At 59.3% G+C, this 115343-nt stretch carries 102 protein-coding genes and 1 pseudogene (2 of these 103 running past the window's edge); 41 read left to right on the forward strand and 62 right to left on the reverse strand.

Translation table 11 applies throughout. The annotated features are described in order from the left end of the window. The 3 genes in view from BMX75_RS00525 to BMX75_RS00535 are tightly spaced (at most 32 nt apart) and all read right to left on the reverse strand, a layout consistent with a single transcriptional unit that may run on beyond the window. Nucleotides 1-270, reverse strand: the beginning of a protein-coding gene (locus BMX75_RS00525; RefSeq protein WP_092824292.1) for a YaiO family outer membrane beta-barrel protein. Its footprint begins 531 nt before the window's first position; 270 of the gene's 801 nt are visible here — the first part of the coding sequence; its start codon is at nt 268-270; its stop codon lies off the left edge, out of view. A 12-nt stretch (nt 271-282) separates the two neighbouring features. Then, nucleotides 283-678 (reverse strand): response regulator, encoded by a 396-nt coding sequence (locus BMX75_RS00530; protein ID WP_092824294.1) that lies wholly within the window; start codon nt 676-678, stop codon nt 283-285. Nucleotides 679-710: 32 nt separating this feature from the next. Continuing rightward, on the reverse strand, nt 711-2117 hold the full coding sequence (locus BMX75_RS00535; RefSeq protein ID WP_139197141.1) for a sensor histidine kinase: 1407 nt from the start codon (nt 2115-2117) through the stop codon (nt 711-713). 267 nt (nt 2118-2384) lie between these two features. Between BMX75_RS00535 and recQ the strand changes: the two genes are divergently transcribed. Continuing rightward, nucleotides 2385-4223: a DNA helicase RecQ gene (recQ, locus tag BMX75_RS00540; RefSeq protein WP_092824298.1), complete on the forward strand. Its 1839-nt coding sequence runs from the start codon at nt 2385-2387 to the stop codon at nt 4221-4223. Between the two features lie 178 nt (nt 4224-4401). On the opposite strand, the gene BMX75_RS00545 is transcribed toward recQ, so the two are convergent. After that, nucleotides 4402-5130, reverse strand: a complete 729-nt coding sequence (locus BMX75_RS00545; RefSeq protein ID WP_245748311.1) for a 3-keto-5-aminohexanoate cleavage protein — start codon at nt 5128-5130, stop codon at nt 4402-4404. 145 nt (nt 5131-5275) lie between these two features. Between BMX75_RS00545 and BMX75_RS00550 the strand changes: the two genes are divergently transcribed. The 4 genes from BMX75_RS00550 to BMX75_RS00565 all read left to right on the forward strand — a co-directional run bounded on the left by BMX75_RS00550 (nt 5276) and on the right by BMX75_RS00565 (nt 7913). Further along, a complete protein-coding gene (locus BMX75_RS00550; RefSeq protein WP_092824302.1) occupies nt 5276-6229 on the forward strand; it encodes a helix-turn-helix transcriptional regulator in 954 nt (317 codons plus the stop codon). A gap of 164 nt (nt 6230-6393) precedes the next feature. Then, entirely contained in the window at nt 6394-6795 is a 402-nt protein-coding gene (locus BMX75_RS00555) for an MbcA/ParS/Xre antitoxin family protein (protein WP_092824304.1), read from the forward strand. Then, nucleotides 6792-7472, forward strand: coding sequence for an RES family NAD+ phosphorylase (locus BMX75_RS00560; protein WP_092824306.1), 681 nt, complete (start codon nt 6792-6794; stop codon nt 7470-7472). The genes BMX75_RS00555 and BMX75_RS00560 overlap by 4 nt, the downstream gene beginning before the upstream one ends. A 156-nt stretch (nt 7473-7628) precedes the next feature. Beyond that, complete coding sequence (locus tag BMX75_RS00565; protein ID WP_092824308.1) at nt 7629-7913, forward strand: YrhK family protein; 285 nt, start codon at nt 7629-7631, stop codon at nt 7911-7913. A 32-nt stretch (nt 7914-7945) separates the two neighbouring features. Here BMX75_RS00565 and BMX75_RS00570 read toward each other — a convergent pair whose 3' ends face one another. The 4 genes from BMX75_RS00570 to BMX75_RS00585 form a co-directional block, all read right to left on the reverse strand. After that, complete coding sequence (locus tag BMX75_RS00570; RefSeq protein WP_092824310.1) at nt 7946-8212, reverse strand: DksA/TraR family C4-type zinc finger protein; 267 nt, start codon at nt 8210-8212, stop codon at nt 7946-7948. 99 nt (nt 8213-8311) lie between these two features. Further along, nucleotides 8312-8890 carry a YgjV family protein gene (locus BMX75_RS00575; RefSeq protein WP_092824312.1) on the reverse strand — a complete coding sequence of 193 codons (579 nt, stop codon included), beginning with the start codon at nt 8888-8890 and terminating at the stop codon, nt 8312-8314. A 13-nt stretch (nt 8891-8903) separates the two neighbouring features. After that, nucleotides 8904-10088: an MFS transporter gene (locus tag BMX75_RS00580; RefSeq protein WP_092824314.1), complete on the reverse strand. Its 1185-nt coding sequence runs from the start codon at nt 10086-10088 to the stop codon at nt 8904-8906. A 35-nt stretch (nt 10089-10123) separates the two neighbouring features. Further along, a complete protein-coding gene (locus BMX75_RS00585; protein WP_092824315.1) occupies nt 10124-10807 on the reverse strand; it encodes a GntR family transcriptional regulator in 684 nt (227 codons plus the stop codon). Between the two features lie 157 nt (nt 10808-10964). On the opposite strand from BMX75_RS00585, the gene dctP reads away from it, so the two are divergent. From dctP to BMX75_RS00610, 5 genes are all read left to right on the forward strand, one after another. After that, complete coding sequence (gene dctP, locus BMX75_RS00590) at nt 10965-11960, forward strand: TRAP transporter substrate-binding protein DctP (RefSeq protein ID WP_092824317.1); 996 nt, start codon at nt 10965-10967, stop codon at nt 11958-11960. 93 nt (nt 11961-12053) lie between these two features. After that, nucleotides 12054-12572: a TRAP transporter small permease subunit gene (locus tag BMX75_RS00595; protein WP_245748312.1), complete on the forward strand. Its 519-nt coding sequence runs from the start codon at nt 12054-12056 to the stop codon at nt 12570-12572. Between the two features lie 2 nt (nt 12573-12574). Beyond that, entirely contained in the window at nt 12575-13909 is a 1335-nt protein-coding gene (locus BMX75_RS00600) for a TRAP transporter large permease (RefSeq protein WP_092824319.1), read from the forward strand. A 13-nt stretch (nt 13910-13922) separates the two neighbouring features. Further along, nucleotides 13923-15278: a malonyl-CoA decarboxylase gene (locus BMX75_RS00605; protein ID WP_092824321.1), complete on the forward strand. Its 1356-nt coding sequence runs from the start codon at nt 13923-13925 to the stop codon at nt 15276-15278. Then, a complete protein-coding gene (locus BMX75_RS00610) occupies nt 15275-16798 on the forward strand; it encodes a malonate--CoA ligase (protein WP_092824323.1) in 1524 nt (507 codons plus the stop codon). Before BMX75_RS00605 ends, BMX75_RS00610 begins: the two co-directional genes overlap by 4 nt. Nucleotides 16799-16878: 80 nt before the next feature. Here BMX75_RS00610 and BMX75_RS00615 read toward each other — a convergent pair whose 3' ends face one another. Beyond that, entirely contained in the window at nt 16879-18474 is a 1596-nt protein-coding gene (locus tag BMX75_RS00615; RefSeq protein WP_092824325.1) for a solute:sodium symporter family transporter, read from the reverse strand. A gap of 351 nt (nt 18475-18825) precedes the next feature. Here BMX75_RS00615 and BMX75_RS00620 point away from each other — a divergent pair, with 351 nt between their 5' ends. From BMX75_RS00620 to BMX75_RS00630, 3 genes are read left to right on the forward strand one after another with little or no spacing between them, the layout of a single operon-like run. Beyond that, entirely contained in the window at nt 18826-19239 is a 414-nt protein-coding gene (locus BMX75_RS00620; RefSeq protein WP_066315035.1) for a DUF350 domain-containing protein, read from the forward strand. 14 nt (nt 19240-19253) lie between these two features. Further along, entirely contained in the window at nt 19254-19865 is a 612-nt protein-coding gene (locus tag BMX75_RS00625) for a DUF1190 domain-containing protein (protein WP_092824327.1), read from the forward strand. 18 nt (nt 19866-19883) lie between these two features. Beyond that, nucleotides 19884-21050, forward strand: coding sequence for a glutathionylspermidine synthase family protein (locus tag BMX75_RS00630; RefSeq protein ID WP_092824329.1), 1167 nt, complete (start codon nt 19884-19886; stop codon nt 21048-21050). 13 nt (nt 21051-21063) lie between these two features. On the opposite strand, the gene BMX75_RS00635 is transcribed toward BMX75_RS00630, so the two are convergent. From BMX75_RS00635 to BMX75_RS00685, 11 genes are all read right to left on the reverse strand, one after another. Next, nucleotides 21064-22269 (reverse strand): molybdopterin molybdotransferase MoeA, encoded by a 1206-nt coding sequence (locus BMX75_RS00635; RefSeq protein ID WP_092824331.1) that lies wholly within the window; start codon nt 22267-22269, stop codon nt 21064-21066. Further along, nucleotides 22262-22783 carry a molybdenum cofactor biosynthesis protein B gene (gene moaB, locus BMX75_RS00640; RefSeq protein ID WP_092824333.1) on the reverse strand — a complete coding sequence of 174 codons (522 nt, stop codon included), beginning with the start codon at nt 22781-22783 and terminating at the stop codon, nt 22262-22264. The genes BMX75_RS00635 and moaB overlap by 8 nt, the downstream gene beginning before the upstream one ends. 5 nt (nt 22784-22788) lie before the next feature. After that, nucleotides 22789-23112: a DUF1244 domain-containing protein gene (locus BMX75_RS00645; protein WP_092824335.1), complete on the reverse strand. Its 324-nt coding sequence runs from the start codon at nt 23110-23112 to the stop codon at nt 22789-22791. Between the two features lie 88 nt (nt 23113-23200). Further along, a complete protein-coding gene (locus BMX75_RS00650; protein WP_092824338.1) occupies nt 23201-24295 on the reverse strand; it encodes a formate dehydrogenase subunit gamma in 1095 nt (364 codons plus the stop codon). A gap of 11 nt (nt 24296-24306) precedes the next feature. Continuing rightward, complete coding sequence (gene fdh3B, locus BMX75_RS00655) at nt 24307-24921, reverse strand: formate dehydrogenase FDH3 subunit beta (protein ID WP_085918948.1); 615 nt, start codon at nt 24919-24921, stop codon at nt 24307-24309. 65 nt (nt 24922-24986) lie between these two features. After that, nucleotides 24987-27842 carry a formate dehydrogenase subunit alpha gene (locus BMX75_RS00660; RefSeq protein WP_092824340.1) on the reverse strand — a complete coding sequence of 952 codons (2856 nt, stop codon included), beginning with the start codon at nt 27840-27842 and terminating at the stop codon, nt 24987-24989. Between the two features lie 24 nt (nt 27843-27866). Beyond that, a complete protein-coding gene (locus BMX75_RS00665; protein ID WP_092824342.1) occupies nt 27867-28067 on the reverse strand; it encodes a twin-arginine translocation signal domain-containing protein in 201 nt (66 codons plus the stop codon). A gap of 98 nt (nt 28068-28165) precedes the next feature. Then, nucleotides 28166-28780 (reverse strand): TorD/DmsD family molecular chaperone, encoded by a 615-nt coding sequence (locus BMX75_RS00670; protein ID WP_092824344.1) that lies wholly within the window; start codon nt 28778-28780, stop codon nt 28166-28168. Nucleotides 28781-28783: 3 nt separating this feature from the next. Next, a complete protein-coding gene (locus BMX75_RS00675) occupies nt 28784-30529 on the reverse strand; it encodes a 4Fe-4S dicluster domain-containing protein (protein ID WP_092824346.1) in 1746 nt (581 codons plus the stop codon). A 248-nt stretch (nt 30530-30777) separates the two neighbouring features. Next, complete coding sequence (locus BMX75_RS00680) at nt 30778-31395, reverse strand: DUF3306 domain-containing protein (protein WP_092824348.1); 618 nt, start codon at nt 31393-31395, stop codon at nt 30778-30780. Beyond that, entirely contained in the window at nt 31392-31832 is a 441-nt protein-coding gene (locus BMX75_RS00685; RefSeq protein WP_092824350.1) for a DUF3305 domain-containing protein, read from the reverse strand. Before BMX75_RS00685 ends, BMX75_RS00680 begins: the two co-directional genes overlap by 4 nt. Nucleotides 31833-31941: 109 nt before the next feature. Between BMX75_RS00685 and BMX75_RS00690 the strand changes: the two genes are divergently transcribed. Genes BMX75_RS00690 through BMX75_RS00710 form a run of 5 tightly spaced genes read left to right on the forward strand, consistent with a single transcriptional unit; the run spans nt 31942 to nt 36674 of the window. Then, entirely contained in the window at nt 31942-32802 is an 861-nt protein-coding gene (locus BMX75_RS00690) for a formate dehydrogenase accessory sulfurtransferase FdhD (protein WP_092824352.1), read from the forward strand. Continuing rightward, nucleotides 32799-33416 (forward strand): molybdenum cofactor guanylyltransferase MobA, encoded by a 618-nt coding sequence (gene mobA, locus BMX75_RS00695; RefSeq protein ID WP_092824354.1) that lies wholly within the window; start codon nt 32799-32801, stop codon nt 33414-33416. Before BMX75_RS00690 ends, mobA begins: the two co-directional genes overlap by 4 nt. After that, nucleotides 33413-34660, forward strand: a complete 1248-nt coding sequence (gene moeA, locus BMX75_RS00700) for a molybdopterin molybdotransferase MoeA (protein ID WP_092824356.1) — start codon at nt 33413-33415, stop codon at nt 34658-34660. Before mobA ends, moeA begins: the two co-directional genes overlap by 4 nt. Next, entirely contained in the window at nt 34657-35649 is a 993-nt protein-coding gene (moaA, locus tag BMX75_RS00705; RefSeq protein ID WP_092824358.1) for a GTP 3',8-cyclase MoaA, read from the forward strand. The genes moeA and moaA overlap by 4 nt, the downstream gene beginning before the upstream one ends. Before the next feature lie 2 nt (nt 35650-35651). Then, nucleotides 35652-36674 carry a CobW family GTP-binding protein gene (locus tag BMX75_RS00710; RefSeq protein WP_092824360.1) on the forward strand — a complete coding sequence of 341 codons (1023 nt, stop codon included), beginning with the start codon at nt 35652-35654 and terminating at the stop codon, nt 36672-36674. On the opposite strand, the gene BMX75_RS00715 is transcribed toward BMX75_RS00710, so the two are convergent. Further along, nucleotides 36663-39356, reverse strand: coding sequence for a bifunctional diguanylate cyclase/phosphodiesterase (locus BMX75_RS00715; RefSeq protein ID WP_092824362.1), 2694 nt, complete (start codon nt 39354-39356; stop codon nt 36663-36665). The genes BMX75_RS00710 and BMX75_RS00715 overlap by 12 nt on opposite strands. Nucleotides 39357-39516: 160 nt before the next feature. Between BMX75_RS00715 and BMX75_RS00720 the strand changes: the two genes are divergently transcribed. Continuing rightward, complete coding sequence (locus BMX75_RS00720; RefSeq protein WP_092824364.1) at nt 39517-40440, forward strand: LysR family transcriptional regulator; 924 nt, start codon at nt 39517-39519, stop codon at nt 40438-40440. Between the two features lie 36 nt (nt 40441-40476). Here BMX75_RS00720 and BMX75_RS00725 read toward each other — a convergent pair whose 3' ends face one another. After that, nucleotides 40477-41997 (reverse strand): NCS1 family nucleobase:cation symporter-1, encoded by a 1521-nt coding sequence (locus BMX75_RS00725; protein ID WP_092824366.1) that lies wholly within the window; start codon nt 41995-41997, stop codon nt 40477-40479. Nucleotides 41998-42538: 541 nt separating this feature from the next. Here BMX75_RS00725 and BMX75_RS00730 point away from each other — a divergent pair. From BMX75_RS00730 to betC, 5 genes are all read left to right on the forward strand, one after another. Beyond that, the gene (locus tag BMX75_RS00730; protein ID WP_092824368.1) at nt 42539-43405 is read left to right on the forward strand and encodes a nitrilase-related carbon-nitrogen hydrolase; all 867 of its coding nucleotides are present in this window, start codon (nt 42539-42541) and stop codon (nt 43403-43405) included. A gap of 31 nt (nt 43406-43436) precedes the next feature. After that, a complete protein-coding gene (gene hydA / locus BMX75_RS00735) occupies nt 43437-44876 on the forward strand; it encodes a dihydropyrimidinase (RefSeq protein ID WP_092824370.1) in 1440 nt (479 codons plus the stop codon). 58 nt (nt 44877-44934) lie between these two features. Then, nucleotides 44935-46314 (forward strand): NAD(P)-dependent oxidoreductase, encoded by a 1380-nt coding sequence (locus tag BMX75_RS00740; protein WP_092824372.1) that lies wholly within the window; start codon nt 44935-44937, stop codon nt 46312-46314. Then, nucleotides 46311-47645 carry an NAD-dependent dihydropyrimidine dehydrogenase subunit PreA gene (gene preA / locus BMX75_RS00745; protein ID WP_092824374.1) on the forward strand — a complete coding sequence of 445 codons (1335 nt, stop codon included), beginning with the start codon at nt 46311-46313 and terminating at the stop codon, nt 47643-47645. Before BMX75_RS00740 ends, preA begins: the two co-directional genes overlap by 4 nt. Nucleotides 47646-47947: 302 nt before the next feature. Next, nucleotides 47948-49462 carry a choline-sulfatase gene (gene betC, locus BMX75_RS00750; protein WP_092824376.1) on the forward strand — a complete coding sequence of 505 codons (1515 nt, stop codon included), beginning with the start codon at nt 47948-47950 and terminating at the stop codon, nt 49460-49462. A 54-nt stretch (nt 49463-49516) separates the two neighbouring features. Here betC and BMX75_RS00755 read toward each other — a convergent pair. From BMX75_RS00755 to BMX75_RS00770, 5 genes and pseudogenes are all read right to left on the reverse strand, one after another. After that, nucleotides 49517-50062, reverse strand: a pseudogene (locus tag BMX75_RS00755) (LysR substrate-binding domain-containing protein); the annotation flags it as partial. Then, nucleotides 49996-50163, reverse strand: coding sequence for a helix-turn-helix domain-containing protein (locus tag BMX75_RS18365; protein WP_175474678.1), 168 nt, complete (start codon nt 50161-50163; stop codon nt 49996-49998). The gene BMX75_RS18365 and the pseudogene BMX75_RS00755, both read right to left, overlap by 67 nt. 274 nt (nt 50164-50437) lie before the next feature. Further along, nucleotides 50438-52117, reverse strand: coding sequence for a methyl-accepting chemotaxis protein (locus BMX75_RS00760; RefSeq protein ID WP_092824380.1), 1680 nt, complete (start codon nt 52115-52117; stop codon nt 50438-50440). Between the two features lie 483 nt (nt 52118-52600). Next, complete coding sequence (locus BMX75_RS00765) at nt 52601-55648, reverse strand: efflux RND transporter permease subunit (protein WP_092824382.1); 3048 nt, start codon at nt 55646-55648, stop codon at nt 52601-52603. A 1-nt stretch (nt 55649) separates the two neighbouring features. Further along, nucleotides 55650-56744, reverse strand: coding sequence for an efflux RND transporter periplasmic adaptor subunit (locus BMX75_RS00770; RefSeq protein WP_092824384.1), 1095 nt, complete (start codon nt 56742-56744; stop codon nt 55650-55652). A 166-nt stretch (nt 56745-56910) separates the two neighbouring features. On the opposite strand from BMX75_RS00770, the gene BMX75_RS00775 reads away from it, so the two are divergent. From BMX75_RS00775 to BMX75_RS00790, 4 genes are all read left to right on the forward strand, one after another. Further along, complete coding sequence (locus BMX75_RS00775; RefSeq protein ID WP_092824386.1) at nt 56911-57534, forward strand: TetR family transcriptional regulator; 624 nt, start codon at nt 56911-56913, stop codon at nt 57532-57534. Between the two features lie 61 nt (nt 57535-57595). After that, nucleotides 57596-58861 (forward strand): cytosine permease, encoded by a 1266-nt coding sequence (codB, locus tag BMX75_RS00780; RefSeq protein WP_092824388.1) that lies wholly within the window; start codon nt 57596-57598, stop codon nt 58859-58861. A 16-nt stretch (nt 58862-58877) separates the two neighbouring features. Then, on the forward strand, nt 58878-60143 hold the full coding sequence (gene codA, locus BMX75_RS00785) for a cytosine deaminase (RefSeq protein ID WP_092824390.1): 1266 nt from the start codon (nt 58878-58880) through the stop codon (nt 60141-60143). 102 nt (nt 60144-60245) lie between these two features. After that, nucleotides 60246-60722 carry a YbaK/EbsC family protein gene (locus BMX75_RS00790; RefSeq protein ID WP_092824392.1) on the forward strand — a complete coding sequence of 159 codons (477 nt, stop codon included), beginning with the start codon at nt 60246-60248 and terminating at the stop codon, nt 60720-60722. Nucleotides 60723-60744: 22 nt separating this feature from the next. On the opposite strand, the gene BMX75_RS00795 is transcribed toward BMX75_RS00790, so the two are convergent. Then, nucleotides 60745-61194 carry a GNAT family N-acetyltransferase gene (locus BMX75_RS00795; RefSeq protein WP_092824395.1) on the reverse strand — a complete coding sequence of 150 codons (450 nt, stop codon included), beginning with the start codon at nt 61192-61194 and terminating at the stop codon, nt 60745-60747. Between the two features lie 211 nt (nt 61195-61405). On the opposite strand from BMX75_RS00795, the gene pcsA reads away from it, so the two are divergent. Beyond that, the gene (gene pcsA, locus BMX75_RS00800; RefSeq protein ID WP_092825076.1) at nt 61406-62089 is read left to right on the forward strand and encodes a phosphatidylcholine synthase; all 684 of its coding nucleotides are present in this window, start codon (nt 61406-61408) and stop codon (nt 62087-62089) included. A gap of 14 nt (nt 62090-62103) precedes the next feature. Further along, a complete protein-coding gene (locus BMX75_RS00805; RefSeq protein WP_092824397.1) occupies nt 62104-62733 on the forward strand; it encodes a DNA-3-methyladenine glycosylase I in 630 nt (209 codons plus the stop codon). A gap of 67 nt (nt 62734-62800) precedes the next feature. On the opposite strand, the gene BMX75_RS00810 is transcribed toward BMX75_RS00805, so the two are convergent. Then, nucleotides 62801-63352 carry a fasciclin domain-containing protein gene (locus BMX75_RS00810; protein WP_066314939.1) on the reverse strand — a complete coding sequence of 184 codons (552 nt, stop codon included), beginning with the start codon at nt 63350-63352 and terminating at the stop codon, nt 62801-62803. Between the two features lie 186 nt (nt 63353-63538). Between BMX75_RS00810 and BMX75_RS00815 the strand changes: the two genes are divergently transcribed. Both BMX75_RS00815 and BMX75_RS00820 read left to right on the forward strand, forming a co-directional pair. Next, a complete protein-coding gene (locus BMX75_RS00815) occupies nt 63539-64102 on the forward strand; it encodes a sigma-70 family RNA polymerase sigma factor (RefSeq protein ID WP_092824399.1) in 564 nt (187 codons plus the stop codon). Then, a complete protein-coding gene (locus BMX75_RS00820; RefSeq protein ID WP_092824401.1) occupies nt 64081-64791 on the forward strand; it encodes an anti-sigma factor in 711 nt (236 codons plus the stop codon). The genes BMX75_RS00815 and BMX75_RS00820 overlap by 22 nt, the downstream gene beginning before the upstream one ends. Here BMX75_RS00820 and BMX75_RS00825 read toward each other — a convergent pair. Beyond that, complete coding sequence (locus tag BMX75_RS00825) at nt 64781-66226, reverse strand: aminotransferase-like domain-containing protein (RefSeq protein ID WP_092824403.1); 1446 nt, start codon at nt 66224-66226, stop codon at nt 64781-64783. The two genes, BMX75_RS00820 and BMX75_RS00825, sit on opposite strands and share 11 nt — an antisense overlap. 165 nt (nt 66227-66391) lie before the next feature. Here BMX75_RS00825 and BMX75_RS00830 point away from each other — a divergent pair, with 165 nt between their 5' ends. Both BMX75_RS00830 and BMX75_RS00835 read left to right on the forward strand, forming a co-directional pair. Continuing rightward, nucleotides 66392-66604: a DUF1127 domain-containing protein gene (locus tag BMX75_RS00830; protein WP_092824405.1), complete on the forward strand. Its 213-nt coding sequence runs from the start codon at nt 66392-66394 to the stop codon at nt 66602-66604. Next, the gene (locus BMX75_RS00835) at nt 66591-67472 is read left to right on the forward strand and encodes a PhzF family phenazine biosynthesis protein (RefSeq protein ID WP_092824407.1); all 882 of its coding nucleotides are present in this window, start codon (nt 66591-66593) and stop codon (nt 67470-67472) included. Before BMX75_RS00830 ends, BMX75_RS00835 begins: the two co-directional genes overlap by 14 nt. A 43-nt stretch (nt 67473-67515) precedes the next feature. On the opposite strand, the gene BMX75_RS00840 is transcribed toward BMX75_RS00835, so the two are convergent. From BMX75_RS00840 to BMX75_RS00850, 3 genes are all read right to left on the reverse strand, one after another. Next, complete coding sequence (locus tag BMX75_RS00840) at nt 67516-68568, reverse strand: class I fructose-bisphosphate aldolase (protein WP_092824409.1); 1053 nt, start codon at nt 68566-68568, stop codon at nt 67516-67518. 132 nt (nt 68569-68700) lie between these two features. Next, the gene (locus BMX75_RS00845; RefSeq protein WP_092824412.1) at nt 68701-69102 is read right to left on the reverse strand and encodes an Hsp20/alpha crystallin family protein; all 402 of its coding nucleotides are present in this window, start codon (nt 69100-69102) and stop codon (nt 68701-68703) included. A 37-nt stretch (nt 69103-69139) separates the two neighbouring features. After that, on the reverse strand, nt 69140-69601 hold the full coding sequence (locus BMX75_RS00850) for an Hsp20/alpha crystallin family protein (protein ID WP_092824414.1): 462 nt from the start codon (nt 69599-69601) through the stop codon (nt 69140-69142). A 287-nt stretch (nt 69602-69888) separates the two neighbouring features. Here BMX75_RS00850 and hpxO point away from each other — a divergent pair, with 287 nt between their 5' ends. Further along, nucleotides 69889-71109, forward strand: coding sequence for an FAD-dependent urate hydroxylase HpxO (hpxO, locus tag BMX75_RS00855; RefSeq protein WP_092824416.1), 1221 nt, complete (start codon nt 69889-69891; stop codon nt 71107-71109). 33 nt (nt 71110-71142) lie between these two features. On the opposite strand, the gene BMX75_RS00860 is transcribed toward hpxO, so the two are convergent. From BMX75_RS00860 to BMX75_RS00875, 4 genes are all read right to left on the reverse strand, one after another. Next, nucleotides 71143-71763, reverse strand: a complete 621-nt coding sequence (locus tag BMX75_RS00860) for a TetR/AcrR family transcriptional regulator (protein ID WP_092824418.1) — start codon at nt 71761-71763, stop codon at nt 71143-71145. Nucleotides 71764-71864: 101 nt separating this feature from the next. Further along, nucleotides 71865-73361 carry a CoA-acylating methylmalonate-semialdehyde dehydrogenase gene (locus BMX75_RS00865; RefSeq protein WP_092824420.1) on the reverse strand — a complete coding sequence of 499 codons (1497 nt, stop codon included), beginning with the start codon at nt 73359-73361 and terminating at the stop codon, nt 71865-71867. Between the two features lie 20 nt (nt 73362-73381). Beyond that, a complete protein-coding gene (gene aptA / locus BMX75_RS00870) occupies nt 73382-74755 on the reverse strand; it encodes an omega-aminotransferase AptA (protein WP_092824422.1) in 1374 nt (457 codons plus the stop codon). 389 nt (nt 74756-75144) lie between these two features. Further along, the gene (locus BMX75_RS00875; protein ID WP_092824424.1) at nt 75145-75972 is read right to left on the reverse strand and encodes a HalD/BesD family halogenase; all 828 of its coding nucleotides are present in this window, start codon (nt 75970-75972) and stop codon (nt 75145-75147) included. Between the two features lie 228 nt (nt 75973-76200). Here BMX75_RS00875 and BMX75_RS00880 point away from each other — a divergent pair, with 228 nt between their 5' ends. Beyond that, nucleotides 76201-76473 (forward strand): helix-turn-helix domain-containing protein, encoded by a 273-nt coding sequence (locus tag BMX75_RS00880; RefSeq protein WP_092824426.1) that lies wholly within the window; start codon nt 76201-76203, stop codon nt 76471-76473. Between the two features lie 78 nt (nt 76474-76551). Here BMX75_RS00880 and BMX75_RS00885 read toward each other — a convergent pair whose 3' ends face one another. The 5 genes from BMX75_RS00885 to hutI all read right to left on the reverse strand — a co-directional run bounded on the left by BMX75_RS00885 (nt 76552) and on the right by hutI (nt 83423). After that, nucleotides 76552-77898 (reverse strand): Na+/H+ antiporter family protein, encoded by a 1347-nt coding sequence (locus BMX75_RS00885; RefSeq protein WP_092824428.1) that lies wholly within the window; start codon nt 77896-77898, stop codon nt 76552-76554. 74 nt (nt 77899-77972) lie between these two features. Next, nucleotides 77973-79508 (reverse strand): histidine ammonia-lyase, encoded by a 1536-nt coding sequence (gene hutH / locus BMX75_RS00890; protein WP_092824430.1) that lies wholly within the window; start codon nt 79506-79508, stop codon nt 77973-77975. 14 nt (nt 79509-79522) lie between these two features. Next, a complete protein-coding gene (gene hutU / locus BMX75_RS00895) occupies nt 79523-81202 on the reverse strand; it encodes a urocanate hydratase (protein WP_092824432.1) in 1680 nt (559 codons plus the stop codon). A 54-nt stretch (nt 81203-81256) separates the two neighbouring features. Beyond that, a complete protein-coding gene (gene hutG / locus BMX75_RS00900; RefSeq protein ID WP_092824434.1) occupies nt 81257-82219 on the reverse strand; it encodes a formimidoylglutamase in 963 nt (320 codons plus the stop codon). After that, complete coding sequence (gene hutI, locus BMX75_RS00905) at nt 82209-83423, reverse strand: imidazolonepropionase (RefSeq protein ID WP_092824436.1); 1215 nt, start codon at nt 83421-83423, stop codon at nt 82209-82211. The genes hutG and hutI overlap by 11 nt, the downstream gene beginning before the upstream one ends. A gap of 310 nt (nt 83424-83733) precedes the next feature. On the opposite strand from hutI, the gene BMX75_RS00910 reads away from it, so the two are divergent. Further along, the gene (locus tag BMX75_RS00910) at nt 83734-85050 is read left to right on the forward strand and encodes a YjiH family protein (protein WP_092824438.1); all 1317 of its coding nucleotides are present in this window, start codon (nt 83734-83736) and stop codon (nt 85048-85050) included. A gap of 47 nt (nt 85051-85097) precedes the next feature. Here the strand turns inward: BMX75_RS00910 and hutC are convergent, their stop codons facing one another. From hutC to BMX75_RS00960, 10 genes are all read right to left on the reverse strand, one after another. Further along, on the reverse strand, nt 85098-85814 hold the full coding sequence (hutC, locus tag BMX75_RS00915; protein WP_092824440.1) for a histidine utilization repressor: 717 nt from the start codon (nt 85812-85814) through the stop codon (nt 85098-85100). An 83-nt stretch (nt 85815-85897) separates the two neighbouring features. After that, a complete protein-coding gene (locus tag BMX75_RS00920; protein ID WP_092824442.1) occupies nt 85898-87277 on the reverse strand; it encodes an L-serine ammonia-lyase in 1380 nt (459 codons plus the stop codon). Nucleotides 87278-87313: 36 nt separating this feature from the next. Next, nucleotides 87314-88180, reverse strand: coding sequence for a formyltetrahydrofolate deformylase (gene purU / locus BMX75_RS00925; protein WP_092824444.1), 867 nt, complete (start codon nt 88178-88180; stop codon nt 87314-87316). A 63-nt stretch (nt 88181-88243) separates the two neighbouring features. Beyond that, the gene (locus tag BMX75_RS00930; RefSeq protein WP_092824446.1) at nt 88244-88906 is read right to left on the reverse strand and encodes a sarcosine oxidase subunit gamma; all 663 of its coding nucleotides are present in this window, start codon (nt 88904-88906) and stop codon (nt 88244-88246) included. Next, nucleotides 88899-91949: a sarcosine oxidase subunit alpha gene (locus tag BMX75_RS00935; RefSeq protein ID WP_092824448.1), complete on the reverse strand. Its 3051-nt coding sequence runs from the start codon at nt 91947-91949 to the stop codon at nt 88899-88901. Before BMX75_RS00935 ends, BMX75_RS00930 begins: the two co-directional genes overlap by 8 nt. Beyond that, nucleotides 91946-92305, reverse strand: a complete 360-nt coding sequence (locus tag BMX75_RS00940) for a sarcosine oxidase subunit delta (protein ID WP_092824450.1) — start codon at nt 92303-92305, stop codon at nt 91946-91948. Before BMX75_RS00940 ends, BMX75_RS00935 begins: the two co-directional genes overlap by 4 nt. Before the next feature lie 14 nt (nt 92306-92319). Continuing rightward, entirely contained in the window at nt 92320-93570 is a 1251-nt protein-coding gene (locus BMX75_RS00945) for a sarcosine oxidase subunit beta family protein (RefSeq protein WP_066314860.1), read from the reverse strand. 25 nt (nt 93571-93595) lie between these two features. Next, nucleotides 93596-94897 (reverse strand): serine hydroxymethyltransferase, encoded by a 1302-nt coding sequence (glyA, locus tag BMX75_RS00950; protein WP_092824452.1) that lies wholly within the window; start codon nt 94895-94897, stop codon nt 93596-93598. 232 nt (nt 94898-95129) lie between these two features. Next, a complete protein-coding gene (locus BMX75_RS00955) occupies nt 95130-96164 on the reverse strand; it encodes a GlxA family transcriptional regulator (protein ID WP_092824454.1) in 1035 nt (344 codons plus the stop codon). A 25-nt stretch (nt 96165-96189) separates the two neighbouring features. Then, nucleotides 96190-97296 (reverse strand): FAD-binding oxidoreductase, encoded by a 1107-nt coding sequence (locus BMX75_RS00960; protein WP_092825078.1) that lies wholly within the window; start codon nt 97294-97296, stop codon nt 96190-96192. 362 nt (nt 97297-97658) lie between these two features. Between BMX75_RS00960 and BMX75_RS00965 the strand changes: the two genes are divergently transcribed. Next, nucleotides 97659-98945: an aromatic ring-hydroxylating oxygenase subunit alpha gene (locus BMX75_RS00965; protein ID WP_092824456.1), complete on the forward strand. Its 1287-nt coding sequence runs from the start codon at nt 97659-97661 to the stop codon at nt 98943-98945. Nucleotides 98946-99005: 60 nt separating this feature from the next. On the opposite strand, the gene BMX75_RS00970 is transcribed toward BMX75_RS00965, so the two are convergent. From BMX75_RS00970 to fdhA, 7 genes are all read right to left on the reverse strand, one after another. Then, entirely contained in the window at nt 99006-99857 is an 852-nt protein-coding gene (locus BMX75_RS00970) for an ABC transporter permease (protein ID WP_092824458.1), read from the reverse strand. 3 nt (nt 99858-99860) lie between these two features. Further along, nucleotides 99861-101114 carry an ABC transporter permease gene (locus tag BMX75_RS00975; protein WP_092824460.1) on the reverse strand — a complete coding sequence of 418 codons (1254 nt, stop codon included), beginning with the start codon at nt 101112-101114 and terminating at the stop codon, nt 99861-99863. A 91-nt stretch (nt 101115-101205) separates the two neighbouring features. Further along, nucleotides 101206-102315, reverse strand: a complete 1110-nt coding sequence (locus BMX75_RS00980; RefSeq protein ID WP_092824462.1) for an extracellular solute-binding protein — start codon at nt 102313-102315, stop codon at nt 101206-101208. A 79-nt stretch (nt 102316-102394) separates the two neighbouring features. Next, nucleotides 102395-103534 (reverse strand): ABC transporter ATP-binding protein, encoded by a 1140-nt coding sequence (locus BMX75_RS00985; protein ID WP_092824464.1) that lies wholly within the window; start codon nt 103532-103534, stop codon nt 102395-102397. 289 nt (nt 103535-103823) lie between these two features. Next, on the reverse strand, nt 103824-106652 hold the full coding sequence (fdhF, locus tag BMX75_RS00990; RefSeq protein ID WP_092824466.1) for a formate dehydrogenase subunit alpha: 2829 nt from the start codon (nt 106650-106652) through the stop codon (nt 103824-103826). Nucleotides 106653-106664: 12 nt separating this feature from the next. Next, nucleotides 106665-108383, reverse strand: coding sequence for an NAD(P)H-dependent oxidoreductase subunit E (locus BMX75_RS00995; protein ID WP_092824468.1), 1719 nt, complete (start codon nt 108381-108383; stop codon nt 106665-106667). Between the two features lie 161 nt (nt 108384-108544). Beyond that, nucleotides 108545-109735 carry a formaldehyde dehydrogenase, glutathione-independent gene (gene fdhA / locus BMX75_RS01000; protein ID WP_092824470.1) on the reverse strand — a complete coding sequence of 397 codons (1191 nt, stop codon included), beginning with the start codon at nt 109733-109735 and terminating at the stop codon, nt 108545-108547. A gap of 287 nt (nt 109736-110022) precedes the next feature. Here fdhA and BMX75_RS18285 point away from each other — a divergent pair, with 287 nt between their 5' ends. From BMX75_RS18285 to BMX75_RS01010, 3 genes are all read left to right on the forward strand, one after another. Further along, on the forward strand, nt 110023-110694 hold the full coding sequence (locus BMX75_RS18285; protein WP_281244491.1) for a sodium:solute symporter family transporter: 672 nt from the start codon (nt 110023-110025) through the stop codon (nt 110692-110694). After that, nucleotides 110691-111773: an SLC5/6 family protein gene (locus tag BMX75_RS18290; RefSeq protein WP_281244492.1), complete on the forward strand. Its 1083-nt coding sequence runs from the start codon at nt 110691-110693 to the stop codon at nt 111771-111773. Before BMX75_RS18285 ends, BMX75_RS18290 begins: the two co-directional genes overlap by 4 nt. A gap of 107 nt (nt 111774-111880) precedes the next feature. Beyond that, nucleotides 111881-112768, forward strand: coding sequence for a DMT family transporter (locus BMX75_RS01010; protein ID WP_092824472.1), 888 nt, complete (start codon nt 111881-111883; stop codon nt 112766-112768). A gap of 73 nt (nt 112769-112841) precedes the next feature. Here the strand turns inward: BMX75_RS01010 and etfB are convergent, their stop codons facing one another. The 3 genes in view from etfB to BMX75_RS01025 are tightly spaced (each overlapping or abutting the next) and all read right to left on the reverse strand, a layout consistent with a single transcriptional unit that may run on beyond the window. After that, nucleotides 112842-113651, reverse strand: coding sequence for an electron transfer flavoprotein subunit beta (gene etfB, locus BMX75_RS01015; protein ID WP_092824474.1), 810 nt, complete (start codon nt 113649-113651; stop codon nt 112842-112844). Further along, nucleotides 113641-114918: an electron transfer flavoprotein subunit alpha gene (gene etfA / locus BMX75_RS01020; RefSeq protein ID WP_092824477.1), complete on the reverse strand. Its 1278-nt coding sequence runs from the start codon at nt 114916-114918 to the stop codon at nt 113641-113643. The genes etfB and etfA overlap by 11 nt, the downstream gene beginning before the upstream one ends. After that, nucleotides 114915-115343, reverse strand: the 3' portion of a protein-coding gene (locus tag BMX75_RS01025; protein WP_092824479.1) for a (Fe-S)-binding protein. Its footprint extends 1587 nt past the window's final position; the window shows 429 of its 2016 coding nt (coding positions 1588-2016); its start codon lies beyond the right edge, outside the window — the gene reads right to left on this strand; the stop codon is at nt 114915-114917. The genes etfA and BMX75_RS01025 overlap by 4 nt, the downstream gene beginning before the upstream one ends.

Consider the following 115343-nt stretch of genomic DNA (forward strand, 5'->3'; position numbering starts at 1 on the left):
CTCATCCCAGTTTCCATAGCGACGTTCCCGAAGAACAGCGCCATACCAGGTTATGCCACTTACCGTTCGCCTTTGAGCATCAAGGCGCTGGGCTTGCCATCCAGCGAAACCATTATCTAAATGTTCATAACGCTGTGAAACTTCAAGCTCAGTTCGCCCTTCGTCGGCTACCAGGTATGGTGCAACTAGCAAGGTCAACCCCATAAGTGCGACTTGTTGCCATTTCCTTGGTATCCCCCCCTGACCCGTCACAAGTTGAGCGCGTCCCATCAATTTTCCTCTTCAACGTTTACGTAAGAATCGTCGTAAGCGCGCCAACAACTCATCGGGCTGAAACGGCTTGGTCACATAGTCATCGGCACCCAACTCCAGCGCACGAACAATATCCGCCTCTCTTGCTTTCGCGGTAAGCATCAAGACAGGCACTTCCTGCCACGCGGGTTGAGCCCGTAGCCGAGCAAGTATTTCCAGACCATCATGATAAGGTAGCATAATGTCCAGTAGCACCAAATCGGGGACTTGGCTGCTGCCTGCCCCAAAGGTAATCCGTTCAAGCGCTTGTCTGCCGTCCTCAGCATGTTCGACTTGGTAACCACTACGCTCCAGCATGAAGCGCAATAGAAAGGCGATATCCTCTTCATCCTCAACCATTAAGATAGTGGTACCCGTTGCTGTCATAAGTTTTCCTTAGAAGGTGTTAACAGTAACCGTCACTCGTGCTTTTTATCCTTAGGCAAACGCACCCAGAAACAGCTTCCCTCATGGGGTACCGAATGAAACCCGATGGTGCCTCCCATCTCCTCGACAAGAGCTTTGGTGATAGCAAGCCCTAGCCCGGTCCCTCCTGTACGGCGCTTATCTGAACCATCTGCCTGGGCAAAGCGCTCAAATACGCGAGGCTGGAACGACCATGGAATGCCGTTCCCATTATCAGTAACGCTCACTTCAAGCCAGCGGTTATCTATTCGCCGCATGCCAACCACTACTTGCGCGCCTTGCGGAGAATGTTTGCAGGCGTTTGAAATCAAGTTTGCCATGACTTGAGCAAAACGTTCAGGGTCTACTTCAACGCAGTCACTATTTTCTAATGTTTCACCCAAGGCATCGTTGACACCTGGAGGGGTTGAAGGCTGAGGAGCTAATACCAAAGAAATTGCGAAGCTTTCCGCATAAGGCTGATTGATATCGACAGCCTCTTCTACAAGCGACTTTAATGGCACTGACTGCCACTTAAAAGCCAATTGACCACTTTCTAATTTTTCAATATCTAAAATATCGTCAATTAAAAGCTTTAGGCGCTTACCGTTATCGTTTGCCACCGCTATTAAGCGTACCAAATCTTTGTCCAGCGCACCGCCAATACCGTTATGCAGCATATTTAATGTTCCGAGTATCACTGTCAGTGGCGTACGCAACTCATGACTAACCGTAGAAATAAATGTCTGCTGCATCGACATGGTACGCTGACGATGATGCCACTGGCTAATAATGGACACACTGGTGATGATCAAAAGCAATGTCACGAAGGCGGCTCCTGCTCCCCATATCCACCGGGACGTGCGCGCTTGCCGGGTAGCTTCCTGAGTTTGGGCGTTTAAGTGTCCACGCTCCATACGTTCCCACATACCCAGGTGGTTCCGCAGCTGGTCCATCGTTTGCTTGCCGCCTGCCACCAATAACCTCAAGGCAGCGGCTTCCAAACCGTCGCTTTCACGCACGGCAATATTCGCCTCGGCAATTTCCACACGACGAGCCACTAAAGCATCGAAGTCCTCAATGGATTGCCCATTATCAGCGGACGTGAATGCTGGTGTTTGCCCTAACTGCTCGCGCTTGTCGGCTAACTGGGCACGAGCCTGCTGATAAGGCAATAAATAGGAGGGCTGACCGGTCACCACATAGCCTCGCTCTCCGGTCTCCAGGTCAAGCAGCGTTGAGCGAAACTCCTGGATCAAGGTAATGGTTTCAAGATGTTCCTGGACAGCGTCATTGGATGAAAGCAGCGCTTCCTGCACACGTATGCCCTGCCATCCCATCGCGACTATGACACATGCTGCCACTATCAAGGCGACCCATTGAAAGCGACGTAATATTGGATGAGCGAAATGTATCGACAAGATAGCTCCTGAGAAATATCAATGGGTCATTATGGGCTTTTGTCTTCATAAATGGCAGTGCCTGCTTGCATTGCCATTGGCACCAGCACTTTTTCAAGTCCAGAAAAGGGCAAGAATAACCGCTAAAGCGTTTTCTCGGCAGCAAACACCGGCGCCGACCGGGCGACGGTAAGTCCGGCCATTTTTAAGGGCGGAGGCTCACTAGGCAAACTTCCTTGAATTTTCGTGCGACAATTCTTCCTCAGGCACGAGACAAGGAGCGCATCGATGCACGGCGACACCCACCCGGAAGCCCTCAAGGTCCTGCAGGCGGTATTTGGCTACGACAGCTTTCGCGGCCCGCAGCAGGCGATCATCGAGCATGTCGTTGCGGGTGGCGATGCGCTGGTGCTGATGCCTACCGGCGGCGGCAAGTCGCTGTGCTATCAGATCCCGGCGCTGCTGCGCGAGGGCACCGCCATTGTGATCTCGCCGCTGATCGCGCTGATGCAGGATCAGGTGGCAGCACTTCAGCAGAATGGGGTCAGGGCGGCCTATCTCAATTCCAGCCTCGATTACCACGAGGCGGTCGAGGTGGAGAACCGCCTGCGGGCTGGCGAGTTGGATCTGTTGTACGTCGCCCCCGAGCGGCTCGCCACACCGCGGATGCAGACGCTGCTGGAACAGACTCAGATCGCGCTGTTCGCCATTGATGAAGCCCACTGCGTCTCCCAGTGGGGCCACGACTTTCGCCCAGAGTATCGCCAGCTTTCCCAGCTTCATCAGCGCTTTCCCCAGGTGCCGCGCATCGCCCTGACCGCCACCGCCGATGTGCCCACCCGGGGCGACATCATGGCGCATCTGCAGCTCCAGGAAGCGGCGCTTTACAACAGCGGCTTTGACCGGCCCAACATCCGCTACCATATCGCCGAAAATCAGGGCAACGCCAAGGAACAGCTGCTGCGCTTTATCCGCGAGCGCCACGACGGCGAGGCGGGTATCGTCTACTGCCTCTCCCGGCGCAAGGTGGAGGAGACCGCCGCCTGGCTGGAACGCCAGGGGCTGACCGCGCTGCCCTACCACGCCGGGCTGCCCCCCGAGCAGCGCCAGCACCACCAGACCCGCTTCCTGCGTGAAGATGGCGTGGTCGTCGTGGCCACCATCGCCTTCGGCATGGGGATCGACAAGCCAGACGTGCGCTTTGTCGCCCACCTCAACCTACCCAAGAGCATTGAGGCCTACTACCAGGAGACCGGCCGGGCCGGGCGCGACGGCCTGCCCGCCGATGCCTGGATGGCCTACGGCCTTCAGGACGTAATCACCCTGCGCCAAATGCAGCAGGACTCCAGCGCGGCCGACCAGCAGAAGCGCATCGAACAGCAGAAACTCGACGCCATGCTGGGACTGTGTGAAATCATCAGCTGCCGCCGCCAGGCGCTCCTCCACTACTTCGGCGATCACCTGGACGCCCCCTGCGGTAACTGCGACAACTGCCTGACCCCGCCCGAGACCTGGGAAGCCACCGTGGCAGCGCAGAAGGCGCTGTCATGTGTCTACCGCACCGAGCAGCGCTTCGGCGTGACCTATCTGGTGGATGTATTACTCGGTAAACATAACGAGCGGATCACCCGCTTTGGCCACGACCGCCTAAGCACCTTTGGCATTGGCAAAGAACTCGCGGCTAACGAGTGGAAAGCGCTCTTTCGCCAGCTGATTGCCAGCGGCTATTTGAGCGTGGACATGGAGGGGCACGGCGGCATCAGGCTGACTGCCAATGCCAAGCCGGTGCTGCGCGGCGAGGAGCGCCTCACCCTGCGCAAGCCAAGCAACAAACCCAGCAAAGCCAAAACCGCCCGACGGGGAAGCAAAGGCGCCTCAGCACCCCAAGGCCAAGGCCCGCTGTGGGAAGCCCTGCGCCAGCACCGCCGGGAACTGGCCGAAACCCAGGGCGTGCCTGCCTATGTGATCTTCCACGACGCCACCCTGGCCGAAATGGTTGAGCAGAAGCCCCAGAGCCTGGATGCCATGGGCGCAATCTCCGGTATCGGCGCGCGCAAGCTGACGGATTACGGAGAGGGCTTTCTGGACGTTATTCTGGCGCATCAGGAAACCGAGCAAAGCGGCTGAACATAGGAGGCAGTATCGTCATGGAGGCCGCCGCCCCGCTCGTCTAGCACCCGTTCGTGCAGTCTTTTTGGGTACCCGGATTAACTAGTTGAAGGGGCCCTCAAGCCCTTCCAAACCCTTACTCCTCCCAGAAGGTTGATAGATCGACGCCGAAGTTCTTCTCTGGCGTGATGGTCATTTAGGTGTGTCGGACGTTGCTCTCGATTAATGAGCGGGCAGCTTCAACCAGCTCGGCATTGCTTTTCGCTGCTCGACCATCCGGCAGGACTGTCACATCTTCTATACCTGTCCGAATTCCATGTCCCAATGAGAGCGCTCGTTTGTTCACCGCCCAACACGACCCATCGTATCCATGATGCACCTGCGGAAGGGTAATACCAGCCGACGATACGATTTCCCCCATTTCTTCCGCATCGCACAAGGCAGCTACCGGATCTGGGTTGCAGGGTTCTATAAGGATACGATGGCATCTATCGCGAAGCGGTGAATCAACAAAGGTTCGGGCATCAGCGGGCGACAGCAAGCCCGCTTCGATACCAACGCCACGCGATATAAGCCACTCACATAGTGCAATAATTCCTTTCTCCCCCTGATTCGCGGTTACAAGGTCTGGGAACTCAGTCCATGACTGCACCGTCTGCAAACGCCGTAAAGGATCGGAGATAATCGTTTCGGAAGTAGTAAGTGAAATTGGAACACCTGGGCAACGAGTTCGGATCACCCGTATGACAGCACCGCATTCAAAAGCGTTTAGAGTCTCTTTCCCGGCATTATCGTAAGCATGGACATGAAGGGAATGAGCTCCAGCCTTAACTGTTGCCGCCGCGTCATTTCCAATCTCCTCAGGGGTTCTCGGGGCCGCCGGGTGTTGACGATCGCCATTTAGGGCTACCTGTAGAAATACCATGTTCGCCTCCATCGAAAAGCAATTATTGTGCATTGACAGTCCCTACATGCGCTCTATTACGAAAATCGGCGACTTCTCGACGCCTGGTTACGTAACCAAGATAGTGGTTAAATAGGACATAATTCGTCCTATTAGAATCAAGAAAATGCTCAACCCCACCGCTCGTGTGCTAGCCCTGCTAGAGCTGTTGCAGACCCACCGTCACTTAAGCGGCGGAGATTTGGCGAATCGACTGGGCGTGGATCGCCGAACTCTACGGCGTTATATTCGAACCTTGGAGGAGCTAGGCATTCCGGTGACCACAGAGCGGGGATGCCACGGTGGCTACCGATTAATGCCTAGTTTCAAGCTGCCGCCGCTGATGTTCACCGCCGAGGAGTCTCAAGCCCTCGCGCTGGGCCTGAAGTCTGCTCTGCATTTGGGATTGAGCGAGTCGGTCCCCGCGGTGGAGAGCGCCCGGGCAAAACTGGAAAGGGTGATGCCCGCCGAGCTGCAGCAGCGGGTTCGTGCCTTAGATGAGAGTACTCGGCTGGCGTTACCTACGACCCACGCCACGAACAACGAGCAGTTGCTGGGACTGCTAGCCACTGCCACCCAAGAGCGCCAGCGGATACGGCTCGACTATCTAGATGGCTACGATCAGGCCTCCAAAAGGGTGCTCAATCCCTATGGCTTGGTTTATCACAGTGGGCATTGGTACGTCAGCGGTTGGTGTCACTTGCGCCGCGACCTGCGCAGTTTTCGATTGGATCGGATCTGCGATGCCGTTCCCCTCTCAGCCACCTTTGATCGGCCTACGGACTTCGATGCTGCCGCTCACCTGATCCACAGCCTCGCCTCCCTGCCCCGCGCCACCGCTGTGGCACTTTGGCTCGACACCGATCTGGAGAGCGCCGTCGCCGAGCTCGACCCCCATATCGGCCTGCTGACCCCCGCAGACAGCGGCGTAGCGCTGCACGGCCGCACCGATAGTTTGAGCTGGTTCGCCCGCCAGCTGACCCGCCTGCCCTTCGACTTTCGGATCGTCGAACCCGCCTCGCTGCGCCACGAGCTTCACCGCCAAGCGACGCGACTACAGCGTCTAGCCGAAGCAGACTAGCACTACGGTGTCACAAACGTCGCCAGGCGCTGTATGAGCCTGCCATGATCCCTTGCGTCCAGCCCAGCGTGGTGATCGAATCACACACGCAAAGATCAAATGGTCGATATTTTTCAAAAACCGCTCACTTGGCGTAAGCTATGAGTGAGTGAGGAGAACACTATATGACCATTCAGCATAAAACCGCCGATAAGCGCCGCGAAATGGGGGCCGCCGCAATGCGCACCTACCCCAATATTTCGCACGCCTGGGGGTTGAAAGAGAGCGAGGCCGCGCTGTTGTTAGGTGTCCCGGGCTCCACCTATCGCCGCTGGAAGCAGTCGCCTGAGCAGGCGAGGCTTGATGCCAATCACCTGGAACGAATGTCGTTGATTCTCGGCATTTATAAAGCGCTGCATATACTGTTGCCCAGTAAAGAAGCCGCCAACAGCTGGCTTAAACGAGCCAACAGCAACCCGCTTTTTGCTGGCCACGCTCCCATGGAGCGTCTGTTAAATGGTCAGGTTTCCGATCTCTACGTTGTTCGCAAACATTTAGATGCCGCGCGTGGTGGGGGCCATGCATGACATTCCCAATAAGCAAGGTCACGTGGCAGCCCAGCTATCGCATTGTTGCCTCCCGCTTCCCACCCATTGATTTGTTTGAAAGCGTCAACAGCAACGCTGGTGACTGGGACTTACTCAATGAGCTGGAGGGTGAAACCTCCGCAAGGCTGCGTGAGGAAGCGGGCGCCATTCACCTGGTTCGCGATGGTGACCGTCGCTACGGACCCGGTTGGACGCCGGTCATGGCGGCCTTCTGCCACTTCCCTGCCGCAGGGTCACGCTTCACCGACGGCTCCTTTGGCGCCTACTACTGCGCGCTAACAGAAGCCACGGCCATTACTGAAACGGTTTACCACGCAGAACGCTTTATGAGGGAATCCAGTGAACCGCCCATGATGCTTCAGCAGCGTGTTTACCTGGCGGATTTGGCGGGCCAACTGATTGACTTACGCGATCAAAAAAATGCCCAAGCGCTACTCGTACCGGACAGTTGGACCGCCGGACAGACCTTTGGCCGGGAAGCCTGGGAAAAGCACTCGGATGGCATCATCTATCCCAGCGTAAGAGATCCTGGCGGCGAGTGCGCCGCTGTATTACGCCCGCCAGTCCTTTCCGCAACGCGGCAAGGACGTCATCTCGGCTATGACTGGGATGGTCAGCGTATCCGCCATGTTTATGAACTGACGGTATTGCGCTAAAGACCCCAGTACGGCGGGTCGCCAGTCTGCGTGAACAGACAACCCAGACGGATCATCCAATAAAGAGAGCGAGATACCCCATACACCCTGATCAGGCGCCATCGATGGTAATATCCTGCAAGACTAGGCCTAATCACCATGATCAGGAGGGACGCCATGCAAAGCGAGCAGGATGCCAAAACCCGCGACTGGATCTTCACAATAGGCCATCGTGAATTAGTCGTGCATCAGCGCTATGAGGTGTTGAGCATGCTCAATGATTTTCTATTGGGCATTTGGTTTACGATTGGGAGTGTATGTTTCTTTTACCAAGGCGCCGTACAAACCGTCGGTGTGTGGTTGTTTGTGCTGGGCAGTCTACAGCTGTTGATTCGCCCGTCGATTCGTTTGCATCGCTACATCTACTTCAAGCGGCTCCCGGATACGAACCACGACGCTTAGCAACGCAAGGCTTCACCTTCGGGTAAGTACGCTTAACGCAGTTGACTGTCTTTGCTACCGCGACGGTTATAGCCACTGAAGGCCGACTGCTGTTTGTCCAGTTCGCTTTGACATGCCACACAGAGCCGCACACCCGGAATCGCCTTGCGCCGCGCGTCAGGGATCGGATCGCCACACTGTTCGCATACGTCAAGGCTCTCGCCACGGGGGAGCTGGCTGCGGGCGCGCTGGACCGCATCGTTCAGCGTGCTCTCCATCTGTTCTTGTTCAGCGCCGTCTTTGGCCCATCCGCCTGCCATGATTTTTCCCTCGCGTTGGTTGATGCTCTTTTACAAGCATTGCTCTTTTACAAGCATAGCAGCCACAACGCTTGAGGTAGCGCGGGCAACGACCTCCGGCTAGTCGGAAGGATCGTGCTTTGTTGGGCTTTCAAGCACTTCCGGTTCTTGATACGCCTCGGGATATTTGCGCTTGGCCCGCGCCAATCGAATGATGGTGATGATATTGGTCACTACGATGAGCGCTTCTGCCAGCGTGCCGCCTATGGTGCCAATCAGCAGGTTATTGAGCATCCACGCCAGGGCAGCCAGCCCCAGAAAGACCCGCATACTGATGCCGCGCAGCAGGAACATGCCAACGGTCCCCAGCACCATGGCCGTCAAGGGCAGTACATCGACCCAGCTCTGCCAGGTGAGCGCCGCCGCGATACCGCTCGCTGCCAGGACACCGGCCATGACCCGTTGGCTACCCAGGTAACGGCGGGCCAGTACGATACGCACAATCACCAGCACCGTTAGCGCCGCGGCGGTCCAGCTTTGAAAAAACACAAACTGCAGGGCGAAGGCGACATTCGCCGAAATCAGTATCACGAGCAGCCGGTCATCTTGCTTGCTGGAAAACGCCACAAGACAGAGCACCAGCGCCAACAGGCCAAAAAACTGGCCTGCCAGGGCACTATGGCTGAACGATTCAAGCATGACGGCTAGGCTCCTAGGGGCGAGGTTGGGCCCCCAGGCTATCATCTTGCTGGCGGTACCGCTGCCAGGCGATGGCGAGAATTGGCAGCAACGCCACCGGTATTAACGACAGATTGAGCGATGCCCAGCCCAAGCCACTGACCAGGGGACCGGCCAGGAAGGCGGTGATGGCGACGGTCGAAAACACCACAAACTCGTTCGCTGCCTGGGTACGGGCTTTTTCCACCGGGCGGTAGCTCTCGGTCAGCAGCCCCGTCGCGGGCAGGAAAGTAAAGTTCCAGCCCAGCCCGAGCAAGATCAGCGCCACATTGAAGCCTGCTAAACTCATTTGCCATTGTGCCGCCAGCAGGCTCGCGACCAGCAGCAGGCAACCTGCCACGATCATGCGCCGTTGTCCCCATCTGGCGGTTAAATGCCCGGTCAAGAACGACGGCAGAAACATCGCCACCACATGCCACTGGATGGTCATCGAGACATGATCAAAGGAGTGCCCTGCACCGGCCATGGCCAGTGGTGTCGCCGTCATGGCGAGGTTCATCACCCCGTAGCCGACCAGCGCGGCGCATACGGCAACGATAAAGCTCGGCTGGCGCATGATCTCGCCCATGGGTCGAGATACGCCGTCCGTATGGGTCTCTTCTGCGCTGGGCAGGCGAATGATACACAGTATCAACAGGGCCAGCGCATAGAGCACACCCAGACCCATAAAGCTGCCCAAAAACGCCACCTCAGCAATCTCGCGGCTGATACGCGCCAGCCAGGGGCCAAAAAACGCGGCCAGCACACCCCCACCCATTACCAGCCCAATCGCGCGATCACGCAGGACTGGCGGTGCCGCTTCAACGGCGGCAAAGCGGTACAGCTGGCCAAACCCGATACCGATACCAATCAGCCAGGTGCCCACCATAAACAGCCCAAAGTGCTCGGCCAACAGCGCCTGGGCGGCGACCATGGTGCCAATCAGCCCGATGCCATTACCCAATAAAAAACCACGCTTGCGCCCCAGGCGGCCCATGATCAGCGAGGCGGGAATCGTCGCACACATCAGCCCCAGCCATTGGGTCGCCACAGGGGCCGTGGACCAATAGGGACTAGGCGCCAGGGAGGCGCCAATCAGGGGTGACACGGCAATTAACAGGATATTGCCGCTGACCAGCAGCGCCTGGCAAAGCGATAGTAGCGTGACGGTTAAGGGCACAGATAGGATGCTCCATCGGTAAAGACATACGAACGTTAACCCGTTTGGGAGACGGGCGCTTCCATCCTTCTTACGCTGGATACAAAGTCGCTGAAACGCTCGCCCTGGATGAGCACGTGGTCGCTGAGCGCTTGCTGAGCGCCCTGCGCATCGCCGCGTTCAATGGCGTCAAAGATCGTCTGGTGTTCACTTAGCGAATTGTGGATGCGCTGACGAACCTGTAACTGAAGCCGCCGGTAGGGCTTCAGGCGCTGCTTGAGCTGGCGCGCCTCACTGGCCAGAAAGGTGTTGTGGCTCGCCGTGTAGATGCAGTCGTGGAAACCTTCGTTTTCGTAGTAATACTCATCGGTGTCCCCCGCCAGGGCCGCCGCTTCACAGCGCTGGTGAGCATCGCGCAATGCGGCCAGTTCCTGTTCGCTAATACGTCTTGCAGCCAGCCGGCCACACATGCCCTCTAGCTCTGCCATGACTTCAAACATCTCGATCAGTTGGTCGATGCCTACCCTGGCAACGAAGGTGCCCTTTTTGGGAGAAACCGTCACCAGACCACTGGCCACCAGTTGCTGAATCGCCTCGCGCACCGGCGTGCGCGACACGCTGAACTGCTGGCCTAGCGTTTCGGGGTCGAGCCGCTCGCCGGGCGAACGGCGTCCGTTAATGATGTCGTCTTCCAATGAATCCTTGAGCCGCTGAGCGTTGGAGCGTTTCGAGCCTGGCATGCGTCCCCCCCTTTTTTGGCAGCGCTAAATCGTACAGAAAGAATATGTCATAACGTTGACATTAGCATACACAACGCCTATTGATGTATATATCAGCTCGACTGATGAATACATAAAGCCAATCCAAGACCACAACAACAATCGTTGGAGACGCCACATGCAACCTAACCACCTAGTCACTGCCGCCGCTTTAGGTCTGGCAATCGCCGCTTCGCACGCCTCGGCAAATACCGTATTGCGCGCTTCCCACCAGTTTCCTGGTGGCCAGGGCGATGTACGCGACGAGATGGTCCAGATGATGGCCAAGGAAGTGGCCAATGCCGACGTGGGCCTTGAAATAGAAGTCTATCCGGGTCAATCACTGTTCAAGGCGCGGGAACAATGGGGCGCGCTAGCGCGGGGGCGGCTGGATATCACCGCCCTGCCGCTGGACTATGCCAGCGGCCGTCACCCGGAGTTTTCCGCCACCTTGATGCCCGGCCTCGTGCGCAACCACGAGCACGCCCAGCGTCTTAACGACTCTGAATACATGGACATGATCAAGGATGTCATTCAGGAAGGCGGCGCACGCGTGCTGGCCGATGCCTGGCTGTCAGGCGGTTTTGCCTCCAGCGAGCAGTGCATTACCTCGCCAGACACCGTCGATGGTCAGGTCTTCCGTGCTGCGGGCCCGGCGTTCGAAGAAATGCTTGAAGCCGCCGGGGCGTCTATCGCGTCCATGCCGTCATCGGAAATCTACACCGCCATGCAGACCGGCGTCCTCGACGCTGCCAATACGTCGTCGATGTCGTTCGTGTCCTACCGCCTTTACGAACAGGTTGACTGCCTGACCCAACCCGGCGACTACGCCTTGTGGTTCATGTATGAGCCGATCCTGATTTCAGAACAGGTCTGGCAGGGGCTCAATGAAGAGCAGCAGACAGCCCTAATGGCGGCGGGTGAAAAAGCTGAGGCATTCTTTGCGGAAGAAGCGGCCGCCATTGACCAGCAGATGGTCGATGTCTATGAGGAGAACGGCGTCGAGGTCGTCAAAATGACCGAAGACGACTACAACGCCTGGCTCGAGATCGCCCGCGAAACCTCCTACAAGAACTTTGCCGAGAATGTCCCTAACGGCCAAGCCATCATCGATGCGGCACTCGCCGTGGAGTAAGTCACTGCCACGATCAAGCGTGTCGGCCATCCTCCGGGCAGCCGACACGCTTCGCTGCCTACCCGCTTGATGAACCTAGCTGATGAGGGACTTATGTCGACAACAACACATACCTCGGCAACACGCAGCGGCCTGATGGGTGGCTATATTCGGGCAATGGATCGACTATCGCGCGTTTCGGCCTATATCGCCTGCGCCATGTTCATTGCCGGAGTGCTTGTCATCTGTCAGATGGTATTTACTCGCTATGTGCTCGGCTGGAGCACCAGTTGGCAAACCGAGTTCACGATTTTCTCCGTCACCGGCGCCATGCTGATGGGCAGCCCCTACGTGCTGATGACCGGCGGCCATGTGGCGATCACCATTCTACCCGACGCTATCGGCGGCCTGGGCCGCAAAGTGATGCTGACCCTCGCCTCGCTGTTTGGCTTTGCCTTCTGCGCCGCGCTCGCCTATGCCAGTTGGGTCTACGTATTTGAGGCCCTCCACGGTGAGTGGACCACCGGCTCAGTCTGGAACCCACCGCTGTGGCCCGCGCTCCTGCCGATGGCGGTCGGCACGACCTTGCTGGCTTTCCAGTACGTCGCCGATATGCTGCGTGGGGAGGGCTGACCATGGATCCGATTACACTGGGCATTATCGTCGCCGTGGGCCTGATCTTCATGATGGCCATCGGTACGCCTATTGCATTCGCGCTGGGGGGTGTCTCGCTGCTCGCGCTACTTTACGACCGCGGACTCACGGAACTTACCTACTTTGGTGAAACGTTTTTTGACCGGATTGCCGAGTTCGGCTTTGTAGCCATTCCCATGTTCATTCTGATGGGGGCGGCCGTTGCCTCGTCGCCTACCGGGCGTGACCTTTACCGCTCGCTGGACTTATGGATGGGCAGGTTACCGGCGGGCCTTGCGGTGTCCAACATCGGCGCCTGCTCGATTTTCGCCGCGCTTTCAGGTTCCTCGCCGGCCACTTGTGCGGCAATCGGTAAAATGGGCATCCCTGAAATGCGCACCCGCGGCTACCCCGACGGCGTGGCCGCTGGCTGTATTGCCGCGGGCGGCACACTGGGCATATTGATTCCGCCTTCCGTGACGATGATCATTTACGGCATTTCCACCGAAACCTCCATCGGTCGGCTGTTCATTGCCGGTGTGATACCCGGCTTCATGCTCGCCGGGCTGTTCATGATCTGGACCATCATCGCCTGCAAGCTGGCGGGTGGCTACGCCAATCCCCTGGCGGTCTCCGCGGAAAAACTCAAGAACACGGTCCAGCAGAATGTCGACAGCAACCTGAAAGCCGTGGTGCGCGTCCTGCCCTTCCTCGGGGTGGTGGCGGGCATTCTGTTCGCGCTGTACGGCGGCGTCGCCACACCATCAGAAGCGGCAGGCGTGGGGGCGTTTTTATGCCTGATGCTGGCCATCCTGATCTACCGCATGTGGCAGATCGGGCCGATCAAGCTGATCATGCGCGACTCGCTGCGCGAAAGCGTGATGATCATGCTGGTCATCGCCTGTGCCGAGGTGTTCGCCTACGCGCTGTCGTCGATGTTCATTACCCAGACCGTCGCCGCGGCAATCGCCGATCTGGAGGTCAATCGCTGGGTCCTGATGGGGGTCATCAACGTCTTCCTGCTGGTCGCCGGCTTTTTCCTGCCGCCGGTGGCCGTGATTGTCATGACCGCGCCGATTTTGCTGCCGATCATCCTGGCGGCAAACTTTGATCCCTACTGGTTTGCGGTGGTTCTCACCATCAACCTGGAAATCGGTCTTATCACTCCACCGGTCGGGCTTAACCTGTTCATTATCAAGGGCATTGCGCCGGATATTTCGCTGCGCGACATCTTGCTGGGTAGCCTGCCCTATGCGCTGTGCATGGTGCTGGCCATTCTGTTGCTGTGCCTGTTCCCGGGCCTGGCCCTGTGGCTGCCCAACCTGATCATGGGCTAAAAGGAGGATGACCATGAACATGATGTTTCTTCAGGAACTGTTCAACAACATTACCCAGCGCGATGCGTTGTTGCGGCGGCGTCAATCTGTCGCCTCAGCGGTGGACCATACGCACCTGGTCAAGGCCTGCCAGGCGCTACTGGAAAGCGACGGCGAAGCATCGAGCATTGCCCTGGCCAGCCGCGCCCTGGCGATTTACCAGCGCCTCTCGCAGGATGAGAAAAGCCATTTTTTCAAGCGCCTGGCTGAGGACTTCGCTGCCGAGCCCGAGCACATTGACAGCGCTTACGCGGCCTACCGCGACGCCCGGGATAACCGCACCCTGCAACAGCTTTTTGAGGCTTGCGAGCCGCTTCGCCAGGAACTGTTCCGGCGTCTGAACTTTGCCAGCGACGGCACCTATGAACTGGTCAACATGCGCAAGGACCTGCTCGCCCTGCTGCGCGATCAGCCCGAGCTTGCGCCTATCGATGACGACTTTGCCCACCTGTTCGGCTCCTGGTTCAACCGCGGATTCTTGATGCTCAAGCGCATCGACTGGAATACACCCGCGTCGATTCTCGAGAAAATCATCCGCTACGAAGCGGTGCATGAAATTCAGGATTGGGACGACCTGCGCCGCCGTCTGGACGCCCGCGACCGCCGCTGCTTTGCGTTCTTCCACCCTGCCATCGGCGATGAACCGCTGATCTTTGTGGAAGTGGCGCTGCATAAAGGCCTGCCAAGCCGCATCCAACCGATCCTGTCCGGTTCAGAAGGTGGCATTGAAGACCCCGAAGACGCCGACAGCGCCGCCTTCTTCGGCATCAGCAACTGCCAAACCGGCCTGCGCGGTATTTCGTTTGGCAACTTTCTGATCAAGCAGGTGGTACAGGAGCTTTCCCAGGAGCTTCCCCAACTCAAGTACTTCGTGACGCTTTCACCGGTGCCTGGCTTTGCCCAATGGCTCAATGAACAGCGCCAGAATGACCAATGGCCGGCCAGCGTCCACGATACTCTGGCAGAGCTGGACACGCCGGAATGGCACCAGGATAAGCAGCGCCAGGATCGGCTCAAGGCAACGCTGCAACCGCTCGCGGCGCGCTACCTGGTCGACGAAAAAAACCGCCATGGGTTACCGCTCAACCCCGTTGCCCGCTTTCACCTGGGCAATGGCGCCAAGCTTCAGCGTATCAACTGGCTCGGCGACACGTCTGACAAGGGCATCAAGCAAGCCGCGGGGCTGATGGTCAACTACCTTTACGTGCTGGACGACATTGAGCGTAACCACGAAAATTATACCGCCAAGGGCACCATTGCCTGCTCGAGCGACGTGCGCGATCTCGCCAAGCGGGCACGCAAGCTGGCCAAGGGAGAACCTGCCAAATGAACCACAATATGTTTGCCACCTTTGCCACACGAATGCACAAACGCGGGGACGCCGACTTTATTACCACCCGTGAAGGTCGCCGCTACTCCTACGCGGATGCACTGACCCAGAGCGCCCGCCTGGCCGGCGCCTTGACCGCTCTCGGCGTTCGTCAGGGCGACCGCGTGGCGGTCCAGGTGGATAAAAGCCCGGAAGCCATTCTGCTTTACCTTGCCTGCCTGCGCATGGGCGGGGTCTATTTGCCCCTAAACACCGGTTACACCGGCGATGAAATCCGCTATTTTTTGAGCGATGCCGAGCCCGCGCTGTTTGTCTGCCGACCTGCCGATGTCGACGAGGCCCGCCGCATTGCCAGCGATACCGGCTGCCCCGCCGTTGTCACTCTGGGCAGCGCAGCCGACGGTAGCCTGATGGACGAGGCCGCGGATGCCAATCCCCATGAAGACATCGCCGAACTGAACGACCGTGATCTGGCGGCGATTCTATACACTTCGGGCACTACCGGGCGCTCCAAGGGCGCCATGCTGACCCACCAGAACCTGGCCTCCAACGCCGCAACCCTGGTCGAGGCCTGGCACTTCAGCGCCGAGGATCGCCTGATCCACGCGCTGCCGATTTTTCATACCCACGGGCTTTTTGTCGCGTGCAACGTCACCCTGATGGCCGGTGCCAGCATGTTGTTCCTGCCCAAATTCGACGCCGACGTGATTTTCGAGGAACTGCCCCACGGCAGCGTGATGATGGGCGTGCCCACCTTCTACACACGCTTGGTTCAGGATCCGCGCCTGACGCCTGAGGTTACCGCCAACATGCGGCTGTTTGTGTCGGGCTCTGCCCCGCTGACCGCCGAGACCCACGAGGCCTTCGAGGCCAAGACCGGGCATGCCATTCTCGAACGCTACGGCATGACCGAAACCAACATGAACATCTCCAACCCCTACCACGGGGCGCGTCGTGCGGGTACCGTGGGCATGCCGCTGCCCGGCGTGGAAATGCGTATCACCGACCGGGAAACCGGCGATGAGGTCGCCCCCGGCGAGATCGGCATGCTGCAGATTCGTGGGCCCAATGTGTTTATCGGCTACTGGCGAATGCCGGAAAAAACCCGCGAGGAGTTGCTTGAAGACGGCTTTTTCATCACCGGCGATCTTGCCCAGGTGGACGAGCAGGGCTATGTGCATATCGTTGGTCGGGATAAGGACCTGGTGATTTCGGGGGGCTACAACGTCTATCCCAAGGAAATAGAACAGGTCATCGACGAACTGGAGGGAGTATCCGAGTCTGCTGTTATCGGCCTGCCCCACCCGGACTTTGGCGAGGGCGTCACCGCCGCCGTGGTCACCCAGCCGGGAGCCAACCTCGACGAAGCCATGATCCTCGACCACCTGCAGGGCAAGCTTGCCAAGTACAAGCAGCCCAAGCGCGTGTTCTTTATCGATACCCTGCCGCGCAACACCATGGGTAAGGTGCAAAAAAACGAGCTACGCAAACGCTTCCACGACACCTATCAGTCCGCGTAAATTGCAACGCAAACGCCCCATGCCAGTATCAATGGTCATGGGGCGTTAAGCGGTCACGGGTTACCTGCCCGTCACATGAATTATCCGGCGAACGCCGCGTACATGATGACCACCAGTATCACCAGCACGATACCGGTAGGCACCGCTCCCTTCCACGGCGTAAGGTCAACATCGCCAGAATGCTCCTGAACCCAGTCGGTCTCGCGGGGACGCAGCTTGCCAATCACCAGCATCATCGCCACCAACAGCACGAATACCGCCGCGACAAAATGGAACTCGTGCATGACGGCCGGCAACTTGTCGAAGGGCGGCACGAAATAGCCCGCGGCAATCAGCAAACAGCCGCCCACCAGGCCGATTTTGGCCGCCATCGGCGGCACGCGCTTGGTCAACAGCCCCACCAGCACTACCGCCAGAATCGGGATGAAGTAAATCGCGTTCATCTTCTGCAGATAGCCGAACAGGCTCTCCTGACCGGCCAGCAGCGGCGCAATGGTCATGGTCGTAATGGCCATGATCCAGCCAAACACCTTGCCCGACTTCACCACCTGCTCTTCAGTGGCGTCTTTTTTGAGCACTTGCTTGTAGATACCCAAGCTGAAGATGGTGGTCGTGCTGTTCAGCGCGGAGTTGAACGACGACAGAATCGCACCGACCATCACCGCGGCAAAGAAACCGGTGAGGTACGGCGGCAGCACGTTAAACACCAGGTGGCCGTAAGCTTCATCGGCGCGAATGCCATCATCGGCGTACAGGTGGTAGGCAATGATCCCTGGCAGCACCAGATAAAGCGGGCCCAGCAGCTTGAAGAAGCCGGTCAGCAGTACGCCCTTCTGGCCTTCCGCGAGGTTTTTAGCGGCAAAGGTCCGCTGGATGATCTGCTGGTTGGTCGTCCAGTAGAACAGGTTGATCAGGAAGACACCGGTGAACAGCGTAAAGAACGGTACCTGTTGATCACTACCGCCGATCGAGTTGAGCTTGTCGGGATTGCTGGTCTTCAGTGTGTCCCAGCCTTCCATGATGCCGTCACCACCGCTGACGGCTTGCAGGCCGAAGTAGACGATCACAAAGCCGCCGATCAGCAGACCAACGCCGTTAAGGGTGTCGGACACCGCGACCGTGCGTAACCCGCCGAACAGTGCATAGATGGCGCCAACAATCCCCACGACCCATACCGTCAGCCAGAGCAGCGTGGCCGGTGATTCGATACCGGTCAGCGCGGGCAGGTCTAGCATGCCCTGCAGCCCTACCGCACCGGAGTAGAGAATGATGGGCAGCAAAATCACCGCGTAGGCAATCAGGAAGATCACGTTGGCGATCAGTTGCGTGCCTTTATCGAAGCGGATCAACAGCAGCTGCGGCAGGGTCGCAATACCGCTTTTCAAGAAACGCGGCAGGAAGAACAGCGCCAGCGCCACCAGGGCAATGACGGCCACCACTTCCCAGGCCATCACGCTCAGGCCATCACTGAAGGCTGAACCGTTCAGGCCCACCATCTGCTCGGTGGACAGGTTGGTCATCAACAGCGACCCGGCAATCAGGGGGAACGTCAGCGTCCGCCCTGCCAGGAAATAACCGCTGGTGCTGCTGTGATCATCCCGTCGCGTAATGCGCCAGGTGATGAAGGCCACTAGACAAGTGAAGAATAGAAATGACGCCAGGGTGAGGGCATGCATAAGAACATCCTTCGGGGCGGTCGCGCATGCTCGCGTGGAACACAAAACATCAGCGCAGTGGATTTAGGTAAATTTACCGAGTGGCGAGAGATTGTAGAACGGTGACTCGATTCTTCTATTCGCCTTTAGTCGCAAAAAAATGCGTAACGAGGTGTTTTTCTAACAAAAAATTTTAAATATCAGACATTTGAACCCGCTCTACCGAAGGACTATCCGTTGTCACGATTGGCTACGCCGCTGAACGTTCACAGTGTTAAAGTAAGGTGATTCGGCCGCGTGACGATCAGTCCTTATTCTGAACACCCGCTTCGTTCATCAACTGTCTCAACCTTCATCAAGGAAACAACGTCCATGCTGCATTACCTGCAGGGTTTACCATATTTTATTGCCTACCTGGTCGCGGCGATCATTTTGTTGGTCGCGTTCATGTACTGCTATAGCCGCATCACGCCGCACCACGAATGGCAACTGATTCGCGAGGGCAACGCGGCGGCCGCGACCGCCTACGGCGGCTCTATCCTGGGCTTTACCATCCCGCTGTACAGCGCCATGGCCAACTCCATCAGCTTTGTCGACTTCATTTTGTGGGGCGTGGTCGCGTTTATCGTCCAGTTGGCAACGTTCTTCGGCGTGAAGCTGTTTTTACGCAAGCAGGGTGAAAGCCTGTCGCAACATATTACCGAAGGCCACCAGGCTTACGGCATTTTAATGGCAAGCATCGCCGTGGCCGTTGGCTTGCTCAACGCCGCCTCGATGACGTGGTAAAGGAAGCTGCTGACATGTCCAGATACGATCAAACACCGCATTTGCCGAGACGCAAACGCAGCGCACGCCTGTCACTCGCGATGATGGGCGCCAGTGCCTTTGGCCTGACCGCCTGCGGGCAACCGGCTCAGGAAGAACACATTACCGACATCGAGTTTGACGAGCCGCGCAGTTTTCAGAGCGTTGAGGACTGTGTCGCCGCGGATATCTATACGCGCAATACCTGCGAGGCTGCCTACGACGCTTCGCTTGAGGACGTGCCGCGCTTCAACACCCTGGCAGAGTGTGAAGCAGAACATGGCGAAGGCGCCTGCACCGAGCCCAACGAAGAGCAGTCGCAGGCGGCAACCGGTAGCAGCGGCGGTGGTTGGTTCATGCCTGCCATGATGGGTTATATGGTCGGCAGCATGATGTCCAACACTAACCGTGGGCGCTCGTTCGAGCGGGTATATCAGGAGCCGGTGTACCGCAATCGCCAGAACCAGGGCAACTGGAACACCGCGTCAAACCAGGCAACCCAACGCATCTCGCAGCGTAACGACGCCATGCGCAGCTCGGTGCGCGCTTCTTCGCAGCGTAGCGGCTTTGGCTCGCGTTCATCGTCAGGAGGGGGTTGGGGCTCCTAGCCACCAGCAAAGCTCACCATGCTAAGAATCGACATCCCGGAGCGGCAAAACTGGAAAGCCCTGGCCCACGAGCTTGGCTTTCATTTTCATACCATCGAGGGCGCACCTTACTGGAAGGAAAACGCCTACTACCAGTTCACCATGGAGCAGGTAGAGCGCGACATAGAGGCGCCCACCGAGGCGCTCCATGAGATGTGCATGGAGCTGGTCGACAAGGTCTGCCACTCCAATGCCTTGATGCAGCGTTTAGCACTGCCCGAGCACATGTGGGACAGCATCCATGACTCCTGGAGGGCCGGTCAGCCGCACCTTTACGGGCGTATGGATTTTGCCTATTCCGGCGATGGCCCGGCCAAGCTGCTGGAACTCAACTACGACACCCCGACTTCGCTTTACGAGGCGGGTTTCTTCCAGTGGGTGTGGCTTGAGCAAGCCATGGCCCAGGGCACCCTGCCGCGTCACGCCGACCAGTTCAATTCGATCCAGGAGCGGCTGATCAATGCCATGGCACACCTGGGCGATCGTCTCGAGGGCCGCACGCTGTATTTCTCGTGCGTCAAGGATAACGCCGAAGAGCGCGCCACGGTGCACTACCTACAGGATATCGCGGTGCAGGCAGGCCTCAACGCCCCCTTTATCCATATCGAGGATATTGGCCAACATCCCGCCGTTGATTATTTTGTCGACCTCGACGACCAGCCCATCCATGCGCTGTTCAAGCTGTATCCCTGGGAAGAAATGGCCGACGACGCCTTTGGTGAATGGATTCCCCAGCTAAACACTCACTGGTTTGAACCTCCCTGGAAGGCGGTGTTATCCAACAAAGGCATCTTGCCGCTGCTCTGGGAACACTTCGAAGGGCACCCCAACCTGTTACCGGCATTTTTCGAGAAAGCCGATAGCCCGCCGCTACCCGCCGGCTGGGTGCGCAAGCCGTTTTTCTCGCGGGAAGGCAGCAACGTCGAACTGATTACCCCAACGGGCCAGCGCGAAGCGGTCGATGGCCCCTATACCGACAGCCCCTGGATTCGGCAGGCCTATCACCCTATGCCGCGCTTTGGTGATCATCACGCGCTAATCGGCAGTTGGGTCGTCGGCGACCGCGCCTGCGGCATGGGCATCCGCGAGGACGTTGGGCACATCACCAAGGATTCTTCCTGCTTTGTGCCCCACGCCATTGTCTAAGGGTTGCTCACCTTCAGCCCATCAGCCATAAACAGCTGATGGAATCCCCCTGGGCGATATCGCGGTGAGGCGGGATCACCGCCAGCGCATTGGCCTGAATGCACGAGGAAAGCACCGACGAGTTCTGGTCATCAAACGCCCTGGCGTGGGCGCCCTCGGCGTCAAACGTCAGGGTCACGCGCATGTAGTGCTGTCGCGGGCCGGTGGACGTCGAAAACTCAGCCCGTGCGGTAACGCAGGGCAGCGCGGCCAAGTCGGGGCAGTTTAATAGCGCGCCCATCAAGGGGCGTAAAAACAGCCAGGCGCCGACAAACCCGGAAACGGGATTACCGGGCAACCCGACAAAGTGCGCCTGCCCGCCTTGGCGCCGCGGTAGATGGCCCAGCGCCAGCGGCTTGCCCGGCCGAATGGCGAGCTTCCACATCGTGAGCTCACCCAGTGCCTCGAGCGAGGCTTTCACGTGATCCTCTTCGCCGACACTCACCCCGCCGGTGCTGACCACCACGTCGGCGTCTTCCGCCGCCTGGGCGAGCAGTTCCCGGGTGCGCTCAGCATCGTCGGGCACGCTGATCTGGCTCACCACCTCAGCGCCAAAGGTGGCAAGCAAGCGCGTGAGCATGGGACGGTTGGAGTTATACAGCTGCCCCGGCTTGAGCGGCGTCCCGGGGTCAATCACTTCGTCGCCGGTAGACAGCAGCGCTACCCGCGGCCGACGGCGGACGGCCACCTCCGTGACCCCCTGCCCGGCCAGATGACCGAGGGCGGCGGCTTCCAGACGCTCACCGGCGCTCAGCAGTACATCCCCCTGGCGCACATCGCGCCCTTTCAGACGCACATTGTCGCCAGCGGGAATATCCGCTGGAATGATGGCAGCATCGCCCTCCACCTCGACGCGCTCCTGCATGACCACGCAGTCGGCCCCCGGGGGAATTTCACCGCCGGTGAAAATGCGCGCACAGCTGCCTGGCGCCAGCGGCATGGCAGGCGTGCCCGCCGCGATACGCTGGCTGACTGGCAACCGCTGCCCGGCATCCGCTGCCCGCAGCGCGTAGCCATCCATGGCGCTGTTGGTATACGGCGGCACATCAAGCTGTGCGGTAACGTCTTCAGCCAGCACCCGCCCGGCGGCGTCGGGAAGCGCCACTCGCTCCGCCGTCACGGGCGTGATATCCGCCAGCAGCGCGGCCAGAGCGTCATCGATGACGTGCAGCTCAGCCATGCTGGCCTCGCTCGGGGATGACCAGGTTGGCGAAGTTGCAGGGCTTGTGGCGGCTGTCGAGCTGTTCGGCCAGAATGCCGTCCCAGCCGGTGCGACAGGCGCCGGTGGAGCCCGGCAGGCAGAAGATTACCGTGGCATTGGCCAGCCCGCCCAAACAGCGACTTTGGATGGTGGAGCTGCCAATCTCGTCGCCGCTGAGCTGGCGGAAGCGTTCGCCAAAGCCTTCGATGTGCTTATCCAACAGCACGCTGACGGCCTCGGGGGTGGAGTCGCGGCCGGTAAAGCCAGTGCCACCGGTGGTAATGACCACCTGCACGTTACGATCGGCAATCCACTGGGCGACGACGGCACGGATGGTATACACATCGTCGGGTACGATACGCTTTTCCACCAGATGATGACCGGCTTCAGAGAGGTGTTCGACCAGGGCCTGGCCACTGCGGTCCGTCTCCTCCGTGCGCGTATCCGAAACGGTTAACACCGCGATCGATAAAGGAATCATTGCCTCTGCCATCGCCTTCACTCCTGCTTCGCAGCTTTCTTTTTCGCGTGGTGGGCTTCCCAGGCCGCCATCTGCTCGGGGGTTGCAGGCGGCTGATAGAGTTCTTTCCATTCGCTGTAAGGCATACCGTAAACGTATTCGCGGGCTTCTTCGTAAGTCAGCTGTTCACCCCGCGCTTCTGCCGCACTCACCAGCCATTTGGACAGGCAGTTACGGCAGAAGTCGGCCAGAATCATCAGGTCGATATTCTGCACGTCTTTATTGTCATCCAGGTGCTGTAACAGGCGGCGAAACGCAGCGGCTTCAAGCTCGGTACGGGTGGTATCGTCAAACTTGTCCATCTCTGTGACCTCTATGGTGTAAAATTAAGCTCAGCATAACAAAAGACACCGCCCGTAGGCGGTGTCTTTTGCAACATTCCAGCGCGCCTTACGAGGAGCGAGGAGCGGGTGATTCACCTGCGTCTTTTGAGGCTTTCCGGTCAGCCAGCTCCTGCTCGGAGACCGCCTGGTCCTTGACCTCTTCGTACCACAGATTGTGGTGCTCCTTGGCCCAGGTTTCATCGACATAGCCGGTGGTCATGCCTTCCAGCGAGCCTTCCGTACCCAGGGTACCGATGTAGATGTGCCCGATGGAAACGGCCGTCAGCCCCAAGGCGCCCACTGCATGAACAATATTTGCCCACTGCATGGTGTCGCGCCCCTGACCGAAGTTGGGGAAATCGAGCACGAAACCACTGGCCACCACCAAGAGCCCCACCGTGGCCAACAGCCAGTACCAGGCTTTTTCGCCACCGTTGGCAAAACCGGCATCGACATGCCCCTTACCGACCAGGCCACCGCCCTTCTTGAACCATTCCAAATCGTGCTTTTTGGGCATGTTGTCCTTGATCAGACTGACCAGCAAGACGATCAACAGCACACCGAAGATCGGGCCAAGGTAGTTGTGCAACACCTTGGAGGAAGAGACCATCCATCCCCAGAAGGCATCGCCAAACAGGCCACGGAAGACGAACTTGCCAAACAACAGATTGAGACCGGTGAGGGCCAGCACGATAAACAGCGACGCTACCGACCAGTGCAAGGCACGCATGAAAAGCGGCCAGCGGAACAGCTTGCGCCCCGATCGCGGCTCTTCAAGGTGCTTGCGACCAATGATCAGGTAGAACAGCGTAATGATCCCGATCATGCCACCAATTACGATCAACCCGAAGGGTGACACCCAGCGGTTACGCCACTGACGCCAGGTTTCACCGCTTGAGTTGATCAGGTTGTAATTACTTTCATAACGCGAGTCGCGGTAGTTTGGCCCGGTCTCGCCGCTGCGCACTTGCCGCCACTGGTCCGCGTCGATACCCGGGGCTGCCGTGCTCATTTCACGATCAGGGTCAGCCTGGGCATGCGCCACCTGGGTAATGCCAAGACTTAGGACCAGAGCAAAGGCCAACAATAGCCAGCGCCAAACCCCTTGCCAGTAGCGAAGGTGCGGCACCCCACCGGGTGCCTGAGCAGTCAACTGGTTCATGGAAAGCCTCCTTACCCTTTACGGGCAGCATCATAGGCTAGGTTGTCGGCACTGGCCTGGGGGTTGTTGGACCATGCACCATCTTCGTGGCCACGATGCACCACGCGCTGACGGAAAATATCCGCCACATCCTGAGCGTCGCCTGCCAGCAGCGCCTTGGTCGAGCACATCTCCGCGCACAGCGGCAGCTTGCCTTCTGCGATGCGGTTGGCGCCGTACTTCTCGTACTCCTCTTCCTTGCTTTCGGCGGGGCCACCCGCGCAGAAGGTACATTTGTCCATCTTGCCGCGCTCGCCGAAGGCGTCCTGCTGCGGGAACTGCGGGGCGCCGAACGGGCAGGCGTAAAGGCAGTAGCCACAGCCGATACACAGGTCCTTGTCGTGCAAGACGATGCCGTCGTCCGTTTTATAGAAGCAGTCGGTGGGGCACACCGCCATACAGGGCGCATCGTCACAGTGCATGCAGGCAACCGAAATGGACATTTCATCGGCTTCGCCGTCATTCAGCGTCACAACACGCCGACGCTGAATGCCCCATTCGACATCATTGGCATTTTTACAGGCGGTCACGCAGCCGTTGCATTCGATGCAGCGCTCGGCGTCACACATAAATTTCATTTGAGCCATGGTGTTCTCCTTATACGGTGCGGGATGTCGCCCGCACCGTGGATGCTGTCAGGTCTAGGCGAGCCTCAGGCACGCTCGATGCGGCAGATGGTGCACTTGGTTTCTTGCATCAGTGTCACCGGGTCGTAGCCATAAGTGGTCGCGGTGTTGGCCGCTTCGCCAATGACGTAGGGGGCGGTGCCTTCAGGGTAAACACTCTCCAGGCTTTCGCCTTGGAACATGCCGCCAAAGTGGAACGGCATGAAGGCCACCTTGCGGTCCACGCGCCGGGTCACCATCGCCTTGACTTTCACGCGGCCGCCTTCGGCCCCTTCGACCCACACGTCATCGCCGTCGCTGATGCCAATATCATTGGCATCGGCCGGGTTGATCTCCACGAACATTTCTTGCTGAAGCTCAGCCAGCCACGACATGGAACGTGTTTCTTCACCGCCGCCTTCGTATTCGACCAGGCGCCCGGAGGTGAGGATGATCGGATAGTCATCCACCGAGGGGGCACCGTCCTGTACGCTCTTGTACATGGTCGGCAGTCGCATGATGGAATCAAAGTCGTCCCAGGTCGGGTATTTATCGACCAGGTCACGGCGGGTCGAGTAGAGCGGCTCGCGGTGCTTGGGCACTTCATCCGGGAAGGTCCAGACCACCGCCCGCGCCTTGGCGTTACCATAAGGGGCGCAGCCATGCTCGATGGCGACACGCTGAATACCGCCGGACAGATCGGTCTTCCAGTTCTTGCCTTCCGCCGCTTGTTTCTCTGCGTCGGTGAGGTCGTTCCACCAGCCAAGGTCTTTCAGCAGCTGGTCGTTGAACTCTGGATAGCCGTCGTCGATATCGCCGTTAACCGGCGCTGAGCCTTCGGCCAGCAGGTTGACGCCGTCCCGCTCGATGCCAAACCGAGCGCGGAAGCCCATGCCGCCTTCCATCACCGGTACGCTTGGATCATAAAGATTGGGCGAGCCAGGATGATTGAACTCGGCCGTTCCCCAGCAGGGCCAGGGCAAACCGTAATAATCGCCATCCGCCGGGCCGCCTTCGGCACGCAGGTTTTCAAAGCTGAAGGTGTGCCAGTTTTGCTGGTGTTCCTTGAGGCGTTCCGGGCTCTGGCCGGTGTAGCCGACGGTCCACATGCCACTGTTGATTTCGCGCAGAATATCTTCGATCAGCGGTTCGTCGCCGTTCATCTCGTAGTTGGCGACCAGCTCGTCACCAAACCCGAGCTTGCGCGCGAACAGATACATGATCTCGTGGTCGGGCTTGGACTCGAACAGCGGGTCGATGACCTTGTCGCGCCACTGCAGGGAACGGTTGGTCGCCGTCACGCTGCCGGTGGTTTCGAACTGGGTCGCGGCCGGCAGCAGGTACACACCGTCGGTGCGGTCGTGCATGACGGCCGCAACGGTCGGGTACGGGTCGACGATGACCATCATTTCGAGCTTTTTCATCGCCTGCTGCATTTCCACGCCGCGAGTCTGGGAGTTGACCGCGTGCCCCCAATAGAACATGGCCTTGAGGGCGGTGCGCTGGGAGATGTTCTCGTCTTCTTCCAGCACCCCGTCAACCCAGCGCGATACGGTAATACCGGCACTGTTCATGGGCTTGCCGTCGGCGTACTCGCTATCGTCGAAGCGCCCTTGCAGCCACTCATAGTCAACGTTCCAGACGTTGGCCCAGTGCTGCCAGGCGCCTTCCGCCAGGCCGTAGTAGCCCGGCAGCGAATCGGAACCCAGCCCCAGGTCGGTAGCACCCTGGACATTGTCGTGACCGCGCAGAATGTTGGCACCGCCACCGGCCACGCCGATGTTACCCAGCGCCAGCTCGAGAATGCAGTAGGCGCGGGTGTTGTTGTTACCCGTGGTGTGCTGGGTACCACCCATGCACCAGACGACACACCCCGGACGGTTCTCGGAAAGGGTCTTGGCAACGTCGAACATGTCCTGTTCGCTGACGCCGGTGATGTCTTCGACCACGTTCGGCGGGAAGTTGGCCACTTCCGCGCGCACGTCGTCCATGCCGTAAACGCGCTGGTTGATGTACTCGCTGTCTTCCCAGCCGTTTTCAAAGATGTGCCACAGCAGGCCCCACACGTAGGCCACGTCGGAACCCGGGCGCAGCCGCACGTATTTATTGGCCTTGGCGGCCGTACGCGTGAAGCGCGGGTCGGCCACGATGATCTGGCAGTTGTTACGCTCCTTGGCAATCAGGAAGTGCTGCATCGCCACCGGGTGCGCTTCGGAGGGGTTCGACCCGATGAACAGAATCGCTTTACTGTTATGGGTATCGTTGAGCGAGTTGGTCATCGCCCCATAGCCCCAGGTATTGGCTACCCCGGCCACGGTGGTGGAGTGACAGATACGCGCTTGGTGGTCGGTGTTGTTGGTGCCCCACATCGACGCCAGCTTGCGCATCAGGTAGGCCTGCTCGTTGTTGAACTTGGCCGACCCCAGCCAGTAAACGCTATCCGGGCCGTGCTCTTCACGCAGTTCAAGCAGCTTGTCGCCAATCTCGTTGACGGCATCTTCCCAGCTCATGCGCTCCCATTCGCCGCCCACCAGCTTCATGGGGTACTTCAAGCGGCGACTGGAATGGCCGTGCTGGCGTAGCGAAGCGCCTTTGGCACAGTGGGCACCGCGGTTGATCGGGTGGTCAAAGGCCGGTTCCTGTTTGGTCCAGATCCCCTCTTGCACTTCGGCATAGACGCCGCAGCCCACCGAACAGTGCGAGCAGATCGTACGCTTGGTTTCCACGGGGGAGTCGAGCACCGGCGTTTTGTCCGCCGATTCCGCACGTCGCATCATGGGCGCGCCCATAAAGCCTAGGGCGGCCACACCACCTGTCGCCACGCCGCTTCGCTGAATGAACTGGCGGCGCGAAATACCCAGGCCGGGTGCTTTGGGAGTGTCTGTTTTGCGAGTTAAACGCATGGCAATTCTCCTGGCATTCCGCCGTCAGTCACGCAGGGACGCGTAAAAAGCACGGACGTGATCGGTCTCACGATAATTGGTTGTTGGTTTTTCAACGTCGCTTGGGGCGCTGTCGGCTTGCGCCAGGGTGACATGCCCTACCGCGGCGGCCGCGCCCGCAGCGGCCGTTCCCAGACCTACGGTTTTCATGAACCGGCGGCGCTCAGGATTATGTGACTGTTGCATGGTGCTCTCCTCTCTTGCCATGGCCTTTGGCCGTTTTATCTTATGCTATGGCTGCTGCGCGCTCACCGATGGGCGAATCAACGCATTAGCGCGTCACGTCAAGGTTCCATAATAGTTACTGGGGTATGACTCGCCTCAATGGCCAGACGGTCCTCTTCGCTTGTCATGAAAGCACTGCCCAACTGCCCGAGCGCTGCATAAAAAGCCGTGTCGACTTGCCCCAAGTCGTCAAAACAATCGCTTGCCCAGGGGGCAAGGTGGTGCATGAAAAACTGCGCTTGATCGGCGCTGGTCATGTCGACCAGCATGGCCATTACTTCGCATAGCGCGGCCAAGTGATCTTCCGGGTCGCGGGTGTGCTCGTTGCGTTCGAAACCCAGCGCGCCAAGGTCTCGCCGCAGTTCAACCAGCGCCGCTTCCATGAGCTCACCGTTGCGGTACCAGGAAGCATAGGGCACTACATCGCCTTGAATCACGCCGACCAGATGACCGAAGTGCGCTCGTTTCAGGCCCGCGGCGTCAGCGCTGTTCGCCGCTTGACTGAGCCCACGCCAGCACTCGGCCAGGCGGCTGCCGTCCTGCTCGATATCGAGCGACGCCAGCCAGCCAAGCAGCTCTTCGGTAGGCGCTTCGCGCAGTAGCGCGGCGATAAGCCGGTAGATATCCGCGCGTAACGCATCGGCCTCGTTCAACTCGTGGGCAGTGTGCGTCATGACTTATATCCTCAATTGGGCGTCGGGATCACGAATCATGGTTTTCCATACGTCTTTCACCCGACAGTCTTCGCACATCTCCAGGCGCAGCATGGCGTCACCGGCGAAATAGGGGTGATCAGCCAGCTTGGCCTTGATGTTGGCCACCGTGCTGGCCGTGGCAAAGGGTTTGCCGCAGCCGATACACTCAAACGGCGCTTCTTCATGGCACACATGGCGAGTCTCGCGCTCGGCCGTGGCCAGAAAGCCGGGTGTCAGGGTAATGGCATCTTCCGGGCAGGCGTGCTCGCAAAGCCCGCACTGCACGCAATCCGCTTCGCGGAAGTTCAGCGAAGGCACCTTGCCCCCGGAGGAAAGCGCCGATGTCGGGCAGCTGCTGACGCAGGCGTGACACAGCGTGCAGGCATCACTGTCGACCTGAATGCCACCATAGGCGGCACCCTCTGGCATGGCGTGGCGCTGGCCGCTGGGTTCGCCAAGTTCGCTCAGGCGCGCCAGCACGATGTTCAGGCGAGCGCGCTTATTGGGCTCGTTCAGCGTCAGCGGCTGGTCGGTCAACGGGGTCAGCGTGGGCAACGCATCGCGCGCCTGGGCATCGTCAACGGCCAGCAGCTGCACGCGGGCCGGGTCGTGCCCCAGGGCGGTCAGCAGTGTCTGCGCCTGGTTCACCTGATCATCCAAAAAGGCGCCGAGGCGGGCCGGCATGTCGGGATGCGCCTGAATGCGCACTTCAGCGGCCCCGCTGGCCAGGGCCGTCAGCCACTGGTCGTGACCGGCCGCCCCGAGTTCTTCCAGGGGAATATCCAGCACGTGCCCGGCGGGTACTATGCCCGCCGCTTTTTCGGCGTCCTGGGAATCGTGGGTGATAAAGCGCAGCACAGGCACCTGGCCGCCCGCATCGCGGTAGGCGGCCAACCAGCTTGAGAGCGTGTCCTGCTGGCGGCGTGTATCGGGCAGGCGAAATTCAATGGCACCGGTGGGGCAGGCGCTGGTGCAGCTGCCGACGCCCTGACACAGATAGGGGTCGATCTCGATCTGCGATTCGATGCGCCCCTGGTGACTGCTGATGGCATCGGCGGGGCACACATCCAGACAGCGGGTGCAGCCGGTGTTGCCGCTGGAGGAGTGGGCGCAAAGATCACTGTTGACCTGGAAATAGCGCGGCTTGTCGAATTCCCCGATCAACTCGCCGACGCTGTCCAGCGCCTCATGGCGCCGCTCGACATCTGTCCAGTCGAGGATGACATAGCCCGGGGGTGGCAGCTCGCGCGCCAGCACCGGCCGAGCGCTCAAGTCCAGCACCAGATCAAAATGATCGCGGTCGATCAGTGCCCGGGCCAGGTTAAGCGGGCTGCCGTCGTTATCAAACTGGGCAGTAAAAGCGCCAAGGTGGCCTGAAATACTTAACACCTCGGCCTGTCCTGGCGACATTTCATAGCGGACAAGCGGCTGGGCATGCCCCTGTGGCACTGCGTCGGACGACTGAACGTCCTCAGAACCGGCATCTTGGGATTCACCGGCGGTATTGAGGGTCAGCAGGGTCAACGAAGCGAGCCCGCTGCCCTTCAGGGCATGGGCGGCTTTCTCGGCGGCGTCGCTCGAACCAATCACCAACGCATGACCACGGCTGTGGTAGGTCACATTGGCGGGCGTCAGATTCGCCGGCCAGGAGATGCGTTGGCGTACGGCTTCTCTGGCTTCGGCGTTACGCTGGTCGTCCAGGGACGTCAGCTGGATTCTTTGATTCATGCATTCTCACGGTCAGAGGATCATTTTTATTATATTGGTGGATCATATTTTTTAGATATTTTGTCATATCGGCTGCACCAATACACAACATTAGTACAGAGCGATAAAAATCATTTTTAGATTTTGCTATTTCTTCGGTCAGCTTATGGCGATTTGGTCATCCATGCCAAGAAAACGCACCTTGCACTTTCAACGCTGTTGTTTCGGTATCCGATCAAGCCATTGTTTTGAAAGGGTCAAAAGCCAACTCATGCTTTCGTATTAGAGGTATCAGACTGGTCGTCTTGTGCCACTTCCTTCTCAGAACCAGGCGGATTGGGCGCATCGCTATCAGCGGAAGATACCTGCTCCGAATCGATGTCTGTTGATGCTTGCTCACTCTGGGTGTCGTCGGCATTGTCGGCCAGGGATTCATCGGCTTTTTTGGCCCACCGCCGCAACTTGCCTGCCAGCTCCGAGGCCATGGGTTTCAACTGCTGGCGATAGTCCAGGTCATAGTCATCCAGACCGTCGCGAACGTTATAGTTCCCGGTCGCCCAAAGGCGCTTTAGCGCCCGCCGCCGCAGCGCTGAGCTGACGCCGGGTACCATGTAGCCACTGAAATCACTGCCCGCTTCCAGCGTCTCGGGGTCGGGCAAGGTTTCATCCAGGCTACCGGGCGGGGGCGGTGCAGGCCGCACGGGCTCGCTGGCTTCGGTAGCGTCTGCTTCATGACTGTCCGCCGCTCCATCCCCGTTGGCCCGGTCCGTTTCATCCGGCGGCAGCGGTGACTTGATGGTGTCTTTCGTCTCGGGGTCTACAGCGGATGGTTGCTCGTCCGGCTCGAGCCCTCGCTTGATACGCGACCAGCGCTCTAAACGACTCATTGCGGTTTCTCCTTGGTGGGCGTTTCTTTGGCGCGCCCGGCCCCTTTGTTTTTCTTCTTGCGGATTTCCATCGGCGCTTCACCGTGGCGGGCCAGATAGCTTTCGATCCATATCTGGATCGCCATCGGCATCGCCACTTCCAGCACCTGCTGCTCGCCATCCATCCAACCGGCGGCGACATCCTGACTCGCTGTAATCGCCGCAGGCTCAGGGGCCTGCCCGGTAAACCCGGCACGCACGAACAGCCGTGGCGTGGCGGCCGTCAGGTTGAAGCGATAGGCAGCACGCTCGGTCATGAACAGCTGCAAGAACAGCACGTGCGGGCCCTGCTCACCCAGCGTCAGCTCACCGATACGCCATTGTGTCTGGCTGAAACGGTTGATCTGCTTATGCTCGGCGACCAGCGTAATACTCAGTGGGCGGAGGTTATCGGTCATTACGGCGGCCCTTATGCTTTATTCGGAACGAAAGGTTCAGGTAGACAAGTAAGCCTTTTGAGCGCCATCATCGTCAACTCAAACCTTGTATGCACCATGAGGATCACGGATGCCCGCCCTGGAGCTAAGCCGAGCCCGCTTACCGGCCACCACCGAGATTGACGTGGTAGACGAATTTGGTGATACCCGCCGACAGGCCATTGCCGCCGAGCGGGCCTTGACCGTTTATCTCAACAAGCGTGAGATTGTCACGCTGATGACCCTTGGCGACGACCCGGAAGCGCTGGTGGTGGGCTATCTGCGTAATCAGGGGCTGCTGCGCGCCGCGGCGGATCTTTCCGTTGTTCAGGTAGACTGGGAGGTTGAAGCCGCCGTGGTCGTCACCGGCCACTTGCCTGACGACCTTGAGGCTCGCCTCAGCACCCGCACCGTCACCACCGGTTGCGGGCAGGGAACGGTATTCGGCAAGCTCCTCGATCAGACGGCACTCACCAAGCTGCCTGACACGCGGCTGGCTCAGTCCACGCTCTACGCGCTGCTGCAAAATCTCAATGCCTATAATGAAACCTACCGTAGCGCCGGGGCGGTGCACGGCTGCGCGCTATGCTTGCAAAGCGACGTACTGGATTTCGTGGAAGATGTGGGCCGCCACAACGCCGTGGATACCCTGGCGGGCCGCCAGTGGCTGCAACAGGCAGACAGCGCCAATGCGGATATTTTCTATACCACGGGGCGACTCACCTCAGAAATGGTGCTTAAGGTCGCCCAGATGGGCATCAGCGTGCTGGTCTCCCGCTCCGGTGTGACCCAAAAAGGCGTCGAGTTGGCGGAACGCTTTGGCGTGATGCTGATTGCCCGCGCCAAAGGCAAGCATTTTCAGGCCATTAACGCCCAGCACCGCCTCACGCTGGATGCCATCCCCGCACGCCCGCCCCGCGCCCGTGCAGCCAAACAGGAGGCACGCCAATGATTTCGACCAAGCAACTGACCGGCATGATTCTCGCCGGCGGTGAAGGCCGCCGCATGGGCGGCCGCGATAAAGGCCTCGAACCCTTTGCTGGCCTGCCGTTGATTGCTCACGTCATTCAGCGTTTCGATGGCCGGGTAGCCGAACTGCTGATCAACGCCAACCGCAACAGCGACGCCTACGAGTTGTTCGCTGACCGTGTCATTGAAGACGCCGAAGGCGGTTTCAAGGGGCCACTGATGGGTATCTACAGTGGCTTACGGGCGGCGAAAACGCCCTGGCTGCTGGTGGCGCCCTGCGACTCCCCGGCGCTGCCCAACGACCTTGTGTCGCGTATGGTGGCGGGCATCGGCGAGCATGATATCGGCGTTGCCTTTGACGGTGAACGCCTGCACCCCGTGGTGGCCTTGATTCGCACCTCCCTGGCAGAGGATCTGGCAACAACACTGGCCGACGGGGAACGCAAGATCGACCGTTGGTATGCCCGCCATGCCTGGTGCAGGGTCGATATGTCTGACTGCCCGGACGCCTTTGCCAACCTCAACACCGAAGAAGAGAAAATTCGCCTGGAAACAGCGCTTGCCAATGACGCCAGCGGGAAAAAGGCCGCCACATGACGCTGTCCTGTTTCGAGCTCGGCGAGCAGATGCTCAGTGTGAGCGAGGCGCGAACAGCGCTTGCCACCCTGATCGAACGGCCCCTGGGCAGTGAGTGCGTCGCCCTCGCGAATGCCCATGGTCGACGCCTTGCGGAAGACATTACCGCCACGATCAACGTACCGCAGAACACTAATGCGGCAATGGACGGTGTGGCTCTGGCCTGGGAGAACAGCGCTCAAACCCACTGGGCACGGGTAGGCGATGCCTTTGCCGGGCAGGCGTTTGCGGGCAACGTCGCTGCCGGGCAGTGTGTGCGTATCACGACCGGCGCGCCGCTGCCGCCCGGCACCGATACGGTCATCATGCGTGAGCAGTTGGTCGAGCATCACGACAGCGTGGTCATTGAAGCGCCCGAGCGTGTCAAACGTGGCCAGAACGTGCGCCAGGCGGGAGAGGACATCACGATCGGCGACGTCGCGCTGCCCGCTGGCACGCGTTTAGACGCCGCGGCACTCGGGCTGGCCGCCTCTCTGGGGTGGGCGCGAGTACCTGTTTATCAGCGCCCCAGGGTGGCGATTTTCTCGACCGGCAACGAAGTCACGGCCCCTGGCGATCCGCTGCCTGGCGACGGTATTTACGACGCCAACCGCTTTACCCTGACGGGGCTGCTCATCGAGCAGGGCGCTGAGGTCATTGACCTTGGCATCTTGCCGGACGACTTTACCGCGCTGACGGAAACCCTGGCAGACGCCGCGGCGAAAAGTGACCTGGTGATTTCCAGTGGCGGCGTGTCGGTGGGCCATGCCGATTTTACCCGTGATGCCCTCGAGCACCTTGGGCGGCTGGCGTTCTGGCGGGTGGCCCTGCGCCCGGGGCGTCCCATGGCCTGCGGCTGGCTGGGCGCAGCGCGTACGCCTTTCGTCGGCCTCCCCGGCAATCCCGTGGCCGTCATGGTAACCTTCCTGCAGTTCGTGGTGCCGTTGCTGCAACGGCTTCATGGTCGGCCGGTGACGCCACCGCGCCGACTCCAGGCGATTGCCGACGACACACTGAAAAGTCGCTTTCAACGGACAGACTTTCTCCGTGGCGTCTACCATAATGATAAAGACGGACGGCTACACGTTCGCAGCACCGGTGCCCAGGGGTCGGGCATTTTAACCTCAATGGTGGCCGCTAACTGTTTGATAGAGTTAGCCGATGACCAGGACGGCGCGCAACCAGGTGAGGTCGTCAGCATACAACCACTAACGGACTGGCTATGACCGAGCAACTGATCGACAACTTTGGCCGCCGCATCAACTATGTGCGTATATCGGTAACCGACCGCTGCGACTTCCGCTGCGTTTACTGCATGAGCGAGGAGATGACCTTTCTGCCCCGCGCGCAGGTACTGACGCTGGAAGAGTTGGCCATGGTCGCCCGCGCCTTTACCGAGCTCGGCGTCGAGAAAATCCGCCTCACCGGCGGCGAACCCCTGGTACGCCGTGACATCACCCAGCTGGTGGATGAGATCGGCACGATGCCGGGGCTCAACGACTTTACCATGACCACCAACGGCGCCAGCCTGCGCAAGCATGCCAAACAGCTTTATGCGGGGGGCATGCGGCGCCTCAATATCAGCCTGGACTCGCTTGACCCGGAACGTTTCAAGCAGCTCACCCGCACCGGCGACCTGGACAAGGTGATCGATGGTATCCTCGCTGCCAAGGAAGCAGGCTTCGAGCGCATCAAGCTCAACGCGGTCATCCTCAAGGGCCGCAATGAAGATGAAGTGCTGGATCTGGTCGACTTTGCCCGCCGTGAAGGGCTGGATATCAGCTTTATCGAGGAAATGCCGCTGGGCGACGTCTCCGACCACTCCCGTGCGGAAACCTTCTACTCGAGCGACGATGTCCAGGCGCTGATCGAAACCCGCTATCCGCTGATCGCCACCCCGGAAACCACGCCCGGCCCGTCACGCTATTTCCGCATGGCCGACAGCAACAGCCGTATCGGCTTTATCTCGCCGCACAGCCATAATTTCTGCGATACCTGCAACCGCGTACGCGTCACCGTCGAAGGACGCCTGCTGCTGTGCCTGGGCAACGAGCATTCGGTGGATCTGCGTGCGGTATTGCGTCGTCACCCGGGTGATATGCAGGCGCTCAAGAACGCCATCATCAATGCCTTGCCGCTCAAGCCCGAGCGCCATCACTTCACCACCGATGGCGATGTCCAGGTGGTGCGCTTCATGAACATGACCGGCGGCTAACGGTGTCAGGGTTAGCCAATGTGCCGGTGCATATCATCACCGGCTTTCTGGGCAGCGGCAAAACAACGCTTATCCACAGCCTGATCGAGCAGAAGCCTGTGGATGAAAAATGGGCGATCCTGGTCAACGAGTTTGGCCAGATCGGTATCGATCAGGCAATGTTCGAAACACGTGACGATGTGGTGGTCAAAGGCTTGCCGGGTGGCTGTCTATGCTGCCAGCTAGCGTTCGTGATGCAGGCGGCTCTGGTCAACCTACTGGCTCGCAGCCAACCCGACCGGGTGATCATCGAGCCCTCAGGGCTTGGCCATCCGGCAGGTTTGGTGGATCTGCTGCGCAGCGAGGCATTTCAGGGTGTCGTCGACGTACGCGATATTGTGACGACGCTTGACCCGCGTCGCCTGGATGAACCGCGCGTGGTCGCCCACGAAACCTTCCGCGACCAGCTCGAGATTGCCGACGCCATTGCCCTGACCATGCGCGACCAAAGCACCGCCGAGCAGCTCAGTGCGGCCCACGCCTTCGTTGCTGAACGTTGGCCACCGCGCAAGTGGGTCCATGAGGCCGATCATGGTCGGCTGCCACTGGCGCGCCTGCTGGAAAGCGGCAGCGCTCAACGCGACGGGCTTGAAACGCCTGCGGCTCACCAACCGCTGTCCGCCACTCCCAGCCTCGAAGGCGGCTTTTTCGACTTCCCGCCTGCTCCCGGCACGCCACAGTGTGAAAGCGGTGCATCGCTGGGTTATACAAGTATCGGCTTGCGCTGGCACCCGAGTGACTGCTTTGACCTGGACCGCCTGGCCGCCTATTTCGGTGAGCTTTCCCGGGACGTGCGGATCAAGGGCGTCTTCCACACCCATGATGGCTGGCGACAGCTCAACCGCGCAGATGGCACGCTAAGCGTCACGCCATCCACCTGGCGTCAGGACTCACGCCTGGAACTCATTGCCCCCGAATCATCCTCTCCTCATATGCCCAGCGCGGAGTCACTCAAAGCGGCGCTCGCCGACACCTTAAAAAGCTAAGGACTCATGCCTCAGCCACGCCTCAAGGACGTCCAGGGGCATGGGCTGCCCGAACAGGAAGCCTTGGTAAGCTTGGCAGCCATGGGCCAAAAGCCACGCCTGCTGGGCGTCGCTCTCGACGCCTTCGGCCACGATCTCCAGCGACAGACTTTGTGCCAGCGCAATGGTGCTCTCCACGATGGCGGCATTCGCCTTGCTGTCGATCACCTGTTGGACAAAGGATTGATCGATTTTTAGCTGATCCAGAGGCAGGTGCGCCAAATAGGCCAGCGATGAGTAACCGGTACCATAGTCATCCAGCGAAAAACGCACGCCCTGCTGCTTGAGTTGCCGCATTTTCTCACGGGCATCATCGCGCTCTTCGACAAAGAGCGACTCCGTCACTTCCAGTTTCAGTCTGTGACTGGGCGCGCCCGTGCGCTGCAATATCGACTCCACCTTGTTGACGAAATCGACCTGCCGGAACTGCAGTGGGCTGACGTTGACCGCCACGCTCAACTCGGCAAACCCAGGCTGATGGGCCCATTGCGCCAATTGCTGACAGGCCGCCTCCAGCACCCAATCACCTACCGGGTTGATCAGCTCGGTCGATTCGAGCAGGGGAATGAACTCGCCAGGCATGACCAATCCGCGTTCGGGATGTTGCCAACGCAGCAGACCTTCGACCCCTATGCAGCGGCCCTCCTGGTCAACTTGAGGCTGATAATGCAGCCGCCATTCCTCATTCGCCAACGCTTGGCTCAGTTCGTTTTCCAGGCGAACCCGTGCCAACAACTCGGCTTGCATGGTAGGGTCAAAAAAGCTCAAGGCGCAGCGACCACTGCTTTTGGCCTGGAAAAGCGCCATGTCCGCCTGCTGCAAGTAATCATCGACTGAGCTGGCGTGGTCGTTTACCACCGTAATCCCGATACTTGCCGTGACGTTAAGGCTCTCGCCCCGGATCATCACCGGCAGTCGAATCAAGTCTTGAAGTTTCTGCGCGATATTTTCGGCAAGTTCAGCAGTGTGCTCCCGGCTTTGACTCATGCCTTCGATCAGCACGGCGAATTCATCGCTCCCCAGCCGTGCCAGGGTGTCCGTTTCACGCAGCGTTTGCCCAATTAAACGGGCGAGATGCTGCAGCAGTTGATCACCAACGTAGTGGCCCAGGGTATCGTTGATTTGCTTGAAGTTATCGATATCGATAAACAGCAAGGCACCCCAGCGAGCATGACGATTCACGTCCTTTAAAGCCGCCTCCATGCGATCCATGAACAGACGCCGATTGGCAAGCCCGGTCAACGGGTCGTAAAACGCCAGCTGGTGAATTTCCTGCTCTGCCGCTTTACTCTCGCTAATGTCGCTCATGGTGGCCACGTAATGAGTCAGGGCGCCTTGCGGGTCGTAAACGGCACTAATGGTCAGCCATTCGGGAAACACATCGCCATTCTTGCGGCGGCTCCAGATTTCTCCTTCCCAACTGCCGGCTACCTGAACCCGCTGCCATAATTTGCGGTAGAAAGCGGCATCATGTCGGCCAGAGTTCAATATCCGCGTGCTTTTACCCACCAGCTCGTCTTCGCTATAGCCGGTAATCCGCGTAAAGGTGTTGTTGACTTTCAAAACATGGCCGTTTGCATCGGCAATCAACATGCCCAGATGGGTCTGGAAGGCCGTGGCGGAGATGCGCAGTTCCGCTTCACTTTGGTGTAACCGATGTTCAAAGCGCAGCCGGTTAAGGTAGTGACGCACGCCCCAGGCGCCCAGCAGCGCAATCAGCAGCATCACGCCTGCCAGTATCCCGGCACGCTGTCGCCAGTTGGCCAATTGAAGCTGGACGTCCTCGCCTACGACCACGAGCAGCGGCAACTCTTCTATCCACTGCATCTGAAACAGGCGTTCGCGCTGATCCAGCGGGGAGGTCAAACGCAGCGACCATGTATCAGCCTCCCGCTCAAGCATCATGCGTGTCTCGGGGCTTTCCACCTGCCACCCGGCGGTAATGGGGTCCTCAAGGGGGGGTAAACGGGCAATCAGCTTTAGCTCGCTATCCACCAGCGCAATACTCTCACCACTGGATAAGCCCAGCCTTTTCAGGGCACGCTCAAAGACAAGGGGCGATATACGCGCCACCGCAATGCCGCCAAACTCGCCGTTGTCACGGGTCAAGCGCCGCGCTTGATAGAGGTAATACTGCTCATCATCCAATGCCGAGTAGAGCGGCGTCACCATTTTGGTGCGATCATCCTGATCACGAAAGGCTTTAAAAAACGCGCTGCCGCTGAGATCAAGCCCCACCAGGTTGGCTCGCAGCGCACTGGCTTGGACAATACCGTTGGCATCAATAATGCCGATATCATCAATCCATTCGACGGAACGCGTTCGGTTACGTAGCACCTGCTGAATAGACGAAGGCGCGTCCTGCGGCGGAATGCCCTGCACCTGCACAAGTTCGGCAATACTCAACAGCGCTTGACCGCTCTGCGCGAAAACGCCTTTCGCCCACTCGGTCACGACATCGGCACGGGCCGCGTTGCGCGTTTCAAGAGCTTGAATTTCCTGTCGATACTGTTCGTAGAGTACCCACACAAAGATACTCAGGAGCAGCAACAGCGCCACCCCGTAAAGCGTTAAAGCACCACGGCGCTGCTGGCGATACTTCTTCGCCAAATCGGCCGATAACGGGGTAACAGGTTGTGGCATTGCGCGGGCGCCTTGTCATAAAGTGGCACTAAACAAACAGAACCGTCCTAACATAAGCTCAAACGTCGATGATATTGAAGAACTATTTTTGAAAAGTACATCGGCCTTTTTCGATTCCTCTATCATTAAATCAACTGATTACCCGCCATGAGAGCTTGATATGCCCGCGCTTGGTCAAATGAGCGACTATGAGATTCGTCTGATTCGTGTTTTTCAAACGGTGGTGGAGTGCGGTGGCTTTACGGCGGCCGAGACCACGCTGGGCATCAGCCGGTCAGCAATCAGCCAGCATATGAGCGACCTGGAAGGGCGGCTGGGCTTTTCGCTGTGTCAGCGAGGACGTGGCGGGTTCAGCCTGACCGAAGAAGGCAAGGAGATTTATCAGGCAGGCCTGACGCTGATTTCCGCGCTGGAAACCTTCAAAAGTGATGTCAACGCGCTGCATCACACCATCAGGGGCGAGCTGAATATCGGCATTACCGACAACCTGGTGACGCTACCCGCCATGAATGTCACCCATGCATTGGCCAGGCTCAGCGCCCCGGAGCACGATGTCACGCTGAACATACACATGGAGCCCTCGGATGCGGTGATTCGCAGCGTGATGGATGGCCACCTGCATGTCGGGGTCGTGCCCGCGGTCAACCTGCCCACCAGCCTGGATACTCAGCATCTCTACGATGAACCTTCCTTCCTGTACTGCTCGGTGGGGCACCCGTTGTTCGATAAGGCCAGCGATCGCCTCACGCTGGCCGAGCTTGCGTACCATCCCGCCATATCGCCCCGCTATCCACTGCCCGCTGAGGCACGCCAGGCCCACGATGCCCTCAACCTGCGCGCCTCTGCGTCTGACCGTGAGGGCGCGGCATTTTTGATTCTCACCGGACGTTTTATTGGTTTTCTTCCCGAGCACGTCGCGGATCAATGGGTCTCGGCAGGCAAAATGCGCGCCCTGAACAGCACAAGCCAGCACTACCGTATCCCCTTTGTGCTCATTGCCCGCCGCGACCGCCGCCCCAACCGTGTCGTTGACGCCTTTTTAAACTTCATCGATACGCCACAAACGCCAACACCCGGCATCTAGCCGGGTGTTGGTGAGGCATCTTGGTAAAGTGCGCGACTAGGGGAGTTGCTCGGCGGGCTCCTTGTCCGCCACCGGCGACGGCCCCACCGACGGTGCGGAGGAAAACACCTGACTGGCGACATAGTAAACGATCGCGCCAAGCGCCGAGCCGGTAAACCAGCCGTAGTCATAGAACCAGTACATCGTGCCGGTGGTCAGCGAAATCAGTGTCAGCGCCACGGGCACGCCAAAGGCGATAAAACCGGCAATATTGACAGCCGGATACGCATGGCTGTCCATATACAGGCTGGGCACATCCAGACGCTGCTTTTTAATCAGGAAGTAATCCACGGCCATGATACCGGCGATCGGGCCCAGCAGGCTGGAATACCCCAGCAGCCAGTTGGAGTACATCTGTTCAAGCGATACCCCCGGGGGAATGATGCCCGCTTTTTGTAGCAGGTCGTAACCCATCAGCAGCACACCCACCGCGCCAGTTAGAAGAACGCCTCGAGTCTGGTTGATCAATTTGGGCGCAATATTCTGGAAATCGTTGGTGGGTGAAACAATGTTCGCCGCCGTATTCGTCGATAGGGTTGCGACGATAATCAACAACATCGCCAATACGACCCAAAACGGGCTATCGATCATGCCAATCAGATTGACCGGATCGGCAATCGTTTGCCCTACCAGCGACTCAGAGGCAGCGGTCATCACCACACCCAGCGAGGCAAAGAAAAACATCGTCAGCGGCAGGCCGATCACCTGCCCGGCAATCTGGTCTTTCTGGCTTTTGGCAAAGCGACTGAAGTCAGGAATATTCAGCGACAGCGTGGCCCAGAAGCCCACCATGGCAGTTAACCCGGCAAAGAAGTAGCCATACACCGACGCCCCTTCAGGACGCGATGGCGGCTGCGCCAGCAGCTCGGTCATCGAAGTGTGCGGCCAGGCCCACACCATCAAACCGATACCCACCGCCAGCAGCAAAGGCGCAGCCAGCGTTTCCAGCCATTTGATCGATTCCGCACCGCGAATCACTACGTACAGGTTCATCGCGCCAAACACGAAGAAACCGATGACCTCACCGACGCCCCCCAGCGCCGCCCAGGCCGGTATCAGTTCCGAGAGCAAAAGATGAATGGCCAGCCCGCCAAACATGGTCTGGATACCAAACCATCCGCATCCGACCAGGGCGCGCACCAGACACGGTACGTTGGAGCCAAAGATCCCGAACGAGGAGCGCAGGACTACGGGGAAAGGAATCCCGAATTTCGTCCCCGGAAAGGCGTTGAGCGTCAGCGGAATCAAGACAATCACATTGGCGAGTAATATCGCGAACAGCGCCTCACCAACGCTCAAGCCGAAGTAGGCCGTTAACACGCCCCCCAGCGTATAGGTGGGTACGCAAATCGCCATTCCCACCCAAAGCGCGGCGATATTCCATTTTGACCAGGTTCGCTCGCTTGCTTGCGTGGGTGCAATGTCCTCATTGAAACGCGAACTGGAACGAACGTCGTCCCCCACGTTCAGCTCAATCAGCCCGTCTCGATCTACCATTTGAGAGGTTGTTTTCGTCATTGGTCTCTCCTCAGTGTCATCCTGCTTCCCAGAAAACCCTCACGGTCTGAGGTTATTTCAAGCAATAAGCGTGCCGACTAAGTCGCCCTAGGCACTTAACTTATTGATCAAAAAACTGTCTTCAAGGACAAGAATTTTATTGTTTTCGTCATCTTTCCGACTTCTGAGTCACCGAATACCCGGCGGACTCAAAAAGGCTAGATCAAAAAAAATATTTGCACCAATTTTAAACATGAAAAACTGAATTTATTTCCATAATAAAAATACAAATCACTGATTTAAAATAGTTAATTTAAAAATCCAAAACAGTGCGCACCTTCACCAGATTAGGGCTTCCTCAATGCTAAAATAAAAAAATCAATTTAACTCAATGAGTTAAAATCCATCTTAAAAAAACCACCGACTGACTTGCTAAAACGCACAACCTGACGATACTTTCTTAAAAGCTGTCTAAATGGTCAGTTTTATGAACCACCCGCTTACAACAGAACATCAAATAACACCAATATTTTGGCCTAACGCAAATAAGAGGGATTGTCTGATGCAGAAGATGAAAATCGGCCTGATTCAAATGGGCCTGAAAACCAGCACCGACCTGGAACCCGCGGCCATCCGCGACGCCATGAACGAAGCCCACCTGCCGATGATCGAGAAAGCGGCAGAACAGGGCGTGCAGGTGCTCTGCTTCCAGGAAGTGTTCAACCAGCCCTACTTTTGCCCCAGCCAGGACGGCAAGTGGTATGCCGCCGCCGAACAGGTGCCGGAGGGCCCCACCTGCCAGATGATGCAAAAACTCGCCGCCAAGCACCGCATGGTCATCATCGTCCCCGTGTACGAAGAAACCGAGACTGGCGTGTACTACAACACCGCCGCGGTGTTCGATGCCGACGGCAGCTACCTGGGCAAGTACCACAAAACGCATATCCCCCAGATCGCGGGCTTTTGGGAGAAGTTTTTCTTCAAGCCGGGCAAATCCAACTGGCCGGTGTTCGATACCGCCTTTGGCAGAATCGGCGTGTATATCTGCTATGACCGCCACTTCCCCGAGGGCTGGCGGGCGCTGGCACTCAACGGCGCCGAGGTGATTTTCAACCCTTCCGCCACCGTCGCCGGGCTCTCCCAATACCTGTGGGAGCTGGAGCAGCCCGCCTCGGCCGCGGCCAACGGCTGCTTTATCGCCGCCATCAACCGCGTGGGTACCGAGGCACCGTGGAATATCGGCAATTTCTACGGCTCCAGCTATATCGTTAACCCGCGCGGCAAGATCGAGGCCCAGGCCAGCGAAACCGAGGATGAACTGCTGGTCCACGAGATCGACCTGGACATGGTGCGCGAGGTACGCAACAACTGGCAGTTCTTCCGCGACCGCCGCCCGGAAACCTACACCCGTCTGACCGACGGCGAGTAGCCCGGCCACAGGATAAGCCAAGGAGCGAACAATGAGCCTATTGATCAAGGGCGGCACCGTCGTCACCAATACCGATACCTACCGCGCCGATGTGCTCTGCGTCGACGGTAAAATCCACGCCATCGGCACCCATCTAGACGTTCCCGCTGATTGCGAGGTGGTCGATGCCAGCGACCAGCTGGTGATGCCCGGCGGTATCGACCCGCATACCCATATGCAGCTGCCATTCATGGGCACCGTGGCCAGCGAAGACTTCTACACCGGCACCGCGGCCGCGCTGGCGGGCGGCACCACGTCCATCATCGATTTCGTGATCCCCCAGCCCGGACAGTCACTATTGGAAGCCTTCGAAACCTGGCAGGGCTGGGCCGAAAAAGCCGCCACCGACTTTGCCTTCCACGTGGCGATTACCTGGTGGGACGATAGCGTGCGCGAGGAAATGGGCACCCTGGTGCATGAACACGGGGTGAACAGCTTCAAGCATTTCATGGCCTACAAGGGCGCCATCATGGCCACCGACGATATTCTGGTGGAGAGCTTCTCGCGCTGCTTGGAATTGGGCGCGGTGCCGACGGTTCACGCGGAAAACGGCGAGCTGGTCTACCACATGCAGCAGAAACTGCTCGCCCAGGGCCTCACCGGACCAGAAGCCCACCCGCTTTCGCGCCCGCCCCAGGTGGAAGGCGAGGCGGCCAGCCGCGCCATTCGTATCGCCAGCACCCTGGGCGCACCGATTTATCTGGTGCACGTTTCCACCAAGGACGCGGTAGACGAAATTGCCTACGCCCGCGACCAGGGGCACCAGGTTTACGGCGAATGCCTGGCCGGTCATCTCATGATCGACGACAGCGTCTACCAGGATACCGACTGGGGCCGTGCCGCGGCGCATGTGATGAGCCCACCCTTCCGCCCCAAGGGCCACCAGGAAGCGCTTTGGCACGGCCTGCAGTCCGGCAACCTGCAGACCACCGCCACCGACCACTGCTGTTTCTGCGCCGACCAGAAGGCCGCGGGCAAGGACGACTTCACCAAGATCCCCAACGGCACCGCCGGTGTCGAAGACCGCCTGGCCGTGCTGTGGGACGAAGGCGTCAACACCGGCAAGCTGTCCCCCCAGGACTTTGTCGCCCTGACGTCGACCAACACTGCCAAGATTTTCAACCTTTACCCCCGCAAAGGCGCGATTCAGGTGGGTGCCGATGCCGATATCGTGGTGTGGGACCCCAACGGCACCCGGACGATTTCCGCCAAGACCCACCACCAGAACGTCGACTTCAACATCTTCGAAGGCAAAACGGTGCGCGGCATCCCCCGCCATACCATCAGCCAGGGCAAATGGGTATGGCGCGACGGTGAGCTGCGCGCCGAGCGCGGCGCAGGCCGCTATCTGGAGCGCCCCGCCTACCCCGGCATGTTCGAGCTGCTGGCCAAGCGCGCCGAGCTGAATGCGCCGATGGCGGTCAAGCGCTGACCCATAAAGAACGACCAAGACCAACAGCTGTGCCCATAACAACAGCGGAGGCTCTACCGTGACTAGCCAACTGAACCATCTACCCAGCGCCAAAGAGGTCGGCACTTACGACCCAGCTACGCTGGCAAGCAACTTTAGCGATCTTCACCCACCGCTGACGCACCGACAGGCGATGATCGAAAGCCAGCGCTGTCTTTACTGCTTTGATGCGCCCTGCGTGGAGGCCTGCCCGTCGGAGATCGACATCCCCAGCTTTATTCGCCAGATCAGCGAAAACAACATCAACGGCGCGGCGGAGACCATTCTGGAAGCCAACATCCTGGGTGGCAGCTGCGCCAGGGTGTGCCCCACCGAAATCCTCTGCGAGCGCAGCTGCGTGCGCAACCACGACGCCGAGTGCCAGCCGGTGCTGATCGGCTTGCTGCAGCGCCACGCCACTGACCATATGCAGTTCGATGGCCACCCGTTCAAGCGGGCGGCCACCACCGGTCGGCATATTGCCGTGGTGGGCGCCGGGCCGGCAGGGCTCTCCTGCGCCCATCGACTGGCAATGCTCGGCCACCAGGTGACCATTTTTGAAGCCGAACAAAAGCCCGGCGGGCTCAACGAGTACGGCATCGCCCGCTACAAGATGACCGACGACTTCGCCCGCAAGGAAATCGAGTTTCTGCTCGAGATCGGCGGCATCGATATTCAGTATGGGAAGCGCCTGGGCGACAACCTTGAACTCGCTAATCTGCACAAACAGTACGACAGCGTATTCCTCGGCTTAGGCCTGGGTGCCAGCCGCGCTTTAGGGCTAACCGGCGACGATGCACCCGGCCTGATGCCCGCCGTGGACTACATCAAGACCCTGCGTCAAACCGATGACCTGGGCAGCCTCGCCGTGGCCAAGCGCTGCATCGTGATCGGTGCGGGCAACACCGCCATCGACATGGCCACCCAGATGGCCCGCCTGGGCGCCAGCGAGGTAACGCTGGTCTACCGCCGCGGCGTCGAGGCGATGTCCGCCACCGACCACGAGCAGGAGATCGCCAAAGCCAACGGCGTGCGCATGATCACCTGGGCGCAACCCGACGACATTCTGCTGGACAGCCAAGGCCGGGTGGTTGGCATGCGCTTTGCCAAGACCCGGGAACAGTCAGGGAAGTTAACCGCCACCGGCGAGACCTTCGAGATTGAAGCCGACGCCATCTTCAAGGCGATTGGCCAGGGCTTTGATGGTGAAAGTCTCAGCGACGCCACCGCCGCCGAGCTTGCCCGGGACGGCGAACGCATCCACGTCGATGACATGTTCCGCACCTCACTGGCAAATGTTTACGCCGGTGGCGACTGCGTGAAGCCCGGTCAGGATCTTACCGTACAAGCCGTTCAGCACGGCAAACTGGCGGCGCACGCTATTCATCAGGCGCTCACCGCCAAGCAGGAGGCCGCATGAATACCCTCAACTTTACCCCCCCAGGCAAACACAACAGCAGTGACAGCGTGGTCAACGGCGTTGATATATCGGTGAACTTCGCCGGCATCAAGGCCCCGAATCCATTCTGGCTGGCATCCGCACCGCCCACCGACAAGGCCTACAACGTGGTGCGCGCCTATGAAGCGGGCTGGGGCGGCGTGGTGTGGAAAACCCTCGGCGAAGAACCGCCTGCGGTGAACGTCTCCTCGCGCTATTCGGCCCACTACGGCAAAAACCGCGAGGTGATCGGCTTTAACAATATCGAGCTGATTACCGACCGCTCGCTTGAGATCAACCTGAAAGAAATCACCCAGGTGAAAAAGGACTGGCCCGACCGGGCGCTGATCGTCTCCATCATGGTGCCCTGCAACGAAGAGGCCTGGGCGTATATTCTGCCCCTGGTGGAAGCCACCGGCGCAGACGGTATCGAGCTCAACCTGGGCTGCCCCCACGGCATGCCCGAACGCGGCATGGGCGCGGCGGTGGGGCAGAACCCGGACTTGATCGAGAAGGTCACCTACTGGTGCAAGAAGCACTACTCCAAACCGGTAATCGTCAAACTCACGCCCAATATCACCGATATCCGTGCAGGCTCTCAGGCGGCGCTGCGCGGCGGCGCCGACGCGGTATCGCTGATCAACACCATCAACTCGATCACCAGCATCGACCTGGACAACATGGTCGCCAAACCCACCGTCGGCCACCAGAGCACCCACGGCGGCTACTGCGGCAGCGCCGTGAAACCCATCGCGATGAATATGGTCGCGGAAATCGCCCGGGACCCGGCGACGCCCACACTGCCGATTTCCGGCATCGGCGGCATTGCCACCTGGCGGGATGCGGCGGAGTTTATCGCCCTGGGGGCGGGCAGCGTGCAGGTGTGTACCGCGGCGATGCTCAACGGCTTCCGGATTGTGGAGGAGATGAAAGACGGGCTTTCCCGCTGGATGGCGGAAAAAGGCTACGCCTCGATCGAGGCGTTTTCGCGCAAGGCGATTCCCCAGACCACCGACTGGAAACATCTGGATATCAACTTCAAGACCATCGCCAAGATCGACCAGGACCTGTGTATCGAGTGCGGCCGCTGCTATATCGCCTGCGAGGATACCTCCCACCAATCGATTGCCAAGCTGACCGAGCAGGACGGTTCGCGGCGCTATGAGGTGATTGAGGAAGAGTGCGTGGGCTGCAACCTGTGCCAGATCACCTGCCCGGTGGAAAACTGCATCACCATGGTCCCGCAGGAAACCGGCCAACCCTTCCTGGCCTGGGATAACGACCCACGCAACCCCTTCCGTGCGGCTTCTTGATAAACGACCTATAAAACGCCACCGCCCCCACTAAGTGAAGGTGGTGGCGTTTTGCTGTATCACCTCATCCATATGGGCCTCGGCCTGATTGAACTGACCAATTCAGTTCGCCTTGATACATTAATGACGGTAACAGATACGATCACTGAATCGTCGATTCTGCCAGAGACCTATGTGAGTTAGGGCTCAGGGGGCGAATAAATCGTTGGTTTACCGCCTTCGGGCACGTCATTGTACGGGGATAGAAGTCGCGCTTATACGCCGCTTCGAACGCCAACAATACTCGCCAGGGAGATTCCCATATGACAAAACCCAATGTATTGGTGCTAATGGCCGACCAGCTCAACGGCACACTCTTTAAGGATGGCCCCGCCGACTTTTTGCATGCGCCCAACCTCAAGAAGCTGGCCAAGCGCTCGGTCAACTTCAACAATGCCTACACGCCAAGCTATCTGTGTGCACCGGGGCGTGCCGCCTTCATGTCGAGCCAGTTGCCGAGCCGCACTGGCGTATACGACAACGCGGCGGAGTTTCCCTCAAGCGTGCCGACCTGGGCGCACCATTTGCGCCGCGCCGGCTATTCCACCTGCTTGTCGGGAAAGATGCACTTCGTCGGCCCCGACCAGCTTCATGGCTTCGAGAAACGCCTGACCACCGATGTCTACCCGGCTGATTTCGGCTGGACACCTAACTACACCAGGCCGGGTGAGCGTATCGACTGGTGGTACCACAACCTGGGGTCGGTGACAGGGGCTGGCGTTGCTGAAATTTCCAACCAGATGGAATACGACGACGAAGTCGCGTTCCACGCCGAGCAGAAGCTGTACGACCTGTCGCGCGGTCACGACGAGCGTCCCTGGGCGCTGTGTGTCAGCTTCACCCACCCGCACGATCCGTATGTGGCGCGTCGCCAATACTGGGATTTATATAATGACTGCGAGTATCTTGAGCCGCAGCAAGGGCCCGTACCTTTCGATGAGCTGGATCCGCATTCCCAGCGGATTTTCGAGGCCAACGATTACACCAAGTTCAATATCCAGCCCCAGGATGTGCGCAACGCTCGCCAGGGCTATTTCGCCAACATCTCCTATATCGACGACAAGATCGGCGGCGTTCTCGACGTGCTCGAGCGAACCCGTATGCTCGACAACACGATTATCGTGGTATGCGCCGACCACGGCGACATGCTTGGCGAAAAGGGCCTGTGGTTCAAGATGAGCCCCTATGAAGGCTCGTCTCGGGTACCGCTGATGCTGTCTGCACCGGGGATCGAACCGCGCAATATCGAGGACCCGGTATCGATCATCGATATCAACACCACCATCGCCGACCTGGTCGGCATCGACCTGTCCTCGATCGCGCCCTACACCGATGGCCAGTCGCTGCTTCCCTTGACCCGAGGCGAGAAGCGCGACGCGCCGGTTTACATGGAATACGCCGCCGAGGCGAGCTATTCGCCCATCGTGACCATCCGCGAGGGCAAGTGGAAATTCAACTATTGCGAGATCGATCCGCCGCAGCTATTCGACCTGGAGGCCGACCCGCTGGAACAGCACAACCTGGCAGCACATCCCGACTACGCCGAGATACTGGCCGACTATCAAGCCAAGGTGCACAAGCGCTGGGATTTGAAAGCCTTCGATGCCGATGTGCGCGCTTCCCAGGCGCAGCGCCTGATCGTCTACGAGGCCCTGCGCAATGGCCACTACTATCCGTGGGACTACCAGCCGCTGCAGGACGCTTCCGAACGTTACATGCGTAACCACATGGATCTCAACGAAGTCGAAGAAGCCCAGCGCTATCCCCGTGGCGAATAAGACCACGGCAGATCACCTCGCCTGAGCCGAGTCGGCAAGCAACGCCCGTACCTGTTAGGTACGGGCGTTTTTTCTTTCGTAGGAGATGGTAAAAACCTCTTTGCCGAACGCCTCGTCCAGCAAAGGGAACATCACGTCACCTTGTGTTCCGCATACGACGCAGATCGCCGTTAGTGCCACGCCCTGATGCGCGAGAGCCGCATTCAGCAACAGGGCATAATTATGGTAGGCAAAGACCTCGTCTCTTGGCGTCGGCAAGCCCATCCCCGCATGCTGACACCACTGTGCCCAATCGAGCCAGCGGGGATCTTTGATATCCTGGTGCAATAGCGCCAGACGGGAAAGCTGCGCTGTCGTCAGTGTGCCCTTCAAACCCTGCGCCTGCGCGTAGTCAGGACTGCATACCGGGAACACCGCTTCTTTGGCCAGCAACACTCCCTCTTCCTGGGGTATGTAAGGGCCAAAACGGATAGCCACATCCGCCGCTTGCAGTTCAGGGTCATCGGCACGATCAACCGTCACCAGCTTGAAAGTCAACGTCGGAAACGCCTGTTTGAGCGCTGGCAATAACGGTAACAAACACAGGTGGGTAAACCCGGAACCCGCCGCGAGATCGTCGGTTGGGTCGCGCGCGCCTCGTCGGCAGCCGCCGTCATCGAACCCAGGCGCGCCGTGGCCTCGAACGCAATTAACGACTTCATGGACGGGGGTGGGTAGCACACCAGCGAGGCCTCCGCGTTTTAAGCTTCAATCATAGGCCCAGCGTTTAGCATTGATGGGCCTTATGCAAGGCACTTTAACAGACGGCAGGCGCATGGCCGCGACTTTGCGTCCGCGGGCTTCCGCTAATTAACGCCCGATGAAACGCCACCGCCCCCACAGAGTGAGGGCGGTGCGTTTTGTAAGCGCTGACTCGTTATCCAGCGCGAGGCGCCTTAAACCAAGAACTCATCAGGCAACCTGCGGGCTTGATCCTTAAAATTCTTCCCACTCTTGATCAGCGGTTACCGCTGCTTTCGCCTTTTTTCCCCCTTGGGTGGCGGGCCGCAAAAGCGCCGGCTGCGTTTGGGGCGAGGTCAGCGGGGCATGCTGGGTGCGACTTTCGCCTTCCGCTAAACGGAAGACGGATACCACGCTTTCAAGCCGCGCCGCCTGATCTTCCAGTGAACTCGCCGCCGAAGAGGCCTCTTGAACCAGGGCAGCATTCTGCTGGGTGACCTCGTCCATCTGGCTAACCGCCTGGTTGACCTGCTCAATGCCCGAGCTTTGCTCCTGAGACGCCGCCGAGATCTCATCCATGATATCGGTCACACGGCGCACCGAAGCGACCACCTCACGCATGGTTTCCCCGGCGCTTTCCACCAGGACGGAGCCTTCCTTCACCTGGTTTGATGACGCCTCAATCAATGCCTTGATCTCTTTGGCGGCATCCGCACTGCGGCTCGCGAGGTTACGCACTTCGCTCGCCACTACCGCAAAACCACGACCCTGTTCGCCCGCCCGCGCGGCCTCTACCGAAGCATTCAGCGCCAGGATATTGGTTTGGAAGGCGATAGAGTCGATAACGCTGATAATATCCGACACTTTCTGCGAGCTATCTGAAATCCCATGCATGGTGGTGATGACTCGCTCTACCACCTCGCCGCCGTTACTGGCCGTACTTGATGCATCGTTTGCCAACTGGCTGGCCTGGCGGGCGTTATCGGCATTTTGCTTAACGGTGGCAGTTAACTGCTCCATGCTGGCGGCCGTCTCCTGCAGAGAAGACGCCTGCTGCTCGGTGCGTGACGAAAGATCCGCATTGCCAGAAGCAATTTCCCGCGCCCCGATGTGAATGGAGCCACTGCTGTCGCGTACCTCAGAAACGGTTTTAACCAGATTGCTCTGCATATGCTGCATGGCGCTAAACAGTTTGCCGATCTCGTTGCGGCCACGGTCTCTTACCTTGCCCGACAAGTCGTTTTGAGCAATAAGCTCAAAGTGCGCGACGGCTTCGTTTAATGGTTTTACAATTGAGCCCACCATGGCGATGCGCACAAATAAAACCATTAAGGCAGCCAATATCAATACGGCGATATCAATATAGCCAATCAACTGCATATCGCTTTCATAGTCAGCAATCATCAGCCCATTTTGCTCTGCCATATAATCATTGTAAGCAGTGCTCGCCTCAATAAACTGTTGGTTTAAGTCACTGGCAGACTCTCTTGCGCTACGAAACGCCCCCTCGTCGCTTTCTTCCAAGGCCACTTCCTGGGGCCTTACTCCCTGTTCTATCAAACTCTGGAAACTGGTCATCAACCTTTCCACAAGAGGCGTCTCAATAGCAATTTCCTCAAATTGCGAAAAGTAGTCCTGAGCTTCCTGCCGCATTTCCTGTGCTTCAGTCAGGTAATCACGCGCTGCGCGGGTATCCCCCTCATAAGATGCGACATAACTATTAACGTAAAAAAGTTGAGCGTTCGCAATCGCTAGCTGACCTCGGTTGACCGAGCGCATTTGGTCTGCCGCACGGTCAACTTCTCTAAGTGAAGAGCTGCCCTCTTCGCCTCCCCGATGGCCAAGAAATGCGATAATGATAATTAATAATGAAAAAATGGCGAGAACGAGGGTTAACCCCATTTTGACGGAAACATTGCTAAGCAGGCGGTTCATGGTGCCGTATTTCTCCAGGCTGGATATATTAGTTAATGGCTATTAATACAATCTAGCTGGAGACTAACCAGCGACTCTAGATTCATTAACATTGCCAAACTTGTGTTAGCGAACAACGTTATCGGCCTGAAAAACATCTACTTTAGTCTTACTTAACGATATTTATGGCTAATGTACTTATAAATATGAATTATCTAAAAAAAAGAAGGCATTTATAAGATAAAAAAATAAAATAAATTAACCCAAGTTATCGTCTTCCGAAATTTGATGTGAACTATCTTTCGAATTGCCGAACAAACTCAGAGCCCAACTCTGTGCTTAAACGCATGAAATGCACACGGGTGCCCGGTAGGCGTGAAAAGGGGATTGAGGCATTGCGATTGGAACACACTAGCTCAATTGGGCTCGCCAAAGCAGTGTGATGAAACAGGTGTCTAGGGTCTGTTGACGGCTTCGCGATAAAGCGTCAACAGACCTTCGGAATTATGAATCCGCATGGATCTTGATGCGGTAAAGCACACAGTAGACCACCGGCAACACGACTAGGGTTAATAGCGTGGCAACGCCCAGGCCTCCGATCAGCGCCACCGCCATGCTGGCGAAGAAGGCATCACTGATCAGCGGAATCATCCCCAGCATGGTGGTCAACGCGGCCATGGCGACAGGCCTGACACGGCTGATGGCGGCGCGTACCACTGCGTGGTAGCGGTCCTGATGTAGCGGCAGCTGCACGTTGATCTCCTCCACCAGCACGATGGCATTCTTGATCACCATGCCGATCAAGCTCAACGTGCCGAGCAGTGCCATAAACGAGAACGGCAGACCAGTGAGCAGTAGCGCACCCACCACACCGATGATGGTCAGCGGCACCAGCGACCAGATGGCCAGCGGCTGGCGGAAGTTGTTGAACAGCACCACGGTGATGATGAACATCATCGCAAGCCCCAACGGCAGTGAGGAGAACAACCCGCTCTGGGCCTCACCCGCGGTCTCGTACTCGCCGCCCCATTCCAACCGATACCCAGGCGGTAACTCTAACGCCTCTACCTGGGGGCGGATATCGGCCAGTACGCTGGCGGCGGTCACGCCGCTTAATGGATCCGGCTCGCCGTAAACCGCCAGCATGCGCTCCCGGTTGCGGCGCATTATCAGCGGGTCTGCCACCTTAGTGGTGATATCGCTGATCACCTGGTCGGCAGTGATATAACGCCCTTGCTCTGCGCTCCACACGTTAAGTGAGCCAAGGTTATCCACGTCGTGGCGCTGACCGGGAATCGCCCGCGCCACCATGGGTATCAGGTCGCTGCCGTCGCGGTAAATGCCCACTCGGCTACCGCTGGTACTCAAGGCAAGCGTATCCGCCAGGTCCTCGCGGGTAACGCCGAGACGCCGGGCAGTATCTTCCATGAACACCGGCTCTATCGCCTGGACGCGGCTGCGCCAGCTAGTGCGCACACTGGTCATATGCGGTGTATCGCGGAACATCGCTTCAACTTGATCACCTAGCTGACGCAACATTTCTGGATCACTGCCGTAAAAGCGTGCCTCCAACTTGGCTTTCGGTGCAGGGCCAACCTCCAGGGGAGCAATTTTATAGTCGATATCGCTATGGTTTTGCTCAAGCACTTTCTCAACGTCGGCCATGCGATCGTGCTGGGTGGCTTTGTCGTCGGTTTCGACGATCAGCTGGGCATAGCTGGCGTAGCGGTCTTCCGGCGAGTAGGTGAGGGTAAAGCGCTGCGCGCCACCGCCCACCGTGGTGGTCAGATGACGTATGCCGTCCATCGCCATCACGCTGTCTTCCAGCTCGCTGACCCGGCGCTGGGTCTCGAGGATATCCGTGCCTTCCGGCGTGCGGTAGTCGACAAAGAAGATCGGCGTGTTGGAGGCCGGAAAGAAGGCGTTTTTCACCGAACCAAAGCCCACCACTGCGCCTGCCAATAGCATCACCACCAACCCCAGGGTGACCCAGCGGAAGCGAATCCCGGCAATAATTACCCGGCTGAAAACGCGGTACACAATCCCTTTGTAAGGATCCTCCTGACCATCGCCGGGCGCCACATTGCGAAAGAACAGCTTGAAGTAGAAGGGCGTCAACGTCAGCGCGGTAATCCAGCTGAGTAGCAGCGAGTAAAGCAGCACGAAAAACAGCGAGCCGATGAACTCACCGGTGGTGTCCGGCGACAGGCCAATGGGCGCAAAGGCGGCAATGGCGATCAAGGTGGCGGCCAGCAGCGGCCAGGCGTTCTGGCGAATCACCTGGTGGGCCGAATCGCGGATCGTATTACCACGTTTCAAGCCCACCAGCATGCCCTCGGTGACCACGATGGCATTGTCCACCAGCATCCCCAAGGCAATGATCAGCGCGCCCAGCGAGATCTTTTCCAGCTGCAGGCCGTGGAAACGCATCAGCATAAAGGTGCCGATGATGGTGATCAGCAGGATAAAGCCCATCAACAGGCCGCTGCGCCAGCCCATGAACAGCATCAGCACCACGATGACAATGGCCACCGCCTGGATCAGGCTGACTAAAAAGCCTGATACCGCTTCGTCGACCACCTGGGGCTGGTCGTAAACCACGTTGAGTTCCATTCCCAACGGCGTGCGGGCCTGAAGTTCGTCCAGGCGTTGCTGCAGACGCTCGCCCACCTCGACCACGTTCACGCCGCTTTCAAAGGAGACGCCCAGCGATATCGCCGGCCGCCCCATATCGCGGTAAAGCTGTTGGGGCTGCTCCGCCAATTCCCGCGATATGTCAGCGATATCGCTGAGCCGCACCAGCTCGCCATCGCCCTCGCTGACGATAAGCCCGCGCAGGTCATCAATATTCGCTGCACTGCCCGTGGGCGTAATGCGGAAACGGCGGCCGTCCTGTTTGAGATGCCCCGAGTCGGCCACCGCATTCTGCGTGTCGAGTAGCTGTTGCAGGCGGGTTAACGGAATATTGAGCGCGCGTAGTTTTTCACGGTCGACCTCGATAAAAATGCGCTCTTCATGCTCGCCGCCGAGCGATACCTTTTCGACCCCGTCGACCAGCGCCAGCTCACGCTTGAGGAAATCGGCATGATCGGCAAGGTCGGGCATGCTATAGCCGTCGCCGGTCAGGTTGACCATGAAGCCAAATACATCGCCGAAATCGTCATTCACGCGGGACTGGCTGGCCCCGGGCGGTAGCGCGGCCTGGGCGTCCTGAACTTTACGGCGCAGCGAATCCCACAGTTGCTCCAGCTCTTCGTTCTGTACCGTGCTTTCAAGCTCGACGGTAATCTGCGAGAGGCCGTCGGAACTCACCGAGCTTACGCGTTTGATCGACGACATCCCCTGAATCGATTCTTCCAGGGTCGAGGTGACTTCCTGCTCCACTTCCTCAGGGGTCGCGCCGGGGTATTGGGTGGTGATCAACGCATTGCGGATGGTGAACTCGGGGAACTCGAGCTGCCCCATGCCCAAAAACGCCAGCGCACCACCCGCGAGCAGCACCACGGTCATTAAGTAGCTGGCGGCCCGGTGGCGTAAGAAATAATCGACCATGTTACAGCCCCCGCTCTTTTTCCCACGGGGTCACCTGGGTATCTGCGCTCAAGCGATGCGCACCGGCGGCTACAATACGGTCACCCGCGGACAAGTCACCGCTGACTTCAAGTCCTTTGGAGGTCAGGCGACCAACCTCAACAGGCACCGGCTCAACGCCGTGTGGCGCTTTAAAGCGCCAAACCTGGGCCTGCTCCGGGTTATCGCCTGCATAAGTCACTGCTTCAGCGGGCAAATGCCACAAAGGCGTCGTTGGGTCGGACTGCAGGTCGCTTAAATCAAGGCGCACGCTGGCGCTCATGCCATCTAATAGCGTGATGTCATCCGGCTGGGGCAGCGTCAGGGTGACTTCATAGGCCAGGCTCTGCGCACTGGCTTGGGTCGTGTAGGACGCCAACTGAGCGAGGTAGGGCTTGTCGCTGTTACCAAAGCTGACTTCATAGGCTAACGCATCGCCAAAGGGCGTGCCGTTGCTGCGTGGCATGCGCTGGACAATCTGCTCGGGCAGGTGGAAGACCACGTCCAGTTGACCCGGCTGCTGGATGACGGCGACCGTTTCCTGCACCTGAACAATCTGCCGGTTATCCACCGGTACCTGGGCAATCACACCATCGTAAGGCGCACGTAACTGGGTATGCTCGACCTGCTCTTCCGCCTGCTCAAAGGTAGCGCGGGCAGCCCGCCATTCGCTCTCCGCCTCATCAAACCGAGACTGGCTGACCGCGCCACGCTCCAGGGTATAGCGCATACGCTCCAGGTTGGCCTTGGCAAGCTCGAGGCGTGAGCGGGCGCTATCCAGCTCGCTTTGTGCATTGCGATTATCAATACGCGCAATGACCTCGCCCTTCGACACCTGTTGACCGGGGCTGACGTTGAGCTCAAGCAGTTCCCCTGCCATGCGAAACGACAGATTGCTGCGCGTGGTAGCTTCAACGCGTGCCGGAAACTGCCTTAACGCCCCGGCATTCGCCGCTTCCAGTGTCACCAGTTTTACTGGCCTGGGCGCCTCTTTTGACTGCGCCTCAGGCTGATCACACCCCATTAGCACGAGCAAGACCAGTGCAACCGGTAGCCAGCGAAGAAAAGTAACGGGCACGATAAGCTCCTTGATGACGATCAAACGCCGCATTCCCAACGAACAGAGGGTGATATATACTTGACTGACATTCATGAATGTCAGTCAAGTATATACTAATCACTCGCTGGCGACTTTGCCAGCGATCGGTGCCAGAATAATGTCACGTGTTGAATCAGGAGCCGCCATGACCCGCCGCAAGGCCGACGCCGAACGCACCCGGGAAGCCATCCTGGACGCGGCAGAAACGACGTTTCTCGCCCAGGGGGTTTCTCGCACCACCCTCGCGCATATTGCCCAGGCGGCGGGGGTTACCCGAGGGGCGATTTATTGGCACTTTGAGGACAAGGCCGCCCTTTTTGATGCGCTGCTCGAGCGGGTCCGCATTCCGCTGGATGAAATCGTCGACGACGCCGTGCAACAACTTGGCACGGCACCGGTAGACTGTTTGCGCGACATCGCACAGCGCTCGCTGGCGGGTATCTGCCACGACCAACCGTTGCAGCGAGCCGCCACCATCGTGCTGCACCGCTGTGAAAAGCTGGAAGACGACCACCCGCGCATCAGCATGATTACGCGGCTTTCCGAGCATGCTGAAGCCCGGGTCGAGCAACTGTTCGAGCAGGTCCAGCAGCTGGGCCGGTTACGCGCAGACCTGAGTCCGGCCAGCGCCCGCCGCCAATTTCACGGCTTCTTGATTGGCGTCTGTTTTGACTGGCTGCAAGACCCTCATCAGTATTCGCTGGACGACGACCGCAACAGCATCGTCGAAACATTGATACGCGGACTTTTGGTGGAGAATACACCCTAAACCAAGTGGCACGCGGTTTGCTTCCTATACTGGATGAATGTTCTTTCTCCTGGAGCCAGCCATGCACCACTCTGATTACCCCCTCAGCGAAGTCCCTCTCAGCGCCCGCAAGGGCCTGCTCTCCACCTCAGCAGTACTACTCGGCTTTACCTTCTTTACCGCCACCATGTGGGCAGGGGGCACCCTGGGTCAGGCCTTTTCGATCGGCCAACTGCTGTGGATCATCCTGTTGGGTAACCTTTTATTAGGTGCCTACGCCGCCACACTGGCCTATATCGCCTGTAAAAGCGGGCTCAATTCGGTGCTGATGGGGCGCTTCTGCTTCGGTGAAAAAGGCAGCAAGTTGTCTGATTTCATCCTCGGTTTTACCCAGATTGGCTGGTACGCCTGGGGCACGGCAACGATCGCCGTGGTATTGGTACGCACCACCGGGATGCCTGAATGGCTGGAAATCCCCTTAATGGTGCTGTTTGGCTTTGGTTTCTGCATCACCGCCATGATCGGCTACAAGGGGATGGACTGGCTTTCACGCTTTGCCGTGCCCGCCATGATGATGTTCATACTGATCAGCCTGTTCACCGGGCTGGTGGATGCACGCGGCTTTGCCGGGTTAAGCCAGAAAACGCCTACGGAAAGCATGGGCGTGGCCGCGGCGATTACCGTCATAATCGGCACCTTTATCAGCGGCGGCACCCAGGCGACCAACTGGAGTCGCTTCGCGAAGTCACCGAAAATCGCCGTGATCGCCACGATGGCGGCTTTCTTTGTGGGGAACGGCTTGATGGTGCTCACCGGTGCCCTGGGTACCATGATCTACCAACAGGCGGATATCGTGGATGTATTGATCGCCCAGGGCTTTGTCACCATCGCCGTGCTGATGCTGTTTTTGAATATCTGGACGACTCAGGACAACACCATCTACAACTTCGCCGTGGCGGGCTGCAATTTGCTGCGTACCGAAAAACGCCGTTTGGTGACGGTAGGCGGTGCGGCGATTGGCACCGTGCTGGCGGTCGGTGGCATGTATAACCTGCTAATTCCCTTTCTGGTGCTGCTGGGTACTTTTATACCCCCCATGGGCGGCGTGATCATGGCGGACTTCTGGCTCAAACATAAAGGTCGCTACCCCGCGCTTGAAAGCGCTCAGCTACCCGACTTCAACCGCCGGGGTTTGGCGGCCTATGCACTGGGCGCCGGCGCCGCCTACGTCTCGCCATTACTGCCGCCGTTGGTGGGCGTCGTGGTCGCTGCGGGAAGCTATGCTGTGCTGTTGCGCGTCAATCACGCTACGCTGGGTGATAGCCTTCCCTCCACTGCCAAACAATAAGTGAGCCGTTTTATATATGAGCATGCAGATTATCAACGCCCGGCTACGCCAGCGCCCCGAGCTTTATCGTATCGAGGTCGAGAACGGTAACTTCACCTCGATTACGGCCCAGGACGCGCCGCAAACGGCAGGCGAAGGACCCGCGCCCGAACAGATTGATGCGGGCGGCAAACTGCTTTGTGCGCCGTTTATCGAGCCCCACATTCACCTGGATGCTGCCCTGACGGCGGGCGACCCCGAATGGAACCAGAGCGGCACCCTGTTTGAAGGCATCGAGCGCTGGGGCGAGCGTAAGCCGATGCTCACCGAAGCCGATATTCGCGAGCGTGCGCTGAAAACGCTGAACCTGCTGATCAGTAACGGCGTGCAATTTGTACGCACCCATGCCGATACCAGCGACCCCAGCCTGATTGGCATCAAAACCCTGTGCGCCCTACGCGACGAGCTGAAAGACAAGATCGATATCCAGGTAGTGGCCTTTCCGCAGGACGGCCTGCTCTCCTACCCGGACGGTGACAGGCTGCTGGAAGAAGCACTGGAAATCGGCGCCGATGTGGTCGGCGGCATCCCCCACTTTGAATACACCCGCGAGCTGGGCGTGGCCTCCATGCAGCGGGTGATCGAGTTGGCGATCAAATACGATCGCCTGGTGGATGTCCACTGCGACGAGATCGACGACCCCAACTCGCGGTTTCTCGAAGTGCTGGCCCATGAGGCGCTGACGCATGACCTGGGCAGCCGCGTCACCGCCAGCCACACCACCGCGATGCATTCCTACGATAACGCCTACTGCTCCAAGCTGTTTCTGCTGCTCAAGCGCTCGGGCATCAACTTTGTCTCCTGCCCGACCGAAAGCATTCACTTGCAGGGACGCTTCGACAGCTACCCCAAACGCCGCGGCGTGACCCGGGTGAAGGAGCTCAACGAAGCGGGTATCAACGTGTGCCTGGCCCAAGACTCCATCGTCGACCCCTGGTACTCCCTGGGTAATGGCAAGCTATTACGTACGCTGGATTTTGGCCTGCATATCTGCCACATGATGGGCTATCAGGACTTCAGCCAGTCGCTTTCGCTGATTACCGACAACAGCGCGCGCACCCTCGATATCGAAGGGCGTTACGGCATTGAGGCCGGTAAACCCGCCAGCTTCAACCTGCTGGATGGCGAGGACGATTACAGCGTATTACGCACCCAGGGGGAAGTGCTCCTCTCGGTTCGCCACGGCGAGATCATCATGCAGCGCGAACCTGCCAGAATCACCACGCCACCATGGCTTGGCTAAATAAACCAAGGCGCGTTAAGTTTAGCTTTGTCTGAAAAGTCGGCGAGCGCAGCCAGTTTTCAGTCAAAGCCTGGTCATTCAGCCAATAAAAGGGATTTCACCATGAGCGTCGAGACCGTTCGCCAGTTTTTTGCCGAGCATGCGCCGGATATCACCATCGAAGAGCTGGAAACCAGCACGGCCACGGTGCAGTTGGCCGCCGAGGCCCACGGCGTGGTGCCCGGGCAGATCGCCAAAACCCTGGCGTTCAAGGTCGGCGAAACACCGTTGCTGATCGTGGCCAGCGGCAACGCACGCATCGATAACCGCAAGATTCGCGACACCTTCGGCGGCAAGGCCAAGATGCTCGACGCTGAGACCGTGATGGAACTCACCAGCCACCCGGTCGGCGGCGTTTGCCCGTTCGGCCTTGCCACTGACCTGCCGGTGTACTGCGATGAATCCCTCCACATCTATGACGAAGTGCTGCCCGCGGCGGGGTCATCCAACAGCGCCGTGCGCCTAAGCCCCAAACACTTGGCCGAGCTCGTCAACGCCGAGTGGGTGGATGTGTGCAAGTTGCCGGAGAGTGTTGGTTAAACGTCCTTCTCAATGGCAGCACTTACTTAATATCCAGTAAATAACCATAAAACGCGGTATTGCGCTGCCAACCCAGTGACTCGTAAAGGTGCTGGGCGCGTTCGTTATCTACCTGGGTCATTAATATCAAACGTGCGACGCCGTGATCGCGGGCAAGCTGGGTGGCGGCTTCCATTAACGCCCTGCCCGTGCCCTTATCGCGACATTCAGGCAACACGAAGAGATCATTCAGCGTCCAGCGCGCATTCAAGCCCACCGTGGAAACGCCTGGGTATAGCTGCACAAAACCGGTGAGCGCACCTTCGCTGTTTTCGCTCACCAAAATAAAAGCGTCTCCAAGCCCCATGCGCTGGCGCAGAAAATCATGCGCCGCCTGAAGATCACTCGGCTGCTGATAAAACTGACGATAGCCATCGAGCAACTCGGTAAGCGTATCGATATCACGAATGGTCGCTAGGCGAATGGCCTGCATAAACGTTACTCCTGAAGCGCGTCACGCCTAAGCCCTGCGCTGAACGCATTATCAATGGACAGCATACCGACATATTCTCGGGCAGCCTTCTTGTAGTAGTGTATCTTTCTTTACAGGCTTATTGATAAATCCAATTTAACGGGAACAACACCTTCCCAACGGGGTTAATGTGGCTCAATTACTCTCTTCGCACGCAGAATCCCGCGCATCGATATGCAAGGCATGGAGCGTCCATGTATTTACCGCCAGCGGCGTGCTGCTCGGCACCATGGCGCTGCTTGCACTGGTCGACAATAACCCCGTCGCCTGCCTGCTCTGGCTGGGTGCCGCGATGATGATTGATGCAATCGACGGCACACTGGCGCGCAAATATGAAGTGCAGACCATCCTGCCTCATTTTGATGGCTCGACACTCGACATGGTGATCGATTATTTGACCTGGGCCTTTATCCCCGCCCTTTTCATCTATTACTTCATTGAATTGCCACCCTATTTAGGGTTGGCGTCAGTGTTCATCATTCTGCTGTCATCAATGTTCTGTTTCTGCAATGTCGACATGAAAAGTCAGGATAATTACTTCGTTGGCTTTCCTGCCGCCTGGAACATCGCCGCCGCCTATTTTTATATCCTCGACTTCCCGCCTTTCCTTACGTTCGCCACTATCGCTTTTCTGGCCATCCTTACCGTGACCCGGATGAAATTCCTCCATCCCTTTCGGGTGCGCCTGTTCATGCCGCTCAATATCGCTGTCACGCTGGCATGGTGCGCATGCACCACATCACTGGTGCTCTCAACCCCAGAGCACGCCGCCTGGGCACTATGGGGATGGGGCATCGCTTCCGTCTACTTCGTCGCCATCTGCCTATGGCGCACTGCCAAAGAATGGTTCGACTGATAGGTGAGTCGCTAATGACCAGCAACTTTATCGCCCCTGATGGATATCCTCGCTGCCAATGGTGTGGCGGGGCGCCTGAATTTTTGCCCTACCACGACAATGAGTGGGGTTTCCCGGTAGATGATGATCAGCGGCTGTTCGAGAAGCTGTGCCTGGAGAGTTTTCAGTCGGGTTTGAGCTGGCGCACCATTCTCAACAAGCGCGAGAATTTTCGTGCCGCCTTTCATCACTTCGATTTCCATCAGGTTGCCCGCTTCGGCGAAGCCGATGTGCAGCGTTTATTGCAGGACCCAGGCATCATTCGGCATCGAGGCAAGATTGAATCAACCATTAACAATGCCAGGCGGGCCCAGGAAATGGTCGAGCAGGAAGGTTCACTGGCCGCGTTTTTCTGGCGCTTTGAGCCGGACGCCTCTTCGCTACCGCCGCCGCAGTCCCAGACCACTTCGCCTGAATCTGTCGCCCTTGCCAAGGCGTTAAAAAAGCGCGGCTGGAAATTTTTCGGCCCTACCACCGCTTTTGCCTTTATGCAGGCGATGGGGCTGCTCAATGATCATGCAGAAGGGTGTATCGTTCGCGAGCAAGCAGCTCGCGCCCGGGAGGGATTTTTGCGGCCATCCGGTCGGCAAAAAACCACCGCCTAGCGAACCAGGCGGTGGGAAAACATAACCTCAACCGAATAAATGTCATTATCCGATGTAAGCGCGGCCCTTAGGGTAATAGCACGCTGTCGATAACATGGATGACACCGTTCGATTGTGCGACATCCACAACAGTAATGTTGGCACTATTGCCCTGAGCATCCATGACCATCAGGTTATTACCATTGCGCGAGACGGTAAGGTATTCACCCTGGACGGTTTTGAAAGCCACGGTGCCGTCGTTTTCCATGGTTGCTTCCCACAAGGCGTCCCGATTCATATTGCCAGGTACGACGTGGTAGGTGAGAACCGTTTGAAGCTGCTCCTGGTTCTCTGGCTGCAGCAGCGTATCAACGGTGCCATCAGGAAGTTTCGCAAAGGCATCATCCGTCGGCGCGAATACGGTAAAAGGACCTTCGCCTTGCAAGACATCGACCAACTCAGCGGCTTGAACAGCGGCGACGAGTGTTTCATGGTCACCTGAATTAACGGCATTCTCGATAATGTTCCGCTCAGGCAGCATGTTGGCGCCGCCTACCGTGGTAGGGCCGTGATCGGCAACGGCAACGCCGGTAAATAAGGCAGCGGCACAAACGCCAGCGGTAAGTAGTTTGAGTTTCATTGGGGCATCTCCTGGTTGTCATTAAAAGAGCTCAACAATGCAAGCTCACTGATACTTACGGCCCCAAGGCGTCAGTGGATGCAAACTCCCAACAATTTTTTTATTCACCGCTGAGCGCTCACCTATTGCCTTCAACGGCTGACTCCCGAAGACTGGCATTTCGGTTTACTGCGCAGAGATGCCCGAATGCTAGATGCCACGCAACGCCAACAGTATCTTATTGAGCAACTCAACGGCTGCGCCCAGGGCGATCGCCAAGCGTTCGAGCGTCTCTATCGTGTCTCCAGTGCGCATCTGTATGCCCAACTGTTGCGTATAGTAAGAGATGAAGGTGCCGCTCAGGATTGCCTGCAACATGTTTTCATCCGAATCTGGCATGCCGCCGATCAATACGACGCCACGCGAGCCAAGCCGATGACCTGGCTTTCCACACTCGCGCGCAATATTGGCATCGACTGGCTGCGTCGCCAGAAGCCACAGGACACCACCACCGATGAACCCTTGTTGGCCACCCTATTAGGTACCGACGACCCTGAAGATGACAGCATCAGTCATCAGCAAAATGACAAACTGAACGACTGCCTCGACACACTCAGTCGACATCAGCGCCAGTTAATGGAAATGGCCTATTTTCAGGGCATGACGCACAGCGAGCTTGCTAACTCTCTGTCCCAACCGCTGGGCAGCGTTAAAAGCTGGATCCGCCGTGGACTCGAGAGGTTAAAAACATGTCTAACCAATGGGATTTAAGCGACCCTGATGATCGCCACCTCGCGGCTGGTGAGTACGTACTGGGCGTATTGGATAGCGATCAAAAAGCACGCTTTGAAGCGCTGCTGGCGGTCAGCCATGACCTACGTAACGATGTGGAAGAGTGGCGAGAATATCTGCATCTATTCAACGAGCGACTGGACCCCAGGACACCGCCCAAGGAGGTCTGGCAGCGCATTACCCAGGCAACCGGAGCAGCGCCTGCCCCCTGGTGGAAGCGTTTAGGTGCATGGCAGACCATGGCGGCAAGTTTTGGGGTAATCGCGATAGCGCTAGGCCTTCTTTGGCAACAGGCTGAACTAGCCAGGCTGCCGGACGGAGAAGCTGTCTTCGTGGTCCAGGACGAATCGCGCACGCCAGGCTGGATCATCAGCGCAACCCAGGAGGGAGAGTTGATTGTGCAAGCGGTTCAACCGACCCAGGTCGACAGCGAACAGACCGGTGAGCTCTGGTTGATTGCCGACGGTACGCCCGTCTCGCTGGGCCTGTTACCTGATCAAGGTAGCCATCGCCTGGAACCCAGTGCCGAGCTGCGCGCGCAGTTATTCACTGCCGATCTGGCCGTCAGCGTTGAGCCCCAGGGAGGCGCTCCCGAAGGCCAGCCAACCGGTCCGATTATCGACCATGGGCGTTTGACGCCGGTACGCGGCAGCACCCTCAACCTATGAGGCATGACTCGTGGGACCGCGCATCTGCCACCATCTCAGCGGCCAGCTCGCCCACGGTGCGCACGGCGTCTTCGATGGCGGAGGTTAGTGTAAACGCATAGTTCAGGCGCAGGCACTGGCGGAACTTGCCCGAGGCGGAAAACAGCGAACCCGGTGCCACGTGGATAGCATGCTGTGCCAAGCGTTCATTGAGGCGCACACAGTCCACGGCGGCGGGCAGCTCTACCCAGAGTAAAAAACTGCCCTGCGGGTAGCTGATGCCAGAACTTTCAGGAAAATAGCGCTGCACCCAACTAATCATGATGTCGCGCTGGCGCTGATACTGACGCGTAGCGAAACGCAGGTGGCGTTCATAATGGCCTTTGGCGACGAACTCCGCCACGGCCAGCTGCGGCAGCGTCGCCGAGGCGCCGGTGGAGACATATTTCATGTGCATCGCCTGATCGCGGTAGCGCCCAGGCGCCAGCCAACCCACCCGCAGCCCTGGCCCCACGGTTTTGGAAAAGCCGCTGCACAGCATGACGCGGCCATCGTCGTCGAAGGACTTTACGGTGCGCGGCCTGGGCAGAGCAAACGACAAATCGCCGTAGATATCGTCTTCGATAATCGCCACATCAAAACGCTGCGCCAACTGAAACAGTGCCCGCTTGCGTGCTTCAGGCATGGTGTAGCCCAGGGGATTGTTGTAGGTCGGCGTGACCTGTATCGCGCGGATCGGCCACTGCTCCAGCGCCAATTCCAGCGCTTCCAGACTGATGCCGGTTTGCGGGTCGGTGGGGATTTCCAGTGCTTTTAAGCCGTTGGCCTTGAGAATCTGCATTGTGCCGTAGAAGCTGGGCGAGTCCACGGCCACCACATCACCGGGCTGGGTGAGCGTTCGCAATGCAATGGCCAGCGCCTCCTGGCAGCCGGTGGTTACCATGATGTCGTCCGGGTGCAGCAGGCAGCCGGACGCAATCGCCAGCCGCGCCACCTGCTGGCGCAGCTCGGGGCTACCGCCCAGCTTGTCGTAGTTGAATCCGTTCAGATCAGTGCTGCGATGCAGGCCAGCGAGGATTTTCGACAGTGGCCGCAGCGTTTCATACTCAAGATTGGGCACCCCACGCCCCAGCAGAAGTCGATTATCGTCCCGCTGGGTGGCGACAAGCTCCAGCACCTGATCCCATTGAGAAACATCCAGCGGGCGCTGCGCCGGACGAGAAACCGACGGTAGTACCGAAGGAACCCTGCTTGGCAGTACAAAGTAGCCAGACTTCGGACGCGACTCGATCAATGCCACATCCATCAGTTGCCGGTAGGCTTCCTGGGCGGTAGAAATGCTGACATCCAGCTCCTGGCAGACCGCACGAATCGAGGGGAGGCGATCCCCAACGCGGTAAATACCGTGCTCGATACGCTCCCGCAAAATGGCCGCCACTTCTTCATAGCGCGTCATAACACCCTCCTCCTCCACAACCCGATAACGATACAGACGCAGCCAGAAACCGCCATACAGAGGTATAGCACGCCCTTCTGTATCTTAAAAACAATAAATTCTATATCTGTATCAAAACATCAGCGCTGAGTAATCTGGTCTGGCACACACCACGGAGGATTCGCCATGCCGCGCTTCAGCCTTACCCGACTCCGCTACCAGCTAGGTTATCAACTTCGCTACTATCAACAATGCCGCCGTAGTCGCCGCCATCTGTTAACGCTCGATGACCGGCTGCTGGAGGATGTCGGCATTAGCCGCGAGCAGGCCCAAAGAGAGGGCCGCAAACCGTTTTGGAAACATGCGTCTGTTGACAGGGGGCCTTATGAAAACCGTTGAGTATTACCTGCTGGATGTGTTTACCGACCAGCCGTTTACCGGCAATCCACTGGCCGTCTTTTTAGAGGCTGGAGAGCTTGAGACCAGCACTATGCAAGCGCTTGCTAATGAACTCAATTTGGCTGAAACGGTGTTCTTGAGTGCCGCCACTAGGCCGAACCATTTCCCCATGCGGATATTCACCCCCACTCAAGAACTAGCCTTTGCAGGCCATCCGACGGTGGGCACCGCGCAGCTATTGGCCGCTTTAAAGCTTGTGAACCGTGATCAAACCTTGGTGCTTCAGCCACCTGTTGGCGAACTGGCGGTACGCTATGACCAAGGAAGGGCGACGTTTACCACTGCCCAGCCTGCAAGTATCAAGGACAGCAACCTTGATCACGCAACCGCCGCCGAGCTACTTGGGCTTGAGGGGCATAAGGTGGTTGGCAACCCGGTGCTGGCTTCCTTTGGCCTGCCCTTTCATTTGATCGAGCTAGCAGATATCACCGCTCTGGAGAAGGTGCGCATTTCAACAACCACCTGGGCAAATGCCGTCGCACACAGCAGTGCCGAGCAGATCTACCTATATGTCGCTGAACAGCTACACAGTGCCGAGATGCTTATTAACAGTCGTATGTTTTCCATGGAGAACAGCCTTTGCGAAGACCCCGCTACCGGTAGCGCCGCAGCCGCATTGACCGGCTATTTGGCATCCCTTCAGCCAGATGCCTTGCAGTGCAAGATTCATCAGGGGGTTGAGATGGGGCGGCCCAGCGTTATCCATACCGCCGCCAATGGCGGGATCAAAACAGGCTTTGTGGAAGTGGGCGGTAACGCTGTGGTGGTGGGCAGGGGCGCTTTCGACATACACCAAACCATTGGCTAAGCGCCCCTTCTGTTCCCCCATGTGAGTCGTGAGGGCCAGGAGATCAGGCGACGGTCACGTCCTTGGAGAGATAGACATCCTGAATTGCATGCAGCAGTTCAACGCCTTCCGGCATCGGTTTTTGGAACGCTTTACGCCCCGAGATCAAGCCCATACCACCGGCCCGCTTGTTGATCACCGCCGTGCGTACCGCTTCGCCGAGATCGGAGTGCCCTTTGGAGCCACCGCCGGAATTGATCAAACCGGCGCGGCCCATAAAGCAGTTGGCGACCTGGTAGCGGGCCAGGTCGATGGGATGGTCAGTGGTCAGTTCGCTGTAGACTTTCTCATGGGTATGTCCGAAACCGACCGCCTTATAGCCGCCGTTGTTCTCGGGCAGCTTCTGTTTGACGATATCCGCCTTGAGCGTTGCGGCCATGTGGTTGGCCTGGCTGGTGAGGTCGGCGGCAACGTGATAATCGGCACCTTCCTGCTTGAAGGCCGGGTTACGCAGATAGGCCCACAACACGGTGACCATTCCCAGTTGGTGGGCGCGCTCGAAAGCCTCGCTGATCTCCATTATTTGCCGACGGCTTTCATGGGAGCCAAAGTAAATCGTCGCCCCGACCGCCACACAGCCCATGTCGTGGGCCTGCTCAACATCAGCAAACAGCGTCTGGTCATACATCGCCGGGTAGCTAAGCGTCTCGTTGTGGTTGAGCTTCAACATCATCGGGATCTTGTGGGCGTAGCGCCGTGCCACGGAAGAGAGAACCCCAAGCGTCGACGCGACGCCATTGCAGCCCCCTTCAAGCGCCAGCTCAACGATATTGGCCGGGTCGAAGTAGCGCGGGTTCGGGGCAAAGGAGGCACCCGCCGAGTGCTCGATGCCTTGATCTACCGGCAGTAGGCTTAGGTAGCCGGTGCCCGCCAAGCGGCCATGATTAAACAGGCTCTGCATATTGCGCAGCACCGCCGGTCGACGGTCACTATCCGCCATGACACGGTCAATAAAATCGGGGCCGGGTAAGTGCAAGCTGTCGCGGGGAACGCCCTGGCAGGTGTGGTTGAGCAAACTCTCGGCATCGCTGCCGAGCAACGCGGTTATATCCGTCATGACGCAATCCTCTCTATCGATAAGGGAAGTATCGAACACTCCTTATGTAGAGCATAGAGCTTAAATTGCGACTAGGGAAAGTACCGCCCCGCGCACTCTAGAGTGCCGGGGCAGCTAAGCGTCAGCTTCGTTTTACGCTGCCTGTACCTCGATACGCCGCGTGCGATGACTATCTTTCTTGGGCAGCGTTACCGTCAGCACACCATTGACGATACGTGCCGTGATCGCGTCACCGTCTATTTCGTGACTGAGGTTGAAGCGGCGTGCGAAACGCCGACCACGCACCTCAGCATGCAGCGCGCTCAGCCCTTCGGGCATGTTCAGGTTTATTTCGCCCTCCAAGCTCAGCACGTTATTGTCGAGCTCGACACGCAGTGAGTCGTTGGTAACGCCTGGCATGTCGGCAACCAGCTTGATGGCATTATCTTCCTCGACAATGTCCACTGCTGGGAGCAGCGTTTCCTGCGGGTTCTTTTCTTCATCCCGCTGTTGAAGCGAGGTTTGGTTATTAGATGAACGAACAACGTTATTCATGATTTATCCCTCCTTATTCAAGGTTAACAACCATGATTTACGCCGCCTGAACATCGATACGACGCGGCTTGAGCTCCTCGCGCTTGGGCAGCACGATCTCGAACACCCCGTGGGCATGGCGGGCTTCAGCCCGGTCTGCATCCACGCCATCCGGCAGCGCAATGGCGCGCACAAAATCACCGCTGACGCGTTCGCGACGGAATACCGGACGCGAGCGCTCGCCATCGTTATTGCCAATGACAGACTCACGCTTGCCGCGAAGGGTCAGCACATTGTCCTGAACATCAATGGTGAGATCCGTAGCGTCCAGCCCCGCCGCAAACACATAAACGTGCACGGCTTCATCGCTACGGGCCACATTGATCATCGGGAAGCTGCCATTGGGCACTGCGCGTATATCCATCGCATTGCCATCGGGCAAAAAGTCGTCCAACAACTGGCGGAACCAGTCCAGCTGGCGAGGTGAGCCAACATCAAAACGCTTGAGATCATCGAACATATCGAACACCTCCTACGTTAAGCAGACTATGGGAAGAGATGCCGCTATATCCCATCGCAGCGCCTCTTAAATCGCAAAATAGGAGCATTCAGACAGTTTTCAAGGGGGGCAATAGGCATTTTTTTGGCTTTTACTTTCAACTGTCCGGCATGTCGTGAATACCTGTTCCGACTGAGCATTACCTGTACATTAAACCTCAATTTTGTATACAGTTAGCTGTCGCGATGGGCTTGTTGGCTTACCCAATTAACGCTCATTGTGCTCTTTCACTGCTCCAGGAGTTTGCCATGCCCCGCCCTCTTACCACATCTCTCAATATTCTCGTTATCGGCGCGGGCATTGGCGGGCTGAGCACCGCTCTGGCATTCCAACAGCAAGGGCACCAAGTCACCGTTGTAGAGCGTGTGGCGACCATACGCCCGGTGGGCGCGGCGATTTCGCTATGGCCGAATGGCGTCAAGGTCATGCACCAATTGGGCCTGGGTGAGACCATCGAGGGCTTGAGCGGCGAGATGACCCAGATGCGCTATCTCACCCAGACAGGCCAGACGTTGACCGACTTCAGCCTGGCACCGCTGTTTGGCGATGTCGGCCAGCGCGTCTGTCCGATTGCCCGCGCCGCCCTCCAACAGACACTGCTGGACGCCGTCGGGACCGAGCACATCCAGTTTGGCCGCCGATGCATTGACTACACGGTCACCCAGCACGGCGTGGCGGCGCATTTTGATGACGGCGCAAGTCTGAATGCCGACTTGCTGGTCGTGGCAGAAGGTACGCATTCAAAGCTGCGCAGCAAGTTGGTAGGCCATCCGGTGGAGCGCCAATACGTCGGCTACGTGAACTGGAACGTCCGCGTGCCTGCTGATGAAGCCTTGGCACCGCTGAGTCACTGGGACCAGTACGTGGGTGACGCCAAGCGGGTTTCCTTTATGCCCATGGGTAGCGGCGGCAACGAAGAAGGCACTCAGGAGTTCTACTGCTTCTTTGACGTGCCGCTCCCGGCAGGTACCACCAACGACCCCGACCACTACCGCGATGAATTGCGCGAACACTTCGCGGGCTGGGCCGAGCCCGTGCAGGCGCTGATTGAACGCTTTGACCCGGCGCGCATGGCCCGCGTGGAAATCTACGATATTCCGCCGCTGGATTCGCTCACCGCTCCCCGCGTTGCCCTGCTGGGGGATGCCGCTCACGGCATGGCGCCCGACCTAGGCCAGGGCGGCTGCCAGGCGATGGAAGACGCCTGGGTGCTCTCCCAGGCGCTCGCGCGTGCGCTGGAAGAAAATATCGATACGTCAGCGGCCATCGACAGCGCTCTGGCCCAGTACGACCGGGCACGCGTCGACCGGGTGGGCGAAATCGTCCAGCGTGCCCGCAAGCGCGCCGCGATGATCCATGGGCACGATGCCACTCACACCCAAGCCTGGTACGACGAACTCAAGAACGAAGATGGTCAAGCCATTATTGACGGCTTGAAGACCACGGTGACCGGCGGGCCGCTGGGGTAACACGAGCTGTCCATAAGGGAGCACCCTCCTGACTCACGCCGTCAGCCCGATCCCCCGAAGTATGACCGAGGTCACCGACTGCACGGCTTTTTCGAACTGTAAGTCGTCAAGCGGTTGGTCGTCGTTGAGCAGGCAGATCTGGTAGTCAAAGTCGGCGTAGTGCTGAGTGGAGGCCCAGATCATGTAGAGCAGGTAGGACGGCTCGACGGGGTTGATCTGGCCCGTTTCAACCCACTCGCGGATTTTCGACTCTTTGAGCTTGGCCCATTCGTAGAGGTTGTCGCGCAGGCGTTCTTTAAGGATCGGGGCGCCCTGCATCACCTCGGCCGCCCATACTTTTGAGCCGTGGGCACGATTGCGGGAGTGGTTCATCTTGGCGCGAATATAGGTGGAGAGCACCACGCGGGGGTCATCGTAGAGTTCGAAGCATAGCGCGTCCTGCTTCCAGACCTCTAAAAGTTCCAGTAACACATCCTGGTAAAGCGCTTTTTTAGTCGAAAAGTAGTAGTGCACGTTGGACTTTGGAATATCGGCCATCTGGGCGATTTCGCCCATTGATGCCCCGGCATAGCCCTTTTCAGCAAACAGCTGTTCCGCCGCCTGGAGAATCTTTTTCACGTTGGTCTGCCGAATTTCGTCCTGGGTTCTTGCCACGCTGCACTCATCCTTTCATGTCTTACGCCTAGAAGACGCACCAAAAAAAGCACCATCGCAGTGCGACGGTGCTGAGAAGATGTCTTAGTTACTGTGGCGCGTCAACTTTGATTGGCAGGAAAAGAGAACTCCGCCTGTGTGGCTTCACTCACGGAAGGCCAGCGTTGGGAAACTGCTTTGCGGCGGGTGTAGAAGCGTACCGAGTCGGGCCCGTAGGCGTGAAGGTCGCCGAACAGCGAGCGCTTCCAGCCGCCAAAGCTGTGGTAGGCCACCGGCACCGGCAGCGGTACGTTGACCCCGACCATGCCGACTTCAATGCCGTCGGTAAAGCGGCGGGCGGCTTCGCCATCGCGGGTGAACAGGCAGGTGCCGTTGCCGTACTCGTGGTCGTTGATCAGCTGCATGGCGTCATCCAGACTGCCCACCCGAACAACACACAGCACCGGCCCGAAGATCTCCTCCTGGTAAATGCGCATCTCGGCGGTGACGTTGTCGAACAGGCAACCACCGACAAAGTAGCCTTCTTCATGGCCCGGCACTGCCAACTTACGCCCATCGGCGACCAGCGTTGCCCCGGCATTGACGCCGTCTTCGATGAAGCTCAGCACTTTATCGCGGTGCTCGGCGGTGACCAGCGGCCCCATATCCAGGCCTTTCTCGGTGCCCGGGCCCACTTTGAGGTGGGCGATTTTGGGCAGCATGGTTTCCACCAGCCGATTGGCGGTCTCATCGCCCACGCATACGGCGACCGAGATCGCCATGCAGCGCTCACCACAGCTGCCATATGCCGCGCCCATCAGGGTGTTGGCGGCGTTTTCCAGGTCGGCGTCCGGCAGCACCACGGCATGGTTTTTAGCGCCGCCCAGGGCCTGCACACGCTTACCGGCGGCGGTGCCACGGGTATAGATCGCCTCGGCGACCGGGGTGGAGCCGACAAACGAAATGGCTTTGACAGCCTTGGCATCGAGCAGCGTTTCCACCGCTTCGCGCCCGCCGTGCACCACGTTCATCACGCCGTTGGGGAGCCCGGCTTCCTGAAGCAGTTCCGCTACCGCCATGGCCGCGGAGGGATCTTTTTCCGACGGCTTGAGGATAAAGGTGTTACCGCAGGCAATCGCCATGGGGTACATCCACAGCGGCACCATGGCGGGGAAGTTGAACGGGGTAATGCCCGCCACCACGCCCAGGGGCTGGAAGTTGGACCAAGCATCGATGCCGGGCCCGACGTTGTGGGAATACTCGCCCTTAAGCAGCTCCGGCACGCCGCAGGCGTACTCGACGTTCTCGATGCCCCGCTTGAGCTCGCCCATGGCGTCTTCGGGGGTTTTGCCATGCTCTTCGCTGACCAGCTGCACCAGGCGGTCGGCGTTATCTTCCAGCAACTGCTTGAAGCGGTACATGACCTGGGCGCGCTTGTTGGGCGGCGTATCGCGCCAGGCGGGAAACGCCGCCTGGGCGGCGGCAATCGCTTGCTCGACGTCGGCGGCACTGGCATCTGCCACTTGGCGAATCACTTGCCCCGTCGAGGGATTGGTCACGTCCAGCGTGCGCTGGCTTTCGATCAACTCACCGTTAATCAGGTGGGAAACAACGTTCATGTTCTACTCTCCGTCATCATTTATGCCAGCGCATCCAGGGTGGTCGCCACAGCGTCGAACAGCCGCTCCAGCTCGGCCTCGGTAGTACCAAACGGAGGACCAAACTGCAGCGTGTCACCGCCGTAGCGCACGTAGAAGCCTGCTTTCCAGAGCGCCATGTGCGCATCGCGGGGGCGGATCGTTGGGTCGCCGTCGCGGGGTGCTAGCTGAAGCGCCCCGGCCAGGCCGTAGTTGCGGATATCCACAATGTGCTGACGGCCTTTGAGGGCATGAAGCTTCTGCTCAAAGGTAGGCGCAATGGCATTGACCTGAGCGGGGAAGTTGTCGCGCTCCATCATTTCAAGAGCAGCAAGCCCCGCGGCGCAGGCCACCGGGTGGGCGCTGTAAGTATAGCCATGGGGAAACTCGACGGCGTGCTGCGGGCCGCCAGCGTGCATGAAGGTATCGAAAATCTCGCTGGAGGCGATCACTGCGCCCATGGGGATGGCGCCATTGGTGATCTGCTTGGCGACGTTCATGATATCCGGCGTGACGCCAAAGGCCTCGGCACCGGTGGTCGCGCCGCTACGGCCGAAGGCAGTAATCACCTCGTCAAAAATCAGCAGAATATCGTGGGCGGTACAGATCTCGCGCAGCCGATCCAGATAGCCCTTTGGCGGCACGATCACCCCCGCCGAGCCGGACATCGGCTCGACAATCACCGCGGCAATGGTCGAGGCATCGTGGAGCGCGATTTGATCGAGCAGCGCATCGGCAAGCTCGGCACCGGTATCGGCTTGGCCCTTGGTATACGCCTGGTCAGTCTGCAACGTATGCGGCAGGTGCGTCACGTCCATCAGTGGACCGTAATGCTTCCGGTTGGGGCCGATGCCGCCCAGGCTGGTGCCGCCAATGTTGACGCCGTGATAACCCTTGGCGCGGCCGATCATGCGGGTCTTCTCGGGCTTGCCCTTCAGGCGCCAATAGGCCTTGGCCATCTTGACCGAGGTATCCGCCGCCTCTGACCCCGAGTTGGTGAAAAACACATGATCAAGCCCGGCGGGCGTCAGGCTGGCGACCTTCTCCGCCAGCTTGAACGCCAACGGGTGGCCAATCTGAAAGCCGGGTGCAAAATCAAGAGAGCCGAGCTGCGCCGCCACGGCTTTCTGGATTTCTTCGCGGTTATGACCCGCACCGCAGGTCCACAGGCCGGAAAGCGAATCAAACAGCTTGCGGCCCTGGTCGTCGATGTAATAACGCCCTTCCGCCCCGGTGATGACCCGCGGGTTGGCGCGGAAATCCCGATTCGAGCTAAACGGCATCCAGTAATGCTGATTCAGCACGCCATCGGGCGCGTGGTCGCCAGCAGCATCCGCTGAAGCCTGAGGGGTGGTTTTGCTTTTTAGTCCAAACATGGTGTCCAGCTCCATCGCTGTGAGGCATGGCCTCAGCATGGCCGACTGAACACGTTTATAAAATCATGCTTTCCTTTTGTTCACGTTAGACAATCTATACGTAACACGGCATGGCTAAGCTACCCCTCACAGCCTGCAAACTTGAGCGGGCCTTCACTTTAGCCCCGGGGAGGGAAGCCCTTGTTAATGTTCACTTGGCAGGATGCCAGGGCAGAGCAAGTGACTCAGCGTTCTGGACGCTGGCGTCTCAGTACTCTTCAAGCCGTGACGCATGTCGAGTCCCAGGCAGGCAGAAAGCCACTCAATGGCAAGGATGCTCAAACGAAACAACATGATAAGCCTCGGAAAACTCCGAACCCTTCCAGGCTACCCGTGATGAATATCAAATATTAGCGAGGGGAAGTTCTCCCATAAAACAACTCAGACGTAAGATCATTAAGTCGCATATCGTCATGCTCCCCATAGGTAAGCACTGAGTTTATCCTAGGAGTCCCCCCTTCAACCGGTGTTACACGATGCATGGCACAATTACCATGAAAGAAGGCGAGTGTCCCAGGCTCACTGGACTGGATCTTGATTCGGGAGCGGTCACCATGCAGCACCTTCTTGACTTCATCGTAGCACTCGTCCTGCTTGGTCCTTAAGGCAGGAACGTACTCGAATTCGCCACCTTTCTCGGCCTTCTGATACATGACCGTGACCGAAAACTCACTACGATCATAGTGCCAGCCAAGCTCCTCACCCGGCTTGAACAAAGTGATCTGGAGCGCATCGAGCGGGTCGGCGCTACGATACAACATCGGTTTTTCCAGCACTGCCGCAATAAACTTGGTCAAGTCGTCCGATTCATATAGGCGACGCAAGGGGGCATCCGCGGGAATATAGTCATAGGCGATGCCGTGCTTGGCCGAACGCACCTGGAACGCCAGGGGATGATCCGGCTCGACTGTCTCATCGAAGGGCTCGAAATAGACGTTGTGCGCCCTATCGCTTACCCAGGCCTTGCTTTCTAGCTGGTTAGCCAGGTCCACCATCCTGGCCACCGCCTCGTGGTTAATGAAGCCTTGTAGTGTGCAGCAGCCATCCTTGGCCAATTCCTGGCGACAGCTATCGATCAGCGCTCTCCCACGCTCGCTGTCAAGCTCATGGATGGGGTAGCGATTGAGGTCGACGACATCAGCATAATCGGGGCGAGACAAGGTAGTTGTAATTGACATTTCTTCACCTCATGAACGTAGGATTTTCAGAGCGATGCACGGACAACACGAGCTGCTATTACGTCGGACATACCTTTCAGCCCCCTCCTGGTTACCGCGAGAACAAACTCGCTTTTCCGCACGCTCACGACTCATTGTATATACAATGAACCTGGAAAATCATGACGTTTTCGACATCAAACGTTAAGGTATCCTACATATCCGATACGTCATACTGAGGGGAATTCAGTGGGCACCTTACCTCCACTACGTGCGCTGCAGGTCTTCGAAGCCATTGGACGCTACAGCAGCGTAACGGAAGCTGCCGGGTGGCTGGGAATTTCGCCCGCCGCCGTCAGCCAGCATATCAAGCAGTTGGAAGCCCACCTGAAGATGAGTCTGGTGGAGCGCGAGGGGCGGCGCCTACGAATGACCCGGGCGGGAGGGAAGGGAGCAAACGCAGGCTATCGACGCGCTGATGCGGACTCCAAAGCCGGGGCCGTGACACCATCTTCAGAATAGTCATTTCCAGGAAAGCCATGGAAAAAGCTGGCTCACCCCGCGGGCGAGCCAGCTTTTTCTGCTCTACGCGACGACAAATCAGAGCGTCATGGCGGCGATCCACCCGAAGATGATCAGCGGGATATTGTAGTGTAGAAAAGTTGGTACCACGCTGTCCCAGATGTGGTCGTGCTGACCGTCAGCATTGAGTCCGGCAGTTGGGCCTAGCGTAGAGTCTGATGCAGGTGAGCCAGCGTCACCCAGGGCTGCGGCGGTACCTACCAGGGCTACCGTCGCCAGGGGCGAGAAACCGAAGTTGAGAGCAAGCGGTACATAAAGAGATGCGATGATGGGGATCGTCGAGAATGACGAGCCGATGCCCATGGTGATGAAAAGCCCCACCAACAACATGACCAGCGCCGCCAACCCCTTATTGTCACCAATGATGTCAGTGGAACTACTCACCAATGCTTCAACTTCACCGCTTGCTTGCATGACGCTGGCAAAGCCAGCCGCGGTAATCATGATGAAGCCCACCAAGGCCATCATGCGCATGCCTTCGGTGAAGATGCCGTCCTGCTCGTGCCAGCGAAACACACCACTCAGCGACAGCAGGGCGAAGCCGAAGATACCGCCGAGCACCATCGAACCGGTGTACAACTGCACTGCTACCGTGCCAACGAGGGAGATGGCCAATACCGACTTCTGCCAGAGCTTGAGGTGCCGGGCCGCCTCGGCCGGAGTCTCTTCGCCATGTGCCAAGTCGCGATCTTCGTAGTCACGGCCCTTGCGGTAGCTAAACAGAGCGGCCACAGCAAGACCCAATGCCATGCCGCCGATGGGAATCACCATAGCCATAGGCACCATCTGGCGTGTTACTTCCAGCCCTAACTCGGCACCGCTTTCGTTGAGATTGGTGAGCAGAATGTCATTGAGGAAGATAGCACCGAACCCTACAGGCAGTAGCATGTAGGGGGCGGTAATGCCGAACGTGATCACGCAGGCAACGAGTCGGCGGTCGAGCTGCAGGTGGTTCATGAGCTTCAGTAACGGCGGTACCAGCACTGGAATGAACGCAATATGCACTGGAATAAGGTTCTGAGAGCTGACCGCAGCTGCCAGCAGAGCCGCCAACAAGGTATAAGTCACCATGCGCCGACTACTACCCGTTTCGTTGATATGGAAGCGGCGAATAGCACGGTTGGCCATGACTTCGGTAATCCCGGAACGAGAGAGCGCGACGGCAAAAGCACCCAACACGGCATAAGCTAGCGCCACGGTGGCACCGTTTCCAAGGCCATCATTAAAGGCATCGAGAATGTCGCTAATTGGCATGCCAGCATAGAGGCCGCCTACCAATGCCGCGACGATAAGAGCAAAGACGACGGAAACTCGGGCAAGACTGAGACTGACCATCACCAAAATGGCCAAAACGATAGCATTCATAAAAAGCTACTCTTGTCGTTGGAATTGAATGCGGTTACCCCCGTAGCCTTTAGCCACGGGGAGGGAAGTGCTTGTTAATGTTCACTTGGCAGGATGCCGGGGCAGAGCAAGTGACTCAGCGTTCTGGACGCTAGCAGATCGCTGGCGGCCTCAATGTCAGGGGCGAAGAAGCGGTCCTGATCGTAGTGGCTAACCCGGTCGCGTAGCAGCTTCCTGGCCTGTTCAAGCGTCTCGGTACTCTTCAAGCCGTGACGCATGTCGAGCCCCTGGCAGGCAGAGAGCCATTCAATGGCAAGGATGCCACGCACGTTGTCGGCCATTTCCCATAGCCGTTTGCCAGCCGCCGGCGCCATGGAGACATGGTCCTCCTGGTTGGCTGAAGTCGGCAGGCTGTCAACGCTGTGTGGATGCGCCAGCGCCTTGTTCTCGCTGGCGAGGGCTGCCGCCGTTACCTGGGCAATCATGAACCCGGAGTTAACACCGCCTTTTTCAACCAAGAAAGGCGGCAGTTGGGACATGTGCTTATCCATCATCAACGAGATGCGACGCTCGCTAAGCGAGCCGATCTCAGCGATGGCCAGCGCCAGGTTATCGGCGACCATGGCAACCGGCTCGGCGTGGAAGTTGCCCCCGGAAAGGATGTCGCCACTCTCAGCAAACACCAGCGGGTTATCTGAGACGGCGTTGACCTCAACTGCCAAAACGTCGGCAACATGACGAATCTGGGTCAGTGCTGCCCCCATTACCTGAGGCTGGCAACGCAAAGAATATGGATCTTGAACTTTGTCGCAGTCAGCATGGGAATCGCCAATGGCACTGCCATCACCGAGCAGGTGGCGATAGGCTGCCGCGGCGTCAATCTGGCCACGCTGGCCACGCACCTCGTGAATACGCGCGTCAAAAGGGGAGCGCGACCCAAGGGTGGCCTCAACCGTCAACGAGCCACATACGGTAGCCGCAGCGAACAAATCCTCGGCATCGAACAAGCCGCGCAGCGCATAGGCGGTGGAAACCTGGGTACCGTTGAGCAGCGCCAGACCTTCCTTGGGTGCCAGCTCCATCGGGGCTAGCCCTGCCACCTTCAGTGCCTCCTTGGCGGAAAGCCACTCCCCCCGATAGCGCGCCTTGCCTTCGCCGAGCAGTACAACACTCATGTGCGCCAACGGTGCCAGGTCACCGGAGGCGCCCACCGACCCTTTCAGTGGGATATGCGGGTAAACTTCAGCATTGATCAGCGCTATCAGGGCATCAAGTACTTCGCGACGAATACCAGAATAGCCGCGAGCCAGGCTATTGACCTTGAGCACCATGATCAGCCGCACCAGGTCGTCATCCAGCGCTTCGCCTACACCGGTGGCATGAGAAAGTACTAGCGAGCGCTGCAGCGCCTCGAGGTCCTCGTTGGCAATACGGGTCTGAGCCAACAGCCCAAAGCCCGTATTGATGCCGTAGACGGTGCGATTCTCAGCGACCACCCGGTTAACACACTCCACGCTTTTATGGATATCGGCGTTGGCGCTTTCGGAGAGCCTGACCGGCACATGCCCCTCAAAAACGCAGCGCACCTGAGCCAGGGTCATCTTGCCGGGTTTAATCTCGAGATGAGTCATCAGTCAACCTCCTGTTATTTGTCCAGCATCGGCAGATCAAGGCCGTGCTCGCGGGCGCTCTCTTTAGCGATCTCGTAGCCGGCATCAGCGTGTCGCATGACACCGGTCGCCGGGTCGTTGCGCAGCACACGGCCCAGACGGGCGTGGGCATCGTCGCTGCCGTCGGCGACGATCACCACACCGGCATGCTGGGAGTAGCCCATGCCCACGCCACCGCCGTGGTGCAAGGAGACCCAGGTGGCGCCACTAGCGGTGTTAAGCAGGGCATTGAGCAACGGCCAGTCGGAAACAGCGTCCGAGCCGTCCATCATCGACTCGGTCTCGCGGTTGGGGCTGGCCACCGAGCCAGAGTCCAGGTGGTCACGACCGATCACCACCGGCGCCTTTAGCTCGCCATTGGCGACCATCTCGTTGAATGCCTGGCCGAGACGAGCGCGATCCTTGAGACCCACCCAGCAGATACGCGCTGGCAGGCCCTGAAAGCTGATGCGCTCGCGCGCCATATCGAGCCAGTTGTGCAGGTGCGGATCGTCGGGAATCAGCTCCTTCACCTTCTGGTCGGTCTTGTAGATGTCTTCCGGGTCGCCGGACAGCGCCGCCCAACGGAAGGGGCCGATGCCCTGGCAAAACAGCGGGCGAATGTAGGCTGGCACGAAACCGGGGAAATCAAAGGCATTCTCGACCCCCTCTTCCATCGCCATTTGGCGGATATTGTTGCCATAGTCGAAGGTCGGTACGCCCATCTTCTGGAAGTCGAGCATCGCCTGAACATGTACTGCCATGGACTGCTTGGCAGCCTTGACAGTGGCTTGTGGCTCGCGTTTTCCGCGGGTGACGTACTCTTCCCAGGACCAGCCTGCTGGCAGGTAGCCATGCAGCGGGTCATGAGCGCTGGTCTGATCGGTGACCATGTCGGGCCTGACGCCACGCTTGACAAGCTCCGGGAGCACATCGGCAGCGTTGGCACATAGGCCGATGGAGATCGCCTTACCCTCGGCGGTATAGCGCTCGATACGTGCCAGGGCGTCGTCAAGATCCGCCGCCTGCTCGTCCAGATAGCGGGTACGCAGGCGAAAATCGAGGCTGGTTTGCTGGCATTCGATGTTGAGCGAACAGGCACCCGCCAAGGTAGCCGCAAGCGGTTGCGCACCGCCCATACCACCAAGGCCAGCAGTAAGTATCCAGCGCCCTTTCAGGTCGCCATCGAAGTGCTGGCGACCTGCCTCGACAAAAGTTTCGTAGGTGCCTTGGACAATGCCCTGAGAACCGATGTAGATCCACGAACCTGCGGTCATCTGTCCATACATCATCAGGCCTTTACGATCCAACTCGTTGAAGTGCTCCCAGTTGGCCCAGGCGGGTACCAGGTTAGAGTTGGCAATGAGTACCCGCGGGGCGTCTTTATGGGTTTCAAATACACCGACTGGCTTGCCGGACTGCACCATCAAGGTCTGTGTGTCCTCCAGGCGCTGGAGCGTATCAACAATTTTGTCATAGCATTCCCAGTCGCGGGCGGCGCGGCCAATACCGCCATACACCACCAGATCCTCGGGCCGCTCGGCCACGTCAGGGTGCAGGTTATTCATCAACATGCGCAGCGGTGCCTCGGTGAGCCAACTCTTGCAGCTACGCTCAGTACCGGTGGGCGCGGCGATCTTGCGGGAGGGGTCGTGGCGATTATCGTGCATCGTCATGGTGTCTTCCTCTGAGAGTGATGTTCGTGGTCAGAAACGTTGAGCCTTAAGCGCTTAGTCGTTCAGGGTCAGCAGGTGCACTAGGCGAGCCGCCACCCTGGCGGTGCGGCCATCGATATCATGGCGGGGATTGAGCTCCGCCAGGTCGGCCAAGCGCAGCTTGCCGCTGTCTCGAATGCGCTCGAGCAGGGGCTCGATCAGGGCGAGTGAGACGCCGCGGGCAGCCGGGGCGCTCACCCCAGGCGCCTCGGCGGCAGGCAGCACGTCCAGATCAATGGTCAGGTAGAGGTGGTCGCAACGGGCGATGAACCGTTCCAAGTCACGCTGGATGGCATCCAGGTAACGCGCGTCGAAATCCCGGTCTTCACGGACCAGCACCCCAAGCTCGGCCGATCGGTTGAACAGCGCACGGGTATTAGCGGCCCGACTCACGCCCAAACAGGCGTAGCAGAACGGCCAACCTCGCTGTTGGCTGCCGTCGGCGATCTGGGAGAACGGCGTGCCGGAGGAGCGCACGTGCGCCGGGTCGCGCAGATCGAAGTGGGCATCGAAATTGATGATGCCGACTCGCGGCGCGGTCTCGCCGCGACTTGCAAGGTGTTGGGCGAGCCCCGACCAGCTGGCATAAGCAACCTCATGGCCGCCGCCCAGTATGATGGGCCGGTGGCCGACGTTGAGCAGCGGCGTCAGGCGGTCGGCCAGAGCCTGTTGGGCGTCTTCCATGGCGTCGCCTTTACAGCATACGTCACCGGCGTCATAGGCAGGATCACGACGGTGCCAAGCTAGCGGAGCTAGTGCCTGGCGTAACGCGGCAGGTCCTTCGGCGGCACCCACTCGGCCCTGGTTGCGTGCCACGCCCGCATCGCAAGCAAAGCCCAGCAACGCACAGCCCGGGGCGCCACTCTCGGTCAGTGGCCGAACCTTTTGGTGCCAGCGCTCGCTGTGGGACTCGGGATCGGTGCGCCCTTGCCAGGGCGTCATGTCGATAGCGTTATCAAGTGGCGTCTCAGATGGCATGTGTCAGCTCCCCCTGGAAAAGACGCTGACGCAGGCGTCCTGGCTGGACGGCATAGGCCAGCGCAGCCGGGGTGTCGATATTCCAGACACACAGATCGGCGCGGGCGCCTTCCTCAATCCGCCCCTCGTCCTTGAAACCGAGAGCGGAAGCGCCCTGGGCGGTCATACCGGCCAGGGCTTCTTGAGGCGTCAGGCGGAACAGGGTACAGGCCAGGTTTAGCATCAGGGTCGGCATGAACAGCGGCGAGCTGCCCGGGTTAGCGTCGGTGGCCACAGCCATGGGCACGCCGGCCTTGCGCAGTGCTGCGATGGGCGGCTGCTGGGTCTCACGCAAAGTATGGAAAGCCCCCGGCAGGATCACGGCGACGCTACCGGCCTGCCGCATGGCAGCAATCCCAGCCTCATCGAGATACTCGATATGGTCAGCGGAGAGTGCCCCGTGACGGGCCGCCATGGCCGCGCCGCCCAGGTTGGAGAGTTGCTCGGCATGGGCCTTGATCGGCAGGCCATGGACCTCGGCCGCCTCGAACACCCGTTCGCATTGGGCCACCGAAAAGGCAATTTTCTCGCAGAACACATCAACGGCATCGGCCAAGCCTTCCCTTGCTGCAGCCGGGATCATTTCCTGGCACACCAGGTCGATGTAACCGTCGCTGTCATTCTTGAACTCCGGAGGAAGTGCATGCGCGCCGAGCAGCGTCGTCACCACACGCACCGGCAGTGCCTCACCGAGGCGGCGTGCCACTCGCAGCATCTTCAGTTCGTCTTCGACCGTCAGTCCATAACCGGACTTGATTTCCACGGTGGTGACACCGTCGGCAATTAATGCTTCAAGGCGTGGCTTGGCCAGTTCGAATAACGTCTGCTCGCTAGCATCGCGGGTGGCCGACACGGTGCTTAGGATGCCGCCTCCTCGGCGGGCGATCTCTTCGTAGCCAGCTCCCTCCAGGCGAGCCTCGAACTCGTCTGCTCGGGAACCGCCAAACACCAGATGAGTGTGGCAGTCCACCAGGCCTGGGGTCATGACACCGCCACAGCCCATCTCGTCACAGCCTTCAGCTTGATGCTCAACGAAGTCATGCATGGCAACCAGAGAGACGATGCGATCACCCTGAGTCATCACGGCCATGGGCTCTGGCAGGGTGTGGAGACCGTCGAAGACACTGACATCGCGCCACAAACGACGTTTCTCGGTGTTAGACATGTAACCTCCTCGGGAAAGATCTATTATGTATATACAAATAGACTAGCCCTGAAGACGCTACGAGTCACCCCCTGAACATCGTTCAAAGGTTTATCTGCTGGATAAAAAAATCATTGGAAAATAAATAATTAAATATATTTTTCAATTGTTTATTCTTCGATCATCACACTAAAAGGCGATAAGAACCGCTTTTTAATTCGACCAATGTCTAATCACAAAGAGTGGCTCGGATAGAATCTCGGGCTTAAATTATGTATATACATTAGCAAGCAAAATGCTTACTCCAGCCATCATCACCAAGAGGTGTGCCATGCCCCTCCCGAGCGACAACCCCCGACAGCGGGCCAGCAGCATCCTCAAGCTCTTCCTACCCAGTGCCCTGGGTATCTTGATCTTCTTCGTTCCGGTCGAGATCAATGGGCACAGCACGATTTTGCTTGATCACATGGTGACTGGCGTCCGCAGCCTATTGGGTGATACCAGCGGACTCTATGCACTGGCGCTGATCGTGGCGGGTGCCGCCTACCCGCTGGTCCGGGGTTACTGGAACCGTAGTCTCACCGAACGCATTTTCACGATGCTAAAACTGCTTGGGGTTATCGCGGCACTAATGGCACTGACAGGCTGGGGCCCCGCCTTTCTACACGAACCCGATATACTGCCTTTTCTGTTCGATAAGCTGGTGATTCCAGTAGGTCTGATAGTGCCCATCGGCGCCATCTTCTTGGCCCTGCTGATCAGCTTCGGACTACTGGAGCTGATCGGCGTGCTGATCCAACCGGTGATGCGCCCCATCTGGCGCACACCGGGGCGCAGTGCCATCGATGCGGTGGCCTCTTTCGTCGGCAGTTACTCCATCGGACTGCTGATCACCAATCGGGTCTATCAGGCGGGGCAGTACTCCGCCCGAGAAGCGGCTATCATCGCCACCGGCTTTTCCACGGTCTCGGCCACCTTCATGATCATCGTCGCCAAGACTCTCGATTTGATGGCAGTGTGGAACCTCTACTTCTGGCTGACACTCTTGATCACCTTCATTGTCACCGCGGTCACCGTCCGCTTACCGCCGCTTTCGCGCATGGATGACAGTGTCGAGGACGGCGAACCGAAGGCTGAACCCGGTAAGCGGCTGGCTACCGCCTGGCAGGTCGGGCTGGAGGTGGCAGCCAAAGCACCCAGCCTACATCGCAGCGTGGCGGTTAATTTCAAGGAAGGGTTGGTGATGGCAATCAGCATCCTGCCATCGATTATGTCGGTGGGCCTGCTAGGGTTGTTGGCTGCCAAGTACACGCCGCTGTTCAAATGGCTGGGCTGGGTATTCTACCCATTTGTGGCCGTGTGGGGGTTGGAGGACGCAGCAGTGCTGGCCCAGGCCTCCGCCGCCGGGCTTGCCGAAATGTTCCTACCGGCACTGTTGATGGCTGAGGCCGAGTTCGCCGCACGCTTCGCCGCGGGAGTGGTGTCGGTCTCCGCCGTGTTGTTCTTCTCGGCCTCCATTCCCTGTATTCTCTCAACCAGCATCCCGCTTACGGTGGGAAAGATGCTGATCGTGTGGTTCATCCGCGTGGCGCTGAGCCTGTTGCTAGCGGTACCCACCGGGTATCTGGTGCAGGCACTAACTGGCTGAGTCCGCCGTCGAGCTTGCATTGGCGTGCGTCTTGGCTACCCGCGGGGTCAGCTCAGCTCTCGATGCATTGATGAACGCAGCTTATACCGCTCCCCAGGATGGAGCAGCCGTGCGTAGCTGATCAGTCGCTCACCAGACCAGGTACGCCGAATCATGCTGAGGCAAGGGCTAGCCGTATCTATACTCAGCCATTCGGCAGCCTGTGCATCGGGCAGGAGCGCTTCGACGATATGTTCGACATCGGTGATAGGACAAGCGGCCACCAACACCTCATTAGGAGTGTGAATAGTGAAGTCGGCATCGAGATAGTCGGGCACCCAACGGGGATTGACGTAGCGCTTCTCCAACTGGATTGGCACCTCATTCTCCAGATGCACGATCAAGGTATGAAAGGCCCGGCTGCCAAGCCTGACCCCAAGGCGCAACGCCACCTCGTCGTCGGCCTCAATGGCTTCGCAGGTTAACACGTGGTTGCCGTAGCGATGCCCCCGCGTACGCACCTCCTCGGCGATGTTGTACACTTCGACCAGCGATGACTCCGCCTTGCGGTCGGTCACGAAGGTGCCTAACCCCGGCTGACGGGTTAGATAACCCTTATGCACCAAATCACGGATCGCTTTGTTGGCGGTCATACGGCTCACATTAAAGTCACGCGCCAGTTGCTCCTCCGGCGGAATCTGGTGATGTGGCGGCCATTCGCTGCTGTTGATCTTGTCCAGCAGATGCTTTTGTATCTGCTGGTAGAGAGGCGGTGTGCTGACCATGAGTCATCCTTGGGAGCGGAAAATGTCTATACATGGATGAGTGTACCCGCCCCCGTCACTTAGAGGCACCCCTTGCCCCCTCATCAACACTCAATCGTATTAACCGCCAACCCGCCTTTCGAGGTTTCCTTATATTTATCCTGCATATCAGCGCCGGTATCACGCATGGTGCGGATCACCTTATCCAGCGAGATAAAGTGTTCGCCATCACCCCTTAGTGCCATCTGAGCGGCGTTGATGGCTTTTATTGACGCGATGGCGTTGCGCTCGATGCAGGGCACCTGGACCAAGCCGCCGACGGGGTCACAGGTCAGCCCCAGGTTATGCTCCAGGCCGATTTCAGCGGCGTTTTCGACCTGCGCGACACTGCCGCCCATCAGTTCCGCAAGGCCAGCGGCGGCCATCGCGCACGCGGAGCCGACCTCGCCCTGGCAGCCCACTTCAGCACCCGAAATCGAGGCGTTTTTCTTGCACAGAATGCCCACGGCACCTGCCGCCAGCAGGAAGTCGACGACGTCTCGCTCGCTGGCCCCTTCGCGGAAGTGCATGTAGTAGTGCAAGACCGCCGGGATAATACCCGCGGCACCATTGGTCGGCGCCGTCACCATGCGCCCACCCGCGGCATTTTCTTCATTGACCGCCAGCGCATAGAGGTTGACCCAGTCCATTGCCGACATCGTCGTGGTAATCACTGACGGATTTTCATCCACTGCCTGCAACCTTTGATGCAGCAAACGTGCCCGCCGACGAACATTCAGCCCGCCGGGCAACACGCCTTCGGCCTCAAGTCCTTTGTTCACACAGGCTTTCATCGCCGCCCAGATATCGCAAAGCCCTTGGCGTATCTCGGCTTCGCTGCGCCAGGCACGCTCGTTTTCGAGCATCAGCTCACTGATCCGCAGGCCGCTATCCCGACACATGGTCAACAAGTCGGCCGCGCTATGAAAGTCATAGGGAAGCTCGGTGGTATCGCTGTCCAGCTGGCCTTGATCTGCCTGGGCCTGATCCACCACGAAACCTCCGCCCACCGAGTAATAGGTATTGCGGTACAGCTCACCGTCTTGTCCATGGGCGATCAGCCGCATGGCATTGGGATGATGCGGCAGGCTTTCCTCGAACAGCTGCATGTCACGCTGCCACTGAAAGGGAACGCTGTACTGGCTGTTCAGGAGCAGCACCTCAGAGGCTTTCAACGCGCTGATCGAGGGGCCAATAACATCCGGATCGATTTCATCTGGCCTTTTCCCCATCAGGCCCATGATGACGGCGTGATCCGTGCCGTGGCCCACCCCCGTTGAGGAGAGAGAACCGAAGAGGTGTACCTCAACGCGAATGACGTCGTTCAGCAGCTCACTTGCCCCAAGTTCACCGATGAAGTCAAAAGCGGCCCGCATTGGGCCGACAGTATGTGAGCTCGATGGCCCGATGCCGATCTTGAAGAGATCGAAAACACTGATTGACATGCTTGTCTACCTTACAAAGATGTTGTCATTATACGACTAGCGGTCAAAAACCACGGTGCGATTGGCATGCAGGAAGACACGTCGCTCCACATGGAGGGTCACCGCCCGGGCGAGCGTCAAACACTCGACATCCCGCCCCTTGGCTACCAGGTCTTCCGGGTAGTCGGTATGGCTGACGGGCTCGACCCCTTGGGTAATGATAGGCCCTTCGTCGAGGTCATCGTTAATATAATGAGCCGTTGCGCCCACCAGCTTGACCCCCTTCTCGTAGGCTTGATGATAAGGGCGAGCCCCCTTGAAGCCGGGCAGCAGCGAGTGATGAATATTGATTGCCTTACCCGTTAACTTTTGACACATGCTGCTCGAGAGCACCTGCATATAGCGGGCGAGAATAACCAGTTCAGCCCCGGCAGCCTCTATTTCTTCCCAGACCTGTGCTTCCTGCTCTGGCTTGGTTTGCGGGGTAATCGGTAGATAGCGGTAAGGAATGCCATGCCATTCGGCCAGGGGCGCCAAATCCGGGTGATTGGAAACAATCGCGCGGATATCGATGGGCAGTTGGCCTATGCGGTAACGGTAGAGCAAGTCGTTGAGGCAGTGATCCGCCTTGGACACCATGATCACCACCGGTATACGCGTCTCGGGTGCCGTCAGCTCGAAGCTCATCGCAAAGTCAGCCGCCCGTTCGGCGAACGCCGACTGAAAGGCGTCGGCATCGAACGTCTCGTCCTCGGGACGAAACTCGGTGCGGATAAAAAAGCGCTCGCTGAGCCGGTCGTCAAATGACTGTTGTTCGGTGATGTAACAGCGTTGTTCTTTTAGAAAACGCGTCACAACGTCGACGGTGCCAAGCCGACTTGCACACTGAGCCGCCAATATCCAACGGTTATTTTTATCTTGCATAGCAGGTTCTCCCTCCCCCTCAGTGAGGAAAAGTTGAGGCCGGCATTTGCCGACCTCAACTCATCAGTCATCAACGCCGATGGCATACTCTTGGCCCGCATCCAGCAGCCAGCGATACAGGTAATCGGCAAAGCTGCGGCGCAATACCAGCTCCCAGCGGTCCTCGGCAGGACGCCGCAGGATCAGGTTACTTTTGGCAAAGACCGTGGTCACACCCTTGCCCACCGGGAATCCCGCCGGGTGCACGTCGTAGGGCGTCGATTTCATCAGAAGCTCAGTGGCGGCCTCGCCTTCGAGCTCAAGCAGCGTCTGACCGCCGCTGACGTTGACGATGGCATAGTGGGCATCGCCCAGCGCCTCGCGCAACTTGGCTTCCAGAGAAAACTCTTCGCCACCGGGGACGATGACGAGCCACTCGTCCGGCGAGAGCCACTGGGCAGAGCGTTCGCCGCTTGGATCCTGGTTGAGGGTATTGGGGCGCGCCGGCAGGCCAAAGCCGAGCACCTGCCGGACCGCTTCATCAAGCACAATAGCACCGCCGCGCAGCACCACATGGCCTAACATGGCGCGCTCGCGGATCACCACGCGGCTGCGCTGTGAAACCCCAGGATGCCCCGTGTGATGGTACGACCAGGCCAACGGGGATTCCGCCGGCACCTCGGTGGTAGGGCGAACATCGTACATATTGATACCGGTTGCCGTGGTTGCAGATGTATGTTCAGACATGCTGACGCTCTCCCTTGGGGTCGTAAAAGACGGGGCTGACGATTTCGGCGGCATGGGTCTTGCCATCGACCATCGGCAAATAGACGATCTCGCCCATCCGCTGATGCCCGCCTTTGATCACCGCCAGTGCAAAGCCGCTTTCGAGTATCGGGCTGTAATAGCTGGACGTTACATGGCCCACCATCGGCATGGGGATGGCGTGATCAGGGTCAAACACGATCTGCGCGCCTTCTTCCAGCACAACCGAGGGGTCCTTGGGCATAAGCCCGACCATCTGCTTGCGATCCACGCGCCGCGTATCCGAACGGGTCAGGGCTCGCTTGCCGATCCACGGAAAAGGCTTGTCGTAGCCCACCGCCCACTGCATGCCGAGGTCTTCCGGCGTGACCGAGCCATCCGTCTCCTGTCCTGCAATGATCAGTCCCTTCTCGGCCCTGAGCACGTGCATGGTCTCGGTGCCGTAGGGAGTCAGATCGTATTTTTCACCGTGCGCGAACAGCGTCTTCCAGACATGCAGCGCATAGTTGGCCTGCACATTGATCTCGAAGGACAGCTCGCCCGTGAAGGAGATACGGAAGACCCGGGCGGGAACATCGGCCACCGTGCCTTCGCGCCAGTCCATGAATTTGAAGGTCTCGCGATCCAGGTCGATATCGGTGATCTCGGCAAGCAGCTTGCGCGCCTCAGGACCGGTGACCGTGATCGTCGCCCAATGGTCAGTCACCGAATTGAAATACACCTGCAAGTCGGGCCATTCGGTCTGGTGCCACAGCTCCAGCCACTCCATCACACCCGCTGCACCGCCGGTGGTAGTGGTCATCAGGAAGTGGTTCTCGCCCAGGCAGCTGGTGGTGCCATCATCCATCAGCATGCCGTCGTCCTTGCACATCAGGCCGTAACGGACCCGCCCAGGCGCCAGCTTGGCCCACTTGTTGGTGTAAACCCGCCCCAGGAACTCGCGGGCGTCCGGGCCCTGGATATCGATCTTGCCCAGCGTCGAGGCATCCAGAATGCCGACCCCCTGGCGGACCGCCAGGCACTCTCTGGCCACGGCGTCGTGCATCGATTCTGTCTTGCCATTGACGGTTCGTGGAAAGTACCAGGGGCGCTTCCACTGACCGACGTCTTCAAACTCGGCCCCTTGCTCCACATGCCACTGGTGCATGGCGGTATAGCGCTCGGGGTCAAAGAGGTCACGGCAGTGACGGCCCACAATGGCGCCAAAGGTCACCGGCGTATAGTTGGGCCGGAACACGGTGGTCCCTACCTCCGGGATCGTTTTACCCAGGCAGCGTGCCGCAATGGCCATGCCGTTGATATTGCCAAGCTTGCCCTGGTCGGTGCCAAAGCCCATCGCGGTATAGCGCTTGACGTGCTCGATGGATTCAAATCCTTCCCGCGTCGCCAGCTCGATCGCTGCCGCCGTCACGTCGTTCTGCATATCCACGAACTGCTTGGGGCCGCGCAGGGTCGGTTTTTCATGGGGCACCTGGTACAGCGCGCAGGCGGCACCCTGCCGGTAGGTGTTGACCTGTGGCAGCTCGACAGGCGTTGCCGCAAAGCCCAGCGCCGATAGCGCCTCAGCCGCTGCAGAACAGCCATTTGCCAGGCCATCCGCGAGCTGATGAAAGCCCCGCACGCTGCCCGCGGCATGCACGCCTTTGACCAGGCTGGGCACAAAACCGAGGATCTCGTCGTTCCAGGTTGGCCGTGCTCCGGTATGCGACGCCAGGTGAATCGCCGGGCTATAGCCGCCGGAGCTGGCGATGGTGTCGCAGGACAAGGTGTCTGAGGAGCCGGTCACCTTGAAGGTTTCCGCATCGATGGTGGCGACGCGGGCGCCGGTCACTCGGTCGCTGCCCTTGGCTTCCAGCACGGCGGCGCCTTCGATAATGCGCACACCGCGCACCCGGGCCTGTTCGACCAAGTCACCTTCAGGGGCCTTGCGGGCATCGACAATGGCGACCACTTCACGGCCGGCATCGAGCCAGTCCAGGGCCGCGCGGTAGGCGTAATCGTTGGTGGTCGAAAGCACCAGCTTGTTGCCGGGTACCACGCCATAACGACGAATGTAGGTGGACACCGCACCCGCGGTCATGTTGCCCGGCACATCGTTATTGCCATACACCAGAGGCCGCTCATGGGCACCTGTCGCCAGCAGCACTTGCCCGGCCCGCACGCGGTGCATGCGCGAACGGCTCGGCCGCTGCCCATCGGTGAGCGGCGCCGTCTCGCCAAGGTGCTCGGTGCGCCGCTCATGCAGCGTGACAAAGTGATGGTCGTGGTAACCATTCGCCGTGGTACGCGGCAGCAGGGTGACGTTCGCCATCTGGGCAAGCTCGCTCACGACGCCCTCGACCCAGTGGTGGGCCGGTTGGCCATCGAGCTGTTCGCGGCTATCGAGCAGCGAACCGCCCATTTCTTCCTGCTCATCGCACAGGATCACACGAGCACCGCTTCGCGCCGCCGTCAGCGCCGCGGACAACCCTGCCGGACCGGCACCCACGACCAGCAGATCGCAATGCTGGTTGAGGTGATCGTAATGATCCGGATCGCGCTCCATCGGGCTGCGGCCAAGCCCCGCTCCTTTACGGATGACCTTCTCGTAGGTCATCCACATGGAAGCAGGTGCCATAAAGGTCTTGTAGTAGAACCCCGGCGGCATAAACTGTCCGCCAAGCTTGCCGACCAGGCTCATGACATCCCGCTGGACGTTCGGCCAACCGTTGGTACTGCGCGCCACCAGGCCATCAAAAAGGGCTTGTTGCGTGGCCCGCACGTTGGGCACCTGGGCGGCTTCGGTGCTGCCTAACTGCACCAGGGCATTGGGCTCTTCAGCCCCCGCTGCGACGATCCCCCGGGGCCGTGAATACTTGAAACTGCGGTTGACGATGTTCACCCCGTTGGCGAGCAGCGCCGAGGCCAGGGTATCACCGGCATGGCCCTGGTATTGCTTGCCATTGAAGGTAAAGCTCAACGTTTGGGCGCGATCAATTCGCCCCCCTTCGCGAACACGATTCGGCTGTTTCAGCGACTGGCTCATACGTGAACTCCTTCCTGGCGCGACGGCTCTTGTTGTGCGTCATTGAGCTGATCGGCGGGCTTGCCCTCGGGGTACTCCGCCGTAAAGCGCGGCTGCTCGCCCATGGGGTAGGTCTCAAGAATCTCGTAGGTCACCGTGTTACGCGTGACATTGAAGAACTTGCGACAGCCGATGGCGTGCACCCACATTTCATGGTGGATGCCGCGCGGGTTATCACGGAAAAACAGATAGTCGCCCCACTCTTCGTCGCTGCAGGCGTCGGGGTCTGCTGGCCGTGTGATATGAGCTTGGCCCTTGGGATGAAACTCCTCTTCTTCGCGGAGCTCTTCGCAATAAGGGCAGTAAATATGCAACATGGTACTGACTCCGTTTAGTGGGCCACGCCTGCGGCGCCGTGCTCGTCCACCAGCGCACCGGTGTGGAAGCGATTGATAGAGAACGGCGCCGCAATGGGATGCGCCTGGTTTTTTGCCAACGTCCAGGCGAACACATGGCCTGATCCCGGGGTAGCCTTGAAGCCGCCGGTGCCCCAGCCACAGTTGAAGTACAACCCCTTGACCGGTGTGGCGGAAAGGATCGGGCACGCATCCGGGCAGGTATCCACAATGCCGCCCCATTGGCGATTCATGCGCACCCGCGAAAAGATGGGGAACATCTCGATCACCGCCTGCAGCGTGTGCTCGACGGTCGGGTAGCTACCACGCTGCCCGTAACCGTTATAGCCGTCGATGCCCGCACCAATGACCAGGTCACCCTTGTCGGTCTGGCTGATATAGCCATGCACGTGGTTGGACATGACCACTGTGTCCAGCACCGGCTTGAGCGGTTCGGACACCAGGGCCTGCAAGGGGTGAGATTCCAGCGGCAGCCGGAAGCCTGCCATCTTGGCGAGTACGCCCGAATTGCCCGCGGCCACGCAGCCCACGGTTTTCGCTTCGATATCACCGCGATTGGTATGCACGCCATAGATACGGCCATCGCGAATCTTGAAGCCGGTTACCTCGGTGTTCTGCAGAATATCCACGCCCAGCGCGTCCGCCGCCCGGGCAAAGCCCCAGGCCACCGCGTCGTGGCGTGCCACGCCCGCCCTCGGCTGCCATGAGGCGCCCAGGATGGGGTAACGGGCATTTTTCGAGCAGTCCATCACCGGCACGATGGCCTGGATCTGCTCCGGCGTGAGTACCTCGCTGTCGATACCGTTCAGGCGGTTGGCGTTGACCCGGCGCTGCACATCGCGCATGTCCTGGAGCGTGTGGGCCAGGTTCATCACACCACGCTGGGAGAACATCACGTTGTAGTTGAGATCCTGTGATAGCCCTTCCCACAGTTTCATGGAGTGCTCGTAGAGCGCCGCCGACTCATCCCACAAATAATTGGAACGCACGATGGTGGTGTTACGCGCGGTATTACCGCCACCCAGCCAACCTTTCTCGACCACGGCAACATTGGTAATGCCGTGCTCCTTGGCAAGGTAGTAGGCCGTGGCCAGGCCGTGGCCGCCACCGCCGACGATCACCACGTCGTACTGCTTCTTGGGGGTGGGGTTACGCCACTGGCGTTCCCAGTTCTCATGATGGCTCAGCGCGTGCTTGGCCAGCCCGAATCCTGAATAACGTTGCATGGTTGTCTCCTGATTCGTAATGGCGTTACAGCGCCGTCTCGGCCGCTACTTGGGGTTCGCGGCTCTCGCCATAAACCGGATGGCGCTCGCACAGCGCGGCGACCTTGTCACGTACTTCGCTTTCCACGGCGTCTGTGTTGCCGCGCTCGGCCAGCACGTCGAGGATGTCGCAGATCCAGCCGGCCAGTTCCGCACACTCCGTTTCATCGAAGCCACGCGATGTCGCGGCGGGCGTGCCGATACGCAGCCCCGAGGTGACGAAGGGGCTTTCCGGGTCGTTGGGCACGGCGTTCTTATTGACGGTGATATGCGCCCGACCCAGGGCCGCATCCGCATCCTTGCCGGTGACGCCTTGCTTGATCAGCGACAGCAGGAAGAGGTGATCATCGGTACCGCCGGAGATCACATCAAAGCCGCGCTCCATGAACACATTCGCCATGGCACGGGCGTTGTTAATCACACGCTGCTGGTACTGCACAAAGTCCTGGCTCATCGCCTCCTTGAAGGCGACCGCTTTAGCGGCGATCACGTGCATCAACGGCCCACCCTGCTGGCCCGGGAAGACGGCGCCATTGAGCTTTTTGTACAGCGCGGCGTCGCCGTGATCGGAAAGAATCAGCCCGCCCCTCGGGCCGCGCAAGGTCTTGTGCGTGGTCGTGGTGACGACATGGGCGTAGGGAACCGGGCTCGGGTAGTGACCGGCGGCCACCAGACCCGCGACATGGGCCATGTCGACCATCAGCCAGGCACCGACTTCGTCGGCGATGGTGCGGAAACGACGCCAGTCGACGACCCGCGAATACGCCGAGAAGCCGGCAATGATCATCTTCGGCTGGTGCTCACGTGCCAGACGCTCGACTTCTGCATAGTCGATTTCGCCGGTTTCCGGAATCAGGCCGTACTGCACGGCATGGTAATGCTTACCGGAAAAGTTGGGCGCGGCACCGTGGGTCAAGTGCCCCCCATGGGCCAGGCTCATGCCCAACACCGTATCGCCGGGCTTGATGAGCGCCATGAAAACCGCCGCATTGGCCTGGGCGCCGGAGTGCGGCTGAACATTGGCATATTCAGCACCAAACAGGTCGCAGGCACGACTGATCGCCAGCTGTTCGACCACATCCACATGTTCGCAGCCACCGTAGTAGCGCTTCCCCGGATAGCCCTCGGCGTATTTATTGGTGAGCACCGTGCCCTGCGCCTCGATCACCGCCCGGCTGGCATAGTTCTCGGAAGCAATCAGTTCGATATGCGCTTCCTGACGCGCTACCTCATCAGCGATGGCCGCCGAAATCTGGGAATCGAAGTTGGCAAGTGTGGAAGGGTTCATAAAAGTCTCCTGTTGTTATCGGCAGCTGCGACATGGACGATCTGGTTGCTGAAGTGACAGCCGGTTGAGCCGGGTATGCCAGTGCGTTCGCTGACTACTATTAATACGCAAGGCTCGCTGAAATAAATTGAACAAATGCGACATATTTCATGAACGCCCGGCACGTAAAACAGCAACCCATTGTTCGACCGACGGTTTTAGGGGGCTTCCCAGGCGGCCTGAGAAAGCCACCTCAGACCGCCAGGCGGCCATCAATATGAAGAAAGAAAGGATCGACCTGATCATTGCCAGGCGAGCCAGCACGTTTGCGCATTTCCGACGGCGTCATATTGAAGGCGGTACGGAAATGGCGTGAGAAATGGGCCGTATCGGCGAAGCCGCAGCGCTCACCTATCTCGGTAATGCTTTTGCCGGTGTAATGCAGTAGCCAGGCGCCGTAGCGAAGGCGCAGATCCCGCGCGAATTTCTGGGGGCCAACGCCCAGAACGTCGCTGAAGCGACGCTCCAGGTTGCGGCGGGATGTCCCCACCCGCCCGGCCAGCTCATCCATCGAGATGATCTCCCCGAGGTGCTGCTCGAGCACTGCGATGGCACGGCGCACCAGCCGGTCGTCGACCTTGCCGAATACGACGGGTTGAGGTTGGGGATGGGCGCCTTTTCGGGCTTCATCAAGCAGCATGATGTTCAGGCTCTTCATCGCCCACGCCTTACCCAGATGCTTTTCTACCAGGTAGCCCGCCAGGTCCGCCGCGGCGGCTCCTCCGGCACAGGTGATCCTGTCGCCATCGTCGATGAACAAGCGATCCGCAACAGGCTCTGCACCAGGAAAACGATGGTGCATGTCGCGATGGTGATACCAGCTGATGCAGCAGCGACGCCCCGTCATCAAACCCGCTTGAATCAGGGCGAATACGCCCGTACACACGCCAATCAATGGCACATTCACCTTTGCCGCCTGACGCAGGTAAGCGAGGGCGGCGCTATCGGTGGCGTCCTGTTCCTCCTGGACGCCGCCGATCACCACGATGTAGTCAAACTCACCGGGGTCGCGAAACGCCTCACAGGGTGAGATCGTCGCGCCACAACTGGAGAGTGCCGCCTGCCCACCACTGGTCATGAAATGCCAGTGGCAACGTAGCTGGCGGCTACGGTCGCCTTCGTCGGCGGCCAGGCGCAGGCAGTCGACGAAGGCGGCGAATGGAAAGAGCGTAAAGCGGTGCAAGAGCACAAACCCAATGGCCAGTGGCTTGTTCGGCAGCGTCGTCATCAGCGAATACACCTATCATGTGCCACTAGAAATCCACGATTAAGTTGCCCTTCGGACGACTACAGCAAGACAGGATGTAGCCATCTTCAATATCCTCTTCGGTAATCCCCCCGTTATGCTCCATTTCCACTTCGCCCGACTTGATCGCGACCCGGCAAGTGCCGCAAATCCCCATACCGCAGGCCTTGGGAATATGCAGGCCAAGCTTCGCCGCCGCCGAGTGAACCGTCTCTTCGGGCTGGATGCGGACACTTTTGCCCGTCGACGCAAACTCGATGCTGTGCAGTTCGCTGGTATCGACGTTTTCGGCTTCGACCTCGGCCTGCTCGGCCAGCTCGCGCACATCCTCACGAACGTCGAGCGGCGTGGCGCCAAACAACTCCTCGTGGTAGTGATTCATGTCGAAGTTGTTGGCACGCAGGATGTTCTTGATGGCATTCATGTAAGGGGGTGGGCCGCAACAAAAGATCTCCCTTTCCATGAAGTCCGGCACCATCAGCTCGAACAGCGGCTGGGTGAGATAGCCACGGTAGCCCGCCCAGGCCTCGCCGATATCCTCCTTGCTCTCGCAAATGATATGCAGCTTGAACTCAGGGATGCGCGAAAACATGTGCACCAGCTCGCGGTGATAAATCACATCGCGAGGGGCGCGGGCACTGTGCACGAATTCGACATCGACGCTGGCATTGGTATCGAAAAGCCAGCGGGTCATCGACATCAACGGGGTAATGCCAACGCCGCCCGACAGAAACAGCACCTTTTCAGCAGGGTAATCGATCGAGTTGAAATCGCCGACCGGCCCATGCACGACCAGTTCGTCGCCGACCTTTAAATTGGCATGCAGCCAATTGGAGACCTTGCCCCCCGGAATCTGCTTGACGGTGATCGAAAAACTGTAAGGGATGGAGGGGGAACTGGAGATCGTATAGGAGCGCATGACCGACTCATTGTCGATCTCGAGCTCCAGCGTCACGAACTGCCCCGGCTTGAAGAAGAACAGCACCGGCTGCTCGGCCATGAAGCAGAAGGTGCGTACATCCTGGGTTTCCTGGATCACCTTCACGCAACGTACCTGATGTCGGCCGTTGGTCCAGGTTTGGGTCGTGACCGGATTGAAGTAGTTAGTTGTCATTTTCGCCTCTGCCTGACCAGCCTTCATCGCTATGCATCACTCAACCGCATTCTTCATGCGGCCAGTACCGTTGAGCTGCATTTTGGGGACGCGCCTGCCAACCGACTTACCTGACAGCGACGCGCGCTTACCTCGTGACACTCTTTATCGTCTGCAAATCGCTTTTTTAGTCGTCGCTACATCACCTGATGTCGCGGCTGGATAACCGGCAGGGAGGTGCCTGCCACACAATCTGTCACTCGATGCAGGTCGGGTATGAACAAAGCGCCAGGTTACGCGACAGAACAACAAGATTGAGCAATCTTGACTAACGGCCGACTCGCAGCCCTTGAGGGGGAGCAGTGGTTTACGAGGATACTGGTATGGAAAAACATGTGCTGAATACAATGGAAGACCCACTTGCCGCGGCTCGTGAGTCAACGGTCGAGATGCTGCAGACAAGAAAGCGCACCTTTTCGCTTCCGCAGCCGTTTTATAACGACGCCCGCCTGTTCGCGCTTGATATGCAGGAAATTTTCGAGAAAGAGTGGCTGTTCGCCGGGATGACGTGCGAGATACCCACCAAGGGTAACTTCATGACGCTGGACGTCGGTGATAATCCGATCGTCATCGTGCGCGGCGGTGAGGGCACGATTCATGCTTTCCACAATGTCTGCCGCCACCGCGGGTCACGGCTTTGCACAAAGGACAAAGGCAAGGTGGCAAAACTGGTTTGCCCCTACCACCAGTGGACCTACGAGCTTGATGGACGCTTGCTGTTCGCCGGGAGCGATATGGGCAGCGACTTCAACCTTGATCAATTTGGCCTCAAGCCGGTCCATGTACGCACGGCGGGTGGCTTCATCTTTATCAACCTAAGCGATGAACCGCCCGCCATGGACGAGTTCCTGGAAACGCTCGAGCATTATCTTGAGCCGTACCAGATGGACAACGTCAAGGTCGCCACGGAGTCGAGCATCGTCGAGCAAGCCAACTGGAAGCTGGTGATTGAAAACAACCGCGAATGCTACCACTGCAACGGCGCGCACCCTGAGCTGCTGAACTCGTTGCAGGAATTTGATGACACCGACGACCCCCGCGCCACGCCCGCCTACAAGGCATTGGTGGCGCGCAAGCAGGCAGATTGGGATCGTGAGCAAGTCCCCTACCAACTGAAGCGCTTTGGCCAGCGTAACCGCATGACGCGAACCCCCATGCTGGATGGCATTGTCTCGATGACGATGGATGGCAAGCCCGGCTGCGACAAGTTGATGGGCCGCTTGCCCAACGCCGATATGGGGTCGCTGCGCATCCTGCATCTGCCCAATTCCTGGAACCATTTCATGGGTGACCACGCCATCGTTTTCCGCGTGCTGCCCCTTGGCCCCCAGAAAACCCTGGTGACCACCAAGTGGCTGGTGCACAAGGATGCCGCAGAAGGCGTCGACTACGACCCCGACCAGCTTCGCCGGGTGTGGGACGCGACCAACGACCAGGACCGTCAACTCGCCGAAGAAAACCAACGGGGCATCAACTCCAAGGCCTATCAGCCCGGCCCCTACTCCGAGACCTATGAGTTCGGGGTGATCGATTTTGTCGACTGGTATGCCACCCGGATGCTCGAAAACCTGGAATACGATACGCCTTCGCTGCAATTAGCCCAGGGGTGAGAGCATCAGATAGCCATCAAACTGTATTAAGGGGGCCTAGGTGCCCCCTTTTTCTTGTGCTTAGCCGGGTGAGAGCCCCCGCAGTCGTTCACCGCGGCGACGCAGCAGCTCAAGGGTGGTGAGCAGCAGCATCGAGAGCAACACCAGCAGGGTGGCCACGGCGAGAATCGTCGGGCTGATCTGTTCGCGAATGCCCGACCACATCTGGATCGGCATGGTGCGCTGTTCAGGGCCTGCAATGAACAGCACCACGACCACCTCATCGAAGGACGTGATGAAGGCGAACAACGCTCCCGACACCACCCCCGGCGTGACCAGTGGCAGCACCACCTTGAAGAAGGTGCGTGTCGGGTTGGCGCCGAGACTATGCGCGGCACGGATCAGCGTCGTATCGAAACTCGATAGCGTCGCGGTCACGGTGATGACCACGAAGGGAATACCCAACGCCGTATGGGCCAGGATCACACCCAGGTAGGTCTGAGCAAGGTTGACCTTGGAAAAGAAGAAGAACATCGCCGCCGCGGAGATGATCAGCGGCACAATCATCGGTGAGATCAACAGCGCCATGATCGCGCCACGTGCTGGCATGTGGCGACTCGACAACCCCAGCGCCGCCACGGTTCCCAGCACCGTAGCTAGAAAGGTGGAGGCAATGCCAATGATGAAGCTGTTCTTGATCGCATTGAGCCATGCGCTCGATGTGAAGAAGTCCTGATACCAACGCAGCGAGTAGCCTGCCGGGTCGAAAGTCACCATTTCCTTGCTGAAGGTGAAGTAGGGCTCGGCATTGAACGACAGCGGGATAATGATCAGTAGCGGCCCGACCAGAAACAGGAAGACCAGCCCGCAGATACCCAGGAAAATGTAGTGCCAGATGCGCTCGCCACGGGTGGCGTAAGAAGGAATGGCCATCGTTTACCCCAGCTTGACCTTGTCGACGCCGATCAGGCGATTGAATACCAGATAACAGATAATCACCACGAACAGCAGGATCGAGGCGATGGCGGCTGCCAGCCCCCAGTTGAGCGATGTCTGCATGTGATACGCGATGTAATTGGTGATGAAACGTCCCGACTGCCCGCCCACCAACGCCGGCGTGATGTAGTAACCGATCGACAGGATGAACACCAGAATGCCGCCAGCAGCGATGCCGGGAATCGTCAGCGGAAAGTAGACCCGGCGGAAACTGAGAAACGGCTTGCCCCCAAGTGAGCGTGCCGCACGCATGTAGCTTGGCGGGATGGTCTTCATCACCGAGTAGAGCGGCAGGATCATGAACGGCAGCAGGATGTGCGTCATGGCGATAATCGTGCCCATCTTGTTGTGGATCATCTGCCAGCGCGCCTCATCGGCAATCACGCCGAGGGCCACCATGACGTCATTGAGCACGCCCTGGGACTGCAGGATGGCAATCCAGGTAGTGGTGCGCACCAGCAGCGAGGTCCAGAACGGCAGCAGCACCAATATCATCAGCAGATTGGAATGGCGCATCGGCAGGTTCGCCAACAGAAAGGCCACCGGAAAACCGAGCACCAGCGTCAGCCCGGTGATGACGGCGCTCATCCACAGCGTTCGCCAAAACAACGTGGCGTGGATCTGCATATGTTCCGGCACCTTGACGATCTCGCCGTCCGGACTCAACTGGCGGTCGATGGCCGACAGGTAATACGAAATCGTATAGGGAGACGCCTCGCGCTTGATCAGTTTCCAGGTATCGAGCTCCCCCCAGGTATCATTCGTCTCGATAAGGGATTCGCGATAGGGCGGCTCCAAGGAGCCAACGCGGCGCGCCGTCCGACTGATGGTCGAGCGCATACCCGACTTTTCATAGTTCAGGCGGCTGGACAGCAGTCCAAGGTTGCGTTCCTGCTGGCCCTGGCGGAGGTCCTCGGCCAAAGCGGCAAAGGCGGCTTCATCGGGTAACGACTCACCATTCCAGCCTTCCAGCGCTGATACGGTACGCGGTAGATGGGTAGACACCTCAGGATTGTCGACGCTGCGCCACAGCATCTCCAGGATGGGCATCACGAAGGCGATAATCAGGAACACAAGCAGTGGCGCAACCAGTAACAGCGCCTTTATTCTCGAGCGTCGTACTGCACGACGCAAACTGACCTTGAGCGGCACGCCATCAGCCGTTCTCAAAGGAGCTGCAGAAGATTCGGACACTTAGGAACTCTCCATCAGGCGAAAGAAGCGATCAGCGATGATCGGCTACCGACATGCCGCCGCCCGGTTTTCACCGGACGGCGGCAGCACCTTACTGGGACAACCAGGCGTTGAAACGCTGGGTCAGTTCATCGTTGTAGTCGGCCCAGAACAGGTCGTCTTTTTGCAGTGCCGTTTCAAAGTTCGGACCGTAGGTCGGCATGTGCGGCGTCATCTCGATACCGGTTTCGGCATGAGTAGACACCAGCTCAGAGGATGACTTACGCGCCGGGCCATAGGAAATGTACTGGGCCTGGTCGGCAAGACGCTGGGTATCAGTGGCGAAATGGAGATAATCTTTCACCTTGTCGAGCTTGCCAGTCGGCACGACCCAACCGTCCAATTCGAACACCTGGGCGTCCCAGATAATTTCGAAGGGCTGATTCTCGGAGACCATGGCGTTGAAGATCCGGCCGTTGTAGGCAGAGGCAAAGGCGACTTCCTGATCGGCCAGCAGCTGTGGTGGCTGGGCGCCCTCTTCCCACCAGATCACCTCGTTCTTGATGGTATCGAGCTTATCGAAGGCACGCTGTACACCTTCTTCGGTCTCGAGCATGGCGTAGACTTCCTCGCGGTCGACGCCATCGGCGATCAAGGCCCATTCCATGTTGTTGATCGGCTTGCGCAGCAGGGCCCGCTTGCCGGGATAGTTTTCCAGATCGAAGACATCCTCGATGGTGCTGGGCTGGTCGTCCTCGGGGAACATCTCGCTATTGAAAGCGACGATATTGGAATAGACGATGGAGGCCACGAAGCAGTCGCCCAGGGCGCCATCGACGAAGTCCTCGCTGGGCGGCGTGCCATCCGGGGCGTCGGCCAGCAGTTCGTCATGGTCTAGCGGTTCGATCAGGCCTTCGTCGCAGGCAATCATGGCGTCGGCGGGCAGCATGTCGACCAGATCCCAGGTCACGTTACCAGCCTGGGACTGAGCGCGCAGACCGGCCAGGGCGTTACCACTCCGGTCGATATTGACGATCTCGTCGCCGGTCTTCTCCATCCACGGCTTATCGTAAGCCTCGTGCTGACTCATGCTGTAGGCACCTCCCCAGGACACAATGTTTAGCGTCTGCTGGGCATGGGCGCTGACCGCCACGGCGAGTGCCGAAATCCCCAGGGCAGCGACACCGGTCTTGGCAATGCGATTATTGATGCTGATTTTCATAATCATTCTCCGTTTATTGTAGCCATCGCCGCCGACATCATGAGATGCCGAGTAACGGCGTACTTGACTGCCGTCCGGCTCATGCATCCAGCGCGCGGCAATCGTCGCTCGACCAGCCGACCTGAATACGCTGGCCAGGGCGCATCTCCCCACACCCTTGGGCGTTGGGCGTTTTCAAAATGAAGTCATCGTTACCACACACCGACACCCGCGTGCGCAGATGGTCGCCAAGGTAGATAACCTCCTGCACCGTGGCGGTAAACTGGTTGTCGAAACGCTCTGCGGCATCGTCACGCAGTATGCTGACCCGCTCGGGGCGCAGCGATAGCGTCGTTCGCGATCCCACGCCACTCACCGCCACCGGCTTGGCAATTACTGTATCGCCGCTATCGAGTCGCACCTTGCAGTCATCGCCGATACGCTCGCTGACCTCGCCGACCAGTCGATTGTTCTCGCCGATGAAATACGCCACAAAGGCATTCTCTGGTCGTTCGTAGAGCTCATCCGGGGAGGCCAACTGCTGTACGATACCGTCGTTGAAGACCGCGATACGATCGGACATGGTCAGTGCTTCGGTCTGGTCGTGGGTAACGTAGATCATGGTCACGCCGAGGCTCGCGTGAATCCGCTTGATCTCGTACTGCATTTCCTCACGCAGGTTCTTGTCCAGCGCGCCCAGCGGTTCATCCATCAGCACCAGCTCAGGCTCGAACACCAGCGCCCTGGCCAACGCCACACGCTGCTGCTGGCCACCAGAGAGCTGTGCCGGGCGACGGTCGCCGAACTCCTCCAAACGCACCATGGCCAGTGCCTTGTCCACCTTCTCCTTGATCTCGGCCTTGCTGAGATGGCGTACTTCAAGCGGGAAAGAAAGGTTTTCGGCCACTGTCATGTGCGGAAAAAGCGCGTAGTTCTGAAAGACCATGCCAATGCCACGCTTATGCGGCGGCAAGCCACTGATCGGCTTGTCTTTCAGCAAAATCTCACCGTGGGTGGGGGTTTCGAAGCCTGCCATCATCATAAGGCAGGTGGTCTTTCCGGAGCCTGAAGGCCCCAGCAGGGTGACGAACTCACCCTTGCGGATGTCAAGGTTGAAATCCTTGACGACCAACTCGATACCGTCGTAACTCTTTTGAACATTGACGAAGCGGGCAAAACACGACGATGCGTCTGTCGTCACTGCCGTTTCCACCCCAGCCTCTGCAAGGGTCTCGTTCATGCAAATTCCCCGTTATAAGTCCTGTTGCGTCAAGGCGAGCGCATAATCTGACGCACGCCTCCACAACCTTATTGATTTATATTTTTCCTAATGCTTGTTAAGAACAATACGGTGAGCATGTAGCGCATGACAATTTTCGTGGGGACAATTAACGTTGAATATCAACACGTCACAGGTGCAGCAAAGTCGACTACGGCGCTTTGTTAAACGTCGAGACATGACAGCGCCCATGGAGGATTCCTCCATGGGCGGGGAGAGCGAGTCAGGAAAGTGAGTGAAACGTGACCGATCAGGCCGCGTCCGCGGGACTCAACCGGCAGGCGGCATATTTGAACTCCGGAATCTTGCCAACCGGGTCCAGTGCCGGGTTTGTCAATAGATTGGCCGCGGCCTCCCCATAACAGAAGGGCAGGAAGACCATGCCTTCTGGCATGCCGGGATCGACCCGCGCCTTGAGCGTAACGGACCCTCGCCGGGTGGCAATGGTCAGGTCGTCGCCCGGCGCCATTCCCAGCCTGGCAAACTCAGCGGGGGCCAGTGTCGCCGCCGCCTCTGGCTCCAGGTCATCCAGCACCTTGGCGCGGCGCGTCATGGAACCGGTATGCCAGTGCTCCAGTTGGCGGCCGGTGGTCAATACGGTTGGGTAGTCATTGTCCACCGGCTCATTCGGCGGCAGTGGCCGGGTGGGCGAGAATTTCGCCCGCCCGCTGGCGGTGGGAAAGGCCTCTGAAAAGACCACGTCAGCGCCCGGCGCGTCCTCCGCCGAGCAGGGGTAGGTGACCGACTGCTCGCACTCCAGGCGCTCCCAGGAGATATTGTCCAGCGAGGCCATGCCTTGCTGCATCTCGGCGAAGACGTCCCGCGGGTGCTGGTAGTTCCAGTCCAGGCCGAATCGCTTGGCGATCTCCTGGGTAATCCACCAGTCCGGCTTGGCCTGCCCCGGCAGCGGCAAGGCCGCGCGACCCATCTGCACCTGGCGATTGGTGTTGGTCACCGTACCGTTCTTCTCGGGCCAGGCGGAGGCTGGCAGGATGACATCGGCAAACTGGGCGGTCTCGGTGACGAAGAGGTCCTGCACCACCAAGTGTTCCAGCTTGGCAAGGGCCGCCCGGGCGTGGTCGAGGTCCGGGTCGGACATCGCCGGGTTCTCGCCCTGAATAAGCATGCCGCGAATGGTGCCCGCGGCGATAGCGTCCATGATTTCCACCACGGTAAGACCCGGCGTAGGGTCCAGTTGGGTATTCCACAGCTCCTCGAAGGCCGCACGCACCTGCGCATCGCTGACCGGCTGGTAATCCGGCATCACCATGGGGATCATGCCCGCATCGGAGGCACCCTGAACATTGTTCTGGCCACGCAGCGGGTGCAGACCGGTGCCGGGGCGCCCGGTCTGGCCGCAGGCCAGCGCCAGCGAGATCAGGCCGCGGGCGTTGTCGGTGCCGTGGGTGTGCTGGGAGATACCCATGCCCCAGAAGATCATCGCCCGCTCGGCGGTGGCGTACAGCCTGGCCACTTCGCGGATGGTCTCGGGTTCGACACCGCACAGGCCGCTCATCGCCTCGGGGGTCATGTCCACCGTGTGCGTCTTAAGGGCCTCGAAGCCCTCGGTGTGCTCGGCGATATAGGCGCTGTCATAGAGCTCTTCACTGATGATCACATTGAGCATGGCGTTGAACAGCGCCACGTCGGCCCCCGGCGAGAAGCGCACGCTCCGGTGGGCGTAGGCGTCCAGCGCCTGGCCACGGGGGTCGAGGATCAACAGCTTGGTGCCGCGCTTGGCCGCCTGCTTGAAGAAGGTGGCCGCCACCGGGTGGTTGGCCGCCGGGTTGCAGCCAATAAGGATCACCACATCGGCCTGGCTGGCCTGCATGAAAGAGGCGGTCACGGCACCGGAGCCAATGCACTCCATCAGCGCCGCCACTGAACTGGCGTGGCATAGCCGGGTGCAGTGGTCCACATGGTTGGAGCCGAAGCCGGTGCGCACCAGCTTCTGGAACAGCCACGCCTCTTCGTTGGAGCACTTGGCGCTGCCGAAGCCCGCCAAGGCGTCCGAACCATGGGCGGCCTTGAGGTCAACAAGCCCCTTGGCGGCGAAATCCAGCGCTTCATCCCAGCTGGCCTCACGGAAATGGGTCAGGGGCTGGGCGGGGTCGAAGTCCGGGTCGAGCCCTTTCGCCACGCCCTCCCGGCGAATCAGCGGCACGGTAAGCCGCGACGGATGACGCGGATAATCGTAACCAAAGCGCCCTTTGACGCACAGGCGATTCTCGTTGGAGGGCCCTTCGCGGCCCTCCACATAAAGAATCTCGTCGTCCTTGATATGGTAGGTAAGCTGGCAGCCCACCCCGCAGTAGGGGCATACCGAGTCGACCTGGCGATCGGCCGCGGCGGAGTCACCGTGGCCCGCCTCATCGACCACGGTGGCGGGCATCAGGGCGCCGGTGGGGCAGGCCTGAACGCACTCGCCGCAGGCCACGCAGGTGCTGTCGCCCATGGGGTCGTCGAAATCGAAGACGATCTTCGAGGCCGCGCCGCGGTGCGCCAGGCCGATAACGTCGTTGACCTGCACTTCGCGGCAAGCGCGCACACACAGGTTGCACTCGATGCAGGCGTCGAGATTGACGCTCATGGCAGAGTGGCTATTGTCCTTCGTCAGTGCGTCTTTACGTGGCGCCACATGATGCACGGTGGGCGCCTGTCGCTCGTCGCGCCTGGGCAGCTTGCGGCGTACCGCCGTGGCATCGATGGCCAGCTGGTCGGCCATGGCCCAGAAATGACTGGAACGGTCGGGACTGTCTTCGCGGGATGGCTGGTCGACCAGCAGCATCTCCATGACCCCTTCCCGGGCCGTGCGCGAGCGCTCGGAACTGGCGCTCTTGACCACCATGCCTGGCGTCGCCATGCGCAGACAGCTGGCGGCCAGGGCGCGCTCGCCCTCTATCTCCACCATGCAGGCCCGGCAGTTGCCATCGGCGCGGTAACCGCTGGCGTCCTTGAAACACAGGTGCGGAATGGTCTCGCCAGCGCGCTTGGCGACCTGCCAGAGGCTTTCACCGTGGTACGCACTGACGTCAACGCCATCCAGCGTCAGAGTAAAGGCTTGCTCGCTAGTACTCATGCTCATGCTCCCTTACCCCTTGATAATCACATTCTGGGCGGCCAGCTCGCCGCGGAAATCCTTGAGCAGCCCAAGCACAGGGTTGGGGGCCGCCTGGCCGAGGCCACAAATGGAGGCATCCATCATCACCTGGGAAAGACGCGTCAATATCGCGGCGTCCCATTCGTCACCCTCGAGCAGGGTCAGCATCTTCTCGGTGCCTACCCGGCAGGGGGTGCACTGGCCGCAGGACTCATCGGCAAAAAAGGCCAGCAGGTTGGTGGCCACCGCACGCAGGTCGTCCTGGTCGGACAGCACCATGACCGCCGCCGAGCCGATAAAACCGCCGTGCTCCTGGAGGGTATCGAAGTCCAGTGGAACATCGGCCTTCGACGCGGGCAGGATACCGCCAGAGGCGCCGCCGGGCAGGTAGGCCACCAGGCGATGGCCATCGGCCATGCCCCCGCAGTACTCCTCGACCAACTCGTTGAGGGTGATCCCCGCCGGTGCCAAATGCACGCCGGGGCGCTTGACCCGGCCCGAGACCGAGAAACTGCGCAGCCCGACACGGCCGTGTCGGCCCTGGCTGGAAAAGGCCTCGGCACCACGCTGCCAGATCAGCGGAATCCAGTAGACGGTCTCGACATTATTGACCAGCGTTGGTCGGTCAAAGAGCCCCTTCTGGGCCACGAACGGCGGGCGGTGGCGGGGTTTGCCCGGTTTGCCTTCCAGGGACTCGATCATCGCCGACTCTTCGCCGCAGATATAGGCGCCCGCGCCGCGGCGCAGCACGATATAGCCAGGTGCCACCAGACCCGCGGCCTCCATCTCGCCAATGGCCTCGCGCAGCACGCCATGCAAGGCCGGGTACTCATCGCGCAGGTAGATATACAGCGCCTCGGCGTCGACCGCCCAGGCGCTGACCAGCGCCCCTTCCAGAAACTGGTGCGGCGAGCGCTCCAGATAGTAGCGATCCTTAAAGGTGCCGGGCTCGCCCTCGTCGGCATTGATGGCGCAATAGCGGGGCCCGGCCTCCTGGCGCACGAAGTACCATTTCTTGAAGGTCGGAAAGCCTGCACCGCCCAGGCCACGCAGATTGGCCTGCTGCATCGCCTCCATCAGTTCGTCTACCGTGACATCGCCTGCACGGCAGGCCTGAAGCAATGCCAGGCCACCCTCGCCGCGATAGTCGTCAAGGCGCTGCCAGTTGACGGGCTCGGGATGGAAATGCCCTTCCTCGATCACCGACGCGACGCGCGCCTGGGTGGCAGACAACACATGATGATGCCCCACCTCGGCCACCGGCGCCGTGTCGCAGCGCCCCATGCAGGGTGCTCTGAGAACACGCACCTGCTCGATATCCATGCTGGCTGCCAACTGTGCTTTCAGCGCCTCGGCGCCAGCCAACTGGCAGGCGAGAGAGTCGCAAACACGGATGGTCACCGCCGGCGGCGGCAGCTGGTCATCGTGGATGACATCGAAGTGGGCATAGAAGGTAGCGGTCTCATAGACGGCCGCCATGGGCAAGTTCATGTAGGTCGCCAGGGCACGCAGCTCCGCCAGCAGCAGATGGCCCCGAGCGTCCTGAATGGCATGCAGGTGTTCGATCAGCAGGTCCCGGCGGCGCAGCGTGGCATCCTTTCGCTCGTCGCCCAATAGGTCACGCAACCCCTCAAGGAGACTGGGATCGAGATCACGGCCACGGGGCTTGCCACGGAAGCGGCGCTTGGGGGTCACGGTCTGGACGGTCATGGGTTACTCATTATTATCTTGATAGGGATGGTGCCGAATGCACAAAGACGGCACCCTGCGGGCACCGTCTAGGGCGGTACTGTCTATCACACCCCCGCTTTCAGGCAGCGGCGGTCTGTTTCGCAGCTATTGCGTTCATCAGCGGCTCAGTCAACGCGTTCTCAGGCCACACTGCCATGGGGATCGATGACGAATTTCTTGGCCGCGCCACCGTCGAAGTCGGCATAGCCCTGGGGCGCCTGATCCAGGTTGATCATCTGGACATTGACCGCATCGGCGATGTTGACCTTGCCAAACAGGATAGCCTGCATCAGCGGGCGATGGTACTTCATCACCGGACACTGGCCGGTATGGAAGCTGTGGGATTTGGCCCAGCCGAGGCCAAAGCGCATGCTTAAAGCACCCTGCTGGGCCGCCTTGTCCTCCGAACCGGGGTCTTCGGTTACGTAGAGGCCCGGAATGCCGATCTGGCCGCCCGCGCGGGTCAGCGACATTGCCGAGTTGAGCACCGTGGCAGGCGCTTCCTTGCCGTGGTTGCAGCCGCAGGCGTGGGCCTCGAAGCCGACGCAGTCGACGAAGGCATCGACTTCACGCTCGCCAAGAATCACCTCGATCTTGTCGGCCATGTCGCCGTCCTGGGTCAGGTCGATGGTCTCGCAGCCAAAGCTGCGCGCCTGGGCCAGGCGCTCTTCGATCATGTCGCCGACGATCACGCAGGCCGCGCCCAGCAGTTGGGCGGAAACCGCCGCCGCCAGCCCGACGGGACCCGCTCCGGCGATATAGACGGTGCTGCCTGGGCCGACACCGGCGGTCACACAGCCGTGGAAGCCGGTGGGGAAGATATCGGAGAGCAGGGTCAGGTCCTTGATCTTCTCCATGGCCTGATCGGCATCCGGGAACTTCAGCAGATTAAAATCGGCATAGGGCACCATCACGTATTCGGTCTGTCCGCCGACCCAGCCGCCCATGTCCACGTAGCCGTAGGCGGCGCCGGGACGCGATGGATTGACGTTGAGGCAGATGCCGGTCTGGCCGGACTTGCAGTTGCGGCAGCGGCCACAGGCAATATTGAACGGCACCGAGACCAAGTCGCCCGGCTTGATAAATTCAACGTCGCGACCGGCCTCGACCACCATGCCGGTGATTTCGTGGCCGAGTACCAGGCCAGGCTGGGCAGTGGTGCGGCCGCGAACCATATGCTGGTCGCTGCCGCAGATATTGGTGGTGACGACCTTGAGAATCACGCCGTGCTCGCACTTGCGATTGCCAAGGGCAAGTTCGGGATAAGCGATAGACTCAACGGCGACCTCACCCGGCCCCTTGTAGACGACTCCGCGATTGGCTGCATTCATGGCTGGCTCCTGTGGATTATTATTCTGCTCGATAGAGTGAATTGCGCTTATCCAGCCTATCTCCTCCGCCTTCCGGAACTTGCTCAGCAAAGGCATTCACATATCTATTCGAGACATCCCTGCCAAGACGATACTCGAAGGGCTCCATAGCTCGGCAGTTACTTTTATTGCCTTGGCAGATGTTTGTCGTAAACGCTCTATCCCTTGTCGCTAGCAGCAATGAATACGCTGTCACTTCAACGCATTATCCACTCTTCTACAAAGTCAATAACGTCACGGTAGCCTTTATGATCTATACCACCGCAATACTGTTGAGCCTGGTCGGCTATTTTGTCATCGGCCATCTGGCCGGACGACGCGTCAAGGGGCTGGATGACTATCTGGTCGCCGGTCGCAATGCGCCTACCTTCTTTATCCTGGGCACGCTGGTGGCAAGCTACCTGAGTACCAGCGCCTTTCTCGGCGAAACGGGCTTTGCCTACCAGGGCTACCCGTTCGTCATGCTGATTTTTGCCGCGGTGAGCACCTCGGGCTGCCTGCTGGGCGCGCTGGTGTTCGGCCGTTACCTGCGCCGCAGCGGCGCCAAGACCGTGCCGGAGTTTTTTGGCAAGCGCTTTGCCTCGCGGCGCGTTCAGGTCATTGCCGGGCTTACCACGGTGTTCGGCCTGGGCGCGTACCTGCTGGGGGTCATGCAGGGTGCGGGCATCATGTTCGCCGAGCTGACCGGCATGCCCTACTGGGTGGGGCTGGTGCTGGTGTGGGCGACCTACACCGGTTTTATTCTGTATTCGGGCTCGCCCGGTGTGATGTTGACCGACACCGTCATGTTCGTGATCTTCTCGCTGGCCGCAGTGGGTGGGTCGCTCTACGTGATCCACGACCTGGGTGGCTGGAGCGGCGTTGTAGAGGGCCTGCTGAGCCAGACCGACAAGCCCGGCATTGCCCTGTGGCAGAGGTGATCGAAGGACCTGATGCCAGCTTCTCCTCCCCCGGCGAGGCGCTCGTCTGGGGGTTGACCCTGGGCCTCGTCTGGGCGGCGGTGCTGGCGGCCAGTCCCTGGCAGTCCAGCCGCTACCTGATGGCGCGTAACGAGCACGTGGTGATGCGCTCGGCCATGCTGACGGCGGTGGCGCTCGGCGTCTTCTATGCGCTGATGATGATGACAGGTGCGGCGATCAATCTCTACGACCCGACCCTCGACCCTGAACGCTCCATGGTCTGGGTGGCGCTCAATATCCTGCCCGCCTGGCTTGGGGTGGTCATTCTGACCGGGGTATTCGCGGCCGGACTGTCGTCCTGCTCGACGTTCCTATCGATCATCGGCTTTAGCCTTTCCAACGATATTCTGCCCGCCTCGCTGAACGAAAAATCGGCCTTGCGCAAGAGCCGGTTCGCGGTACTTGCAGCGGGGCTGATCGCGCTGGTGCTGGCGCTCTTCCAGCCACCGGCGGTGATGGCGGTGGTCTGGTTTGCCGCCACGCTGTTTGCCTCTTCCTGGGGGCCGGTGGCCCTGATGAGCATCTGGAGTCGGCGGATTACCGCCGCCGGGGCCAGCTGGGGCCTGGCGGTGGGGTTTGTCGGCAACCTGGCCCTGTCGCTGATGGTGCAAGCCGAGTGGGTCAGCCTGCCGGTTTATCTGCACCCGGTGCTGCTGAGCACGCTGATGGCACTGGCCGCCATTATACTGGCCTCCGCCCTGACCCGCGTCAGCCCAGCCGAAGCCGATTACCGGGCCTCCCTGCATGAATTCGATGCCCGGGCACTGAGCGGCTGGGTGTCCGGCACCCGTTGGATCGCGCTATGCACCATGCTCTCGGGGATCGCCATCGGGCTGTTCTTGTGGCAAGAATACGCGGTCACCCTGGCGGGCTACGCCGAGCGCTTCGGGCTCTCCGCCGGCGCGGTGCAGGGCGGCTACCTGCTGGCGGTCGGCTGCGGCGGTATGCTGCTGCTTGCCGGTGCCGTCGGCTACCGGGTGGTGCGCCCCCACCCCCAGAACGCCGCTGCGGCGCCTGCGGCCAAGGTCGACACCCCCTAGGCACAGGAAAATCAGGCGAGCCAATGACCTTTGGCCCGCCTGAATGCCCCAACCGCCCACCTGACCGGTGGGCGGTCCTCTTTGTATTCACGGCCGGGAGTCCGACAATGCCGACTAGTCATTACCAGCGTGGTCTCGTCATGGTGGTGCTGGGCGTGGTGTTTCTCAGCTTCGACGGTTTGCTGATACGCCTGGCACACACCGACGGCTGGACCATCGTGTTCTGGCGCGGGTTATTGATGTGCTGCGTGCTGGGGCTTGTGTGCTGGGCAGGCAAGCGGCTGGCGATGCTGAGCCGTCACCCGGTTTCCTCACTGGCCTCCGCCCTGTTGCTGGGGCTGATATCCAGCCTGTTTGTGCTGGCGGTCATGAACGCCAAGGTGGCCAACGTGGTGGTGATCCTGAGTACCGCACCGCTGTTTGCCGCGCTGTTCTCGCGGATTTTTCTGGGCGAAAGCGTCGCGCTGCGAACCCTGGTGGCCATTGCCGTCTGCATGCTGGGCATGAGCCTGGTCTTCATGGGCGACGGGGCCATGGGAATGCTGGCAGGTAACCTTTACGCCCTGGCGGCAGCAGCGGCCATTGGCGGTAACCTGACGCTGCTGCGCCGCTATCCAGCGATTGACACCATGACGGTGATCGCTGGCGGCGGTCTGCTTTCGGCGGCCATTGCCCTGCCCATGGCGTCGCCGCTGACCCTGGACGCCGAGCGCTATGGCGTACTGGCGTTGATGGGGCTGATACAGATGCCCCTGGCCACGGTGCTGATCAACAGCGCCACCCGCTACCTGCCATCGACGGAGGTGGCACTGTTCTACCTGGTCGAAACCGCACTGGGCACGCTGTGGGTGTGGTGGCTATTGGGCGAGACGCCTGGCGCCTCGACGCTCATGGGAGGGGCGGTCGTGATCACGATACTGGTGCTGCACGCCTGGCGCGGCTTGCACCTGGAAAGGCAGCGCCTTGAGCTTTATCCGGAACTGGTTGGTAAATAGCCAGTAACGCCATTAAAAAGCCCGCCGCGAGGCGAGCTTAAATGGCGATTGGATACAGTGTGATCAAGGCACCTCAGCGCAGCACACCTTCTTCCTTGAGTAGCGTAAAAATCGCCTCGGCGCCCTGTTCGGGTGTCACATCGTTCAACAGTTGTCCGCCGCCGCTGTCGGCCTTGGCCGCCGCTGCCTTGAAACGGTCACGCGCCGAGGCTGACTTGACGATTTTTAGCCGTTTGGGCCGCTTGCGTGCGGGCTGCACACGCCACTGGGTTTGCAGTTCATCGGTCACGCTGGCACAGGCACAATCCGCCAACTCACCGCGTCGTGCCGGGCCGAAGGCGCTCTGGCGCGCGGCCGGGGCACTGCTATCCACCGTAGCGATGGCCGGTAAGCGTACCTTCAGGCGGCGGCGTTTGCCCCGTGGCAGGGCCTGCAGCACCGTGGCGACCCCCTGCTCGATGCTTTCGATTTCCGCCAGGCCACTGACCACCGTCCAGCCGAGTGTTTCGGCCAGCAGATAGGGCACCAGGCCCGAGCCCTCTCCGGTCTCGGCGCGCGTCCCCGTCAGCACCAGCTGCGGCGCGGCGAAGCGCAGTATGTTGGCCAAGGCCGGAACGACATCCGCGTCCGGGTCCTGATTAATGCGTTTGACCCTGCTAATGCCCATCCCCAGATAGCCACGCATGGCGTCCCCGCAGGCTTCACCACCATCGCCTGCATGCATGAGCTGAACGCTCGCGTCACCCAGGGACAGTGCCATTTCCACCGCGCGGGCATCATGGTCGGCACGCCGCGCCCGCCCGGTCAGCGGATGACGCCCCACCGACACCAGAACAGCAACGCTGAGCTCAGCGTCATTCAATGTATTGACGTTATGCGGCATCGCGATTCTCCTGCTGCTGTTCTCGATAACGCTCGACACGTGCGACCAGCGCGGCGAGGATGTCGCCGGCGTCGCCGATGACGGCGAGATCGGCGCGCTTGACCATATCGCACCGCTCGTCCAGGTTAATGGCAACGACCTTCTCGCAGGTCTGAATACCCTGGAGGTGCTGTATGGCCCCCGAAATGCCCACCGCCACATAGACGCGCGCGGACACCCAGGTGCCCGATGCGCCCACCTGTCGATCGCGGGCCATGAATCCATCGTCCACGGCGACGCGCGATGCTCCCTTGGCCGCACCGAGCACCTGGGCGGCGTGGTGGTAGCCCTCCCAATCCTTGACACCATTCCCGGCCGACAGAATGAACTCCGCCTCTGCCAGTGACACGCTGGCGGGATCGACGGGGACTTCGCCCATGTCCTCGATGCGCCCCAGCACGTCGGGCAGCGGCTGGTTCAGCTCGACCGGCTGGGCGGCATGGCGGGTCTCGCTGACCGGCTCGGCGCACTCCGCCAGCGCCAGCACGACGCGTGGCAGGTGGCGGGTAATATCGCTCGTTCCCGCGGCACCGCGTGCCGTACAACGCCACCCGGTGGCGCTATGTTCATCCGCCTCGACATGCCAGACCTGGGTCGCTGGACGCTCGCCCAGCCGCACGGCCAGGCGCCGCCCCTGCTCGCCGCCACCGAGCTGGGAGTCGGGCACCAGCCAGAAGCGGGGTGCCATCTCCCGTTCTACGGCGCTCAAGGCCGCCAGCCGCGCCTCCGGGGCAAAGCCTGTGTAGACCTCGTCATCCAGGTGCACCACGCGATCAATACCGGCGTCGCCCAGTGCCGCTGCTTTATGCTCGCCAAACACAATCGCCACCACGGCGCCGGGATGCTCGCCATCGGCATCCGCCATTTGCCGGGCCAGCCCCAGCAGGTCCTTATCGTGACCTGACAGTCGCCCGCCGGTCATATCAGGCACCACGGCCACCAGGAAGGCGGGATCTTCAATGGTTACTGTTCGGCGGCTGTCTTGAGGCGCCGCTGTTGTCGCAGCGGCCTGCCCGCCTTGCTGAAGGCCGCTACGGTCAATACGCTTGATGCCATTGGGGCCGATAAAACCCACTGCACGGGGGTTCTTGCGCACCACACCGTTGGGCCCCGGCCACTCGCTGAGCGCTGCGTTGCCCATCTCGAGAAGCACACTGGCATGCTCGGGATGCAGACGGTTGCGGGCGATCCACTCACGACGCGGATCGCGGCGAATAGTCTCACTCATACGATCACCTCTTCAGCTGTCGGCGTTGCAGCGGGCTGGCGGGACGCGCCGGACGCCTCACCGGCGGGGCGCTCCACCAGGGCATCGGCCACGAGTTCAGCGATATCGCGCACCTCGGCGCTGGTATCCACCACGCCCTCAAGCATCGCCGTGCACTGGGGGCAGCCCACCGCGACCAGCTCGGCGCCGCTTTCCTTGACGTCATTCATGCGCATGTCGGGAATCCGCTGCTTGCCGGGAATATCGGTAATGGGCGCGCCGCCACCGCCGCCGCAGCAGCGCGAGCGGGAACCGGAACGTTCCATCTCCTTGAGCTCGATGCCCAGCGCCTTGAGCACGTTGCGGGGCGCCTCAAACTCGCCGTTATAGCGCCCCAGGTAACAGGGGTCGTGATAGGTGACGCTGCCGCCCTTCCAGGGGGAGAA

It is taken from the genome of Vreelandella subterranea (assembly GCF_900111305.1).
Classification (GTDB): Bacteria; Pseudomonadota; Gammaproteobacteria; order Pseudomonadales; family Halomonadaceae; genus Vreelandella; species Vreelandella subterranea.

Excerpts from the sequence above, each read along its gene's own strand:
- BMX75_RS00530 (WP_092824294.1), bottom strand. The coding sequence starts at position 678 with ATGACAGCAACGGGTACCACTATCTTAATGGTTGAGGATGAAGAGGAT.
- recQ (WP_092824298.1), top strand. The coding sequence starts at position 2,385 with ATGCACGGCGACACCCACCCGGAAGCCCTCAAGGTCCTGCAGGCGGTA.
- BMX75_RS00545 (WP_245748311.1), bottom strand. The coding sequence starts at position 5,130 with ATGGTATTTCTACAGGTAGCCCTAAATGGCGATCGTCAACACCCGGCG.
- BMX75_RS00550 (WP_092824302.1), top strand. The coding sequence starts at position 5,276 with ATGCTCAACCCCACCGCTCGTGTGCTAGCCCTGCTAGAGCTGTTGCAG.
- BMX75_RS00555 (WP_092824304.1), top strand. The coding sequence starts at position 6,394 with ATGACCATTCAGCATAAAACCGCCGATAAGCGCCGCGAAATGGGGGCC.
- BMX75_RS00560 (WP_092824306.1), top strand. The coding sequence starts at position 6,792 with ATGACATTCCCAATAAGCAAGGTCACGTGGCAGCCCAGCTATCGCATT.
- BMX75_RS00565 (WP_092824308.1), top strand. The coding sequence starts at position 7,629 with ATGCAAAGCGAGCAGGATGCCAAAACCCGCGACTGGATCTTCACAATA.
- BMX75_RS00570 (WP_092824310.1), bottom strand. The coding sequence starts at position 8,212 with ATGGCAGGCGGATGGGCCAAAGACGGCGCTGAACAAGAACAGATGGAG.
- BMX75_RS00575 (WP_092824312.1), bottom strand. The coding sequence starts at position 8,890 with ATGCTTGAATCGTTCAGCCATAGTGCCCTGGCAGGCCAGTTTTTTGGC.
- BMX75_RS00585 (WP_092824315.1), bottom strand. The coding sequence starts at position 10,807 with ATGCCAGGCTCGAAACGCTCCAACGCTCAGCGGCTCAAGGATTCATTG.
- dctP (WP_092824317.1), top strand. The coding sequence starts at position 10,965 with ATGCAACCTAACCACCTAGTCACTGCCGCCGCTTTAGGTCTGGCAATC.
- BMX75_RS00595 (WP_245748312.1), top strand. The coding sequence starts at position 12,054 with ATGTCGACAACAACACATACCTCGGCAACACGCAGCGGCCTGATGGGT.
- BMX75_RS00600 (WP_092824319.1), top strand. The coding sequence starts at position 12,575 with ATGGATCCGATTACACTGGGCATTATCGTCGCCGTGGGCCTGATCTTC.
- BMX75_RS00605 (WP_092824321.1), top strand. The coding sequence starts at position 13,923 with ATGAACATGATGTTTCTTCAGGAACTGTTCAACAACATTACCCAGCGC.
- BMX75_RS00610 (WP_092824323.1), top strand. The coding sequence starts at position 15,275 with ATGAACCACAATATGTTTGCCACCTTTGCCACACGAATGCACAAACGC.
- BMX75_RS00615 (WP_092824325.1), bottom strand. The coding sequence starts at position 18,474 with ATGCATGCCCTCACCCTGGCGTCATTTCTATTCTTCACTTGTCTAGTG.
- BMX75_RS00620 (WP_066315035.1), top strand. The coding sequence starts at position 18,826 with ATGCTGCATTACCTGCAGGGTTTACCATATTTTATTGCCTACCTGGTC.
- BMX75_RS00625 (WP_092824327.1), top strand. The coding sequence starts at position 19,254 with ATGTCCAGATACGATCAAACACCGCATTTGCCGAGACGCAAACGCAGC.
- BMX75_RS00630 (WP_092824329.1), top strand. The coding sequence starts at position 19,884 with ATGCTAAGAATCGACATCCCGGAGCGGCAAAACTGGAAAGCCCTGGCC.
- BMX75_RS00635 (WP_092824331.1), bottom strand. The coding sequence starts at position 22,269 with ATGGCTGAGCTGCACGTCATCGATGACGCTCTGGCCGCGCTGCTGGCG.
- moaB (WP_092824333.1), bottom strand. The coding sequence starts at position 22,783 with ATGGCAGAGGCAATGATTCCTTTATCGATCGCGGTGTTAACCGTTTCG.
- BMX75_RS00645 (WP_092824335.1), bottom strand. The coding sequence starts at position 23,112 with ATGGACAAGTTTGACGATACCACCCGTACCGAGCTTGAAGCCGCTGCG.
- BMX75_RS00650 (WP_092824338.1), bottom strand. The coding sequence starts at position 24,295 with ATGAACCAGTTGACTGCTCAGGCACCCGGTGGGGTGCCGCACCTTCGC.
- fdh3B (WP_085918948.1), bottom strand. The coding sequence starts at position 24,921 with ATGGCTCAAATGAAATTTATGTGTGACGCCGAGCGCTGCATCGAATGC.
- BMX75_RS00660 (WP_092824340.1), bottom strand. The coding sequence starts at position 27,842 with ATGCGTTTAACTCGCAAAACAGACACTCCCAAAGCACCCGGCCTGGGT.
- BMX75_RS00665 (WP_092824342.1), bottom strand. The coding sequence starts at position 28,067 with ATGCAACAGTCACATAATCCTGAGCGCCGCCGGTTCATGAAAACCGTA.
- BMX75_RS00670 (WP_092824344.1), bottom strand. The coding sequence starts at position 28,780 with ATGACGCACACTGCCCACGAGTTGAACGAGGCCGATGCGTTACGCGCG.
- BMX75_RS00675 (WP_092824346.1), bottom strand. The coding sequence starts at position 30,529 with ATGAATCAAAGAATCCAGCTGACGTCCCTGGACGACCAGCGTAACGCC.
- BMX75_RS00680 (WP_092824348.1), bottom strand. The coding sequence starts at position 31,395 with ATGAGTCGTTTAGAGCGCTGGTCGCGTATCAAGCGAGGGCTCGAGCCG.
- BMX75_RS00685 (WP_092824350.1), bottom strand. The coding sequence starts at position 31,832 with ATGACCGATAACCTCCGCCCACTGAGTATTACGCTGGTCGCCGAGCAT.
- BMX75_RS00690 (WP_092824352.1), top strand. The coding sequence starts at position 31,942 with ATGCCCGCCCTGGAGCTAAGCCGAGCCCGCTTACCGGCCACCACCGAG.
- mobA (WP_092824354.1), top strand. The coding sequence starts at position 32,799 with ATGATTTCGACCAAGCAACTGACCGGCATGATTCTCGCCGGCGGTGAA.
- moeA (WP_092824356.1), top strand. The coding sequence starts at position 33,413 with ATGACGCTGTCCTGTTTCGAGCTCGGCGAGCAGATGCTCAGTGTGAGC.
- moaA (WP_092824358.1), top strand. The coding sequence starts at position 34,657 with ATGACCGAGCAACTGATCGACAACTTTGGCCGCCGCATCAACTATGTG.
- BMX75_RS00715 (WP_092824362.1), bottom strand. The coding sequence starts at position 39,356 with ATGCCACAACCTGTTACCCCGTTATCGGCCGATTTGGCGAAGAAGTAT.
- BMX75_RS00720 (WP_092824364.1), top strand. The coding sequence starts at position 39,517 with ATGCCCGCGCTTGGTCAAATGAGCGACTATGAGATTCGTCTGATTCGT.
- BMX75_RS00725 (WP_092824366.1), bottom strand. The coding sequence starts at position 41,997 with ATGACGAAAACAACCTCTCAAATGGTAGATCGAGACGGGCTGATTGAG.
- BMX75_RS00730 (WP_092824368.1), top strand. The coding sequence starts at position 42,539 with ATGCAGAAGATGAAAATCGGCCTGATTCAAATGGGCCTGAAAACCAGC.
- hydA (WP_092824370.1), top strand. The coding sequence starts at position 43,437 with ATGAGCCTATTGATCAAGGGCGGCACCGTCGTCACCAATACCGATACC.
- preA (WP_092824374.1), top strand. The coding sequence starts at position 46,311 with ATGAATACCCTCAACTTTACCCCCCCAGGCAAACACAACAGCAGTGAC.
- betC (WP_092824376.1), top strand. The coding sequence starts at position 47,948 with ATGACAAAACCCAATGTATTGGTGCTAATGGCCGACCAGCTCAACGGC.
- BMX75_RS18365 (WP_175474678.1), bottom strand. The coding sequence starts at position 50,163 with ATGAAGTCGTTAATTGCGTTCGAGGCCACGGCGCGCCTGGGTTCGATG.
- BMX75_RS00760 (WP_092824380.1), bottom strand. The coding sequence starts at position 52,117 with ATGAACCGCCTGCTTAGCAATGTTTCCGTCAAAATGGGGTTAACCCTC.
- BMX75_RS00765 (WP_092824382.1), bottom strand. The coding sequence starts at position 55,648 with ATGGTCGATTATTTCTTACGCCACCGGGCCGCCAGCTACTTAATGACC.
- BMX75_RS00775 (WP_092824386.1), top strand. The coding sequence starts at position 56,911 with ATGACCCGCCGCAAGGCCGACGCCGAACGCACCCGGGAAGCCATCCTG.
- codB (WP_092824388.1), top strand. The coding sequence starts at position 57,596 with ATGCACCACTCTGATTACCCCCTCAGCGAAGTCCCTCTCAGCGCCCGC.
- codA (WP_092824390.1), top strand. The coding sequence starts at position 58,878 with ATGAGCATGCAGATTATCAACGCCCGGCTACGCCAGCGCCCCGAGCTT.
- BMX75_RS00790 (WP_092824392.1), top strand. The coding sequence starts at position 60,246 with ATGAGCGTCGAGACCGTTCGCCAGTTTTTTGCCGAGCATGCGCCGGAT.
- BMX75_RS00795 (WP_092824395.1), bottom strand. The coding sequence starts at position 61,194 with ATGCAGGCCATTCGCCTAGCGACCATTCGTGATATCGATACGCTTACC.
- BMX75_RS00805 (WP_092824397.1), top strand. The coding sequence starts at position 62,104 with ATGACCAGCAACTTTATCGCCCCTGATGGATATCCTCGCTGCCAATGG.
- BMX75_RS00810 (WP_066314939.1), bottom strand. The coding sequence starts at position 63,352 with ATGAAACTCAAACTACTTACCGCTGGCGTTTGTGCCGCTGCCTTATTT.
- BMX75_RS00815 (WP_092824399.1), top strand. The coding sequence starts at position 63,539 with ATGCTAGATGCCACGCAACGCCAACAGTATCTTATTGAGCAACTCAAC.
- BMX75_RS00820 (WP_092824401.1), top strand. The coding sequence starts at position 64,081 with ATGTCTAACCAATGGGATTTAAGCGACCCTGATGATCGCCACCTCGCG.
- BMX75_RS00825 (WP_092824403.1), bottom strand. The coding sequence starts at position 66,226 with ATGACGCGCTATGAAGAAGTGGCGGCCATTTTGCGGGAGCGTATCGAG.
- BMX75_RS00830 (WP_092824405.1), top strand. The coding sequence starts at position 66,392 with ATGCCGCGCTTCAGCCTTACCCGACTCCGCTACCAGCTAGGTTATCAA.
- BMX75_RS00835 (WP_092824407.1), top strand. The coding sequence starts at position 66,591 with ATGAAAACCGTTGAGTATTACCTGCTGGATGTGTTTACCGACCAGCCG.
- BMX75_RS00840 (WP_092824409.1), bottom strand. The coding sequence starts at position 68,568 with ATGACGGATATAACCGCGTTGCTCGGCAGCGATGCCGAGAGTTTGCTC.
- BMX75_RS00845 (WP_092824412.1), bottom strand. The coding sequence starts at position 69,102 with ATGAATAACGTTGTTCGTTCATCTAATAACCAAACCTCGCTTCAACAG.
- BMX75_RS00850 (WP_092824414.1), bottom strand. The coding sequence starts at position 69,601 with ATGTTCGATGATCTCAAGCGTTTTGATGTTGGCTCACCTCGCCAGCTG.
- hpxO (WP_092824416.1), top strand. The coding sequence starts at position 69,889 with ATGCCCCGCCCTCTTACCACATCTCTCAATATTCTCGTTATCGGCGCG.
- BMX75_RS00865 (WP_092824420.1), bottom strand. The coding sequence starts at position 73,361 with ATGAACGTTGTTTCCCACCTGATTAACGGTGAGTTGATCGAAAGCCAG.
- aptA (WP_092824422.1), bottom strand. The coding sequence starts at position 74,755 with ATGTTTGGACTAAAAAGCAAAACCACCCCTCAGGCTTCAGCGGATGCT.
- BMX75_RS00875 (WP_092824424.1), bottom strand. The coding sequence starts at position 75,972 with ATGTCAATTACAACTACCTTGTCTCGCCCCGATTATGCTGATGTCGTC.
- BMX75_RS00885 (WP_092824428.1), bottom strand. The coding sequence starts at position 77,898 with ATGAATGCTATCGTTTTGGCCATTTTGGTGATGGTCAGTCTCAGTCTT.
- hutH (WP_092824430.1), bottom strand. The coding sequence starts at position 79,508 with ATGACTCATCTCGAGATTAAACCCGGCAAGATGACCCTGGCTCAGGTG.
- hutU (WP_092824432.1), bottom strand. The coding sequence starts at position 81,202 with ATGACGATGCACGATAATCGCCACGACCCCTCCCGCAAGATCGCCGCG.
- hutG (WP_092824434.1), bottom strand. The coding sequence starts at position 82,219 with ATGCCATCTGAGACGCCACTTGATAACGCTATCGACATGACGCCCTGG.
- hutI (WP_092824436.1), bottom strand. The coding sequence starts at position 83,423 with ATGTCTAACACCGAGAAACGTCGTTTGTGGCGCGATGTCAGTGTCTTC.
- BMX75_RS00910 (WP_092824438.1), top strand. The coding sequence starts at position 83,734 with ATGCCCCTCCCGAGCGACAACCCCCGACAGCGGGCCAGCAGCATCCTC.
- hutC (WP_092824440.1), bottom strand. The coding sequence starts at position 85,814 with ATGGTCAGCACACCGCCTCTCTACCAGCAGATACAAAAGCATCTGCTG.
- BMX75_RS00920 (WP_092824442.1), bottom strand. The coding sequence starts at position 87,277 with ATGTCAATCAGTGTTTTCGATCTCTTCAAGATCGGCATCGGGCCATCG.
- purU (WP_092824444.1), bottom strand. The coding sequence starts at position 88,180 with ATGCAAGATAAAAATAACCGTTGGATATTGGCGGCTCAGTGTGCAAGT.
- BMX75_RS00930 (WP_092824446.1), bottom strand. The coding sequence starts at position 88,906 with ATGTCTGAACATACATCTGCAACCACGGCAACCGGTATCAATATGTAC.
- BMX75_RS00935 (WP_092824448.1), bottom strand. The coding sequence starts at position 91,949 with ATGAGCCAGTCGCTGAAACAGCCGAATCGTGTTCGCGAAGGGGGGCGA.
- BMX75_RS00940 (WP_092824450.1), bottom strand. The coding sequence starts at position 92,305 with ATGTTGCATATTTACTGCCCTTATTGCGAAGAGCTCCGCGAAGAAGAG.
- BMX75_RS00945 (WP_066314860.1), bottom strand. The coding sequence starts at position 93,570 with ATGCAACGTTATTCAGGATTCGGGCTGGCCAAGCACGCGCTGAGCCAT.
- glyA (WP_092824452.1), bottom strand. The coding sequence starts at position 94,897 with ATGAACCCTTCCACACTTGCCAACTTCGATTCCCAGATTTCGGCGGCC.
- BMX75_RS00955 (WP_092824454.1), bottom strand. The coding sequence starts at position 96,164 with ATGACGACGCTGCCGAACAAGCCACTGGCCATTGGGTTTGTGCTCTTG.
- BMX75_RS00960 (WP_092825078.1), bottom strand. The coding sequence starts at position 97,296 with ATGACAACTAACTACTTCAATCCGGTCACGACCCAAACCTGGACCAAC.
- BMX75_RS00965 (WP_092824456.1), top strand. The coding sequence starts at position 97,659 with ATGGAAAAACATGTGCTGAATACAATGGAAGACCCACTTGCCGCGGCT.
- BMX75_RS00970 (WP_092824458.1), bottom strand. The coding sequence starts at position 99,857 with ATGGCCATTCCTTCTTACGCCACCCGTGGCGAGCGCATCTGGCACTAC.
- BMX75_RS00980 (WP_092824462.1), bottom strand. The coding sequence starts at position 102,315 with ATGAAAATCAGCATCAATAATCGCATTGCCAAGACCGGTGTCGCTGCC.
- BMX75_RS00985 (WP_092824464.1), bottom strand. The coding sequence starts at position 103,534 with ATGAACGAGACCCTTGCAGAGGCTGGGGTGGAAACGGCAGTGACGACA.
- fdhF (WP_092824466.1), bottom strand. The coding sequence starts at position 106,652 with ATGAGTACTAGCGAGCAAGCCTTTACTCTGACGCTGGATGGCGTTGAC.
- BMX75_RS00995 (WP_092824468.1), bottom strand. The coding sequence starts at position 108,383 with ATGACCGTCCAGACCGTGACCCCCAAGCGCCGCTTCCGTGGCAAGCCC.
- fdhA (WP_092824470.1), bottom strand. The coding sequence starts at position 109,735 with ATGAATGCAGCCAATCGCGGAGTCGTCTACAAGGGGCCGGGTGAGGTC.
- BMX75_RS18285 (WP_281244491.1), top strand. The coding sequence starts at position 110,023 with ATGATCTATACCACCGCAATACTGTTGAGCCTGGTCGGCTATTTTGTC.
- BMX75_RS01010 (WP_092824472.1), top strand. The coding sequence starts at position 111,881 with ATGCCGACTAGTCATTACCAGCGTGGTCTCGTCATGGTGGTGCTGGGC.
- etfB (WP_092824474.1), bottom strand. The coding sequence starts at position 113,651 with ATGCCGCATAACGTCAATACATTGAATGACGCTGAGCTCAGCGTTGCT.
- etfA (WP_092824477.1), bottom strand. The coding sequence starts at position 114,918 with ATGAGTGAGACTATTCGCCGCGATCCGCGTCGTGAGTGGATCGCCCGC.